Source organism: Salinicola lusitanus (genome assembly GCF_038648475.1).
In the GTDB taxonomy this organism is placed as follows: domain Bacteria; phylum Pseudomonadota; class Gammaproteobacteria; order Pseudomonadales; family Halomonadaceae; genus Salinicola; species Salinicola lusitanus.
In genome coordinates, this window is sequence record NZ_CP151919.1 from 684,104 (window position 1) to 798,583 (window position 114,480).

At 60.2% G+C, this 114,480-nt stretch carries 112 protein-coding genes, 2 pseudogenes and 1 riboswitch (2 of these 115 only partly in view); of the genes and pseudogenes, 29 read left to right on the forward strand and 85 right to left on the reverse strand.

Translation table 11 applies throughout. The annotated features are described in order from the left end of the window. Positions 1–3,728: the end of a GH36-type glycosyl hydrolase domain-containing protein gene (locus AAGT95_RS03135; protein WP_342595516.1), read on the forward strand. It extends 5,071 nt beyond the left edge of the window; only the last 3,728 of its 8,799 coding nucleotides appear in the window; its start codon lies off the left edge, out of view; it ends in the stop codon at positions 3,726–3,728. A gap of 88 nt (positions 3,729–3,816) precedes the next feature. Then, positions 3,817–4,629, forward strand: a complete 813-nt coding sequence (locus AAGT95_RS03140; RefSeq protein WP_110598116.1) for a transglutaminase-like domain-containing protein — start codon at positions 3,817–3,819, stop codon at positions 4,627–4,629. A gap of 101 nt (positions 4,630–4,730) precedes the next feature. Here the strand turns inward: AAGT95_RS03140 and AAGT95_RS03145 are convergent, their stop codons facing one another. Further along, positions 4,731–6,428: a methyl-accepting chemotaxis protein gene (locus tag AAGT95_RS03145; protein WP_342595517.1), complete on the reverse strand. Its 1,698-nt coding sequence runs from the start codon at positions 6,426–6,428 to the stop codon at positions 4,731–4,733. Between the two features lie 471 nt (positions 6,429–6,899). Between AAGT95_RS03145 and AAGT95_RS03150 the strand changes: the two genes are divergently transcribed. Next, positions 6,900–7,151, forward strand: a complete 252-nt coding sequence (locus AAGT95_RS03150; protein WP_110598117.1) for a hypothetical protein — start codon at positions 6,900–6,902, stop codon at positions 7,149–7,151. Further along, the gene (locus AAGT95_RS03155) at positions 7,148–7,342 is read left to right on the forward strand and encodes a hypothetical protein (RefSeq protein ID WP_110598118.1); all 195 of its coding nucleotides are present in this window, start codon (positions 7,148–7,150) and stop codon (positions 7,340–7,342) included. The genes AAGT95_RS03150 and AAGT95_RS03155 overlap by 4 nt, the downstream gene beginning before the upstream one ends. Before the next feature lie 179 nt (positions 7,343–7,521). Here AAGT95_RS03155 and AAGT95_RS03160 read toward each other — a convergent pair whose 3' ends face one another. The 16 genes from AAGT95_RS03160 to AAGT95_RS03235 all read right to left on the reverse strand — a co-directional run bounded on the left by AAGT95_RS03160 (position 7,522) and on the right by AAGT95_RS03235 (position 24,736). After that, positions 7,522–8,688: a Ku protein gene (locus AAGT95_RS03160; protein ID WP_342595518.1), complete on the reverse strand. Its 1,167-nt coding sequence runs from the start codon at positions 8,686–8,688 to the stop codon at positions 7,522–7,524. Next, complete coding sequence (locus tag AAGT95_RS03165; RefSeq protein ID WP_342595519.1) at positions 8,681–9,454, reverse strand: Ku protein; 774 nt, start codon at positions 9,452–9,454, stop codon at positions 8,681–8,683. The genes AAGT95_RS03160 and AAGT95_RS03165 overlap by 8 nt, the downstream gene beginning before the upstream one ends. Before the next feature lie 67 nt (positions 9,455–9,521). Beyond that, positions 9,522–12,179 (reverse strand): DNA ligase D, encoded by a 2,658-nt coding sequence (gene ligD / locus AAGT95_RS03170; protein ID WP_342595520.1) that lies wholly within the window; start codon positions 12,177–12,179, stop codon positions 9,522–9,524. A gap of 239 nt (positions 12,180–12,418) precedes the next feature. Further along, on the reverse strand, positions 12,419–13,189 hold the full coding sequence (locus AAGT95_RS03175) for a cytochrome c oxidase assembly protein (protein ID WP_342595521.1): 771 nt from the start codon (positions 13,187–13,189) through the stop codon (positions 12,419–12,421). After that, positions 13,186–13,650, reverse strand: a complete 465-nt coding sequence (locus AAGT95_RS03180) for a DUF2243 domain-containing protein (RefSeq protein WP_342595522.1) — start codon at positions 13,648–13,650, stop codon at positions 13,186–13,188. Before AAGT95_RS03180 ends, AAGT95_RS03175 begins: the two co-directional genes overlap by 4 nt. Positions 13,651–13,968: 318 nt before the next feature. Continuing rightward, positions 13,969–15,159, reverse strand: coding sequence for a chromate efflux transporter (chrA, locus tag AAGT95_RS03185; protein WP_342595523.1), 1,191 nt, complete (start codon positions 15,157–15,159; stop codon positions 13,969–13,971). A 45-nt stretch (positions 15,160–15,204) separates the two neighbouring features. Beyond that, positions 15,205–16,515, reverse strand: coding sequence for an arsenic transporter (locus tag AAGT95_RS03190; protein WP_342595524.1), 1,311 nt, complete (start codon positions 16,513–16,515; stop codon positions 15,205–15,207). A gap of 69 nt (positions 16,516–16,584) precedes the next feature. Then, a complete protein-coding gene (gene arsH / locus AAGT95_RS03195; RefSeq protein ID WP_342596574.1) occupies positions 16,585–17,337 on the reverse strand; it encodes an arsenical resistance protein ArsH in 753 nt (250 codons plus the stop codon). Positions 17,338–17,359: 22 nt separating this feature from the next. Then, positions 17,360–17,776, reverse strand: coding sequence for an arsenate reductase (glutaredoxin) (gene arsC, locus AAGT95_RS03200; protein ID WP_342595525.1), 417 nt, complete (start codon positions 17,774–17,776; stop codon positions 17,360–17,362). Positions 17,777–17,783: 7 nt separating this feature from the next. Continuing rightward, a complete protein-coding gene (locus tag AAGT95_RS03205; RefSeq protein ID WP_110598126.1) occupies positions 17,784–18,134 on the reverse strand; it encodes an ArsR/SmtB family transcription factor in 351 nt (116 codons plus the stop codon). Positions 18,135–18,229: 95 nt separating this feature from the next. Beyond that, positions 18,230–18,565 carry a DUF190 domain-containing protein gene (locus AAGT95_RS03210; RefSeq protein WP_110598127.1) on the reverse strand — a complete coding sequence of 112 codons (336 nt, stop codon included), beginning with the start codon at positions 18,563–18,565 and terminating at the stop codon, positions 18,230–18,232. Further along, positions 18,562–18,963: a fluoride efflux transporter CrcB gene (gene crcB, locus AAGT95_RS03215; RefSeq protein WP_342595526.1), complete on the reverse strand. Its 402-nt coding sequence runs from the start codon at positions 18,961–18,963 to the stop codon at positions 18,562–18,564. Before crcB ends, AAGT95_RS03210 begins: the two co-directional genes overlap by 4 nt. A 102-nt stretch (positions 18,964–19,065) precedes the next feature. After that, positions 19,066–19,150, reverse strand: a riboswitch (Fluoride riboswitch). Between the two features lie 81 nt (positions 19,151–19,231). Further along, positions 19,232–20,146: an MBL fold metallo-hydrolase gene (locus AAGT95_RS03220; RefSeq protein WP_342595527.1), complete on the reverse strand. Its 915-nt coding sequence runs from the start codon at positions 20,144–20,146 to the stop codon at positions 19,232–19,234. Positions 20,147–20,350: 204 nt separating this feature from the next. Then, positions 20,351–22,306, reverse strand: coding sequence for a tripartite tricarboxylate transporter permease (locus tag AAGT95_RS03225; protein ID WP_342595528.1), 1,956 nt, complete (start codon positions 22,304–22,306; stop codon positions 20,351–20,353). Positions 22,307–22,345: 39 nt separating this feature from the next. Then, positions 22,346–23,455: a tricarboxylate transporter gene (locus AAGT95_RS03230; RefSeq protein WP_342595529.1), complete on the reverse strand. Its 1,110-nt coding sequence runs from the start codon at positions 23,453–23,455 to the stop codon at positions 22,346–22,348. A 201-nt stretch (positions 23,456–23,656) separates the two neighbouring features. After that, a complete protein-coding gene (locus AAGT95_RS03235) occupies positions 23,657–24,736 on the reverse strand; it encodes a 4-oxalomesaconate tautomerase (RefSeq protein ID WP_342595530.1) in 1,080 nt (359 codons plus the stop codon). Between the two features lie 210 nt (positions 24,737–24,946). Between AAGT95_RS03235 and AAGT95_RS03240 the strand changes: the two genes are divergently transcribed. Continuing rightward, positions 24,947–25,873, forward strand: coding sequence for a LysR family transcriptional regulator (locus AAGT95_RS03240; RefSeq protein ID WP_342595531.1), 927 nt, complete (start codon positions 24,947–24,949; stop codon positions 25,871–25,873). 147 nt (positions 25,874–26,020) lie between these two features. On the opposite strand, the gene AAGT95_RS03245 is transcribed toward AAGT95_RS03240, so the two are convergent. Beyond that, positions 26,021–26,920, reverse strand: coding sequence for a LysR family transcriptional regulator (locus AAGT95_RS03245; protein WP_342595532.1), 900 nt, complete (start codon positions 26,918–26,920; stop codon positions 26,021–26,023). Positions 26,921–27,070: 150 nt separating this feature from the next. Here AAGT95_RS03245 and AAGT95_RS03250 point away from each other — a divergent pair, with 150 nt between their 5' ends. The 3 genes from AAGT95_RS03250 to AAGT95_RS03260 all read left to right on the forward strand — a co-directional run bounded on the left by AAGT95_RS03250 (position 27,071) and on the right by AAGT95_RS03260 (position 29,426). Then, positions 27,071–27,724: a hydrolase gene (locus AAGT95_RS03250; RefSeq protein ID WP_342595533.1), complete on the forward strand. Its 654-nt coding sequence runs from the start codon at positions 27,071–27,073 to the stop codon at positions 27,722–27,724. Positions 27,725–27,825: 101 nt separating this feature from the next. After that, positions 27,826–28,656 carry an alpha/beta fold hydrolase gene (locus AAGT95_RS03255; protein ID WP_110598135.1) on the forward strand — a complete coding sequence of 277 codons (831 nt, stop codon included), beginning with the start codon at positions 27,826–27,828 and terminating at the stop codon, positions 28,654–28,656. A 203-nt stretch (positions 28,657–28,859) separates the two neighbouring features. Then, positions 28,860–29,426 carry an NADPH-dependent FMN reductase gene (locus tag AAGT95_RS03260; protein WP_110598136.1) on the forward strand — a complete coding sequence of 189 codons (567 nt, stop codon included), beginning with the start codon at positions 28,860–28,862 and terminating at the stop codon, positions 29,424–29,426. Between the two features lie 271 nt (positions 29,427–29,697). On the opposite strand, the gene AAGT95_RS03265 is transcribed toward AAGT95_RS03260, so the two are convergent. The 11 genes and pseudogenes from AAGT95_RS03265 to AAGT95_RS03315 all read right to left on the reverse strand — a co-directional run bounded on the left by AAGT95_RS03265 (position 29,698) and on the right by AAGT95_RS03315 (position 39,864). Continuing rightward, positions 29,698–30,633: a pirin family protein gene (locus tag AAGT95_RS03265; protein ID WP_342595534.1), complete on the reverse strand. Its 936-nt coding sequence runs from the start codon at positions 30,631–30,633 to the stop codon at positions 29,698–29,700. Between the two features lie 423 nt (positions 30,634–31,056). After that, positions 31,057–31,656 carry a LysE family translocator gene (locus AAGT95_RS03270; RefSeq protein ID WP_342595535.1) on the reverse strand — a complete coding sequence of 200 codons (600 nt, stop codon included), beginning with the start codon at positions 31,654–31,656 and terminating at the stop codon, positions 31,057–31,059. A 448-nt stretch (positions 31,657–32,104) separates the two neighbouring features. Further along, on the reverse strand, positions 32,105–33,058 hold the full coding sequence (locus AAGT95_RS03275; protein WP_342595536.1) for a site-specific integrase: 954 nt from the start codon (positions 33,056–33,058) through the stop codon (positions 32,105–32,107). Continuing rightward, entirely contained in the window at positions 33,051–34,844 is a 1,794-nt protein-coding gene (gene mobH, locus AAGT95_RS03280) for a MobH family relaxase (RefSeq protein WP_342595537.1), read from the reverse strand. Before mobH ends, AAGT95_RS03275 begins: the two co-directional genes overlap by 8 nt. A 252-nt stretch (positions 34,845–35,096) precedes the next feature. After that, a pseudogene (locus tag AAGT95_RS03285) lies at positions 35,097–35,365 on the reverse strand (transposase family protein); the annotation flags it as partial. Between the two features lie 86 nt (positions 35,366–35,451). Next, positions 35,452–36,372, reverse strand: a complete 921-nt coding sequence (locus tag AAGT95_RS03290; protein WP_342595538.1) for a bile acid:sodium symporter family protein — start codon at positions 36,370–36,372, stop codon at positions 35,452–35,454. Beyond that, entirely contained in the window at positions 36,369–36,743 is a 375-nt protein-coding gene (locus AAGT95_RS03295) for a metalloregulator ArsR/SmtB family transcription factor (protein ID WP_342595539.1), read from the reverse strand. The genes AAGT95_RS03290 and AAGT95_RS03295 overlap by 4 nt, the downstream gene beginning before the upstream one ends. 682 nt (positions 36,744–37,425) lie before the next feature. Further along, complete coding sequence (locus AAGT95_RS03300; RefSeq protein WP_342595540.1) at positions 37,426–38,169, reverse strand: cytochrome c biogenesis CcdA family protein; 744 nt, start codon at positions 38,167–38,169, stop codon at positions 37,426–37,428. Positions 38,170–38,500: 331 nt separating this feature from the next. Continuing rightward, positions 38,501–39,064, reverse strand: coding sequence for a TlpA disulfide reductase family protein (locus AAGT95_RS03305; protein ID WP_342595541.1), 564 nt, complete (start codon positions 39,062–39,064; stop codon positions 38,501–38,503). 18 nt (positions 39,065–39,082) lie between these two features. After that, positions 39,083–39,523, reverse strand: a complete 441-nt coding sequence (locus AAGT95_RS03310; protein WP_342595542.1) for a DUF411 domain-containing protein — start codon at positions 39,521–39,523, stop codon at positions 39,083–39,085. A 95-nt stretch (positions 39,524–39,618) separates the two neighbouring features. Beyond that, positions 39,619–39,864, reverse strand: a complete 246-nt coding sequence (locus AAGT95_RS03315; RefSeq protein WP_342595543.1) for a hypothetical protein — start codon at positions 39,862–39,864, stop codon at positions 39,619–39,621. Positions 39,865–40,304: 440 nt separating this feature from the next. Here AAGT95_RS03315 and AAGT95_RS03320 point away from each other — a divergent pair, with 440 nt between their 5' ends. Then, complete coding sequence (locus AAGT95_RS03320) at positions 40,305–40,970, forward strand: class I SAM-dependent methyltransferase (protein WP_342595544.1); 666 nt, start codon at positions 40,305–40,307, stop codon at positions 40,968–40,970. Here AAGT95_RS03320 and AAGT95_RS21620 read toward each other — a convergent pair. The 6 genes from AAGT95_RS21620 to AAGT95_RS03345 form a co-directional block, all read right to left on the reverse strand. Beyond that, a complete protein-coding gene (locus AAGT95_RS21620; RefSeq protein WP_425356044.1) occupies positions 40,862–41,416 on the reverse strand; it encodes a protein-disulfide reductase DsbD domain-containing protein in 555 nt (184 codons plus the stop codon). The genes AAGT95_RS03320 and AAGT95_RS21620 overlap by 109 nt on opposite strands. Next, positions 41,413–42,225: a prolipoprotein diacylglyceryl transferase gene (lgt, locus tag AAGT95_RS03325; protein ID WP_342595545.1), complete on the reverse strand. Its 813-nt coding sequence runs from the start codon at positions 42,223–42,225 to the stop codon at positions 41,413–41,415. Before lgt ends, AAGT95_RS21620 begins: the two co-directional genes overlap by 4 nt. 182 nt (positions 42,226–42,407) lie before the next feature. Then, positions 42,408–44,852 carry a heavy metal translocating P-type ATPase gene (locus tag AAGT95_RS03330; protein ID WP_342595546.1) on the reverse strand — a complete coding sequence of 815 codons (2,445 nt, stop codon included), beginning with the start codon at positions 44,850–44,852 and terminating at the stop codon, positions 42,408–42,410. An 89-nt stretch (positions 44,853–44,941) separates the two neighbouring features. After that, complete coding sequence (locus AAGT95_RS03335; protein WP_071231946.1) at positions 44,942–45,346, reverse strand: heavy metal-responsive transcriptional regulator; 405 nt, start codon at positions 45,344–45,346, stop codon at positions 44,942–44,944. A gap of 64 nt (positions 45,347–45,410) precedes the next feature. After that, complete coding sequence (locus tag AAGT95_RS03340; protein ID WP_071231947.1) at positions 45,411–46,043, reverse strand: peroxiredoxin; 633 nt, start codon at positions 46,041–46,043, stop codon at positions 45,411–45,413. Positions 46,044–46,168: 125 nt separating this feature from the next. After that, a protein-coding gene (locus AAGT95_RS03345) for an IS3 family transposase (protein WP_342595547.1) occupies positions 46,169–47,331 on the reverse strand; the annotation gives its coding sequence in 2 pieces (ribosomal slippage) (positions 46,169–47,076 and positions 47,076–47,331; 1,164 coding nt in all). Positions 47,332–47,645: 314 nt separating this feature from the next. Between AAGT95_RS03345 and AAGT95_RS03350 the strand changes: the two genes are divergently transcribed. Continuing rightward, complete coding sequence (locus tag AAGT95_RS03350; protein WP_071231948.1) at positions 47,646–49,082, forward strand: multicopper oxidase family protein; 1,437 nt, start codon at positions 47,646–47,648, stop codon at positions 49,080–49,082. A gap of 194 nt (positions 49,083–49,276) precedes the next feature. On the opposite strand, the gene AAGT95_RS03355 is transcribed toward AAGT95_RS03350, so the two are convergent. From AAGT95_RS03355 to AAGT95_RS03410, 12 genes are all read right to left on the reverse strand, one after another. Next, positions 49,277–50,035 carry a ZIP family metal transporter gene (locus AAGT95_RS03355; RefSeq protein WP_071231949.1) on the reverse strand — a complete coding sequence of 253 codons (759 nt, stop codon included), beginning with the start codon at positions 50,033–50,035 and terminating at the stop codon, positions 49,277–49,279. 50 nt (positions 50,036–50,085) lie between these two features. Beyond that, positions 50,086–52,683, reverse strand: a complete 2,598-nt coding sequence (locus AAGT95_RS03360; protein ID WP_342595548.1) for a heavy metal translocating P-type ATPase — start codon at positions 52,681–52,683, stop codon at positions 50,086–50,088. Between the two features lie 631 nt (positions 52,684–53,314). Next, on the reverse strand, positions 53,315–54,277 hold the full coding sequence (egtD, locus tag AAGT95_RS03365; protein ID WP_342595549.1) for an L-histidine N(alpha)-methyltransferase: 963 nt from the start codon (positions 54,275–54,277) through the stop codon (positions 53,315–53,317). Positions 54,278–54,330: 53 nt separating this feature from the next. Then, positions 54,331–55,653, reverse strand: a complete 1,323-nt coding sequence (gene egtB, locus AAGT95_RS03370) for an ergothioneine biosynthesis protein EgtB (protein WP_342595550.1) — start codon at positions 55,651–55,653, stop codon at positions 54,331–54,333. Between the two features lie 63 nt (positions 55,654–55,716). After that, entirely contained in the window at positions 55,717–57,126 is a 1,410-nt protein-coding gene (locus AAGT95_RS03375; RefSeq protein WP_071232068.1) for an NADH-quinone oxidoreductase subunit N, read from the reverse strand. Further along, positions 57,126–58,583, reverse strand: coding sequence for an NADH-quinone oxidoreductase subunit M (locus AAGT95_RS03380; RefSeq protein WP_342595551.1), 1,458 nt, complete (start codon positions 58,581–58,583; stop codon positions 57,126–57,128). The genes AAGT95_RS03375 and AAGT95_RS03380 overlap by 1 nt, the downstream gene beginning before the upstream one ends. 26 nt (positions 58,584–58,609) lie before the next feature. After that, a complete protein-coding gene (locus tag AAGT95_RS03385; protein ID WP_342595552.1) occupies positions 58,610–60,496 on the reverse strand; it encodes an NADH-quinone oxidoreductase subunit L in 1,887 nt (628 codons plus the stop codon). Further along, positions 60,496–60,801 carry an NADH-quinone oxidoreductase subunit NuoK gene (gene nuoK / locus AAGT95_RS03390; protein ID WP_087719884.1) on the reverse strand — a complete coding sequence of 102 codons (306 nt, stop codon included), beginning with the start codon at positions 60,799–60,801 and terminating at the stop codon, positions 60,496–60,498. Before nuoK ends, AAGT95_RS03385 begins: the two co-directional genes overlap by 1 nt. Before the next feature lie 27 nt (positions 60,802–60,828). Further along, positions 60,829–61,464: an NADH-quinone oxidoreductase subunit J gene (locus tag AAGT95_RS03395; RefSeq protein ID WP_342595553.1), complete on the reverse strand. Its 636-nt coding sequence runs from the start codon at positions 61,462–61,464 to the stop codon at positions 60,829–60,831. After that, positions 61,464–62,387, reverse strand: a complete 924-nt coding sequence (locus AAGT95_RS03400; RefSeq protein ID WP_303854795.1) for an NADH-quinone oxidoreductase subunit H — start codon at positions 62,385–62,387, stop codon at positions 61,464–61,466. The genes AAGT95_RS03395 and AAGT95_RS03400 overlap by 1 nt, the downstream gene beginning before the upstream one ends. Continuing rightward, positions 62,380–63,690, reverse strand: a complete 1,311-nt coding sequence (locus AAGT95_RS03405) for a hypothetical protein (protein WP_342595554.1) — start codon at positions 63,688–63,690, stop codon at positions 62,380–62,382. The genes AAGT95_RS03400 and AAGT95_RS03405 overlap by 8 nt, the downstream gene beginning before the upstream one ends. Further along, positions 63,681–64,028: an NADH-quinone oxidoreductase subunit A gene (locus AAGT95_RS03410; protein WP_342595555.1), complete on the reverse strand. Its 348-nt coding sequence runs from the start codon at positions 64,026–64,028 to the stop codon at positions 63,681–63,683. The genes AAGT95_RS03405 and AAGT95_RS03410 overlap by 10 nt, the downstream gene beginning before the upstream one ends. Before the next feature lie 297 nt (positions 64,029–64,325). Between AAGT95_RS03410 and AAGT95_RS03415 the strand changes: the two genes are divergently transcribed. After that, a protein-coding gene (locus AAGT95_RS03415) for an IS3 family transposase (protein WP_342595547.1) occupies positions 64,326–65,488 on the forward strand; the annotation gives its coding sequence in 2 pieces (ribosomal slippage) (positions 64,326–64,581 and positions 64,581–65,488; 1,164 coding nt in all). Positions 65,489–65,495: 7 nt separating this feature from the next. Here AAGT95_RS03415 and AAGT95_RS03420 read toward each other — a convergent pair. After that, positions 65,496–65,621 (reverse strand): annotated as a pseudogene (locus AAGT95_RS03420) (chromate transporter); the annotation flags it as partial. 23 nt (positions 65,622–65,644) lie between these two features. Next, entirely contained in the window at positions 65,645–66,016 is a 372-nt protein-coding gene (locus AAGT95_RS03425; RefSeq protein ID WP_256961300.1) for a PadR family transcriptional regulator, read from the reverse strand. Between the two features lie 49 nt (positions 66,017–66,065). Between AAGT95_RS03425 and AAGT95_RS03430 the strand changes: the two genes are divergently transcribed. The 9 genes from AAGT95_RS03430 (at position 66,066) to AAGT95_RS03470 (ending at position 74,502) form a co-directional block, all read left to right on the forward strand. Next, the gene (locus tag AAGT95_RS03430) at positions 66,066–66,620 is read left to right on the forward strand and encodes a phosphatidylglycerophosphatase A family protein (protein WP_087719878.1); all 555 of its coding nucleotides are present in this window, start codon (positions 66,066–66,068) and stop codon (positions 66,618–66,620) included. A 110-nt stretch (positions 66,621–66,730) separates the two neighbouring features. Beyond that, complete coding sequence (locus AAGT95_RS03435) at positions 66,731–67,396, forward strand: response regulator (protein WP_035476217.1); 666 nt, start codon at positions 66,731–66,733, stop codon at positions 67,394–67,396. Next, complete coding sequence (locus AAGT95_RS03440; protein WP_143543288.1) at positions 67,383–68,690, forward strand: sensor histidine kinase; 1,308 nt, start codon at positions 67,383–67,385, stop codon at positions 68,688–68,690. Before AAGT95_RS03435 ends, AAGT95_RS03440 begins: the two co-directional genes overlap by 14 nt. Positions 68,691–68,786: 96 nt before the next feature. Next, a complete protein-coding gene (locus AAGT95_RS03445) occupies positions 68,787–69,242 on the forward strand; it encodes a DUF411 domain-containing protein (protein WP_081919659.1) in 456 nt (151 codons plus the stop codon). A 100-nt stretch (positions 69,243–69,342) separates the two neighbouring features. Further along, entirely contained in the window at positions 69,343–69,846 is a 504-nt protein-coding gene (locus tag AAGT95_RS03450) for a cupredoxin domain-containing protein (protein WP_035476223.1), read from the forward strand. Positions 69,847–69,909: 63 nt separating this feature from the next. Continuing rightward, entirely contained in the window at positions 69,910–71,886 is a 1,977-nt protein-coding gene (locus AAGT95_RS03455; RefSeq protein WP_342595556.1) for a copper resistance system multicopper oxidase, read from the forward strand. Beyond that, positions 71,879–72,661, forward strand: coding sequence for a copper resistance protein B (locus tag AAGT95_RS03460; protein WP_342595557.1), 783 nt, complete (start codon positions 71,879–71,881; stop codon positions 72,659–72,661). The genes AAGT95_RS03455 and AAGT95_RS03460 overlap by 8 nt, the downstream gene beginning before the upstream one ends. Positions 72,662–72,692: 31 nt before the next feature. Continuing rightward, entirely contained in the window at positions 72,693–73,247 is a 555-nt protein-coding gene (locus AAGT95_RS03465) for a cytochrome b (protein ID WP_342595558.1), read from the forward strand. 841 nt (positions 73,248–74,088) lie between these two features. Next, entirely contained in the window at positions 74,089–74,502 is a 414-nt protein-coding gene (locus AAGT95_RS03470) for a hypothetical protein (protein WP_164673685.1), read from the forward strand. Here AAGT95_RS03470 and AAGT95_RS03475 read toward each other — a convergent pair. Continuing rightward, entirely contained in the window at positions 74,475–75,488 is a 1,014-nt protein-coding gene (locus AAGT95_RS03475) for an IS481 family transposase (protein WP_342595559.1), read from the reverse strand. The two genes, AAGT95_RS03470 and AAGT95_RS03475, sit on opposite strands and share 28 nt — an antisense overlap. Before the next feature lie 188 nt (positions 75,489–75,676). Between AAGT95_RS03475 and AAGT95_RS03480 the strand changes: the two genes are divergently transcribed. Beyond that, positions 75,677–76,090 carry a hypothetical protein gene (locus AAGT95_RS03480; RefSeq protein WP_139284317.1) on the forward strand — a complete coding sequence of 138 codons (414 nt, stop codon included), beginning with the start codon at positions 75,677–75,679 and terminating at the stop codon, positions 76,088–76,090. Between the two features lie 257 nt (positions 76,091–76,347). Continuing rightward, positions 76,348–76,686, forward strand: a complete 339-nt coding sequence (locus tag AAGT95_RS03485; RefSeq protein WP_246837778.1) for a YqaA family protein — start codon at positions 76,348–76,350, stop codon at positions 76,684–76,686. Between the two features lie 39 nt (positions 76,687–76,725). On the opposite strand, the gene AAGT95_RS03490 is transcribed toward AAGT95_RS03485, so the two are convergent. The 6 genes from AAGT95_RS03490 to AAGT95_RS03515 all read right to left on the reverse strand — a co-directional run bounded on the left by AAGT95_RS03490 (position 76,726) and on the right by AAGT95_RS03515 (position 83,199). Beyond that, a complete protein-coding gene (locus AAGT95_RS03490) occupies positions 76,726–78,951 on the reverse strand; it encodes a DEAD/DEAH box helicase (protein WP_342595560.1) in 2,226 nt (741 codons plus the stop codon). Positions 78,952–79,042: 91 nt separating this feature from the next. Then, positions 79,043–80,221 (reverse strand): DUF6094 domain-containing protein, encoded by a 1,179-nt coding sequence (locus tag AAGT95_RS03495; protein WP_075563550.1) that lies wholly within the window; start codon positions 80,219–80,221, stop codon positions 79,043–79,045. A gap of 15 nt (positions 80,222–80,236) precedes the next feature. After that, positions 80,237–80,833 (reverse strand): hypothetical protein, encoded by a 597-nt coding sequence (locus tag AAGT95_RS03500; RefSeq protein WP_342595561.1) that lies wholly within the window; start codon positions 80,831–80,833, stop codon positions 80,237–80,239. A gap of 75 nt (positions 80,834–80,908) precedes the next feature. Continuing rightward, the gene (locus tag AAGT95_RS03505; RefSeq protein ID WP_342595562.1) at positions 80,909–82,060 is read right to left on the reverse strand and encodes a DUF3275 family protein; all 1,152 of its coding nucleotides are present in this window, start codon (positions 82,058–82,060) and stop codon (positions 80,909–80,911) included. A 115-nt stretch (positions 82,061–82,175) separates the two neighbouring features. After that, on the reverse strand, positions 82,176–82,574 hold the full coding sequence (locus AAGT95_RS03510; RefSeq protein WP_342595563.1) for a hypothetical protein: 399 nt from the start codon (positions 82,572–82,574) through the stop codon (positions 82,176–82,178). An 85-nt stretch (positions 82,575–82,659) separates the two neighbouring features. Then, positions 82,660–83,199: a hypothetical protein gene (locus tag AAGT95_RS03515; RefSeq protein ID WP_342595564.1), complete on the reverse strand. Its 540-nt coding sequence runs from the start codon at positions 83,197–83,199 to the stop codon at positions 82,660–82,662. Positions 83,200–83,484: 285 nt separating this feature from the next. Between AAGT95_RS03515 and AAGT95_RS03520 the strand changes: the two genes are divergently transcribed. From AAGT95_RS03520 to AAGT95_RS03530, 5 genes are all read left to right on the forward strand, one after another. Then, positions 83,485–84,270: a hypothetical protein gene (locus tag AAGT95_RS03520; protein WP_342595565.1), complete on the forward strand. Its 786-nt coding sequence runs from the start codon at positions 83,485–83,487 to the stop codon at positions 84,268–84,270. A 229-nt stretch (positions 84,271–84,499) separates the two neighbouring features. After that, positions 84,500–84,793, forward strand: coding sequence for a hypothetical protein (locus tag AAGT95_RS03525; protein WP_342595566.1), 294 nt, complete (start codon positions 84,500–84,502; stop codon positions 84,791–84,793). Positions 84,794–84,795: 2 nt separating this feature from the next. Then, positions 84,796–85,083: a type II toxin-antitoxin system RelE family toxin gene (locus AAGT95_RS21625; protein WP_425356045.1), complete on the forward strand. Its 288-nt coding sequence runs from the start codon at positions 84,796–84,798 to the stop codon at positions 85,081–85,083. Positions 85,084–85,253: 170 nt separating this feature from the next. Further along, a complete protein-coding gene (locus AAGT95_RS21630; protein WP_425356065.1) occupies positions 85,254–85,334 on the forward strand; it encodes a BrnA antitoxin family protein in 81 nt (26 codons plus the stop codon). Between the two features lie 109 nt (positions 85,335–85,443). Continuing rightward, positions 85,444–85,782 carry a hypothetical protein gene (locus AAGT95_RS03530; RefSeq protein ID WP_342595567.1) on the forward strand — a complete coding sequence of 113 codons (339 nt, stop codon included), beginning with the start codon at positions 85,444–85,446 and terminating at the stop codon, positions 85,780–85,782. A 30-nt stretch (positions 85,783–85,812) separates the two neighbouring features. On the opposite strand, the gene AAGT95_RS03535 is transcribed toward AAGT95_RS03530, so the two are convergent. The 7 genes from AAGT95_RS03535 to AAGT95_RS03565 form a co-directional block, all read right to left on the reverse strand. After that, the gene (locus AAGT95_RS03535) at positions 85,813–86,157 is read right to left on the reverse strand and encodes a conjugal transfer protein TraG N-terminal domain-containing protein (RefSeq protein WP_342595568.1); all 345 of its coding nucleotides are present in this window, start codon (positions 86,155–86,157) and stop codon (positions 85,813–85,815) included. Beyond that, a protein-coding gene (locus AAGT95_RS03540) for an IS3 family transposase (RefSeq protein ID WP_342595547.1) occupies positions 86,154–87,316 on the reverse strand; the annotation gives its coding sequence in 2 pieces (ribosomal slippage) (positions 86,154–87,061 and positions 87,061–87,316; 1,164 coding nt in all). The genes AAGT95_RS03535 and AAGT95_RS03540 overlap by 4 nt, the downstream gene beginning before the upstream one ends. After that, positions 87,252–88,556 carry a conjugal transfer protein TraG N-terminal domain-containing protein gene (locus AAGT95_RS03545; RefSeq protein WP_342595569.1) on the reverse strand — a complete coding sequence of 435 codons (1,305 nt, stop codon included), beginning with the start codon at positions 88,554–88,556 and terminating at the stop codon, positions 87,252–87,254. Before AAGT95_RS03545 ends, AAGT95_RS03540 begins: the two co-directional genes overlap by 65 nt. 1 nt (position 88,557) lies before the next feature. After that, positions 88,558–88,911, reverse strand: coding sequence for a hypothetical protein (locus AAGT95_RS03550; protein WP_342595570.1), 354 nt, complete (start codon positions 88,909–88,911; stop codon positions 88,558–88,560). A gap of 12 nt (positions 88,912–88,923) precedes the next feature. Beyond that, complete coding sequence (locus AAGT95_RS03555) at positions 88,924–90,348, reverse strand: hypothetical protein (protein WP_342595571.1); 1,425 nt, start codon at positions 90,346–90,348, stop codon at positions 88,924–88,926. A 3-nt stretch (positions 90,349–90,351) separates the two neighbouring features. After that, on the reverse strand, positions 90,352–91,305 hold the full coding sequence (locus tag AAGT95_RS03560; protein ID WP_342595572.1) for a TIGR03756 family integrating conjugative element protein: 954 nt from the start codon (positions 91,303–91,305) through the stop codon (positions 90,352–90,354). Next, a complete protein-coding gene (locus tag AAGT95_RS03565; protein WP_342595573.1) occupies positions 91,302–91,730 on the reverse strand; it encodes a TIGR03757 family integrating conjugative element protein in 429 nt (142 codons plus the stop codon). Before AAGT95_RS03565 ends, AAGT95_RS03560 begins: the two co-directional genes overlap by 4 nt. A gap of 379 nt (positions 91,731–92,109) precedes the next feature. Here AAGT95_RS03565 and AAGT95_RS03570 point away from each other — a divergent pair, with 379 nt between their 5' ends. After that, positions 92,110–93,180 carry a retron St85 family effector protein gene (locus tag AAGT95_RS03570; RefSeq protein ID WP_342595574.1) on the forward strand — a complete coding sequence of 357 codons (1,071 nt, stop codon included), beginning with the start codon at positions 92,110–92,112 and terminating at the stop codon, positions 93,178–93,180. Continuing rightward, positions 93,177–94,106, forward strand: coding sequence for a retron St85 family RNA-directed DNA polymerase (locus tag AAGT95_RS03575; protein WP_342595575.1), 930 nt, complete (start codon positions 93,177–93,179; stop codon positions 94,104–94,106). The genes AAGT95_RS03570 and AAGT95_RS03575 overlap by 4 nt, the downstream gene beginning before the upstream one ends. A gap of 97 nt (positions 94,107–94,203) precedes the next feature. On the opposite strand, the gene AAGT95_RS03580 is transcribed toward AAGT95_RS03575, so the two are convergent. From AAGT95_RS03580 to AAGT95_RS03685, 22 genes are all read right to left on the reverse strand, one after another. Then, positions 94,204–94,989 (reverse strand): DsbC family protein, encoded by a 786-nt coding sequence (locus AAGT95_RS03580; protein ID WP_342595576.1) that lies wholly within the window; start codon positions 94,987–94,989, stop codon positions 94,204–94,206. Then, positions 94,986–95,639, reverse strand: a complete 654-nt coding sequence (locus AAGT95_RS03585) for a hypothetical protein (protein ID WP_342595577.1) — start codon at positions 95,637–95,639, stop codon at positions 94,986–94,988. The genes AAGT95_RS03580 and AAGT95_RS03585 overlap by 4 nt, the downstream gene beginning before the upstream one ends. Then, a complete protein-coding gene (locus AAGT95_RS03590) occupies positions 95,609–96,190 on the reverse strand; it encodes a DUF2726 domain-containing protein (protein WP_342595578.1) in 582 nt (193 codons plus the stop codon). Before AAGT95_RS03590 ends, AAGT95_RS03585 begins: the two co-directional genes overlap by 31 nt. Further along, on the reverse strand, positions 96,187–99,141 hold the full coding sequence (locus AAGT95_RS03595) for a conjugative transfer ATPase (protein WP_342595579.1): 2,955 nt from the start codon (positions 99,139–99,141) through the stop codon (positions 96,187–96,189). Before AAGT95_RS03595 ends, AAGT95_RS03590 begins: the two co-directional genes overlap by 4 nt. Next, positions 99,141–99,566, reverse strand: a complete 426-nt coding sequence (locus AAGT95_RS03600) for a TIGR03751 family conjugal transfer lipoprotein (RefSeq protein WP_342595580.1) — start codon at positions 99,564–99,566, stop codon at positions 99,141–99,143. The genes AAGT95_RS03595 and AAGT95_RS03600 overlap by 1 nt, the downstream gene beginning before the upstream one ends. 31 nt (positions 99,567–99,597) lie before the next feature. After that, positions 99,598–101,091 (reverse strand): TIGR03752 family integrating conjugative element protein, encoded by a 1,494-nt coding sequence (locus AAGT95_RS03605; protein WP_425356046.1) that lies wholly within the window; start codon positions 101,089–101,091, stop codon positions 99,598–99,600. Further along, positions 101,088–101,990, reverse strand: a complete 903-nt coding sequence (locus AAGT95_RS03610) for a TIGR03749 family integrating conjugative element protein (RefSeq protein WP_342595581.1) — start codon at positions 101,988–101,990, stop codon at positions 101,088–101,090. Before AAGT95_RS03610 ends, AAGT95_RS03605 begins: the two co-directional genes overlap by 4 nt. Next, on the reverse strand, positions 101,987–102,682 hold the full coding sequence (locus AAGT95_RS03615; protein ID WP_342595582.1) for a PFL_4703 family integrating conjugative element protein: 696 nt from the start codon (positions 102,680–102,682) through the stop codon (positions 101,987–101,989). The genes AAGT95_RS03610 and AAGT95_RS03615 overlap by 4 nt, the downstream gene beginning before the upstream one ends. Next, complete coding sequence (locus tag AAGT95_RS03620) at positions 102,672–103,094, reverse strand: TIGR03750 family conjugal transfer protein (protein WP_342595583.1); 423 nt, start codon at positions 103,092–103,094, stop codon at positions 102,672–102,674. Before AAGT95_RS03620 ends, AAGT95_RS03615 begins: the two co-directional genes overlap by 11 nt. Positions 103,095–103,109: 15 nt before the next feature. Then, on the reverse strand, positions 103,110–103,475 hold the full coding sequence (locus AAGT95_RS03625; protein WP_342595584.1) for a DUF2976 domain-containing protein: 366 nt from the start codon (positions 103,473–103,475) through the stop codon (positions 103,110–103,112). A 101-nt stretch (positions 103,476–103,576) separates the two neighbouring features. After that, on the reverse strand, positions 103,577–103,810 hold the full coding sequence (locus AAGT95_RS03630) for a TIGR03758 family integrating conjugative element protein (RefSeq protein ID WP_342595585.1): 234 nt from the start codon (positions 103,808–103,810) through the stop codon (positions 103,577–103,579). Next, positions 103,810–104,157 carry an RAQPRD family integrative conjugative element protein gene (locus AAGT95_RS03635; protein WP_342595586.1) on the reverse strand — a complete coding sequence of 116 codons (348 nt, stop codon included), beginning with the start codon at positions 104,155–104,157 and terminating at the stop codon, positions 103,810–103,812. Before AAGT95_RS03635 ends, AAGT95_RS03630 begins: the two co-directional genes overlap by 1 nt. A gap of 237 nt (positions 104,158–104,394) precedes the next feature. After that, a complete protein-coding gene (locus AAGT95_RS03640) occupies positions 104,395–106,905 on the reverse strand; it encodes a S8 family peptidase (protein ID WP_342595587.1) in 2,511 nt (836 codons plus the stop codon). Then, the gene (locus AAGT95_RS03645) at positions 106,883–107,911 is read right to left on the reverse strand and encodes an ATP-binding protein (protein ID WP_342595588.1); all 1,029 of its coding nucleotides are present in this window, start codon (positions 107,909–107,911) and stop codon (positions 106,883–106,885) included. The genes AAGT95_RS03640 and AAGT95_RS03645 overlap by 23 nt, the downstream gene beginning before the upstream one ends. Continuing rightward, the gene (locus tag AAGT95_RS03650) at positions 107,904–108,218 is read right to left on the reverse strand and encodes a helix-turn-helix transcriptional regulator (RefSeq protein WP_342595589.1); all 315 of its coding nucleotides are present in this window, start codon (positions 108,216–108,218) and stop codon (positions 107,904–107,906) included. Before AAGT95_RS03650 ends, AAGT95_RS03645 begins: the two co-directional genes overlap by 8 nt. A 231-nt stretch (positions 108,219–108,449) precedes the next feature. Next, positions 108,450–109,154: a TIGR03747 family integrating conjugative element membrane protein gene (locus AAGT95_RS03655; RefSeq protein ID WP_342595590.1), complete on the reverse strand. Its 705-nt coding sequence runs from the start codon at positions 109,152–109,154 to the stop codon at positions 108,450–108,452. Then, a complete protein-coding gene (traD, locus tag AAGT95_RS03660; RefSeq protein ID WP_342595591.1) occupies positions 109,141–111,324 on the reverse strand; it encodes a type IV conjugative transfer system coupling protein TraD in 2,184 nt (727 codons plus the stop codon). The genes AAGT95_RS03655 and traD overlap by 14 nt, the downstream gene beginning before the upstream one ends. Next, the gene (locus AAGT95_RS03665; protein ID WP_342595592.1) at positions 111,321–111,827 is read right to left on the reverse strand and encodes an integrating conjugative element protein; all 507 of its coding nucleotides are present in this window, start codon (positions 111,825–111,827) and stop codon (positions 111,321–111,323) included. Before AAGT95_RS03665 ends, traD begins: the two co-directional genes overlap by 4 nt. A 75-nt stretch (positions 111,828–111,902) precedes the next feature. Further along, positions 111,903–112,661 (reverse strand): hypothetical protein, encoded by a 759-nt coding sequence (locus AAGT95_RS03670; protein ID WP_342595593.1) that lies wholly within the window; start codon positions 112,659–112,661, stop codon positions 111,903–111,905. Between the two features lie 18 nt (positions 112,662–112,679). Further along, entirely contained in the window at positions 112,680–113,396 is a 717-nt protein-coding gene (locus tag AAGT95_RS03675) for a TIGR03759 family integrating conjugative element protein (RefSeq protein ID WP_342595594.1), read from the reverse strand. A gap of 10 nt (positions 113,397–113,406) precedes the next feature. Continuing rightward, complete coding sequence (locus tag AAGT95_RS03680; protein WP_342595595.1) at positions 113,407–114,312, reverse strand: hypothetical protein; 906 nt, start codon at positions 114,310–114,312, stop codon at positions 113,407–113,409. After that, on the reverse strand, positions 114,302–114,480 hold the 3' portion of the coding sequence (locus tag AAGT95_RS03685; RefSeq protein ID WP_342595596.1) for a hypothetical protein. 445 nt of this gene lie beyond the right edge of the window; the window shows 179 of its 624 coding nt (coding positions 446–624); its start codon lies off the right edge, out of view — the gene reads right to left on this strand; the stop codon is at positions 114,302–114,304. The genes AAGT95_RS03680 and AAGT95_RS03685 overlap by 11 nt, the downstream gene beginning before the upstream one ends.

Below are 114,480 nucleotides of genomic sequence, written 5' to 3' on the forward strand. Positions count from 1 at the left end.
ACGGCGGGCGCCAGGCGCTGACCATCGAACTGACCTCCTACGCCGAGGTGGTGCTGACGCAGCCGCCCGCCGACGACGCCCATCCGGCCTTCGCCAAACTCTTTGTCGAGACCGGTTTCATCGCCGACTACGCCGCACTGACCGCGACCCGACGCCGCCGGGATGCCAGCGAAACTCCGATCTGGGCGGCGCACTTCGCGGTGGTCAAGGGGGAGTGCGAAGCGCCGCAGTACGAGACGGATCGCGCCCGCTTCCTGGGCCGGGGGCGTCAAATCGGCAATGCCCTGGCGCTGACCGGCCAGCCACTGTCGAATACCACCGGCGTGGTGCTGGACCCGATCTTCTCGCTGCGCTACGTGCTGCACATCACGCCGGGACACGTTGCCCACATCGATTTCTGGACGGTGGTCGCCGAGAGTCGTGAAGCGGTGCTGGCACTGATCGACAAGCATCATGACACCAGCGCCTTCGACCGCGCCCGCACCCTGGCCTGGACACAGGCCCACGTGCAACTGCGTCACCTCGACATCGATCTGGAAGAGGCCGCCGACTTCCAACGCCTGGCCGCGCCGATCCTGTACAACGATGCCCGCTTCCGCCCCTCCTCCGATATGCTCGAGCGCGGAATGGCGATGCAGTCCAACCTCTGGCCGATGGGGATTTCCGGCGACCTGCCGATCGTGCTGCTCCGGCTCGGCGATATCGAGGATGTGGCCTGGCTCAAGACCCTGCTCCGTGCCCACGAGTACTGGCGCGCCAAAGGGCTCGGCGTCGACCTGGTGGTGCTCAATGATCGTGCCCACTCCTATCTGGAGGAGTTGCAGGAGGCGATCGAATCGGCCGTTAGCGTCAACCGACCGCCCCCCCATGTCGAAGGCGATCTGGCGCTGGGCTCGATCTACACGCTGAGAGCCAACCAGCTGAATCTGGCCAGCCAAGAGTTGCTGCTGGCCGTGGCTCGTGTGGTGCTGACGGCGCGCAAGGGCGCACTCACCGCTCAGCTCGACGCCCTGTTGGCGCCGCCTTCATCCAGGCCCGCTCTCGACGCGCTGGCTCGAGCCGGCAAACTCGGGTCCGGCGCGGTCAGGGCCGACACCCCGTCTCCCGACGCCGCTCGTGCATCCCTGGCGTACGAGACAGTCGTGATCGGTGGCAACCCCGACACGCCGGCCAGGTCACCGCGACCGGCGGTGGCACCGTCCTCGCGCCCGCCGCTGGGGGACCTGGCCTTTTTCAACGGCACCGGCGGCTTCGACCGTGGCGGGCGCGAGTACGTCTGCGTGCTCGACAATGGCGATACCACACCCCAGCCCTGGATCAACGTCATCGCCAATGGCGGTTTCGGCTTTCAGGTCTCGGCGGAGGGCGGCGGCTACACCTGGGCGGACAACAGCCGCGAGAATCAATTGACGCCATGGTCCAACGATCCAGTCAGCGATCTGCCCGGCGAGGTGATCTACGTCCAGGACGCCGACAGCGGCGCGCTGACGACCGTCACCGCGCGCCCTTGTCGCACGCGCCCCGGGCATCAGGCCCGCCACATCACGCGTCACGGCTTCGGCTACACCCGTTTCGAGCACGACACGCCCCAGCTATCCATGATGCTGCTGCAGTACGTGCCGTTGAACGACCCGATCAAGATATCGCGACTGACGCTGGAGAATCGCACCGCGACCCCCCGTCGGCTGATAGTGACCGCCTATACCGCGTGGGTGATGGGCACGGCGCGGGCCAGGACCGCACCGTTCCTGGTCTCCCGACACGATAACGTCACTGGTGCGCTATTGATGCACAACCCATGGAACCAGGCCTTCCCGGGACGGGTCGGGTTCGTCGATCTGGACGGACGCCAGAGTCGCTGGACCGCCGACCGCCGCGAGTTCCTCGGCGGGGGCTCGCTGGCCGCGCCGGAAGCGTTGACCGCGATGCGGTCGTTGTCGGCAAGCAGCGGGGCGGGACACGACCCCTGCACGGTGCAGCAGTGCGAGCTGACACTGGCCCCTGGAGAGACGGTCGAAATCGTGGCGTTCATGGGCCAGGCCAGCGACGACGAGGCCGCTCGAGAGCTGATAACGCGCTACCGAAGTACCGATCTCGACGCCAAGCTGGACGAGGTCGAAGCCTACTGGCAGACGCTGCATGGCGCCTTGCAAGTCAGCACGCCGGATCCGGCCATGGACCTCATGCTCAATGGCTGGCTGACCTACCAGACACTGGCCTGTCGCATCGTGGCGCGCTCGGCGTTCTACCAGGCCAGCGGTGCCTATGGTTTCCGCGACCAGTTGCAAGACGGCATGGCACTCACCTTCGCGATGCCGGCGCTGGCGCGACATCACCTGCTGCGCGCCGCCGGTCGCCAGTTCGTCGAGGGCGACGTACAGCATTGGTGGCTGCCGCACTCCGGCCAGGGCGTGCGCACCCGTATCTCCGACGACCGGGTGTGGCTGGCTTTCGCCACCGCCACCTATATCCAGGCGGCAGACGACACCGCCGTGCTGGATGAGCGGGTCACGTTCCTGGATGGGCCGCCGCTGGCACCGGAGGCGCATGACGACTTCGCCCAACCGCGGATAGCCGACGAGACGGCGTCGCTGTTCGAGCACTGCGCCCGCGCGCTGAATCAGGCGCTCGAACGATTCGGCGAACACGGACTGCCGCTGATCGGCACCGGCGACTGGAACGATGGATTCAATCGTATCGGTGATGCGGGCCGCGGCGAGAGCGTGTGGCTGGGCTGGCTACTGCTGCGCACGCTGAGGCTGTTTGCGCCGCTGGCCGAGGCCCGCGATGCGCCGCAAGATCAGGCCCTCGCCCAACGCTGGCGGGAACGCGCCGAGGCGTTGCGCCTGGCGCTGGAAAGCGAGGCCTGGGACGGCGAATGGTACCGCCGCGCCACCTTCGACGACGGTCGATGGCTCGGCACCCACGATAACGATGCCTGCCGGATCGACGCCATCGCGCAGTCCTGGGCGGTACTGTCGGAAGGCGCCGATCCCGAACGCGCCAGCCAGGCCATGGCGTCGGTGTCGCGCCACTTGATCCACCCCGAGCAACGATTGGCGCTGCTGTTCACGCCGGCGTTCGACCAGGCCGCCATGGAGCCGGGTTACATCAAGGGATACCCGGCAGGGCTGCGGGAGAACGGCGGGCAATATACTCACGCCGCGATGTGGTCGATCCTGGCGTTCGTCAAGCTGGGCCAGGCCGAACAGGCCTACCGGCTGTTCTCGCTGCTCAATCCGATCAACCACGCCCTGAACCCGGAAGACGTGGCGCGTTACCGCGTCGAGCCTTATGTGATCGCCGCCGACGTCTACTCCGAGCCGCCCCACGTCGGACGCGGTGGCTGGACCTGGTACACCGGTTCCGCCGGCTGGATGCATCAGGCCGGCGTGGCCGGCATCCTCGGGATCCGCCGCGAAGGTCGCCGCGTGATCGTCTCGCCCTGCATTCCCGACACCTGGCCGGGCTTTTCGGCCACCGTCGACCTCGAGGGGAGCGCCTGCGTGATACGCGTCGAGCGGCCCTCCGAAGACCGGCCCGCCGGCGCCACCCTGGATGGCGAGCCGCTGCCCGACAGCACCCTCGAAGCCTGGCTGACGCTGGATGGCAAACCTCATCTGCTGATCCTGCGTCTCGCGGAACGCGGGCCCGATCCGGCATGGCCCGGCGCCGGCCCGCGAACCTCGCCGCCACCCGTTGCAAGCGCCGACGGCGGCGGAGCATGAAAGAACGCCGGCGCGAGCCCCCACGCCAGGGCAAAGCTGCCCCACACGCGCCAACACTCGCCGATACGGCACCTCGGAGAAACCGCTCATGAGAATTCAGCTCGGTTGTGAAATGATCTACCAGTTCGCGGTCCCCACACCGATGATCGCCATGCTCAACGTGCACCACTCGCGCTTTTCGAGCCTGGAGGGGCCCGATCATCTGGTCACCTCGCCGATGGTCGATCTATCGAGTTATCGCGACAGCTTCGGCAACTGGTGCAACCGGATGGTGGCACCGGCCGGCACCTTCACCCTCGGCACCAATGCGATCCTGCATGACGACGGCGGCTACGATCCCGTCGAGCCATCGGCCCGCCAGCATCCGGTGGAGGAGCTGCCGGCCGATGTCCTCCAGTATCTGCTGGGCAGTCGCTACTGCGAGACCGACCTGCTCAGCGAAGTCGCCTGGCAGCGCTTTCAGGGCACGCCACCGGGATGGGCTCGTGTCCAGGCAATCTGCGACTTCGTCAATCAGCACATCACCTTCGGCTACGAGCACTCGCGACCCACGCGCACGGCCGCTGAAGCCTACCGGGAAAAGGTCGGCGTCTGTCGCGACTACACCCATCTCGCCATCACCCTCTGTCGTTGCATGAACCTGCCGGCCCGCTACTGTACCGGCTACATCAGCGACATCGGCAAGCCGCCACCCTACGCCGACATGGATTTCGCCGCCTGGATGGAGGTCTATCTGGGAGGCCGCTGGTGGACCTTCGATCCGCGCAACAACGCGCCCTGCATCGGCCGCGTGCTGATCGCTCAGGGTCGCGACGCCACCGACGTGCCGCTGACCCATACCTTCGGCCCCAATACCCTGGGCGGCTTCAGTGTGTGGATCTACGAGCTGGCGGCGAAGTAAGAATCGAATGGAGTGACGCTGGTCCGGGAGGCGGAAGACCTACTCGGGGGCGGGCGCGAGGCGAAGCGCCCCCTCGGGAGGCGCTTCAGGCGTGACGAGTGTCAGAAAGCGGTCCACTCTTCGGTTTCGGCTTGGCGTGGGGCGGCCTTCGCCGGTGCCCGTCCCTGGCCCTGGGACTTCGGCGCGCTCCTGGCCGGCGCAATCGATGCCACACCGGTCGAGACGGCAGGTAGCGCCTGAGCGGTGCCGCTCGCGGCCCCCCTGAAGAAAGAGACCTCTTTCAACAGCGCCGCGGCCTGACTCTGCAATGATCGCCCGGCGGCGCTGGACTCTTCCACCAGGCTCGCATTCTGCTGGGTCACGCCATCCATCTGGGATACGGCGGTGTTGACCTGATCGATGCCCTGCGCCTGCTCACGGCTGGCCACAGCGATCTCCCCGACCAGCGTGGTCACGCGGGCAACCCCCCCGACGATCTCTTCCAGCGCATGACCCGCCCGATTGACCAGCTCGGTGCCGGCGTCGACCTGGCCCATGCTCTCATGAACCAGTTGCTTGATCTCCTTGGCGGCATCGGCGCTGCGTCCGGCAAGATTGCGCACCTCGCTGGCCACCACGGCGAAGCCGCGTCCCTGCTCGCCGGCCCTTGCTGCTTCCACCGAAGCATTCAGTGCCAGCAGATTGGTCTGGAAGGCGATCTCGTCGATCAACCCGACGATACCGGCGATCTTGCGGCTCGAGGCATTGATCCCCTCCATCGCCTTGACCGCCTCGCCGGCGACCTCGCCGCCGGCGTTGGCTCGCTGGCTGACATCATGCACGAGCCTGTCGGCTTCGGCGGCGTTCTCCGCGTTCTGGCGCACGGTCGAGGTGATCTCGTCCATCGATGCCGCGGTCTGCTCGAGGCTCGCGGCCTGCTCCTGGGTGCGGCGACTGAGATCGTCGGTACCCTGGGCGATCTCGTCCGCCGCGGTGCTGACCGACTGGGCATTGCCGCGTACGCTCATGACGACATGGGAAAACTGGCTCTCCATCGCCTTCAGCGAGCGCAGCATCACACCGAACTCGTCCTTGCAGGTGATATCGATCGCGTTGTCGAGATTGCCATCGGCCATGGCGTTGGCGAGATCCTGAGCTTTACCCAGCGGCGTCATGATTCCCCGGATCAGCCACAGTGCCAGCAGTACACTCACGATCAATGCACCGATCATGGTGCCGATGACGAGCGTGCGCTCCCATTCATACAGCGCGACCGCGCCCTCGAAGGACTCGGCGGCCTGCGCGCTGTTGCGATCCACCAGTTGCTGGATGTCGCCGAGCGCTGCCGAATATCGCTCGGCCAGCGTCGTCGTCGCGATCTCCCGGGCCCGATCGAAATCATTGCCGCTTACGGCGGCGTTGAGTTCGGCGATGGAGGACCGCAGCTCGGCCAGCGAGGTGATGAAGGCATCGGCCATCCCCCGCTCTATGGGGCCGCTGATGCGATTCGGATAGTAGTCTTCCCAGGCCGCATCGATGATGGCGTCGTTCTCCGCGATCTCCTGCTGCGTCGCCCGCGCCGATTCGGGGTCGCGGTCACGCTGCTCCGCAGTGAGCTTGACCCGGTTGCCGAGCAGTGCCCGGTCGATGCGACTGAACGCTTTCAACGTCAGTACGTTGCCTTCGTAGGTGCGTTCGAGCGCATCGTTGGTCGAGCTCAGACCGAACAGTCCGACGCTTCCGACGATGAACAACATCACGACACAGGCGCCCAGGCTCGCGGCCAGACGCAATTTCACACTTCGATTCAGTAGCAGCATGGCAAGCCCCCGATAGATGCCCTCGGCGCTGGCCGTCGGGCGATATGGAACTGGATTCGGCAAGCGTGAGAAGGCCTGTATCGTTCGCACCATGCCGTGAGACGTCCTATCGGCTGCTGTACAAATAAACTTAATTGTATTTAGTGCGCCGTACTGCTGCGACATCACCCGGGGGAAACCGTCGGCACCCTAAGCGTTGATCGAGAAGGATAAAATCTTTTATCGAAAACCAATTATGGCATCGACGCCCCGATGGAAGGCAGGAAGGCTTCCGGCAGCACCAAGCCGCTCATCGATGACGACTCTTGTACGCAAAATCTACCTTGTACAATTTTTATGGCTATGCCAAAGTGTTCTTAACGGCAGCAGGGACCGCTGGCCCGAATCGACAAGGATCGTCGAACCGTCGGAGGCAGGGACTGCCTCAACTCGCTGGCCAGGACGGCCAGCAATCACCAAGGAGGGAGCATCATGAAGCATCACATTTCATGCACCCGCTGTGGAAACCACCACGCAGTATCTGCGGATAGCCCACGGGACTGGGATGAAATCACCTGCACGGAGTGCGGAGAATTCATCGACACCTACGGCCACCAGGCCGATCTCGCCTCGCCGAGCTACGCGCTTCACGCACTCAATCTATCGCGCGGTCTGATCCTGCAGATGGCGAGAGAGAGCAGCCATCGTCTCGAGCAGCAGCAGACGATGCGGCAATCGGCATGATGACCGTCACCCTGAATCTTGACTGCAGCGTCTGCGGCCATCATCGATTTCGACTGCCCATCAAGCAGGAAGAGGGTTCCCGCGTCATCTGCGCGAACTGCTCGGCGTACAAGTGTCAGGTTCAGGATCTCGAGAAGGCCCTGATCGCCGTTGGCCGAAGCCGGCACCGCACGGCAGTCTCCGCCGCCTGATTCATCACTCGATCGTACTTGTCTGGCCGCCTCGTTACTCTGGCGGCTTTTTTTGGCCAATCCGTTGGGCCGACCAGGCAACATCGCCACCCATGACGGCGGCGACGAGTCGATGGGGTATGGGTATTCCCGCTACTCCGCGCCAGTCGCGCCCGACTCGCCACCTCGTGCTAGTCACCTTATTGGAGCGCCTCGATCAGTTGGGCCTTGGTCATGCCGCTGCGCCCGGCAATGTCGCGTTGTTGGGCCAGTCGGTAGAGTGTCTCACGAGAGAGCCTGGCCAGCTCGCCCTCGGCGGGTGCCTTGCGGGATTTTCCCGCTGCCGAGCCGCGGTCGGACGGTTGCGCGCCCTGGTTGGAAGACCGAGCAGACGACGAGGATTTCCGCGTTGACGCGCCTTCTCCCTTCTCCTTTCCTTTCCCCTTGCCTCCTTTTGGGGTCGGTTCGACCCGCCCACGTTTGAGACTGCGCTTGAGTACCTGCATCAGATCGATGACCTCGGCGCCCTCTTCGCTCTCGTCACCCTGGCCTGCCTCTCGCGATCGGGTCGCTTCGATCGGGGCGACATCCTGGTGACGTCGACGCTTCTGACGTACCCGCTTCTTGAGCGCTTCGATGTGGGGATCGATCAATTGGTCGGGATCGAAGTGCCTGGCATCGAGCTTGTCCATCGCTTGCCGGATCCGCCGCTCACGCTTCGCATCCGGTTCGCCCGGCGGCGCCAGGCCGATGCCTTGCGGCGTGCGCAGCTCATCGTGAAAGCGCAGCGCCTCGGCGCGCAGGATGCCGTTCTCGGCCACGATCGCCACCAGCACTTCGCGCCCACGCATTACCAGCGTGGCGATTCCCGCACGATTGGCGCTTTCCATCGCCGCGGCCAGCAGCCGATAGGGCTTGAGCGCGCCATCGCCGCTGGCCGCGCGAGAGTCCGGCACCAGAAAGTAAGCACGCCGAAAATAGAGCGGATCGAGTTCGTCCAGCGGGACGAATCGGCTCAACGTGATCTCGCGCCGGTGTTCGAGCGCGGCGTCCTCGATCTCCTGGTCCTCGACGACCACGTAGCGGTCCTCGCCGACCTCGACGCCTCGCGCCAGCTCGCTCGACTTGAGCGGTTTGCGCCCGGTCTCGCTGAAGAAGCGGCGGGACAGCGGCCTGCCTTTGTCATCGACCTCTTTCAGCGTGACATCACGTGAGTGCTGGGCGGGGTAGAGGCCGACCGGGAGATTGACCAGCCCAAAGGCGATGGTGCCGGACCAGAACGGCCGCGGGCCACGGAAGCCCTCCCCGTGGTGATGCGGCTTATCCGAGTTCGACGCTTTCGATGTCTTGGCTCCCGACTTAGGCACGCTTGCGCTCCCGGGCCAGGCTGGCCTCGAGTGACGAGACGATATCGCCGGTCGGCTCCTGGCGACGACGGCGTTTGACCTTGAGTCGCTTGCCGCTGCGCTTCGCCTCCACCAGCGCTTCCAGTCGCTGACGGTACTCGTCCTGATAGGTTGCCGGCTCGAAGTCGGCAGCGTACGCCTCGACCAGATCGGTCGCCATCTCCACCTCCTTGGCGTTCAACTTCGCACCGCCGGGCGGTTCCAGGGCATCGGCATCGACGACTTCGTCGAGATGGCGCAAGGTAATCAGGACCGGGTGGCCATCGTGGTCGCGCAACGCACCGACATAGGCCTTATGTCGCATCACCCAGTGAACCAGGCCTTCCCGTCCGCTATTGGCGAGCGCGGCGGCAAAAGCGTCGAACGTCTCTTCGTCTCCATCCGGCCCGAGATAGTAGGGGCGCTGGTACCACTGGTTGTCGATCGCGCCTTGCGGAAGAAAATGCATCACCTCGATGTCCCGCGAGGGCGCCGGTGCCAGTTCGTCGAGCTCGTCGGTGTCGAAGAGGATTCGATCCTGCTTACCGACAACGGCCTTGTGGCGGTCGTCGCGCGACACGGTCTTGCCGCTCCGAGGCTCGATCATCGCCTGATGCACGGGACGATGCCGACGCCGGTCGAGCAGCCGAAAATGGACGTTGCGGTCGCTGACCGCCGTATAGAGTTTGACCGGTACCCGTTCATCGCCAAAGCCGATGACGCCTTTCCAGACTGCGCGAGCACTCATCGCTCTCCTCCCACGGGTAGCTCGGTCGTCGTTTCCTCACGCGTGCCTGTCTTCATTCCGCCAGCCATCAAACCTCCATCCCGGCATCGCGGCAGCGCTTCTTGGTCAGTCGCTCGCGGGCGTCGTCGAAGCCCTGCCACGGGTCGTGCTTGAGCGAAGCCAGCCGGCGCGGCAGATTGGCCAGCGTGTAATGATCGGCCCTCATTTTCGGTCCGAGCTCCTCCCAGCGGATCGGCGTCGCCACTGGCGCGCCGGGCCTGGCGCGTACCGAATAGGAAGCCACCGCCGTGGCGCCACGACCGTTGCGCAGGTAATCGAGGAACACCTTGCCGCGGCGAGCCCGCTTGGACATGTTGAGCGTCAACTGGTCGGGATGACGCTCGGCGCAGCGTTCACACACGGCTCCGGCAAACCCCTTGGCGGTCTCCCAGTCGGCGTGCGGTTTGAGCGGGACGACCAGATGCAGGCCCTTGCCGCCGGTCGTGCGCAGGAACGCGGCGAGTCCGAGCTCGGCCAGCGCCTGGCGCAGCTCGCGGGCAACATCGATGACCGCCCGCCATTCGCAGTCCGGAGCCGGGTCGAGATCGAACACCAGTTGGTCGGGACGCTCGAGATCGTCGACGCGACTGCCCCAGAGGTGAAATTCGACGGTCCCCATCTGGACCAGCGCCACCAGGTCGGCGGCACGGCGCGTGTAGAGGTAGTCGTGCTTGCCGGATTTTTCGGCGATCGTCACGCTCGGCAGGCTACCCGGCAGGGTCTCGCTGGGGTGCTTCTGGACGAAACACGCCTCGCCGATACCGCCAGGGCAACGCAGCAGCGTCAACGGCCGCTCGGCAAGCCCGGGCAGGACCCACTCGGCATGTTCGGCATAGTATTCGGCCAGCGCCCGCTTGGTGATGCCCTCTTCCTCGAACAGCACCCGATCGGGATGCGTCAGCCGAATGCCCTCGATCTCGACATCGCCGCCACCGGATTGCGTCCGGCTCGAACGCCTCTGGGGGGCGGGTTCACTCGCTTTCTCGCTCATGGACGGCTCCTTCGCTCGCTGCTGGCTCAGCCGGATGTCCACGGGATCGCGATCCTCGCGCAGGCCGCGAAAGCGGGGATGGCGCAGCCGGCCGTCATGGGTCCATTCGCTGAAATTGACGTCGATCACGCGTTTGGGCGTGACCCAGTGGCTGCCGGCCAGATCAGGGATGTCACGCTCGACGAAAGGCGAGGTCTTGCGTTGCGAGCGCGCCAGATTCCGCCGCCACTCGACGAGCTGGTCGTTGGAGAACCCGGCACCGACCCGACCGCAGTAGCGCAGCTTGCCGTCGTCGTCGTAGGCGCCGATCAACAGCGAACCGAAGCCGCTACGCGATCCTTTCGGATCGGTGTAACCAGCGACCACGAATTCGGCCTGACGCTCGGTCTTGGTCTTCAGCCAATCCCGGTTGCGGCGGCCGCGGTAGAAGGCGTCGGCACGCTTGGACACGATGCCCTCCAGGCCCTGGCGGCTCGCCTGCTCGTAGAACGCCTCGCCCTGCCCTTCGACATGATCGGTATAGCGCAGCCTGCCGACATTGCCGATTTTCACGGCGTCGCAGGTCTGCGCCAGCAGCGCCTTGCGGTCGCGCAGAGCGACATCGTCGAGCGCAACACCCTCGAAGCCGAGACCGTCGAGATAGCGCAGATCGAAGATCTGGTAGACCAGTCCGGCGGTCTTCTCGTCGCTCAGCGCTGCCTGCAGGCGTCGGAAGTCGCTGACACCGTCGCGTCTCAGCGCGACGACCTCGCCGTCGAACAGCGCCTTCTCCAGCGGCAGCGCTTCGATCGCCTCGGCGATTTCCGGAAACCGGTCCCGCCAGTCGTGACCGTTGCGCGTCAGCAAGCTCACCCTGCCGCGGTCGAGCCGCGCCAGAACGCGGTAGCCGTCGAACTTGATCTCGTGGAACCAGTCTTCATCGGCCGGCGCCTCCTCGACCAGCGTCGCCAACTGCGCGGCAGGCCGGGCCGGGAGGCTCGCCTGGCGCGCGCCCTCGAGCTGATCGGGAGCGATCTTGATGGCCCGGGCCTTGCGGCCACTGCCCGAGCGCTTGCTTGCGGTTTTCGATGAAGGTCTTGACGACGAGGACCGGGAGGATGGGGGCGTTGACGACGACTGCTTTGAAGAGGATGGTGACTTCCCTTCGGCGATCTCCGTCATGCGCCGGTTCGAGGCCACACTGACGTCGTCCAGGCTGTCGGGCAGGTGGAAATCGGCAGCGTCATGGCGTTTGATCATCAGCCACTGTTTGCCGTCCTGGCGCTTTCCGCCGCCTCCTCGGCCACTCATTCGCTTGAGCGTCCAGGCCCCCTTGAGCTTGGCGCCGTCGAGCTCGAAATCGATCTGGCCATCGTCGTGCTTGCCGCTCACCCGCCATTCGCCCCGGTCCCAGATCATTACCGTCCCGGCACCGTAGCCGTCAGGGATCACCCCCTCGAAATCGCCGTAGTCGAGGGGGTGATCCTCTACCTGAACCGCCAGGTGCTTCTCGCCGGGCTCGAGACTGGGCCCCTTCGGCAGCGCCCAGCTGCGCAACACGCCATCCTCTTCCAACCGCAGGTCATAGTGCAGTTGGCTGGCGTCATGCTTGTGAATCACGAAACTCGACCGCGAACGCCGCTTGCCGCGTTTGCCGCGAGGTTCCGGCGAGCGCGAGAAGTCACGCTTGTTGCGGTAGGTCTCGAGATCAGCCATCCGTCGCTCCCACGATGATCCTGCCAATCGATAGCCTTCAGCGTAGTCAACGCCGCTTTCCGCGCCAGAGCCTTGACCCAGTTCAGTCAGCGATACGCTTCCGCTTCCCCCTGGCGAACCGGAATCCAATCGTCCTCCTGACCGGGATCCGTCACATCGCCCTTCGAATCCGATGACTTGAGGGAGCCCGCCAGCGCATGGCGTGGCCCCGCTACTCAACTCCACGGTTTCGAAATGCGTTACGGGCAAGAGGAGGAGCCACGTGGCCCCGGCACCGCGGCCGCTTCTCGATAGCGCGATCGGACCCACTGCCGCGCCAGCAGGTAGGCCAGCAGCGCTTCCGGCAGCTCTCCGGCGTAGAACATCAATTCCGCGCCCTGCCGGACCTGATCGAGCGGCACCGATGCGGGGAAATGAAATCGATACATCCATTTGGACAGCATCGCGTGTGCCGCCATCGACACCACCAGCACGCCGAAACGCCACTCGAGGGAAGGGCGTCTCGGCGCCGGGTCCGGCCCGACAATGGCCCAGCTGAACAGGCACCCGGCAATGATGAAATGCCAGTGCAACCACAGGGCGAAGCCGGGAGAGTGGCGCATCGCGGCATAGAGGTCGGTCAGGTACAACACCATCATGCCGCCGGTATTGAGCAACGCCGCCGTAACGGGATGGCTCAACACGCGAATGGGAGGCAGGGATACGAACCCGACCCAACGTCTGCCCCACTGCGCGGGAACGCTCTTCAGCGCCAGGCTCACCGGCGCCGCCATCACCAGCCCCAGCGGCGCGATCATCCCCGCCACGAGATGCACCGCCATATGGCCGCGGAAATCGTCGTGGGCCCAATGCATCGAGGGTGGCGACATCACCACGACGATCGCCAGCGCGCTGCCCACGAAGAGGAGCAGCCGCCACAGCGGCCAGCCCCGGCCAAGCCGCTTCGATCGCCACCAGCCCCAGGCATAGAGTGCGGCCAGCGTGGCAAAGACCAGCGTGAACCCGTTCACTGCTGGCTCAGCGCCTCACCCCGTCGGGCCCGGCGCAACAGCCAGTAGCCGATGGCGAGCAGCAGCAGGCCGGCCAGGTTCCAGCCGAGGTCATAGACCACCAAGTTATCGACGTAGCGGACCTGGTGGAGCCCCAGGATCTTGTGATCGACGATGCCGTCGAAGAGCTGGAACCCACCCATCCCCAGCAGAAACCCGGCGCCTCGATAACCGGGAGCGTGCTGTCCGGTCTCGTGGAGTCGCAGCATCAGCGCGGTGCCGGCGACCAGCATTACCAGCTCCAGCGTGTGCAGCAGACCATCCGAGGCCAGCGCCAGCGCCGAGTTGTCGGTCTCGACGAAGTGGTGCCAGGCCAGTACCTGATGAAATACGATCTCGTCGAGCGCCGCCATGATGCCGACGCCCAACAGGACGGCGGCCACCATCGTCGCGCCGGTTCGTCGTTGAACTCGCTCGCTCATATCGATCGCCTCGTGCCGATGCATCTTCGTTTCTCGACGCCCAGGAGGATGCAAAAAACCCCGGCCGCTGGGGCCGGGGTTAGATCGTGGCAGTTCCTTGCCAACTCGCCATGGCGTCCTGCCATGCGTCCTTGTGAACATCGCTTCCCGCGACTCCCTCCTTGGCACTGCGTCTCCCTGACGCTGCAAGATCACCGTACGCCTCAAAGCCATCAATGAAGTTCATACAGGTTAAAGAAGCGCGGAAGATATGTTTCGTTGTGTAACACCACCCTGATCGTTAGACCCATATCACCCAGTCACTCATCGCTGGAATCGTCAGCCCGATACGAGACTGCCCACGGGAAGCGCGATCACAACCAGCCACGCCGGCCAGCGCCATACCGTCAGCAGCAGGAAGCCGGCCAGCGCCAGCGCGAAATCGGTCGGTTCGACAACGGCGCCCTGCCAGATCGGGGCGTACAGCGCGGCCCCCAGTATGCCGACCACCGCCGCGTTCGTGCCCTGGATCAGCCGCTGCGCGGTCGACGAGGCGCGCAACCGGTCCCAATGCGGGAGGACGCCCACCAGCAACAGCATGCCCGGTAGAAAAATCATGATCGTCGCCACTGCCGCCAGCAACCAGCCTTGAGCGCCGGGCGCCATCGCCGCACCCAGATAGGAAGCGAAGGTAAATAACGGACCCGGCACGGCCTGCGCGACCCCGTAACCGGTCAGGAAGGTGCTCTCAGAAATCCAACCGGGATCGACCACTTCGGCCTGCAGCAGCGGCAGCACCACATGCCCGCCACCGAAGACGAGCGCTCCGGCCCGGTAGAACGCGTCCATAACCGCGACGACCTCGCTTCCCCCCATCGATGCCGCCAGCGGCAGCAGCAGAAGGAGCAGGAAGAACAGGACAAGCGCGAATCGGCTCCAGCGCCCGGAGAGCTCGAGGCGGTCGGATGGGGTCGTCGTTTCCGGCCGGCAGCGCCAGACGCCAATAGCGGCTCCCACCGCGATGGCCCCCAACTGGCCTGTCGTCCCGCCGATGAAGACGGCCATGAATACGGCAATCAGGGCGATCCCGGCCCGCCGCCGGTCGGGACACAGCTTCCCGGCCATCCCCCAGACGGCGTTGGCGACCACGGCGACGGCCACCAGCTTGAGACCATGAATCAGGGACTGGCCGACATCGCCCCCCAGCGCCGACGCGCCGGAGGCGAACAGCACCAGCACAATGGCCGAGGGCAACGTGAACGCAAACCAGGCAGCGAGCGCGCCGGGTAGGCCGCCCCGCCGCAGGCCGATCGCAAAGCCGACCTGGCTGCTGGCGGGACCGGGCAGGAACTGGCACAGCGCGACGAGATCGGCGAAATCCGGCTCGGAAAGCCACCCCCGACGCACCACGAAAGCCTCGCGGAAATACCCCAGGTGCGCGATGGGGCCGCCAAAGGAGGTCAGCCCGAGCAGCAGAAACGCCCGAAATATCTCTCCATAGCGGGAGGGGGACTGCCGAATCCCGGTCATGTCGACACTCCTTGTTCGCGGCGACCTTGGGCATCACCGCACACCTTACGGTGTGGAAATGACAGGCAGCCACAGCGCCAGCGCGACGAGCGTCGCCAGCAGTACCGGCGGGGTGATCAATAGGCCGATCTTCATGTACTGCCCCCAGCCGATCTTGTAACCCTTGCCGGCCAGCACATGCAGCCACAGCAGCGTCGCCAGGCTGCCGATGGGCGTGAACTTCGGCCCCAGGTCGTTACCGATCACATTGGCGTAGACCATCAGCTCCTGGGTCACCGCCGGCACCTGGGCCCGGTCGATGGCCAGCGCCCCCACCAGCGTCGACGGCAGGTTGTTCATCACCGAGGCGACGATGGCGGAGAGGAAGCCGGTGCCGACGGTGGCGATGAAGTTGCCCTGCCCGGCCAGCCACTGCAGCGCCCGGGCGCCGTAGTCGGTCAGACCGGCATTGCCCAGCCCGTAGACCACCAGATACATGCCGATGGAGAACAGCACGATCTGCCAAGGCGCCCCCTTGAGCGCTGCGGTGACCGATACGGCGGCACCCTTGCCACCCTGCCACCAGCGACCGGCGATCGCCATCAGCACGATCGCCGCGGCCCCGGTCACGAAGGCGATGGGAATGCCCAGCGGCGCGGTGACGAAGTAGGCCACGAGCAGCATCGCCAGCAGCGGAAACGCGGCCCGGAAGATCAGCGGATCCAGGATCGCCGAACGCGGGGCATCGAGTGCTTCGAGCGAGTAGCGCCGGGGAATCCGTCGGCCGAAGGCGATCCAGAGCACGCCCAGCGTCGCCACCAGCGAGACCAGGTTGACCGGCACCATCACCGCCGCGTAGCGGTCGAAGCCGATGTCGAAGTAGTTGGCACTGACGATGTTGACCAGGTTGGAGATGATCAGCGGCAGGCTGGTGGTGTCGGCGACGAAGCCGGTGGCGATGATGAACGCCAGCGCCGCCGGCGGCGAGAAGTCCAGCCGCAGCAGGATCGCGATCACGATCGGCGTCAGCAGCAGCGCCGCGCCGTCGTTGGCGAAGAACGCCGCGATCACCGCGCCCAGCACCACCACCAGCGGGAACAGCAGATGCCCGCGACCGTTGCCCCAGCGGGCGACATGCAGCGCCGCCCAGGCGAAGAATCCGGCTTCGTCCAGGATCAGCGAGATGACGATCAGGGCGACGAAGGTGAAGGTCGCATCCCAGACGATATCCCACACCACGCCGACATCGGAGAGCCGCACCACGCCCGCCAGCAGTGCCACCAGCGCCCCGCCGAGGGCGCTCCAGCCGATTCCCAGACCCTTGGGCTGCCAGATCACCAGGATCAGGGTGACGACGAAAATAGCCAGTGCCAGCATCGAATGCCCCTGCGTTCAGTGAGTGCTTTTTAGCAATTACGTTTAGTGAGTACGCTTAGCCTGTACGTTCTAGTGAGTGCCTTGATTGACGCGACGCGAGAGCGCTTCCGCGCTCTCGACCCGCTCGGAATAGCGATCGGTGAGATAGGCCGAGCGTTCCCGCGTCAGCCAGGTGAACTTCACCAGTTCCTCGCAGACATCGACGACTCTCATGTAGAGCGGCGAGGGTTTCATCCGTCCGGCGTCGTCGAACTCGGTGAATGCCTTGGGTACGGATGACTGGTTGGGGATGGTGATCATCCGCATCCAGCGCCCCAGGATCCGCATCTGGTTGACCGCATTGAAGCTCTGGCTGCCGCCGGAAACCTCCATCACCGCCAGCGTCTTGCCCTGGGTCGGGCGAACGCCGCCCAGCGACAGCGGAATCCAGTCGATCTGGGCCTTCATGACCCCGGTCATGGCGCCATGACGCTCCGGACTGACCCACAGCATGCCGTCGGACCACTCGGCGAGATCACGCAGCTCCCGTACCTTGGGGTGCTCCGCCTCGGCATCGTCCGGCAGCGGCAGACCGGAAGGATTGAAGGTTTTCACCTCGCAGCCGTACCAGCGCAGCAGCCGGCCCGCCTCCTCGGATGCCAGCCGCGAGAAGGCGCGCTCGCGCAGCGAGCCGTAGAGCACCAGAATTCGCGGCGGATGGCGCGGCGCGTCGGCCCCCACCAGCGCCTCGATATCGATCGGCTGCAACTTATCCGGATCGATATTGGGCAGGTCGTCGAGATCGACCGAATCACTCACTTCGCGCGCGCCGCTGTCATTCATGACCTCGTCGTTCATCTCCCCATCACTCATGCACTGCCCCATCGGCACGCACCACTTCGCCGTCTTCCTTGGTGAACGTCGCCACCGGGTTGGCCAGCAGCGCCAGCACAAGCTCCGAAGGTCGGCACAGCCGGGCCCCCTTGTCGGTCACCACGATCGGCCGGTTGATCAGGATCGGATGCGCCATCATCGCGTCGATCAGCCGGTCATCGCTCAGGGCCGGATCGTCGAGGCCGAGTTCCTCGAACGGCGTGCCCTTGCGGCGCAGCAGCTCTCGCGGCGTGATGCCCATCATCGCGATCAGCTCGACCAGGCGCTCGCGAGTGGGCGGCGTGTTCAAGTACTCGATCACGTCCGGCGTCTCGCCGGAGGCCTCGATCATGGCCAGCGTGTTGCGCGACGTACCACAGGCGGGGTTGTGATAGATCAACGGTTTCATGGCGCCCTCACGGTTTGTCTTCGGTGTTCCAGTCACCGGGGGAACAGGTCAGAAAAGGTTCACAGGCCTCCGGGTGCCCGGCGCAGCAATCGCGAACCAGGAACCGGATCGTCTCGCTCATGTGAGAGAGGTTGGCGCGGTAGATGATCGACCGGCTCTGCCGCCGGGAGACGACCCACCCCGCCCGCGCCAGCACCGAGAGATGGGCGGACAGGGTGTTGTGCGGCACGTCGAGCTGACGCGCGATCTCGCCGGCGGGAAGCCCCTCGGGTTCATGGCTCACCAGCAGCCGGTAGGCCTCGAGCCTCGTCTCCTGGGACAGGGCGGCGAAACTGTCGATAGCGCTCTTTATTTCCATATGTCCAGAATATAAGACATATCAAGCCCTGGCAATGGCATTGGAGAGAGATCCAACGGAATTGGCTCCCTCAGGAGCCATCGGTTGCGCCGATCTCAGTCGCTCTTGTCGTTCAACTGACCGAAGTGGACGGGACGGCAGATGCAGAAGACCGGTGCCCCCGTTGCCTCGACGGCCGTCACGAAGCGCTCCGCCGTCTCCTCGTCCATCGCGTACATCAGCTCGATGGGCTGGTCGGCCAGGTCGAAGAAATGGGCGGAGTGCAGCTTGCCATCCGCCCCGGTCCCCTCGACGTCGCCGCGCTGGGTCATCCGGCCGATGCCCAGGCTCTTCGCGGTCTCGACGATCCAGTCGTAGACACGCTTGCCCTCATGCCGACGCGACTCCGGCACGATGAATATCACTTCATAACCGCTCTTGAGCCGATTCATGATTGCGATCCTCCCAGCAGGTTCTGGATGACGCCGTAGGTCAGAAAACCCAGGCCGGTCATGGCGAGCGAGCCCAGCACGTGAATGCCGATGCCCAGCAGCGCCATGCCGTAGCGCCCCGCCTGGATGTTGCCGAACATCTCGGCGGAGAAGGTGGAAAAGGTGGTCAGCGCGCCCAGGAAACCGGTGATCACGAACAGCCGGAGCTCCGGCGACAACGAGGGCAGTTGCGCGAAAAACGCGATGCCGATACCGATCAGCCACGCCCCCAGCAGGTTCGCCACCAGGGTGCCGGGCGGAATCGCCGGAAACAGGGCGTTGAGCCAGACGCCCAACAGCCATCGCAGATTCGCACCGATCGCGGCACCGGCCCCGATCGACAATACGGACAACCACATACCTGACGTCCTCGATAGATCCTTTTGATGAAATGATCCGCTCGAGGAGGCGAGCCAGCAGGGAAGGAAATACGGACACCTGCTGACACGCCTCGACCGAAGCGCCTCGCAGGCATCATTAACCGATAGACGGTGGTTCGAGCGGGCGGGAAAGCCGCTCGGGAGGCATGCCATCTCCCACGAAGACCTTAGCACCGAAGGCGACGGACGCGCCACTGGCAGTCCCGGTAAGCCGCTCTGCCCTGTTGATACGCAGAATGGCGCCTTCTCACTCCCACGCGGCACCTTTCAGGGCGTCGAGCGGAATCTTCAGATAGCGCTTGCCGTTGCTCTCCGGCTCGGGAAGCCGCCCGCCGAGTATATTGACCTGCAGCGCATGCAGGATCAGCTTCGGCATCGGCAATTCGCTGTCGCGGCGATGACGCAGCTCGACGTACTCGGTCTCGCTGCTCTCATTCAGGCGATGCCTGTTGGTCTCGCGCTGCTCGCGCACCGTGCTTTCCCACTGCGGTTCGCGGTCGTCGGGCATGTAGTCGTGACCGGTGAACAGGCGCGTCTGGTCGGGCAGTGCCAGGATCGCCTGGATCGAGTGCCACAGCTGGTGCGCACTACCGCCGGGGAAGTCGGCACGGGCGGTACCGAAGTCGGGCTGGAACAGGGTGTCGTGAACGAAGGCCGCATCGCCGATCACATAGGTGATCGAGGCCGGCGTATGGCCCGGCGAGTGCATCACGCGACAGTCGATCTCGCCCAGCTTGAAGGTGTCCCCGTCATCGAACAGATGGTCCCACTGGCTGCCGTCGTCCTGCAGGTCCGGCCAGTGGTAGATGGTTTTCCAGAGCGCCTGGACCTCGACCACCTGGGCGCCGATTGCCGTCGGCGCGCCGGTCTTGTCATGCAGATAGCGTGCGGCGGAGAAGTGATCCGCGTGGGGATGGGTATCCAAGATCCACGCCACCGCGAGTCCTTCCCGCTCGATGTAGGCCAAGAGCTCATCGGCCTGGAACGTGGCCGTGGCGCCGGATTTCTCATCGTAGTCGAGTACCGGATCGATGATCGCGCAACGGCACGTGGCGGGGTCGCTGACGACGTACTGGATGCTGAAGGTGCGGGGATCGAAGAAGCCAGCGACATCAGGTCGGGCTCCGTTTGCATCTCCCCGAGAGAGAGCGAAGGTCTTCATGGCGACTCCTTGGGAAAGCCTACCCCTAGCGTAACGCCTGTACAGTTATAACGTTATATCGATTTCTGACATGAAGACTCGTTTGGCGCCTGCGGTTATGCCTCCTGGGCATAATCGCTCTCTAGGCAAAAAAACGGCACCGGTGTCACCGGTGCCGTGCTGGTCTTGGTGATGTTGTCCTTCAGTCTCCCTACGAGCGACAGCTTAGAACAGCATCGCGTCCAGCCATCCCGTGGGATAGTGCAGGTTCAGCAGTGCCTGCATGCCGAGCAGGAAGATTCCAATGCCGATGGCGATCAGCAGCGCCGCCGGCCAGCGTGCCTTGGCAACGAACCGGATGAAGCACAGCGTCATGAGGACCGCAGTGCTGATGAAGCCGAGTAGCGAGGCCACGACGATCAGGGCCAGTAGCCCACCGAGCCAGACCAGTGGCTGGGCGATGGGCTGGCTGACCCAGGTCGCCTGCCCCTTCCACGCCTGGGCGCCGGCCAGCAGCGCGCCGACGGCCATGATCGCGATGGCCAGCATCGGGAAGATGCCACCGATCATCGACATGCCGCTGACGTCGTACCAGGCACCGGCCGCCAGTGCGAGCATGCCCGCGACCAGCACCAGATCGATCTTGCCGAAGGTCGGCGCCGGCGAGTCGGCCGTCTGGCGGTTGACGTCGGCGCCCACCGCCAGCGGCTGCCGTCGTCGCTGGAGCAACCGCCTGATCAGCGGGAAGGCAAACGCCAGCGCGATCAATGCCAGAATGATGATGACCCCGGGGCGAAGAAACGCCGCCATGCCATGAAACTGCACGCTCTGATAGAAGTAGGTCTCGGCACCCGGTGCGAGCACGAAGCCGATCAGGAAAGCGGGACGGGACCAGCCGGCCTGCTTGAACAGTAGCCCGATGGCGCCGACGGCGACCAGGGTGTACCAGTCTCCCAACGAACGAGTGGCCTGAAAGGCGGCAAACAGGATCAGCGTGGTGATCACCGGCGCCAGCAGCACGAAGGGGATGCGCGTGAGCTGGGCGACCGGCCGCGCCAGCATCAGGCACAGTGCGGCACCGAGGATATTGGCCAGCGCCAGCGACCAGATGATGGTGTAGGTGAGGTCCAGGTGAGTGGTGATCATGCTCACCCCGGGCTCGAGGCCCAGCAGCAGCAGTCCGCCCAGAAAGATCGCCGCCGTGCCCGACCCCGGCACGCCGAACAGCAGCGTCGGCACCATGGCCCCGCAGGCACAGGCGTTGTTGGCCGACTCCGGCGCGATGACGCCGCGAATGTCGCCGTGGCCGAAATGCTTCTCGCCCTTGGCCGTCTTCGATGCGAACGCGTAGGTGAGCCAGTCGACGACCGAGCCGGCGAGCCCGGGGATGGTGCCGATGAGGCTCCCCATGCCGGCGCACTTGGCGACCAGGCCGCGATTGTCGACGACGTCGCGAATGCCCTGGCGCCACCCGTGGCCCAGTGAAGTCTGCTCCCGGGCGATGCTGCCGCGCCGGATGAGCAGATCGACGATCTCCGGTAACGCGAAGACCGCCAGCCCCACGACGATCAGCGGGATGCCGTCGAACAGATACTCGACGCCCAGGTTGAGGCGAAACTCGCCGGTCGCCGGCGCCGTCCCGATCGCTCCGGCCAGCAACCCCAGGCCGCAGGCAGCCATGCCCTTGAACAGGCTGTCGCCGGAGAGCACCGCGATCATGGCCAGCCCCAGCAGCGTCAGCACGAACAGCTCCGCCGACGAGAACGCCAGCACCAGCGGCCGCGCGACCAGGATGAACCCGGTCAGCACGATGGCGCCGATGACGCCGCCGCACAGCGACGACAGGAAGGCGCTGGCCAGCGCCCGCGCCGCCTGGCCCTTCTTGGCCAACGGGAAGCCGTCCATCACGGTGGCCTGTGAGGCGCTCGAACCGGGGATCCCCATCAGCACCGAGGTGAACGTGTCTCCCGTAGGAATGACCGCGATCATGCCCATCAGCATGCCCAGCGCCAACCCCGGCTCCATGCCGTAGAGAAACGGCAGCAGCAGCGCCATGCCAGCAATCCCGCCCAGCCCGGGAATGATGCCGACCAGCAGACCGATCATCACCCCCAGACCCATGTAGACCAGATGCGAGGCACTGAATACCTCGCCTAAACTCGCAACCAAGGCATCTATCATTGTGTTGTCTCCTCTACCGTCTCGGCGACGACGAATCAGTTAACGCGTCACGACCCGCACGCCGTAACGATCCTTGAGCCAGTCGACGACCCATTGACGGCGGGCATCGCTGAGTTCCATCGCTGATGCCAGCTGCCTGGCGGCGACCTCTCCCACGACCGGCTCGTACGGCCCGACCTGCTGACGCGCGGCGGCCAGAAAGTCCTCGTTCGTCATCAGCGCCTTGGCACCGTCGCGGTAGCGCGCCAGCAGCCTGGCGTCGACCTGCTTGGGCACCAGCAGCAGCTTCTGCAGGGCGTAGCCGGAGGCGAAGAACTTGTGGAAGACCTCGTAGGCGACGTCGTCCCGACTGGCGCCGGGCTGGGCCAGATAGAGTTCCGAGAACGTGGGCAGATCGGGGAAGGCGGGGTCACGCACGATGACGCCCTCGTCATTCATCACGCCCAGCGAAAAGAGCGGCACGGCCTGGCCGGATTCGACCAGCGGCGTGACGCTGCTGAAGTAGGCCGAGGTGGTCTGGAAATCGACCCCGGCCTCTCCGCGCTCGAACGCCAGACGCCCCTCGCCACGACTGCGCATGCCGAAGACCGGCTCGACCGCCAGGCCCAGCATGTCGAATGCCAGCATCACCGGCATCTCGAGCCCGGTCGGCGTCTGCATCGCGAACTTCGTCGGCTCCTCGCGCAGATTGTCGAGGATCTCGCCGGTCTCCTTGCCGAAGCGCGGCTGGACGTAGACCACGCCGCCGGTGGGCGCGGCAATGATCGGCGTCCACTTGGCGTAATCGAAGCGGACCCGCGGATCCTCGAGCATGGCCGGGAACTGGGTGGAGGCCGAAGTGACCAGCATCTCCTCGCCATTGGGCTGGGCGCGGGTATAGAAAAGATTGGTACCGGTGATCGAACCGCCCCCGGGCACGTTGTCGATGACGATGGCGGGATGCGAGGGCAGCGACTGCGCCATCCAGTGCGACATGAAGCGCGCCCAGACATCGGTGCCCCCGCCGACCCCGAACGGCACGGTCCAGGTCAGCGTGTCGGGCGTGGGCTGGTCGTCGTCGGCTTCGGCGAACAGCGGTAACAGCGCCAGCGCGAAGACGATCCACCAGCGCCGGCAAGGCAGTCGCGAGAGTGTTGGCTTGGCGTGCATATCCTCTCCTTCTCTTGGTGTTGTGTTGGGAAAACACTGCATAAATGCCTGCGCAGGCGAATCGCTGCGTTGCGCGGTGCTCGAAGACTCGCCTAACCCCACGTTATGTCTCGCCTTCTGCGCTCCGTGCGCCTTGCGCTGCACCCTGCTCGTCGATTTATTCAGTATTTCCTTGGATGGGGTGTCCGATGTCCGACGCCTTCAGCCGGCGGCATCCAGCTCCAGCGTTTCCGGGACGAATACCGAACCGCTGAACAGCCGGCGAGCGGTACGCACCAGCGAGCAGCGCGGCCACTGCTGCCCCGCAGGCCAATGGCTGACCACGTTCAACCGGCCGCTCGGATGCTCGAACTCCATCAGTCCGCTGTCGTCCGGCACCCCGGCGAGGCCGTCGGTGATACCGCGGCTGTCGGCACACGCCACGGCAAGCCCTACCGCACCGGTGATGGCAAGCGCACGATGGCACCGGTGCGGCATGAAATAGCGCACCTGCAAAATACCGCCCGCTTGCGGCGCACTGATCAGGACGGGCTTGGGAATCACCTTGTCGGCGACATCGCCCAGTCCCATGGCGGCCCCGGCCTGTTGCCGGATCGACTCCAGCCTGGCCATCAGCTCGCGATCCCCATCGAGTTCGGCCGGCGACTCATCACCCCACTTGCCGAGATCCGTCGCCCGGATGAGCACCATGGGCATGGCGGCGTCGAGACAGGTCACCTCGAGGCCGTCGATCACGTCTCGTGGCTGGCCGGTGGGATAGAGCTCACCGGTCTTCGCTCCCACGGCATTGCGAAACTCCAGCAACACCGGCGCGGCGGTGCCGGGGACGCCGTCGATGTGCGTCTCGCCGACGTAAGTGACCCGTCCACCCGGCGTCTGGATATCGGCGTCGATGACACTCTGGGTGTTGACGTTGCGAATGGTGACCCGCGTGACATCGCCCTGGGCCGCCACCAGCCCTTGTTCGATGGCGAAGGGGCCGACCGCGCTCAGCATGTTGCCGCAGTTGGGGGAGGTATCCACGCGCCGCTGTTCGACCATGACCTGGACGAACAGGTAATCCACATCGATGCCGGGCTCCGGCGAGGGCGACACGATGGCGACCTTGCTGGTCTGCGGGTAACCGCCGCCGATGCCGTCCACTTCCAGTTCGTTGCCCGACCCCATCAGCGCCAGCAGCATCTCGTCGCGCCGGGCAGGATCCCGGGGCAGATCGCTACCCAGGAATACCGGGCCCTTCGACGTACCACCGCGCATCAGCACGCAGGGAATGGCTTGCATAGATCGCTCCTTCCACGTTTCGGCCAACCCGCGGCCACTGGTGGAGGGCAAGCTCGCACGCTTGTATCGAGTGATCCAATGCAATTATCGTGACGATTAATGCAACAGGCGCATCAATAGACTGAAAACAAGCAAGCACTTGATATTTATTATGAAAATGATTCAGCCGCTACATTTCCCAGCAAGGTTTGCCGGGCCGGTATTCGACCAATGAACTATGAGCTGCAACAGATTCAGGCGTTCCTCAAGGTCGCGGAACTGGAGAGCTTCCAGGCGGCGGCGCAGTCGCTCAACCTCTCCCAGCCCGCCCTGAGCCGACGCATCAAGAAGCTGGAATCCATCCTGGGCACGCCGCTATTGGCGCGCACGACGCGCAGCGTTTCGCTCACCACCGTGGGGCGGGACTTCTTCCCCCAGGCCAAACGACTGGTGGATGAGTTCGACCATGCGCTGTTCAACATTCGCGCCCTGGCCGAGAACCGAATCGGCCAGATCACGCTGGCCTGCATACCCACCGCCGCGTTCTATTTCCTGCCGGCCGTCATCCGTGAGTACAACGCCCGCTATCCCAATATCCGAATTCGCCTTCTCGACCTGAGCGCGAACGACGGACTCGGTGCCGTATTGAGCGGCGAGGCGGAATTCGGCATCAACATGCTCAGCGGGCATCACCCCGATATCGTCTTTACTCCCCTGGTCGTCGAGCCGTTCGTGCTGGTGTGCCGGCACGACCATCCGCTGGCGGCGCATGGCAGCGTCACCTGGAGCGAGCTCAGCGAGCACAAGCTGATCGGGGTGGGAAAGATGAGCGGCAACCGGATGCTGCTGGACCACGAACTCTCGTCGCTGACCCAGCGGCCGAGCTGGTTCTACGAGGTCCAGCACCTGTCGACCTCGCTCGGCATGGTCGAGGCCGGACTGGGCGTGGCGGCGGTCCCCCGCTTGTCGATGCCCGATCAGGAACACCCGCTGCTGGTTCAGCGCCCCCTGGTCGAGCCGCTGGTGAAACGGACCCTGGGCATGGTGAGGCGACGGGATAGCGCGCTCTCACCGGCGGCGGAACGCTTCGTCGAGACGCTGCTGAAACACTGGGACAAGGGCGGCATTGAAGGCGGCACCGGACCGATCAACTTGTAACGATGCAATTCCCGTCGACCGATCGCCCGCGGAGCCCTTGCGACGTGACCAGGGCAAGGTCGAGGTGATCGACCCTATTCACGACAGGTCAAGCCGCGTCCACGGCCATGCCGGCCCAGGCCTGGCCGGGACGAGGTATCGAACCGCTCATGCGTCGATATCCAAACCCCATTGCTGCGGAGTCTGTTCGAAGCTCTCGATCAGCAGTTCGGTGAGGACGCGGATCTTGCGGGCAGGATACTGGCCTGGCGGCCGGACGACGTAGGCTCCTGCCGGCGGGGGCGGATGATCCGTCATTACCGGTACCAGCGCCCCGCTGGCCACGTGCTCATGGGTGAGGCAATCGGGCAGGTAGCCGATCCCGAGCCCGGCGACGGCCGCGGCGACCAGGGCGAGACCGTTGTCGGCCTTGAAGCTGCCCTGCGGACGAACCGTGATGGTCCTGTCGCCATCCAGGAGTTGCCAGGCCTCGGTACCTTGCATGAGGGCCTGATGCTCGACGAGTTCGTCCGGCGTTGCGGGCGCGCCATGCGCCGCGATATAGCTCGGGCTGGCGACGAGCTTCCCGGAGATCGGCCCGACGCGTCTCGCGACCAGGTCCGAGTCCTGCAGGTAGCCGACCCGTATCGCGCAATCAAAGCCCTCCGAGACCAGGTCCACGAAGCGGTCGCTGTAGCTGGTGTGGATATGAAGCCGCGGGTGACGCCGCGCCATTTCCGCCAGCACGGGGGCGAAGTGCGTCGGGCCGAAGGATAGCGGAGCGGCGACACGCAAGCGGCCGCGAAGATCGCCGGCGGGAAGGATCGTTTCCCTGGCCACGTCGATCTCGGCGCAGACTCTCGCTGCATAGTCACGAAACGTGGCGCCGGCTTCGGTAAGCGCGGCGCCGCGGGTCGTTCGTGCCAGAAGCTGGACCCCCAACTCCGATTCGAGCCGCGACAACCGCCGACTGACGATCGACTTGGAGACGCCAAGCCGCCGAGCGGCGGGCGAAACACCTCCCGCGTCGGCGATTTCCACGAACGTCTGCAGCTCTTCGATATCCATTTCGCGTTCCCCATTTCGCGACACAGCAAGACACGGATGACCACTACCGAATCCGCTCCACGAACGGCAATGTCCCTCCAGGCAGCGTCGCGGATGGCGCCGCCTCCTCGTACAACAATCCAACCATCATGACAGATATGGAGAATCGCCATGACCTTTCGCAACGGCCTTGAATCGCTCCTTCGCCCTGAAGATTCGGTACTCGTCCTGATCGACCATCAGCCTTACCAGCTCGCGAACCTGAACAGCCACGACCCACAAGCCGTGGTCAACTCCACGACGGCGCTGGCGAAGTTGGCAAAGGCCTTCGATGTGCCGACCATTCTCACCAGCGTCATCGCGGGGCGCGGTGGTCTGCTGTTTCCACAGATCACCGATGTCTTTCCGGACCAGGAAGTCATCGATCGCACCTGGGTGAACACTTGGCAGGACGAGAATGTGGTGGAGGCGGTCAAGGCGACCGGCCGCAAGCAGTTGATCATCGCCGGGCTGTGGACCGAAGTCTGCGTCGCCATGCCTGTCATCCAGGCTGCCGGCGAAGGCTGGGACGTGACCGTGATCACCGATGCGTCGGGCGGAATTTCGAAGGAGTCTCACGAGGTGGCGGTCCAGCGCATGATCGCCGCCGGTGCCAACCCGATGACCGTGATGGCGCTCGCCGGCGAATGGCAGCGCGACTGGGCTCGCACCGAGCATGTCGAGGAACTGACCGAGATTCTCGTCCAGCACTTCAGCGGCAGCGGCATCGCCTATCTCTGGGAACAGCAACTGCTCAATACGCCGGTGCCCGGCAACGCGGACTGATCCCTTGGGGCGTGGCGGGCCTCGGACGCGAGCCGTCGAGGTCCGTCGCCCGCCACTACGCAGTAACGACACCGAACCACGCTGAACAAGAGACTATCCCGATGGCGACAATCACGACGCAGGACGGCATCAAGCTCTTCTACAAGGACTGGGGGTCGAAAACGGCCCAGCCCATCGTCTTTCACCATGGCTGGCCATTATCGTCGGACGACTGGGACAGCCAGATGCTGTTCTTTCTGTCCCGAGGCTATCGCGTCATCGCATTCGATCGACGCGGACATGGTCGTTCCGAGCAGCCCGACACGGGGAACGACATGGATACCTATGCGGCAGATGTCGCGACCCTGGCACGCGAACTCGATCTGAAGAAAGCGATTCATGTCGGCCACTCGACGGGGGGCGGGGAGGTCATCCGCTATGTCGCCCGCAGCGAGTCGGGCCGTGTCGCCAAAGCCGTGCTGATAGGTGCCGTGACGCCGATCATGCTGGCGACACCACGACATCCGGAAGGCTTGCCGATGGAGGTGTTCGATGGATTCCGGCAGGCGCTTTCGCACAATCGCGCGCAGTTTTTTCTCGACGTGCCCAGTGGCCCCTTCTACGGCTTCAACCGCGAGGGTGCCGAAATCAGCGAGGGATTGATCAGGAACTGGTGGCGTCAGGGAATGATGGGCAGCGCGAAAGCTCACTTCGACTGCATCGCCGCCTTCTCGGAAACCGACTTCACCGACGATCTGAAGGCGGTGTCCCTGCCGGTGCTGCTGATGCACGGAGAGGATGACCAGGTGGTGCCGGTCGATGCCACGGCTCGCCAGGCGATCGAGCTGTTGCCCAACGGCATACTGAAGACCTACCCCGGCCTGTCGCACGGGATGTTCGCCACGCACCCAGAGCTCATCAACGCCGACCTGATGGGATTCTTCCAGAGCTGAAACCGGGGATGACCAGCCGCCGCTGGCATCTCAGTAAAAATCCGCGCCGGTTTCGAGCCACGAATGCAATGGCCAGCATGGAGCATTGCCGTGAAGACGCGGACTGCTTCGGGGGTGGCATCGTCGTCCCCCCCTTATTGTGGCCAGCCCCGTCCAGGGGCCGCCATATCTTGACCACTTTTCTCTTTCTTGGGTGAACAGCGATGACTCAAATTGTGGGTATAGCGGGAAGCCTGCGGCATGCCTCTTTCAATCTCGGTCTGCTACGAGCGGCAGCGGAAATGATGCCTGATGGCACGAGGCTTGAAGTGAAAAGCATCGCAGGCATCCCGCTTCTCAACACGGATGAGGAAGCCCAATCGGGCACTCCTCCGGCAGTCGACGATCTCAAGCGCGCGATAGCGGCGGCCGACGGCGTGATTCTGGCCACGCCGGAATACAACAACGGCATTCCTGGTGTATTCAAGAATGCCATCGACTGGGCCTCACGACCCGCGACCGACATTCCGCGAGTTTTTGGTGGCAAGCCATTCGCGGTGATTGGAGCCTCACCGGGTGCTTTCGGGACCTTGTTGGCACAGGATGCCTGGCTTCCCGTGCTGCGGATGCTTGGCGTCGACCTCTGGTCCGGCGAGCGATTGGTCGTGTCACGTGCGGGTCAGAATTTTGATGATGATGGCAATCTCGTCGATACCGAGGTAAGAGACCGCCTGCAGGCTTATCTGGCGAAGTTCGTCGTTCACGTTCGGTCCCATACCAGGGAGCGTTGAGTTCCCAGCTAGAGCCGGAAGACTCGGCCGGTGCGGGAATCGACAAGCGAGGATCAGCTCGATGAACGGGATTCTCGACTGGCCCGGGGGCGATGATCGCCGAGTCAAGACACCGCCTGCGACCGATGCAGCCGCCGCGAAGAAACTGTCAGCATGGGCCTGACGATTGAGAGACCGAGCCCCTCCGTCCGGCATCTCTCCGAGGCACGCCGTCGGTAGATGTCGCTCACGGAGTGTCGGGCGCGCCGGCGGTATTCCGGTTCGCCGCCGGTCAACTCGGCAGCGGTATATGCTCCTCGCGGTCGTCCACCGGAAGATCGAAGCGCCCACGACCCCAGTCTTCGGCGCGCCATTCGGCCTTGGCCTCCTCGATGCGCTCGCGAGAAGAGGCGACGAAGTTCCACCAGATGTAGCGAGGACCGCCGAGCGTGGCGCCGCCCAGGATCATCAGCCGTGCACCGCCACCGCCGGCGGCGACGGTAATGCGGTCGCCGGGCCGGAAAACCATCATCTGAGGCGCGGCGTAATCCTGGCCGGCGATCGAGATCGAGCCCTCGACGATATAGATGCCCCGATCCTCGTGGTCGTCCGGTAGCGGCAGCAGGCTTCCCGCTTCGAGCGTCACCTCGGCGTAGAAGGTCTCGGAGAACATCGTGACAGGGGCGGTCTTGCCGTAGGCGCTACCGAGGATCAGCCGAACACGCGTACCGCCATCCTCGATGACCGGCAGCGTCGCCTTGCCGTGGTGCTCGAACGTGGGCGCCATGTCCTCGTGGCTTTCGGGGAGTGCCAGCCAGGTCTGGATTCCGAACAGGCTGTTGGCGGCATTTCGGGCAGCGCTCGTCGTGCGTTCGGAGTGGGTAACGCCGCGTCCGGCGACCATCCAGTTCACTGCGCCAGGCTGAATGATCTGGTCGGCCCCGGTGCTGTCGCGGTGATGGAAATCCCCGCGAAAAAGATAGGTCACCGTGCCGAGACCGATATGCGGGTGTGGGCGGACATCGATGCCCTGGCCGGTCAACAGCTCGGCCGGCCCGGCCTGGTCGAAGAAAATGAACGGCCCGACCATCTGCCGCTTGGGTGCCGGTAGCGCGCGTCGAACTTCGAATCCCCCCAGGTCGCGGGCGCGGGGAATGATCAATGTCTCGATCGCGTCGATGCCAACGTCATTGGGGCAGCCGGGCTCGAATGCGGGATTCCAGCTCATGGGGCTTTTTTCTCCTCGGCAGGTGCGGCGGGAGTGAAGTCGGCCCCGCTGCCATCAAGCGTCAATTTAGCGCTCGGAGCGTTTTGATGACTAGTCCTGGAGACCGTCCGACCGTGTTGCTGAACGGGGAACGCCAAAGACGCTGCGACGCGATGGCGCCTGACGATCGATTTGAAGGCAGAATCTAGCATCGCTTGTTGCGCCGTTCGCGCCAGGCCGACACGCTGGCACTCATCGACGACGCGCGGGCCCTGCGCGATGAACCGGGTACCCGGCTCTTCACCACGGCACGCTCCAACCTCGTCCGGAAACGGCGCGGGTATCGACGACCGGGAGATCACCCCACTGCAGAGGAATCGTAGCCGGATGGCGACGAGCAAACCGCTTCGCCCACTGCCGTCCAAAGATGCGGCTTGTCAGAAGTCAGCGCTGACTATAGGCCAGGCGCGCGGCGAACAGCAGCAGCACCATACCGGTAGTTCTATCCAGCCACTGGATAACATGCGCTTTGCGCAGGAAGCGACCGAGCGGTCGAGTCGCGGCGATGAGCGTCAGGGACCACGCCGAACCAATCAGCACGTGAATGGCCACGAGTCCAAACGTCCAGACGACTAACGGGCTACCTTGGGGAATGAATTGAGGAAGGAATGACGCATAGAAGACACCGACCTTTGGATTCAGCGCGTTTCCCAGAACGCCTTTCAGGAACCAGTTTTCACGCTTGACCGGGTGGACATCGACCAGTCCGATACTGCAGCGAGGCGAAAGCACCATGTTCAGACCCAGCCAGCACAGGTAGGCAGCGCCACAATACTTCAGCACGTTGTAAGCGAGTTCTGAAACGGCAACGATAGCGCCCAGACCAAAGGCGACCGCCGCTCCCCAGAGAAAACAGCCGACATTGATTCCGAGCGCGGCCCTCACTGCCTGCCCGGGACCCTCAATCGAAGCCGTTCTGAACACCAGCGCCGTATCGAGACCGGGAGTCAAGGTGAGCAATGTGGCCGCGAAGATGAAAGCCATTAAGTTTTCCATGGCGGCTCGCGATGTAGCACTCGATAGGTGATCAAAAACCCCAGTTGCAAGCATCTCATGGCAATTAGCCGCTTTTATCTACGTAGCCAATCTACACGCACAAAAAAACCGCCTTGAAGGGCGGTCTCTTGAAAGGCTTAAAAAGCCTTTTGAATCAATCTCTAAGCTCTGGTGCCGACACCAGGAGTCGAACCCGGGACCTACTGATTACAAGTCAGTTGCGGCCTCTAAGTCGGCTGGAATAGCACAGTTGCCACGCGCTACGAAGAATGTCTGTGCCCAAGCGTGCAAGGAGACACGAATCTGCCTTCACTCTATTGCACTACATTGGCGCTTAGAATCATGGCTGTAGGCCCAGCGGATGTCAACTTTCTCATGTACATCCGCTTCCCTCACGCCTGGCAGGGAGCTACAGCCCCCTGCCAAGAGGATCTCATCAGACGGGGGGCCTCGCATTCAGCGCGCGACGCATTGCCTCGACGTCAGGATGGACGTACTCCATCGTGGTTCGAATATCGGTGTGATTGAGGATGTTCTGGGTGAGATGAATGTTCCTTTCGGGGCTATCCATGAGGCTGGTCCCGAGGAAGTGCCGGAAGCGGTGAGGAGACATTTTGTATCCGGCCAGCTCGGACAATGACTGGAAGAAACGCTCTACCTGCCATGTATCCATGGTAGTCCGCTTATGCCTTTGGCTGAAGCGGTTGACGTTGAACAGTTGGTCTCTACGTTTAAACCCAGCACTGTGTGCGGCAACTATCAGCTCGTAGAGGTGAGGATAAAGGCCATCAGGTATTGGCAGGATTGTTTCGGTATGAGTTTTAGAGCCCACAGCAGAAGCTCTAAACACCCGCTTTTTCAAATTTATGTCACCCGCCTCTATGTGGAGGAGCTGATTCAGGCGAATTCCCGTATAAAAAAAGGTTTCCATCAGCCCCTGCCAGAACCAAGCTGGATGGATCTTGGAACACTCGTCGTAGCAAGATTCAAAGCGCCTGCATACGCTCAGCACTTCCCGCGCATACCGTATTTGAATTGGCTGAAGTGATTTTTTTGGCTGCTTCGGCTGTTTTACTGATACTTCCTTAAAGGGGTTGCTGACACTGGCTATCAGCTCGTGCTTGATTCCAAAGCTGTAGAGTGCTTTGAGGTGTCTGGCGTAATTATTCCAGCTGGACTCGGCAATGCCCTCAGGTTTAGCCTGGGTCCGTATAATCGATACCCGCCATGCAATGACCATCTCCCTGGATACCATGCTGGGATAAGCTTGGTATCCAAGGTATCGCCGAAAGAGGCGCACTACCCCAGAATAGGTGCTCACACTCTTGGGGCGCAGATGCTTGTCTGCAGAGTACCGACTTACCAGCTCCATGAATGACACGTCATTCATCCGTTTCGTCCTTCTTCTTTTGGGATTTTAAAAGAGTCAATACCCAATTATCGGGAGGTATCCGTTGACTCAACTCTCGCGGATCCTTGATCAAGTACCCCTTCAGCTGTCGGGTCTTGTTCGGCCCCTCGACGGAAACGTTATGAATATTTTGCCCCTGAGTTCTGATGTGCAACCCCAGCTTCTGAAAGCGTTTTTGAACCGCTTTCCATTGATCTTCCTCGCCCAGCACCTTGATGCTAAAACGTTTGAATATACCGGGGCTGACCAAGAAATAGGTTCCTTCCACTGTATGGATAGGCGCCTTAGTGTCATTGATGACGATAGAGTGATCCGCAACTCCCATCTTCAACCACTGCCAGAACCGCTTACCGAGATCCGAATTATTGTTAACGTCTTGAGTGGTCGACTTTGGTCGAGAATCGTCATTTTTAGCAGATACAGATGCATCTAGCTCGGATGAGTTGGCTGGTTCAGGCGTACCAGCAATCTGAACCTTCTCTGACTCTTGCATATCTTCGGCACTTATCTCTGGGAAAAGCGCCATGACGTCGTCGTCCAGCGTGTCACTGCTTGGGCTGACCTTAGAGAGCGGTTTAGCCGGTGCTTCAGGCTCATTAGAGGTGGTCGACAGCTCTTCAGGCTGCATCTTCGGCTCAGGTGCTCCCTCCCCTTTGATCGTCACCTTGCCCCTGAATGACTCCGGCTTACCCTCTACCCCCCAGATCAAGGTCGAGGGCACCTTGATCATGTTGAAAGACTGCTTCCACTCGCCATCTACGATGTCGCACTTCCAGACCGATTTTCCCTCGCTGACCTCCTCGATCAACCCATGCGCCTGAAGCTCGCCGTAAAGCCTGTTCAGATCTCCCGGAATGCTTTTGATGCCCTGTGCGTATAAATGCGTCTTCAGTTCATTGACCGCTTTCGGCGACACCAGCCACAGAGCCTCTTCTGTCAGCCAGCCAGTTCCTCCTTTCTGATTGAGCTTGAACTGCTCCCTGACCAAATACCGCAGCCCCTCGGCCAACTTTCTCTGAATGGACTCCACGGGCGCTGACAGGGCCTGTATCGGGTCACCGCCCAACGCCTTGGCGACGCTCGCACGATCCGCCTGATGGATCAGCTCTGCGATGATCCCTCCTTGCTCGGTATGCCCGGTGATGGTGTACATGAACAGTGAAAAGAGCTTGGGTTGGGTCATCATCCAGTCAAGAACTTTTGCTCCGAGGACTTGCTCGCCTAGCAATGGGTTAACTGCAGTATGCAGGTGATATTCTCGTCCAGATCGATAGCGAACTCGGTAAGGAGCCGGGATCGCGCCATGCCATAGCCGCCACTCGTTCCCATCCTCAAGATGAATCTCGATGTCAACCAGCGTCTTGGCGACATCGTGCATGAGCGCCCCGTAGATAACGGCGGCACTCCACAACTCACCAGCGGAGCTTTGGTCTTCCGGCTTTGCGCCAGATGGGAGGAGGTGACGCTGCCTCAGTCTCAATCCGTAGCAAGCCATCTCGAGGGCATGATCGAGCATGCCGCCCGGGTAAGCATGGTGATGGGACTCTGACGCTGGAAGGAGCTGCACTAACTCAGCATAACGACGGATCGGTGCGAGCAGATACTCGTCGAATACAAACTGGGTCAACGACGTCATGTCCCAGAGCATCTTTACCATCCGCTGACGACGCGGGGTCTCGAGCAGCGCCCTACCAGAAAGCGGTACCGTGAAACCGTCTGGCAGCTTGGCTTTCTGGCCGGATCGCGAGAATAAGGGTCGTAGCATTGATGATTCCTGTCGTGCTGCGCGAACAATAGATGTGACAGGGAGCAGGTGATGGGGGAAAGCGGAAACGTTAAATGGATTTGAGAATCTTCCACTTCGACGGTCGAGCGATCGTGCCAAATGAATTTGACCTATTTCCAGTATTTGCGCTTAGGTCCTAGGCACTCACTGTCGCCTCCCCTCCTCAGGGTCGACCCAGGCTGACGATGGCGCTACTGGCCTACGCTTTTGCCGCTGGTTGGTTAGTCTCCACCGCTCTGGCAGCCTGTACAGCCGGCGAGTGATGCGATGGTCATCCGCCATGTCTGGGAGCGCGGGCCGAAACGTCTTGCCGCAGGCCCGCACGTATAACGGCGACGTACTACCCAGAGGGTGACCCGTTTGCCATGAATAGGGAGGTCTCGATAGGCGACATCACGCTTTCCAAACCTGACGAACTCACCTTCTACGCCGCATTCCTCGCAAGCAATAAGAGTTTTAGCTTCTACCTAGAAATGATAATCATGCTCACTCTCCTTAATATTCTAAATGTCATACTCGTTAAGTTGCAACACATTGACAGGTAGACTAGTCATAAAACATTCTTAAGTCGTTTCTCCAGAGGCTTTCAGCCTCGTGCAAGAATCTTGGCCGCAATAGGTGAGGTAATCATCTGAATCACTGCAAAAAACGCGGCTGGAATTGCTATTTCTGACGGCAGGCCGGATGCGGCTACGAAAGCGGCAGCAATGCTGAATTCCTTTTTACTCACGGTAAATAGATATGTGATTACCTCTTTGCGATCAGTGGTTAGCAATCGTGCAGCCATTCCTACCAAGTAGCCAATCAGGTTTAGACATAAGGCTGCTCCAGCAATTACAAAAGCGTACCAACCATAACCAATGATTGTTTCTGCGTTCGGACCTACCACAGCGAGAAGTATCAGGAGATATACAATTGATCCAAGCCCCGCATAAGTTGAATCATGCCTTGCAAAAAATTTCGGAAATCCTGTACGAAAGCTCACACCCAAGACGGTAGGAATGAGCACAATCAACACCAATTCGAGGACAATCGAGCCGAGAGGAACCTCCAGTTGTATACCTGTCAGCGATAAAAACAAGAAAGGAACTATGAACGGAGATAACGCCGTGTTGGCTGCATTAAAAACGGCGGCCAATGCAACATTGCCCCGCGCCATCAGCACTAGGAGGGGAGAGGAAACATCCGTTGGCAGAGTACCAAGTAAGGTTTGACCTGCGGCCAGTGGACCGCTCCCAAAGAAAAGACGGCCCGTCAGCAAACCAGCAATCGACATAGGCCCGTAGACCAAGCCCAGTGCCAAAAATTGTCTTGACGGTTTACGAAGCACTAATCGCACATCATGCGCGTCGAAGGTTAGGCTGATAATAAGCATCAGCAACGCAAGTAATGGTCCGATGGAGGGTTCAAAAAACTTCCCAGTTTCTGGAATTATTAATCCTAGCCCAGCTACAAGAATGACAAACCATACAAGGTTGGATTCGACGAAAGAGATTAATCGGCTCATGTTTCCAAATTCGAAATATCGGTTGACGTGGGGCGCCCTTCACACTTAGCAAATAATTCAATGGCTTTGTCGCAGTAGGCACAGTGCCCTTGACAGCAGTCGTGCATCAGAAACGCAACGAGGTCAGACAGCGCCGGGAAAATAGCGCTGTAAATGATCAAGCGCCCCTTTCGCCGCTTATTGACGAGACCAGCATGCTCAAGCTGGCTGAGGTGGAAAGAGAGCCGAGACGATGACACACCACCCAGCGAGGCTCCTATCTCACCAGCGGGTAATCCACTGGCCCCTGCGACTACCAACAGCCTGATGATGCGGAGTCTCGTCTCTTGGGAAAGTGCTGCAAAAGCATTAACTGCGTGAGCTTCTTTCATTTCAATATCTCAATACATATTGAGATTATGGAATGTACCTGCTGGAAGAATGCTGGGTCAAGTGGGCTCCCATCTGTTAGCTCTATGCTATTTCTCTACTCAAGTGGGAAATTGCTAGGCAAGTGAGGTTGATCCTCCATATCGCCGTGTCATCAATCAAGTAATCCGCTGTGGCAAGCGTTTGGCTTCGATCTTATGGGTCGAGCCAATCAACCAAAAAATCCGATTACCCTAAACTACGTATACAGACTCGATGTCCGTCGTTGGTGCACGTTACCGTCGAGACGCAGCGCTATGTCACTGATTCAGAGAAATCAATGCTGGGGCAAGGTTAGCCAGCTAAGCGCGACAGAGACGTGGTAATCGGTCTTGGTACGGGCGAGAATTAATTTTGCATGCAACTCGGTCTCGCCCCGTCTTCCCTCAATTATGGAGGCATTATTTTCAGTGCCTCAAGCCGCCACAGTCTTTCATAGGGACACTCAGTAGTCTGGGCAAAATATAAACAATGAAATCGAATAAGATGGGGATTCGGACCTTCTGTAATATCTACGGACCAAGCATTCCGAACACCTAAAATTACGGAGCGATAGTTCCTGTCAAATACAAGTCTGTCTGACCTACCAAAACGTGGCTACAAAAACAGTGGCCTCATTAAAAATAATATCTATTTAATATAGAGTCATCCTAGATAGCCTAGTACAGGAAACGCTGCCAGGAGCCAGTAGGACAATGCGGTCAGCTGACCGGTAACCATTAGCACGCCCATACCTACCATTATGAGACCAGCTACGATATGCATGGGTCGCCCCCAGCGGCGCAAGAGTTTCTGATGCTGAAGGAATCGGTCGAGCGAGATGGCCGTGAGAAGAAATGGAATGCCAAGGCCCAGCGAATAGACCGCAAGTAATGCCAGGCCACTAGAGACATTGGCTGTCGAGGCACTAACAGTCAGAATGGCGCCCAGGATCGGGCCGATACAGGGCGTCCAACCAAAAGCGAACGCGACGCCTAACAAATAAGCCGCGCTGGGCCCGTCACCTTCATCCTTTAACTTTCCTATGAAACGCCACTCCCGTTGCAGCCACGGCATCGTGAATATGCCTGTCATGAAAATCCCAAACAGAATAACGATGACGCCACCTATCAGGTTCGCTTCCTGACGGTAGATCAGCAGGAAACGGCCGATGGCTGTGGCGCTGGCTCCAAGAATCAGAAATATCGTGGAGAACCCGAGCACGAACCAGAGTGATTGGGTGATCACCCTGAGTCGTTCGCGACGGCTCGCCTGCTGAATCTGACCCAGCGAGCGACCAGCTACAAAGGAGAGATAGCCGGGCACCAGCGGTAGAACACAGGGAGAGACGAAAGAGATGAGGCCCGCTAGAAACGCCGTTAGCAGGCCGATGTTGGCGATTTCGAGCATGTTTCAGGTGCGCGCTAAAACGTTCTCTCGGTGGTAGAGGGGGGTATGTCAGCGTGGGCCTGCTGTGTCATCGTCTCACTTTGGCTGGCAGACTCGTCTTTCTTGCCCTTCTTGCAGTGCATCAAACACATCGCTCCACACATGAGCAGACATGGCAAGAGTGCCACCAGTATCGGTGCAATGCCGAGTATGACCAGTTGATCCCAGCCCATGGCGAGGCTACCTGTAACGATTACGGCACCCAAGATCCATAAGCGGCGCGGGCCTGACATCAGGCTTTTGAATCCGGACGGTTCTTGACCTCGATTAGATTTGTTGTCACCACAGCAGCTCATAGAGATACCTCTGTCGAATGTCCAATAGTTTCTTCAAGAAACGCGGTCATTTCCGGGGTGTCCCATTCTGTCGCACCCACGAGGCGCCCGATCTCGTCTCCACGGGAATCGATCAGTAACGTCGTTGGAACTCCCAGAGCACCAAGCTTGGTTCCGGCCATGCCAGTGGTATCAATATACTGGCGGAGGTGTTCTATACCCACATCCGTATAAAAATCCTGCACGGCCTCGACTCCCCTGCGATCGATCGATAGCGCGACGACCTCGAACGCTTTCCCGCCCAGCGAGGCCTGTAGCGCATCCAGGGCGGGCATTTCCTCACGGCAGGGACCGCACCATGTCGCCCAGATATTCAGCAGTACCGTCTGGCCCTGGAAATCGGCAAGAGTCAGTGGCTCTCCCTTGCCATCCTCGAAAGCTAGCTCCGGCAGATCGCGGGGACTTTCCCAGAGCATGACCCCCTGCGGACCGATGCCTTCCGGCGGACTGGCAGGAGCGACTGATGCCGAGACCATCAGACATGCAAACGCCACGACCCGTTTGAGAGTGACCAGTGTCATAACTGTCCAATACTGGCATTAGTAAGTAGCGTAAACTTCAGGCGAATCGGTTGGCTGAAGGGTTAAGGTATAGACTTCGATAGGCTCTTGCTTTTCTCCGCCCATACCTGGCGATCCTAGTGGCATACCGGGTACGCTCAAACCTTTTATAGAGGGCTTGTCTTCCAACACCTGCTTGATGCTTTCGGCATCAACATGGCCTTCGAAGATATAGTCACCGATCAGCGTAGAGTGACACCCATAAAGCTTTTTGGGAACGTCATGTTCTGCCTTGATTTCCGCTAAGTCATTAGTATCAATGACCTCTACATCAAACCCATTGGCTTCCAAATATTTAGCATGTTCTGAGCAACACCCGCAATTAGGGTTCTTATAAAGCGTTGCTGTAGTTTCGGCAGCAAAACCTGAAAGCGGGAAAGCAAGCAATGCAGTGAAAATTAGTTTCTTGAAGTATTTCATCGTTCCCTCTCTGGTGTCATATAGCTACTCAGCTAGACTTCGGTATCAATTAGCCAAGCTCGCAAAATAAGCGTGTGATTTTCAGCGGCTGTTTATCAAGCGCCTTCAACCTGCTTTTTTTGCATCATTTCCATCATGGCATTGCATTTTTCCATCATGGAACTCATCTGAGCGCCCATATTTTCATGCATGCCGCCGCCTTCATCCATCATGTTTCCTGGCATGTCCTTGGTCTGCAACTTTTCGTTTCGCGCATTTTCCTGCGCGAAGAGAGAACCGGCACCAAAGGTACCCACAGTGATAATGGTAGCGGTGAGCATTATATTGCTGAACTTTCGCATGGTATTTTCCTCATGTCGGATCAGAAACTGAATTTATCTATTTGCTATCGCTTGGCACTGCAGCGTACCTAGAGCTGTTAGAGCCTAGCTCAGCGCGATACTCGTTTACATCGCCAATTAAAGCATCTTAGGATCTGGACCTTACCCATAGGTCAAGAAACGAATAATCCGTCCAGCACCCATGCTCAGCAGCATATGCATGACCATATCCTTCAAGGTAACTTTAAGGTCAAGCGTTTTCTTTTCTACCCTGTGCAATTTCTTCTTGGCTTTGGGCCCGCCTACGAGATCCACGGACTGCCTGTCTGCTCCAACCTGTTATCATTTAGCTCTATCTACATGCTGAGGCAGCCAGTAACCGGCACTAGCCAGTATCGATCGATAGAGCCCTGTTCCGAGGCAACGGCCCGAATGCTGAACTCTGCAAACAATGGAATGACATGGGACTTTATAACCGCTATGTATTGCCGCATCTCATGCATCTAGCAATGCGTACGCATTTGCTCGAAGCATACCGCCAGCGCTTGGCATCACAGGCTCAGGGAGTCGTGCTAGAACTTGGCTTTGGGTCAGGGCTCAACTTGCCTTTCTACGACGTTGAAAAGGTCCGGCAGTTCTATGCACTAGAGCCCGAGGAAGGCATGCTCGAATTGGCTCGGGCACCTATTACCAAAGCGGCGTTTCCGGTAGAAGTGCTGCAGGCCGGGGCCGAGCGGATTCCGCTTCCGGATCAGAGCATCGATACCGTACTCTGTACTTGGACACTCTGCACTATTCCTAATATTGAGCAGGCGCTCCTCGAAGCGCGCCGGGTCCTCAAGCCTGGAGGACAGTTTCTGTTCACGGAACACGGCCTTTCACCGGAATCTCGGGTGGCTCGCTGGCAGCACCGCATGACACCGCTCTGGACGCGCTGTGCTGGAGGCTGTCACCTGAACCGCGAAGCAGACATCTTGTTGCAGATAGCGGGGTTCGAGGTCGTCAGCGTAGTCAAAGGTTACCTCGGTCCACTAAAGCTCATGACATTTATGTCCGAGGGGCGAGCCAAGTTACCTGAGTCAACAGTGGCAGGAGCCGAGTCGAAGAATGCCTCCAGCTCTATTTGAGCTGGAGGGTAACAGAGCCCTTCGTCAGAACAACCCTGAAACGTCACTGAAATGGCCACCGAGCCAATATCCTCGCTTTCCGAAACGATGGGAGCGCTGAGCACGATCTGGTCATAAAAGACGTATAGCTTGCCCAACTGGGGATGAATGACAAGCTCGCCCGGGGGTATCTCCAGCTCTCCGAAGCTGGCTGACGGGTCAAGGCTTTCCAGTGCAAACTGGTGTCGATGCAGATAATAGCCGGGGGCATTCTTGAACCTAACGAATATCCTACTATCGCTTCGCCATGCGCTAGCCTGAAAGGCTTGATTGACCGGCAAGAACTTGCCTAGGACGGGATCATTGAAGAGCCCGTGTTTACCGTTATCCGCGAACAATTCCTCGCTGGCCGCTGATTGTCCCACGATGAGGAACAGAAGCATGAGAAGAAGAGAGGCGGCTCTCATGAGGCGGCCATAGTTTTTGCAATATCCACCGACTGGCGTCTCGCCCAGACGATCAACGCAAGGCCCCCCAAGACCATCGGCAAGCTCAACAATTGGCCCATGGTTAGCCAATCGAAGGCAATGAAACCCAACTGAGGGTCGGGCCGGCGCATGAACTCCACGGCAAAGCGAAAAACACCGTAAAGCAGCAGGAATAGGCCGGATGTCATGCCTCGCTGACGGGGACGGCTCGAGAACCACCACAGCACAACGAACATCACGATGCCTTCCAAGGCGAACTCATACAACGAAGAAGGGTGACGTGGCTCCGGCCCCAGCCCCATCATGGGCGGCCACACCATTGCCCAAGGGACCTCGCTTATGCGCCCCGGCAATTCATGATTGATGAAATTACCAAGCCGCCCGGCACCCAGACCAATCGGCACCAGTGGTGCGATGAAATCGGTCAACTGGAAAAAGGCCAGGCGATGCTTGCGGGCAAACAACCAAGCCGCAACCAGCACGCCGGTCAAACCGCCATGGAAGCTCATACCTCCTTCCCAAACCTTGAAGAGCCATAAGGGATTGGCCAGTAATTTATCGAACCCGTAGAACAGCACATAACCAATGCGACCACCCAATATGATGCCCAAGGCCCCATAGAAGATCAGATCGCCGATGTCGTCACGGCTCATGCCCAGTTGATGGGCGCGGCGACGCCCAAGCCACCAGGCAGCGGCGAGACCGACCACGTACATAAGGCCATACCAATGGATCTGCAAAGGGCCTATGGCGATGGCAATGGGATCGATTTTAGGGTACTGAAGCATGGTTTTTCCTTATATTCCGGCGGTCAATTCGGTTGCCGGATTTAACGCTCAACAAGCCTTGTTTACTCAACAAGATGTGTTAACGCCTAGCCGGAATCGTCGACGTCATCCAGCAAGTGGCGTCGGTAAAAGGGGCGACTTACTCTGGGAGCATGAGCGACTCGGGGCTCGTCGGCGGGTGTCTAAGATGGCTCGCCGCTGACGGGCTGAAAACGACGCAGTCTTAAAGAATTCGTCAGAACGAAGATACTGGATAGGCTCATGGCCGCAGCCGCCAATATTGGGTTGAGCAGGAAGCCGGTGAATGGATACAGCGCCCCTGCCGCTACCGGAATCAACGCCACGTTATAGCCATAAGCCCAGGCGAAGTTGGACAGAATCGTCTTGCGGGTGCGTTTGGAGAGTGCCGTGGCATTGACGATGCCTCTCAGATCGCCACGCATGAGCACGACGTCACCGGCCTCGATCGCGATGTCGGTACCCGTGCCAATAGCAATGCCCACATCGGCTTGCGCCAATGCCGGTGCATCATTGATGCCGTCGCCGACGAATGCAGTATTGCGGCCTTCAGTTTGTAGTCGCTTGACCTCGTTTGCCTTTTGATCCGGCAACACTTCGGCGAGCACCTGCTGAATCCCCACCTGTCTAGCGATGGCCTCGGCCGTGGCGCGGTTATCACCGGTCAGCATGGCCACATCCAGGCCCTGCGCCCTGAGTGACGCAATAGCCTCAACCGAGCCCTCCTTGAGCGGATCGGCAACAGCGATTACCGCCGCAAGCCTGCCATCGACTGCCGCATACAGCGGGCTCTTGGCCTCTCTGGCAAGCGCAGTGGCACGCTCTTCCGCCTTGCCTAGGTCGATGCCGAGCCGACTCATATAGCGGTCAGCCCCCACATTGAGCTTATGGCCGTCGACCTCGGCTTCTATGCCAAAACCAGGCTCGGCCTGGAAGCGGCTGATGGATGGCAGATCTAGGCCTAAGTCTTTTGCACCACGTACAATCGCTTCGGCAATCGGGTGTTCACTTTGCGCTTCGACCGCGGCGACCCAGCGAAGCACTTCGTTCTCCTGCCCTTCGAGCACTACGAAGTCCGTCAGCTCGGGGCGTCCCATCGTCAGCGTGCCAGTCTTGTCCAGCACGATCGTGTCCACCCTAGCCAGGGTCTCGAGTGCTGCCCCTTTACGAAACAGCACACCCATCTCGGCCCCTTTACCGGTCCCCACCATGATTGCAGTGGGCGTCGCCAGGCCCATCGCACAGGGGCAGGCAATCAACAGCACACTGACGGTGGTGACAAAGGCGAAAGCCAGCGCCGGGGCTGGCCCGAAACCGAGCCACACAGTAAACGTGATTGCCGCAATCAGGAGCACGATCGGTACGAAGATTCCGGCAATCTTGTCGGCCAGCTTCTGGATCGGCGGTTTTTCCGCCTGGGCAGATTCCACCATCTTAACGATCTGCGACAGTACCGTGTCGGCACCTACTCGGGTGGCGCGGAACGTCAGAGCACCGTTCTTGTTGATCGTTCCGCCAACGACCTCATTATCCATCTGCTTGGCAACCGGCACCGGCTCCCCGCTGATCATCGACTCGTCGACGTAGGAGTGACCTTCCTCGACAATGCCATCGACGGGGATGCGCTCTCCCGGACGAGCCAGGATACGATCACCCGGCACGACGGCCTCGATCGGCACTTCAACCGTGTCGCCGTTGCGGATGACGCGGGCCGTTTTTGCCTGTAGCTGCAAAAGCTTCTTGATCGCCTCGGAGGTGCGGCCCTTGGCGACATGCTCGAAGTGACGGCCCAGCAGGATGAGCGTCACGATGACCGCCGCGGCCTCAAAGTAGCTTCCGGCGGTCCCCGCAGGGAAGAAGCCGGGAATCAAGAGCGCAGCCATAGAGTAGAAATAGGCGGCGCTTGAGCCAATCATGACCAAGCTATTCATCCCCGGGTTCGCATGTCGCAGTTCAGCGAAGCCCGCTCGGTAGAAACGTGCCCCGGCATAGAACTGGACTGGGGTAGTCAGCAACCACTCGATGCCCATCCAACCTCGGTGCGGCATGATGCTGGTGAATATCGCTTCCAGCGCAGGGATCATCTTGCCCATGGCAATAAACACGACCGGAATCGTGAATGCTGCCGCAATCAGCACCTTGTTGCGAAGCTGGACGCCCTCCTGGTCCTCGCGCTCGGTCTGTGTACTCTCCCCTTGGTCCTGCGGCTCATATCCCGCATCACGAATGGCATGGTGGATGCGTGGCAACGTTACCGCCGCGGGCAGGAACCGCACAAAAGCCTTTTGCGTGGTGAGATTCACGCTGGCCTGGACAATGCCTGGCAGCTTCTCAATGGTACGTTCAACCCGTGAGACACAAGAACCGCAGGTCATGCCGATAATAGGAATCTCAGCGGTTTCAACGACAGGCTGGTAGCCAGCCTCTTCAACGGCATGGACTGCCTGGCTGGGATTGGCATGCGCTTCGAAAGTAACCGTGGCCTTTTCAGTCGCCAGGTTCACTTGCACATCCGTGACACCGGACTGCTTCTTGAGGGCGCGCTCCACGCGCCCGACGCAGGAAGCACAGGACATGCCCCGAATACTGATATCGACACGCTCGGTCATTTAGAACTCCTGGCGGCATCACTCGCGTTAACAAGGTTCGAATGGCTGGCGATTGTTTCGCCAGGCCAGAAGGCGGGAATAAAGGGGATTTACTTGCCGTCGGTGATCGCTTCGACAATGGGGCACCCTTCCTTCATGGGGCCCTCTCCGGAACACTCCGAGAGGGTTTTCGAAAGCACCGACTCGATTTTCGAAAGATGCCTGATCTGCTCTCGAACTTTGATCAGCTTCTCTTCGGCAATCCGCTTGGCTTGTGCCCGGTCGCCGTTGGCATCCTGCAGGATCAGCAGTTCACGAATTTCATCGAGTGTGAACCCCCATTGCTTGGCCTGAAGAATGAACTGCAGCCTGGCCACATGCTCCTCGGGATAGCGGCGGTAGTTGGATTCCGTTCGCTGGGGCTTCGGCATGAGCCTCTCTTGCTCGTAGTATCGGATCGCCTGGGTGGCAATGCCGCAGCGCTCGGCCAGTTGTCCGATACTGTAGGTTTTCATCAAGAGTTCCTCAGCGACACTTCAGGTAGCCCGGTGCAACCGGACCACCTGATCGTTCTGTTGGTTACTTGGGCTGGCGGACCACACGCAGGTACGGTGTCTGCTCATCCCAGCCTTCAGGAAAGCGCTCCTTGGCTTCCTCGTCCGACACGGAGGGGACGATGATGACGTCTTCGCCGTTCTGCCAGTCCACCGGGGTTGCCACCTTGTGCTTGCCGGTCAGTTGCAGCGAATCGATGACCCGCAGGATTTCATCGACATTGCGACCCGTGCTGGGTGGGTAGGTCAGGGTCAGACGAATCTTCTTGTCAGGGTCTATGATAAAAACGGTGCGTACCGTCAGCTTGGGATCGGCCTTGGGATGAATCATCCCGTAAAGCTCTGCCACCAACCGATTCTCGTCAGCCAGTAGCGGATAGTTGAGAGACGCGCCTTGGGTGGTCTCGATATCCTTCGCCCAGCCGGCATGAGAAGCCAGCGGATCGACGGAAACACCGATCAGCTTGGCGCCGCGCTTGTCGAACTCATCTTTGCGCTTGGCAAATGCGCCAAGCTCTGTCGTGCAGACAGGGGTATAATCGGCCGGGTGAGAAAACAGCACGGCCCAACTGTCACCAAGCCACTCATGGAAGCTGACAGTGCCTTCCGTTGATTCCACCGTAAAATCGGGTGCTATTTCTCCAAGCTGCAAAGTCATGGGGCTATCCTTACGTTGGGGTTGGGTGATGCATGGTTTACGATAGCCCTAAAGTGAACTTTAAGGTCAACCCCAATGATGAAAAGCTTGTTATTACAGTAGTCGCCCAACGCACTTTGTAGTGGTCAACTAATTCCGGACAGTGAATTGAGTGTTGCTTCCGCTCGTGCGGGCGACATGCCGCCGTTGTACTGATGGGGTCGCTGTCGGTTGTAGCGCTCCATCAGATAGAAGCTGATATCTCGTAAAGCCTCTTGTGCTGACAGATAGCCGATCGCGGGCATCCACTCGCTCTTGTAGCTGCGGAACAGCCGCTCCATCGGTGCGTTATCCCAGCAGTTTCCACGACGGCTCATGCTCTGTTGTATCCGGTAGCGCCACAGTCGCTGACGGAAGACTCGGCTCGCATATTGACCGCCCTGATCTGAATGGAACAGCAGCCCCGGCGGCCTGCCTCGCTGCTCGAAGGCCCTGTCCAGCGCATTGATGACCAGGGCCGCGTCGGGGCGATTAGATAATGCCCATCCGACGACGCGTCGTGCATACAGATCCAGCACGACGGCCAGATAGTGCCAACGGTTCTGTACCCACACGTAGGTGATATCGCCACACCACACCTGATTGGGCGCGGTGACAGTAAACTGACGGTTCAGGCGGTTGGGAATATCGGGTCGCTCGACCGTCGCCCGTCGGTAGGCCGGTGGTCGCGGCTGTTGGCATATCAGATCCATCTCCTGCATCAGACGTCGGACCTTGAATCGTCCCACGTCGGCCCCGGATTCCCGCATCTGCATCATGATCGTTCGGCTACCCGCGGAACGCCGGCTCTGGTTGAACAGCTCTCTAACGGTTGCGCGCAACGTCAACCGCTCGATATCGACGCGAGATCGGCGAAGGCGATGTTCGTAATAGCTCGAACGTGCAATGCCAAAGGCGCTACAGACCATATTCACAGGCGCCTGCTCACTCAACTGGTCTATCAGCGCGTACGATCGAGATCGTCCGACATCAAGAGAGCGGTAGCCTTTTTTAGTATCGCTTTCTCCCGCTCCAGCCGGTTGATGCGGCTCTCGAGTTCCTGGATTCGCTGCTGCTCGGGCCTCAGCGCTTTTGACTTTGGCGTGACACCACCGCGCTCTGCCCGGAGCTGATCTATCCAGCGTCTCAGAGGCGTTTCGCCGACATCGACGGCGCGAGCGGCTTGAGCCACGGAGTAGCCCTGGTCAAGTACGAGCCCAGCGGCTTCCCGCTTGAACTCGGTGGAGAATGAACGACGTTTTCTGGCCATGGATCACCTCTACTTTGGTGGCGACGATACCACCTAAATGGGTGTCCGGTTTTAGTGAACCACTACACTTGACCTCCAGGCAAGGCAAAGGTTTTAAGCTAGCACTTTACCGATCTATCAGCGGCCTTAATCGACCGATGCCATTCCTCCCTTCACTATCTCAGGTGCCCCAGCTTAATCGGCCTGTTTCCCCTCCCTGGGATAAGCGGCCTTTCATCGCTGTCTCGGTCTGGTTGACCTCAACGGCTCTCAGCGAATCCTGCCTACATAGTAGTTCTCGTTAAAACCGCATACATTAATCAGTGGATAAACGGATGCTTACAAGAAGAGCCCTCGTCAAGAACTTGATTCTTGGCGGAAGCACGGCAACGCTGGTCACAGGCATGGCCGGTTACAGTGGTTTACAGCAGTTACTGTTGGGAAGACCCGCTTTTGCCGCCTCTCTCAAACCGCTTGCTGTTCCGCCACTGCTTGGCGGAGAAAGCCGGGACGGGATAAGGGTGTACGACCTCAACCTACAGAAGGGCACTACCCAATTCTACGATGGGATGAATACGCCCACGCTGGGTATCAACGGAAGCTATCTCGGCCCGACGCTAAAGATGCGGGCCGGGGATACCGTGCGACTCAACGTCACCAATCAACTCGGCCAGAACAGCACGCTGCATTGGCATGGCTTTCATCTACCGGCCTATGCCGATGGGGGGCCTCATCAGATCATCAAGGATGGTGCTACGTGGTCGCCACAATTTGAGGTGAAACAGCGTGCCTCGATGTTCTGGTACCACTCCCATTTGCCGCCCGTCACCGGCCCGCAGGTGTACCAGGGTCTTGCCGGGCTGATTTATGTGGACGACGAGGAGACCGGGCGCTTGGACCTGCCGAGCGAATACGGCGTGGACGACATTCCACTGATGCTACAGGATCGCACGTTCGACGATGATGGTTCGCTATTCTATTCCGGCATGATGATGGGTGTGATGGGTGACGTCATGCTCGTTAATGGCAGCTTGAATCCGTATTTTGAATCAAAATCCCAAAAGCTACGCTTGCGAATTCTCAATGGGTCCAATGCCCGTTTCTACTCGCTGGGTTTCAGTGACGAGCGCGTATTCAGTCAGATAGGCACTGATGGTGGGCTTTTGGAGCGCCCGATTGATGTCTCGCGCATTAGTCTCGCACCTGGCGAGCGCGCTCAGGTCATTGTTGATCTAAGTGATGGTCGCCCCGTCGTGCTACGCGCCGTCTCTTCCGGAAGCGGTCCGGTGGGCAGTGAACAGGTGTTCGATGTCTTACGTATCCAGCCCGACCTCGAACGTGCTCGTGTCGCGCCGCTGCCCAGTCGTCTCGTCACGCTGGATCAGCCCGATCCTGCTCAGGCGATCGGGACTCGCCCGTTCGTATTGGGAATGGGCATGACGATCAATGGAAAACGGATGGATCGCAACCGTATCGATGAAACTGTCCGTTTAGGAAGCACAGAGATCTGGGAGATAAGTAACACTAGCATGGTACCCCACCCGTTCCATGTACATGATGTCCAGTTCCGAATACTCGATCGCAATGGCTCGCCTCCTGCGCTGAACGAGATGGGACTAAAGGATACGGTGGTCGTTAATCCTGCTGAGCGGGTACGCGTGCTTCTGAGCTTTACGGATTACAGTGATCCATATCTGCCTTATATGTACCACTGCCATAATCTTGAACATGAGGACACAGGCATGATGGGCCAGTTCGTTGTGACAGCCTAATCAAATCATAAGGGCAGCTTCACCCCTCAAAACAGTGTATTTTGCTGATAAAGCTACGCGTCATAAACGGAACCGGCCTCGGTCCATACGTTAATGAGGGAGGCCCGTCTGCGTTGATCGAAACAAATCGTAAATTACTGCCCGGGACGAGTTGACCACAACAACTGGCATACAACAGGAGCTAGCACGGCACGTTAGCTTTGCACCAATACCCCCTCTAAGCCCGCCGATACCAGCGTGAACAGGACGAAGCCACCCACAAAAGCCAGCGGCGAGACGTGCGTATCTTCGCCGCTTTCATGAGCCTCGGATATCATGTCCTCAATGGCGGCGACCGTAAGAAGGCCTGCCGTAAACGTCAATGCTGCGAGTTTGAACGACTCCGGTTGGCTTCTGAGCACGAAATAAGCAAAAACGGCTGCCGAGAGGACGGGGATGGCAAAGGAGGCAGAAAGCAGCAGGCGCTTGCTGCGCGGAATCCCCTTGTCCTTCATGTTGGCAATTGCCGCGAAGCCCTCGGGAATATCCGCGAGAACCTGGCCCACCGCCAGGATCAAAGCGACTGACAGCGAGACCGCCGATCCCGCTCCGATCAGGAGACCGTCGCTGAACAAGTCGATGGACACGGCAATATAGATCATCCAGACGCTCGTCTGGCCGCTTTCTCTCTGCTGGCCTTGCCGCCTTTGAATGCCCTCTACGAGTTTCTCGATACCTACGTAAGCAATGCCGCCCAAGGCGAAGGAGAGTGCGATCAGCCAGGCTGAGAGACTTTCCAGCACGCGCGGCATGATCTCCACCGCCACCACCGCAATGACCAGACCGGCGGCGCCATGCAGGGCGTAATTGAGACGGCGCCCGGTCGTCCGCGAGACCTCCGCAACCAGCCCGCCACCGAAGTTTCCCAACGCGGGAAGCAATGCCAGGCCGAGCACCATCCAAATGCTATCCATGATCACCTTCCCTGGTCGATGTCTAGCTATCCGCCTTCTAGCACTCGCCTTCAAGCACTCGCCGGCGAAGCGGCCTGGCCCGAGCTTTCCGGCGGCACATTGACGGAGGCTCCACCGCCGCGTGTCGGGCCCTGTCGATTCTCGAACCGTAACAGACGCAGCGCATTCAGCGTCACTAGTACGGTGGCGCCGGTATCAGCCATGATAGCTACCCACAACCCGGTCAGACCAAACATGGTCGTCAACAGGAATACCGCCTTCAGGCCCAGCGCGATGGTGATGTTCTGGCGAATATTGTTCATGGTGGCGCGAGCCAGACGAATCATGGTCGCTATGTCGGTCACGCGATTACGCAGCAAGGCGCCATCGGCCGTTTCCAGGGCGACATCGGTGCCCGAGCCCATGGCCACGCCGACGTCGGCGGTGGCGAGTGCAGGCGCGTCGTTGATCCCGTCGCCCACCATGATCACCCGGTCCTTGGCGACCATTCCCTTGATTGCCGTGACCTTGTCGTCAGGCAGCAAGCCTGCCTGGAACTCGATGCCCAGCGGATCGGCAATCGCTTTCGCGGTACGGGGGTTGTCACCGGTCAGCATCACCGAGCGGATGCCCAGTGCCTGGAGATCCTTGATGCCGTCGATGGCGTCCGTGCGCGGCTCGTCACGCATGGCAATCAGTCCGACGATCGCGCCGTCCCTAAACACCACGACGGCCGTCTTGCCCTGCTCCTCCAGCGCAGCGATCCGCGTCTTCAGAGCCTCTGTCAGTACGCCCTGGTCTTCAGCGTAGCGTGGCGAACCGACATAGCTACGATGACCGTCCACGCTTGCCTCGACACCATGGCCGGCGATGACGCGTGCGTCCGCCCCTTGAGAAAACGCGATATGACGCGATTCGGCATGACTTAACACCGCCTCGGCGAGCGGGTGGCTGGAGCCGGCCTCGACACTGGCGGCCAAGGCAACGACATCAGCCTCATCGTGGTCATCGGCAGCCGCTTGCACGTCGGTAACGACTGGTTTCCCGGCGGTCAGGGTGCCGGTCTTGTCGAAGGTCACGAGGCTAGCCTTGGCGGTGGACTCGATCACCGCGCCCCCCTTCAACAATAGCCCGCGGCGTGCCCCGGTAGACAGCGACGAGGCGATCGAAGCCGGTACCGAAATTACCAGCGCACACGGGCAGCCAATCAACAGCAGCGCCAGGGCTCGATAAGTCCATTCACCCCAAGCGCCGCCGAAAAGTAGCGGAGGAATGATCGCAACGAGTAGCGCGGTACCGACCACAGCGGGCATATAGACACGGCTGAAGCGATCAATGAAACGCTCGGTGGGCGCACGGGCTTCCTGTGCTTCTTCCACCAAGCGGATGATCCGCGCGATGGTATTGTCTTCGGGCGCCTTGGTGACGCGAATACGCAGCACGGCATCATTATTGATGGACCCGGCGAAGACCGACTCGTCGAGGGTCTTGCTCTTGGGCACCGATTCACCGGTCACCGGCGATTCATCGATAGAAGACGTTCCTTCAATGATCTGCCCATCGGCAGGAATCCGGTCGCCGGGTCGCGCGACGACGATCTGACCAATCTTCAGATTCGCGGCATTGACCTTGCGAGTCGCCCTCTGTGCGTCTTCGACCAGCGCGCTCTTGGGCACTAGATCACCCAGCGCGCGAATACTCGAGCGGGCACGATCCGCGGCCACCCCTTCAAGCACTTCGCCGACGGCGAACAGGAAGACCACCAGCGCCGCCTCCTCGGCGGCACCGATGATCAGCGCGCCACCGGCAGCGATGGTCATCAGCATTTCTATCGTGAATGGCATGCCCGCTCGTGCAGCGGAAAAAGCACGTTTCGCTACGGGAACCAGCCCGACCAGACACGCCAGGATGAAGCCCCAATAAGCCAGAGACTCCGAGGCCACCAGGCGCACCGCCACGGCGGCCAGCAGGACAGCCCCGGTCATGACCACCAGCCGGCCCTTGCCATGCAGAAACCAGCGTTTCGGTGAGGCCGACACTGCCTCGGCGACGCCTTCGTCAGCTGTGGAGCTGGCGCCATTGGAGCCATTACCGGTTATGGCGGTGCGCGGCGTTACACTGTAACCGAGCCGCTTGATCGATTTCTCGACGCTGTCCGGCGAGGTTTGCTGTTCGTCGAGCTTCAGCGTGAGCGTCTCGTTCATGACCGACACTTTGACGTCGGAGACTCCCGGCAGGTTCTCCACACCGCCACGAATTTTCGCCGCGCAACTGGCGCAGTCCATGCCGCCGACCTTCCAGCTGAGCGTGCTCTCGGCGTCGGCCCGATCAGGTACCGTCACCGTTTCCGCGTCGTTGTCTTGAGCGTTACCGTCACAGCAAGGTGAATGACATTCGGATGAGTTTTCTGGACTGGCAGTATCAGAATCAGGCATGAATTGGACGGAATAGCCAAGTCGCTCGACGGTCTTCGCGACACGCTCCATCGAGGTTTGTTGCGTGTCCAGCCCAAGCCTCAGCGTCTCCTTCATCACCGAAACCTGAACGTCGGAAACGCCTTTCAAGCGTTCCACCGCACCACGGATCTTACCGGCACAGCTTGGACAGTCCATGCCTTGAACGGTCCACTGGTATGTGTTACCGGATGCTTCGGTATGTGTAGCTGGCATGAAAAGTTACCTAGTTCAATTTCTCTGCTCAAACTCTAAACCTTCTAGTGGCTATAGAGTCAAACCGCATCGTCTTACTGGTAAGGAGGCATGCGAGGCGGGCTGCTGGTTAGCTGCCATGTTCGTTGTCCTGTTTAGCGATGGCCTGCGGATCGTGTAATCGCTCGCTCTTTAAGCTAAAAATGCCCCTATTGTTGTGATCCGATGAAATCGACATCCGTATAAAAGTGGCATTCGCCATCCTGCACGAGTTGATCCATGGCAAGATAGCGGCATATTTCCCCCTGAGTTTGGCGGGCTCGTACTCGACTAGGGGTATTTGATCGCGGAAGCCGCTCAAGCCGTCAATATCCGTGCCAGCCCTTGAGACGCTGGGTCGAACGGTTTCGAACGGAGCGTAGCGGTGCGTGAAAGTCAGAGGGCAGTTTGCCCAAAGCCCCCGCTCCGCCGAAAGTTGAACCTTAATGATGCATATCTGGGTACGGAATCGATGGTATTACTCGCCAGTCGTACTGGATTAATCTCGCTGCGCATCGAAATTATTGTAATTATCTTAACGAATTCCCGCTCAACTTTATCCAATTAAAAATGACATAAAGCCTCAAATACTTTAGTGAATCCCACTTCTTTTTTAGGCACGACCCAGATAGTGCACGCTAAACAAGCCTTGAGTATCAGTCCAGCAGGAAATCGCTTCAAATCCTGCACGATCTGCCAGTGCCTGAAAGCCCTCGACCGTATATTTGTAGGAGTTTTCGGTATGGATCGTCTCGCCCTCCAGGAAATGGAAGCGTTCGCCTTCGATCGCAACGACCTGGGGTAACTGGCTGACCAAGTGCATCTCGATGCGGGATTGAGCCTCGTTGAAGAAGGCCCGATGGGCAAAATGCCCGGGGTCGATTTCGGTGTTCAGCTCCTCGCGCAGGCGATCCAGCAAGTTCAGGTTGAAAGCTGCCGTCACGCCTGCCGCATCGTTGTAGGCGGCTTCGAGTGTCGTCTTGTCCTTGATCAGGTCGACACCTATCAGCAACCCGCTGCCAACGGGCAGCAGGGAGTGCAAGCCGCGCAGGAAATCCTCGGCGGCCTGCGGGTCGAAGTTGCCGATGCTCGATCCCGGGAAGAAGCCGACCGGCCGTTCGCAGCACAGCCCCTCCGGCAAGGCCATGTTGCAAGAGAAGTCGGCACAGGCGGCGTGCACCTCGAGCCATGGATAGTCGGCAGCCAGACGGCGCGTGCTTTCGAGCAGGAAGTCCCGGGAGATATCGATGCCGAGATAGCTTGACGGTCGCATGGCTTCCAGCAGCAGCCGTACCTTGCGACTTGCCCCGCTGCCGAGTTCGATCAACGTCGCCTCATCCCCGGCGATGTCCGCGATGTCGTCGGCAGCGTTGGCCAGGATCCGTTCTTCGGTTCGTGTCGGGTAATACTCCGGCTGTTCGCAGATCCGGTCGAACAGCTCGGACCCCCGTTGATCGTAGAAGAACTTTGGCGAGGCGAACTTCTGGTCGGCGCTGAATCCCGTCAAGATCTCGTCGCGAAGCGACGTCTTGGCAGGGGTCGTATGCATGTCATGGAATCGTACGGCCAGGGTCATGATCAGCTCTCCTTGGAAACCCATGATTGACTATTCCGCTGGGCAATACGGCGTTAATAAGAGGCTTCCTTGGCAAGACGGAAACCGGAAAACGCCCAACGGGCATGTGGCGGGAAGAAGTTGCGATAGGTGGCACGAATGTGATCGGCCGGCGTCGCGCAGCAGCCACCCCGCAACACCATCTGGCCGGACATGAACTTGCCGTTGTATTCCCCCAGGCTGCCCGGCAACTTGCGAAACCCCGGATAGGGGCGATAGGCGCTGCCGGTCCACTCCCAGACATCGCCGAACATCTGGCTCGGCGCGCCGGTGGTCGCGGCGGCAGCTACCGGCTGCAGATGGTCCTGCTCGACGAAGTTTCCCTGCCCGACGTTGCCCCGAATGGCGGCATCATGGGCCACCGTCTCCCACTCGGCCTCGGTGGGCAGGCGGGCGCCGGCCCACTGTGCATAGGCATCGGCCTCAAAGAAGCTGACATGGCAGACCGGCGCATTCATGTCGACCGGTACCAGGCCGCCCAGGGTGTAGTGATGCCAGACGCCGTCGCGCTCGACCCAGTAGAGCGGCGCCTGCCAGCCTTCTGCCTTGACCGTCGCCCAGCCATCCGATAGCCAATAGTCAGGTGTGTCGTACCCTCCCGCCTGCATGAACGCGAGAAACTCGCCATTGGTCACCGGACGCTCGGCGATCTGAAAAGCCTCGACGAACTGGCGGTGGCGCCCCATCTCGTTGTCATAGGCAAAACCCTCCTCGGTGTCGTCATGGCCGATGTACCGGACGCCGGCCGGGTAGGCATGCCAGCCGAGCGCAGCGACGTCATGCGCAGGCGTCGGCGCCAGGTCGTCCCGGTAGACCGGGCACAAGGGGTTCTGGGCCAGGATGTGCTTGATATCCATCAGCAGCAGCTCCTGATGCTGCTGTTCGTGTGGCAGGCCCAGCTCGAGACGCCGGAGAATCTCCTGGAGATGTTCCTGCGGTGGATCGCTGAGCAGCGCTTCCATGGCCCGGTCGACGTGAGCGCGATAGCGATAGACATCGTCCACGGTCGGCCGCGAGATCATGCCGCGTTCGGGCCGGGGGAACGGCGTGCCATGGGTCACGTAATAGGAGTTGAAGAGGTGATCGTACGCGGGGTCGAGGGTCTGGTAGGCGGGATGAAACGGTTTCAGGATGAAGGCTTCAAAGAACCAGCTGACATGGGCGATGTGCCATTTCGGCGGGCTGACATCCGGCATGCTCTGCACCATGTAGTCTTCCTTGTGCAGAGGCGCACAGATGGCCTCGGTGGCGGCACGGATCCGCTGGTACGCGCGCAGCCATTCCTTGGCGTGCAGGTTGTCTGGCGTTTCGATTGCCAAACCTTGAGCAGGTGACATGGACGACTCCTTTCTCAGTATCACTCCATTGATGTGGATCCGGCAGGCTAGGCCCGCCGGGGCCTATAGTGCAAAGCGTATCGAGCCTGTAAATAATGAGAGTACTTCTGCGCCAAGCCCTCCGACGATCAGCAGCACGCCAGACACGATCATTGTGAATCGAGCCCACTGGCCCGACAGCACATGCACGGCGGAATGGTTACTGCCGAACATCATCGGCGCGACGATGCGCAGGTAATAGAACAGCGAGATGACCGTATTGATCACCGCCACGAGCGCCAGCCAGGCGTAACCGCCCTCGATCGTGACGCGAAACAGCATCAGTTTGCCGAAGAAGCCGACCAGCGGCGGGATACCCACCAGGGATAACAGCGACACGATCAGTATCGTTGCCGCGATCGGTGCGTGTCGGGCCAGCCCCCGGTAATCGTCCAGTGCGGTACGTCCCCGCAGGTGCGTGACCACGGCGAAGGCAGCCAGGTTGGCCGTGGCATAGGTTGCCAGGAAGAACACCAGTGCCGGCAGGGCCTGATCGCTGATGCCCATCATCACGATGGCCATCAGGGCATACCCGGACTGGGAAACCGATGACCAGCCCAGCAGACGGCGCACATCCGTCTGTCGCAATGCCGCCACGTTGCCCAGCGTCATGGTGGCGACGGAGATCGATGCCACGATCGCCCGCCAGACTACATCCGGTGGCAGCAAGGAAACAAAGCGGGCCAGCGCTACCGCGGCGCCGATCTTGGGGATGACGGTCAGAAAGGCCGCCGCCGGTACCGGGGAACCCTGCGCCACGTCCGGCATCCAGGCATGGGCCGGAAACGCCGCCAGCTTGAAGGTCAGACCCAGCACGACGCAGGCCGTGGCGATGGTCAGCGCCAGGCGGTCGCTGTTCGTGGCCAGCGCCTGGGTAATGTCCGGATACCCGGTATTGCCGGTCAGGCCGAACAGCACCACCACTCCGATCGTCAGCAACGTATTGGTCAAGGCGCCGATCAGGAAATACTTCATCCCGGCTTCCAGCGCGGGCGCCCAGCCACGGTGGTAGGCGGCCAGCGGGTAACTCGCCACCGAGGACAACAGCACGCCCAACACCAACTCCATGGTATCGCTGGCCGATGCCATCATGATCACGCCCAGCAGGGCGAACAGCACCAGCGCGTAGTACTCGCCATGGCGTCGATCGGTCCGCATCCATTCAGGCGACATCGCGACGACCAGCGCACCGGCCACCAGCACGACCAGTTTGCTGGCGAGCGCCACGCCATCCAGGGCCCAGACACCGGAAAACGTCAGCCGCGGCGTCCCGCCCCATTGCGCGAAGGTCAGCCCTGCACCGAGACCGATAGCGAGCAGGGCCAGCACAGCTGCCCAGTGCTGCTGCCGCTGACGGACGAAGCTGGCGAACAGGACGATCGCCACCGCTCCCAGCGTCAGGCTGATTTCCGGCAATACGTCACCGATAGGCATCAGTGGCCTCCCATCAACAGCGTCGCCGATGCCTCGACCAGTGTCAGCAGAAACGCCGGCGCCACGCCGATGATCACGAAGCCTGCCGACAACACCGCGAGCACGCCCCACTCGAGGGGACGCAGATCCTCGAACTGCGCCCAGCGCTCCGGCATCGCCCCGAAGAACACCTTCTGCAGCATCTGCAGGAACAATGCTGCCGTCACCAGGATGCCCAGCACGCCGATGACGGCGAGCCACGGATAGACACCAAAGGTGCCGACAAAGATATGGAATTCCGCCACGAAGCCGGCCAGGCCAGGCAGGCCCAGACTGGCAAACGATGCGAGCACGGCGAAAGCTGTCAACCACGGAGCCTGACGAAGCAATCCACCGTAGCTGTCCAGGTCGTACTCCTCGGTGCGCTGCCAGAATGAGCCACAGATCAGGAATAGCGTGCCAGTGATCAGACCATGCGCGACCATTTGTACCGTTGCCCCGGTCAGCGCTATTTGCCGGGCGACAGTGTCATCGCTTAGCACCGCGGCGGCTACGGCGATCCCCAGTACCGTGTAGCCCATGTGGTTGATCGAGGTGTAGGCGATGCGCCGCTTGAGATTACGCTGTGCGAGCGCGACCAGGGCGCCGTAGAGTATCGAAACGACGGCGAGCACGGCGATGAACAGGGCATAGCGAGCGAACGTCTCCGCCATCATGGCGAACGGAATGCGGATGATCCCGTAGGTGCCCATCTTGAGCAGCACCCCGGCGAGAATCGCCGAGACCGGCCCCGGTGCATCGACGTGTGCCTGCGGCAGCCAGGTATGCACGGGCACCATCGGCGTCTTGATCGCAAAGCCCAGCATCAGTGCCAGAAATACCAGCCCGGCGTAGAGCCCGGTACCGGCCAGTGGCTGCTGTTCGATAAGCACACGCATGTCGAAGGTATGCGGTTCGACCGACAGGTAAAGCCCGATGATCGCCAGCAGCAGCAATAGCGAGCCAAAGAAGGTGTATAGAAAGAACTTGAACGCGGCGAGCTGCGCCTGGCCATGCCCCCAGCGGCCGATCAGGAAGAACATCCCCACCAGGCTCAGATCGAAGAAGACATAGAAGAGCAGCAGATCCAGCGCCAGGAAGACACCCAGTGACACGGACTGCAGGAAGAGCATCCAGGCGTAGTACTGGCGAGGCTGATGCTTCGTGTCCACGGGGTAGGCGATACTCGCCGAGAAAACCAGGGAGCTCATCGTCGCGACAGCCAACGCAATGCCATCCACGCCCAACCTGTAGCCCATGCCCAGGCTGGGTACCCAGGGTACCTCCTCGACGAACTGGAATAGCGCACCTTGCGGATCGAACTGTCGCCACGCCCAAGCCAGCAACAGCACCGGCAACACCGAGACCGCAATGGCAAATCGACGAGCCGTGACCTCGGTCCAACGGTTTGAAACGGCGAGTACGAGGGCCCCCAGCATGGGAAGCCCCAAGGCTGCAGTCAAAATCAAAGGAGCGCTCCTATGCTCAGAATGATCAGGATCGCGGCGAGTCCTGCCGCGATACCGGTGTAGTAGTGATGCATCTGCCCGGTGTGCGCCCGACGTGCCACTTGCCCCGCCCAGTCGACACCCTTCGCGAGCTGGCTTGTGGCGCCATCGAACGCGCCTTCGCCACGCCGCTCTCCCAGCCTGGCCAGCCACACACCGAAGCGGGCACTGCCACGGATCCCGGCATCCACGGCGCGATCGTCGAAGCGTGCCAGGCCATGGCTGAACATCATCACGGCATCCGCACCTCGCGCCGTCAACGTGGGCAGGCCCAGCCAGTCCGCCATATCGGAACGCTTTTCGCTCTGCTGGCTCGACACCTCACGACGCACCGCCCAGGCGCCGAGGCCCACACCCAGCGCCACCAGCAGTAGCGATACGATCAGTTCCCATAGCTTGGTCTTGGGGAAGTGCACAGACAGCAAATCAGCAAGGCTATTTCCGACACCGGGCCACCAGAGTAGCGATAGCGCCAGCGTGCCTGCCGCCAGCAGGTAGAGCGAGATGGCCTCCGCCCGGGAGTGCCCGGACCGGGAGGAAGCGGTACTCGTACGGTCCTGCCGCCCCCGCCCGAACGCCAGCAGTTGAAAGCGTGTGGCGTATAGCGCACTGAGGCCTCCCGCCACGGCGGCAATCACGGCCAGCCAGGACGCCTGATGGCCGGCGGCCGTGACGATCTTCTCCTTGCTCCACGCCGCACTCAGCGGAACGACCCCCGCCAGTGCCAGGCTGGCCACCATGGCGGCTGCCGCGACGCCCGGAAGCAGGCGGCCCAGGCGCATCGCATTAAGCGAATAGCTGCCGACATGGCGTTCGGCGATGCCGGCCGCCAGAAACAGGGCCGCTTTCGTGAACGCATGTGTGACGAAGTGCACCAGGGCGACACCGGGAAAGCCCGCTCCTGCCGCCAGCCACATTAGGCCATACTGGGCCGATGTAGAGGCGGCCAGCAGCTTCTTGGCATGGTCCTGAAGACAGGCCACGACCCCCCCTGCCAGGGCGGTGGCCATTCCGAGCGTGATGGCGACCGGCGCAAACCAGGCGACGGCGGATAGTTCCGCATGCAGCCGAATCACCAGGTAGATCCCCGCCGCGACCATGGTCGCCGCATGGAGCAATGCCGACACCGGTGTCGGCCCGGACATGGCGGCAAACAGCCAGGGAGAGAACGGCACCTGGGCGGATTTCGCGGCGGCGGCCAGCACGACGCCGGCAACGAACACGTCCAGCCGCCACCCATCGAGTTGGGCCAGGTCTGCAAAGGCAAACGACCCCGTGCCGGCGAACGCTGCCGCCGCGGCGATGTACAGCCCCAGATCCCCGAAGCGAGTCACCAGGAACGCCCAGGCGGCATCCCTCAGGTTGCCAGTCTTCTGCCACTCATGGGCGATCAACGCCCACGAACATGCCCCGACCAGTTCCCACGCGATCAGCAGGGTGACGAAATCCTCGGCCAGGACGAGCAGCTCCATCGCCCCGACGAACGCCGTCAGCAGCGCCACCAATCCGACGGGCGAGCGCGCCGTCCCCCCGTCACTGACAGACGATGCTTCATGGTAGGCGCTGTAGACGATGATCGGCGCGGCGATCAGTGGCACGACGATGGCGAACACGGCGCTCGCGGGCGTCATCCCGATCGACAGGACGATCAGGGAACTCCAGCGATAGGTGCCGCCCCAGTCCGCCGTGACCGCAACGCTCGCGAGCAGCAAGGTAGCGACCGTAATCGCCACCCCCGCCAGCGCCAGCGCGGCACGGCCCCTGTCGTCGCCCAGCCAACGCTTGCCGAGCCCATAGATGACAGGGGCAGCCAGCAAGGGCAAGAGAGGAACGAACCACAGCATCAGTGCTTCAGCCCGGTCAGCGATTCGGTCACGTCGGCCTGCTTACCGCGGAAGACCGCGACCACCAGGGCAAATCCCATCGCCATCTCGATGGCCATCACCGCCATGACGATGATCGTCAGCAATTGCCCTTCCGGCGCCCCGGCCCCGCTGAAGGCCCAGAACGCCACCGCCGCCAGCATGACCCCGTTGAGGATCAGCTCCAGTCCCATCATCAGCATCACGAACGACTGCTGGGAAAGCGCACCATAGATCCCGATACCGATCAGTGCCGCTGCCAATAGCAAAAGTGTGGTGAGTGTCATGCAAGCCTCCCTGCCTGTCTGTCCCGCTCAGTGGTGATGGTGATGATGGTGATGCCCACCCTCGCCCTCTTCGTCCTCCTCGGGCTTGCCTGCCGGGTCGCCGCCCGGTTCCAGCCCCGGCGGCATCGAGCCCTCCGCCGCCGCGCCATAGCGCCCGCGATGGCTCGACAGCACCACCACGCCGATCATGGTGGTCAGCAGCACGAGACCCGCCGATTCGAAAATCAGCATCGAGTCACCGAGCATTTCGTTGCCCAGTGACCTGACGGGATCGAGGCTTGCCGGCACCGGCTGGTCGGGAAAGGTCGCCAACAGAGCCATGGCGCCCAGTACCAGGAAACCGGCGATGCCTGCCCCGATGGCGATACGTTCCTGGTGAACCATGTTCATGGGATTCAGGCCGGCCGGGTTCATCATGAACATGACCATGAACAGCGCCATGACCGTCATTTCCACGGCCATCATGAAGAACATGGCGACGCCCAGGTATTCCGCCGCCAACAGGATCATGATCACGCCCACGGCGATGAACGACACCAGCAGGAAAAAGGAGGCCCGTACCATCGAGTCGGTGCGAAACACGCGCCACCCGGTAACCACCGCCAGCGTGGCCAGCAACACAAACGCGATATCGACACCGATGCCGTGATTCATGCTCTCCATCACAACAGCGCTCCTATCCCGGCCCACACCAGGTCGATGAACGACAGCGGCAGCAACACGACCCACATCAAGGTGACGCAGCGCTCCGGCGCCAGTCGCGGCAGTAACCGCCCGAGCAACAGCAGCACGATCAGTACCGCCAACATCTTGAGGGACATCCATAACGGGCCGGGCAGCCAGGGCCCCAGCCAGCCCCCCAGGAAGGCAGTCGCTGCCACGCCGCTGAACGCGACCAGCATGGCCGCCCGGGCCATGTCCCAGACCAGCCTTGGCGGCCCCGAGATCTCCGAGGCCGTGCCGCCGGCCAGGTCCGTCGAATCGGCCAGGTTCAGCGGCCCCCAGAAGGTCATGCCCAGGCCGACGATGAGAAACAGCGGTAGCCCCAGTGGCTGGCGAATGACATTCCACAGCCCTTCCTGCGAAGCCACCACCTGGGTGAACTGCAGCGATTCGGCCGGCAATGCCACACCGATCAGCACGAACATGCTGATCAGGATGTAGGAGAGCCCCAGCGCCACATAGCGGTACCCGCCGATCAACGCCAGTAACGAATTCGCCGACCAGCCATGCAAGAAGATGACGACGGTCGCCAGGGCTTCCACGCTGCCCCACAGCACCACGCTGGTGACCAGGTCCGTGGCGACCAGCGAGGCCGACCATGGCACCACCGCCAGCCCGCTCGCCGCCAACGCCAGATACAGGGCCGGTGCCAGCCGCCAGGCCCGCCAATCCGGCGCTTCGGTGGCATTGGCGTGCTGGGTCAGCAACCAGGCGCCGCGTGACATCGGCGCCAGCCAGACACGCCCGGCCTGAGGAGTGCCAAGCGCACTGGCAACCAGGCGATCGAGCACGGCGACGGCATAACCGCCGATAACCAGCATGAAGATCACCATGAGAACCGGCAGAAATAGCTCACTAAACATCGCTTCCGGTGCCTCCCTCTGCCGCCCGGGACTCTCCGGATGGCCGTGTGCCTACAGGTTGATCGGTCAACCCCGCGACATCCAGACTGGCGACCGCCGCCAGGGCATCGCCCCACTCCAGTCCCGGTAACAGCTCGTCGAAGAGCGCACTCGCATCCGCCGGCCGCCGCGCCGACCAGGGGCCCCGCGGTGTCTCGATGCTGCCTGTCCGCTCCGTGTGTACCCTGTCGCGTTCGGCCAGACGGGCCAGATGTAGGGATTGGTCGATTTCGTCCAGAAGCTGCCGCCAGCGAGCATGGGTATCGCCTTCGGCCTGGCAGACGGGAGAGAACCCCAGCCGTCGATAGCCGGCATCCTCCGAGCGCAGATCATCAGCCATTCCGGCAGCTCGAGCGGCGGGCCCACCGATCATGCGCGCCTGCTCGGGGCCGAGCACGCCGCCGCCCGCCGTCAGACGAAAGAAGCCGCTACGTGATAGGGCGCGCCGCAACCCATCGAGGGTACTCGACGTCGACAATCCATGCGCCAGACGCAAGGTCCGCAGGCTCGCGCCCTCCAGACCCGCCAGGTGTAACGCATGAAATAGCCGGTGCAGATGATGGCGGCCCCGGGCAAGCTCGACCTCCGCAATGGGGACGGGGCGCTCGCGAGCGTCGAAAAACGCCTCGTCGAGAGGTTGTGGGTACGGCGTCAACTGCGTTTGCCATGTCTGCACGAGATCCCCCTGCAGGGTAATCTCCGCCGCCATGCCGGGCGGAAGCGCGAAAAAGAACGGCCCCAGCCGGAACGTCAGTGAATCCAGCGTCAACCCATCGCGAATGTCATCTTCCATGTTCATGGCCATGGGTCGCCCGTAGGGCACCCCGCCCATCATGCCTTCACCGCCTTGGCCAAAATCGCCTTCGCCTTCCCAGGGATTGGGCGGCTTATCCGGCAGGAGACGATGGGCACTGTCGCGGCGACCTTCCATCAATTCGCGATGCGCCGTGACCAGTGCGCCGGGAAGGTCGTCGAGATCGTCGATACGGGCCACGCGTTCCAGATGAGGCCAGGGTTCGCTGCGAAACCACAGCGTCGTGAAAGGGTATGGCAATTGGTCATGCACCCGACGCAGGGGCTCGAAACGGTCGGCCGGAATCTCCCCCGCCACCAGCAACACACTGGCGTGGCGCGGCGAGTCGACCAGTTCGATTTGCGGAGAAAGCGCGAGATGCCGCAGCGCGCCATCACCCTGCTTGCCCAACACGGGAAACACGGGAACGCTGCCACGTGAGGCGAGTTTGTGCAGCCAGTTCACTGCCACTTGAACACCCCCTCACGCCAGGCATAGACGATGCCCACCGACAGGATGGCGAGAAACATGCCCATCTCCATCATGGCCTTCATGCCCGTCTCGACGAACACGACCGCCCACGGGTACATGAACATCATCTCCATCTCGAAGGCGATCAACAGCAGCGTCATGGAGTAGTAGCGAATGTGGTAGCGGCTCCAGGCGTGACTGTCGGGCGTCCCCCCGCCCAGAAACGGCACGCGCTGGGACCAGCTGGGCCGAGGCTGGTGACGCATGGGCAGCCACTGCACCAGCAGCCCGGCGCCCAGTACCACGACCAGAATGATGAGAAGAGCGAACAGCTCCATGCGAATCCCTCGCGTCGCTGATTCAAACGAACCCGGGCCAGAGACAATGACCGCAGGTTTCAGTCCCTTCGCTGATAACCAGCCCTTTATCGAAGGGTAGGCGGCTGACCTGAACGCAAACTGAATAAGCGTCCTCATTTAGCTCCCTGGATAAAGTAGGTTAACAATAGCCAAGGTGCGAGGCAGAGTCGGCCGTCACGCAGCCAGCGGCATCGGGTCATGCGGAAGTTTGTAGTGGTTCACTAAAACCGGACACCCATTTAGGTGGTATCGTCGCCACCAAAGTAGAGGTGATCCATGGCCAGAAAACGTCGTTCATTCTCCACCGAGTTCAAGCGGGAAGCCGCTGGGCTCGTACTTGACCAGGGCTACTCCGTGGCTCAAGCCGCTCGCGCCGTCGATGTCGGCGAAACGCCTCTGAGACGCTGGATAGATCAGCTCCGGGCAGAGCGCGGTGGTGTCACGCCAAAGTCAAAAGCGCTGAGGCCCGAGCAGCAGCGAATCCAGGAACTCGAGAGCCGCATCAACCGGCTGGAGCGGGAGAAAGCGATACTAAAAAAGGCTACCGCTCTCTTGATGTCGGACGATCTCGATCGTACGCGCTGATAGACCAGTTGAGTGAGCAGGCGCCTGTGAATATGGTCTGTAGCGCCTTTGGCATTGCACGTTCGAGCTATTACGAACATCGCCTTCGCCGATCTCGCGTCGATATCGAGCGGTTGACGTTGCGCGCAACCGTTAGAGAGCTGTTCAACCAGAGCCGGCGTTCCGCGGGTAGCCGAACGATCATGATGCAGATGCGGGAATCCGGGGCCGACGTGGGACGATTCAAGGTCCGACGTCTGATGCAGGAGATGGATCTGATATGCCAACAGCCGCGACCACCGGCCTACCGACGGGCGACGGTCGAGCGACCCGATATTCCCAACCGCCTGAACCGTCAGTTTACTGTCACCGCGCCCAATCAGGTGTGGTGTGGCGATATCACCTACGTGTGGGTACAGAACCGTTGGCACTATCTGGCCGTCGTGCTGGATCTGTATGCACGACGCGTCGTCGGATGGGCATTATCTAATCGCCCCGACGCGGCCCTGGTCATCAATGCGCTGGACAGGGCCTTCGAGCAGCGAGGCAGGCCGCCGGGGCTGCTGTTCCATTCAGATCAGGGCGGTCAATATGCGAGCCGAGTCTTCCGTCAGCGACTGTGGCGCTACCGGATACAACAGAGCATGAGCCGTCGTGGAAACTGCTGGGATAACGCACCGATGGAGCGGCTGTTCCGCAGCTACAAGAGCGAGTGGATGCCCGCGATCGGCTATCTGTCAGCACAAGAGGCTTTACGAGATATCAGCTTCTATCTGATGGAGCGCTACAACCGACAGCGACCCCATCAGTACAACGGCGGCATGTCGCCCGCACGAGCGGAAGCAACACTCAATTCACTGTCCGGAATTAGTTGACCACTACAACGAACTCGCTGCGAAAGTAACCCAGGTGAGCGATGGGACCACCAAAGGAAGTCAAGCCCAGCAACAGAAAGGCCGCGAAGACCTCTCTAATAAGTCCGGCAGGGCGTGGTGTCTGATTCTCCATCCGGGCTCCTTGCCATGGCTCTCTTACAAGGGACTGTCGTCTTTTAAGGCCTCGCCGGTCAGCTCTCTCAGCTGGCGTTTGGCCGTTTCAAGCCCTTCTCGACCTAGATCGGTCGCGCGATAGAACTTACGGCGAACGCTACCCTGATGCGCTTCGCGGGAGATCAGGTATCCCCTGTTCTCCATCGAGTGCAGCATGGGATAAAGAGTGCCGGGGCTCAGTCGATAGCCGTGACGCGCCAGCTCATCGATCATCCATTGTCCGTTGATTTCATGCTCGGCGGCATGGTGAAGGACGTGTAGTCTGACCAGGCCCACGAGCAAGTGATGATGCTTCATTGTATTGACTTCCGGTCTACCGAAAACGAAGATCGATATCGACTTTCGTTTTAGCAAGTCTTGCTCCTGATCGCAAGCCAACCCCCTCCTCTCATGGATTAGACAGATGTTGATAGAGAATGCGGTCTTGCTGGTAGCGACCGGCTTTGGCCTGGGATGGATATCCTGGGCACCGGGGACAATCGGGTCGCTGATCGGTGTGCCGTTGGCCTGGTGGCTGACACATCACTCGCCGCAACGCCGGGTTGTCATTCTGTCGGTACTGCTGGTCACGGCAGTGCCAATTTGTCATTGGGCTTCAATCTGGCTCGGCGGCGGAGATCTCTCCCAGATCGTCGCCGATGAGTACCTGGCGTTTCCGATCGCCATGCTCGGAATCACGGTGGCGCGCCGTGCCTGGACGATGGAAGTGGCGTTCGTGTTATATCGGCTGTTCGATGTCACTAAGCTATTGCCCATTGGCTATAGCGAAGCCATCGGTGGCGGCTTGGGTATCGTGCTGGATGACGTTATGGCGGCATTCTTTGCATGTATTGTGCTCTTTGTGGGGCTTACCCTGTGGCACCGTGGCATTCCAGGTGAAGCGATGATCCTGCCACCGTCACGCAAAAAACGGTCGATCGAAATGCCTGAGATGTGGCTTCGGGGAGGCGTCAGTTGAATGAACACCGAATTGGGATAAATCACGATATCCGGCGCCTTCCGGATTTTCAGGAACCATTCAGGAACCGGCTGTATCTTCGGCAAACAGATTCAGTCTCTCGATGAGCCATGAGAATATTACTGGTAGAAGATGATGAGCTGTTGGCGGAAAGTTTGGCAGAGCTTCTGGATGATGCTGGCTACCGCACCGACATTTCACCTAGTAGCCGATCGGCGTCTGCGCTCTCGGCTAGCGAGGAGTACACGCTGGTCATTCTGGACCTTGGTTTGCCGGACGGCTCCGGGCTGAGTCTCCTCTCCGACTGGCGGGACGCTAAGTGGTCTGTGCCGATACTGATTCTGACCGCAAGAGATAGCTGGATGGATAAGGTCGAAGGGCTTCGCGCCGGCGCCGACGACTACCTCACCAAGCCTTATCATGAGGAAGAGTTGCTGGCGCGCCTGGAGGCCTTGTTGCGTCGTCGAGGTAGTCATTTTTCCTCCCTTCTGGAGATCAACAATCTTCGGCTCGATGAGGCACGCCAGCAGTTCAGTCTGGATCACCAGGAGTGGCAAACACTCACCTCCACCGAATTTCGGCTTCTGCGCTACCTGATGCGCCACCCTGATCGCGTTCACTCCAAGCGACACTTGCTCGAACAACTCTACGCGCTCGAGCAGGATGCTGCGGCTCCCAATCTCGTCGAGGTCTATATCGGCAGACTACGTCATCGGCTCGGACGTGAGCGCATCGTGACGCGCCGTGGTGAGGGGTACATGCTTGTCTCGGTTTAGCCGGCGAAGCCTACGCCTCCGGTTGCTGGGTAGCCTGGGCATTGCGGCGCTGATCGTCGTCGGGAGTACCTGGGTACTGCACGGACTGCTGCTGGACCAGTTGGCACGGAATTTTCTCGCCGATCGCTTACAGCAGGAATCCGAACTGGTCGTGCGCCGATTGCGCCTCGAGGGCCCGAGTGCCCTGTCGCTGCCACCTGATTCCAGCCCCGCCGAAACCTTTCACCACTTCTATCAGTTGCGGACCAACGGCCGTGTCTACGCGACTCACGATGCGCTCGAGACATTGCCGACCGGGGATACAGAAGGCGCGCAACTCTTGCAGTGGCGCGATCATCGACTGCTGCTGTGGCGAACCGGATTGATGCTTGCCGGCGAACCCGCCACATTGACGGTCGGCGAAGACTTCGCCGGCATCGAGCGAGGACTGACACGCCTTCACTGGTGGATCGGTGCAGCGGCCATGGTGCTGCTGTTGCTGTTGATACTGCTCAACCTGTTCGCGGTCAATCATGCTTTACGCCCGTTCGGTCGGCTATCGCGCCAGCTCATCGAGCTGCAACGCGGCGAGCGCCGCCGCCTGGACATCAAAACCGTCTCCGAGCTGAAAGCCCCCATCGCTCAACTCAATACCCTTCTCGACGAACATGAACGTCGTCAGCAGCGCTCGCGGGAGTCACTGGCCAACCTTTCTCACGCGATCAGGACGCCACTAACGGCGGTCATGCAAGCCCTTCGCTCAAAACGAGCCCTGGATGATCAACGTCGTAAGCAGATTCTGGCTCGTCTCGACGACATCGATGAAAAACTGGAGAGCGAACTACGCCATTCGCGTATCGCCGGCCAGTCTACAGGACAGCAACATACCGGCATGGCAGAAGTCATTTCCATGCTGGAAATGTTTCGTACCCTCTACCCCGATCGCATCTTCGTTCTCGATGACACCGCCGTCGTCGATTTCCGGATACCGCTGGAGCGTCAGGACGGCATGGAGATGCTCGGTATCGTGCTCGACAATGCCGGTAAATGGGCGCGCCAACGCGTCGAGCTTACGCTACTTCCCAAGCCCTGTTGCCTAAGGCTCGAGGATGATGGCCCGGGGGTTCCGGATATCATGCTCGAGCGCCTGGGCCAGCGAGGCGTCAGGCTTGATGAACAACATCGTGGCCACGGCCTGGGGCTCTCCATTCTGTCACAGCTCACCGAACGCTACGGCGGTCGTGTGACCTATGGCCGTTCACGACTGGGCGGGCTGCGGGTCGAAATCACGTTACACCCTGGCTCGGCACCGTGAAGATACTTTTCTCGTTTTGGCGGATCCATTCAGCCTCTTTTCAGCTTACCCACGTTTACTGTTGGCGAAGGCTCATGAACGCTCCGGAGATTCGTCATGCCAAGCAGAAACATCGCATTGTTGTTATCCGCAACATTCATGCTGGGTGCCCAAGTGGCCCACGCTTCACTGCCCGACCAGGCGACACTTTATAAAAGCCCTTCCTGCGGTTGCTGTGCCGCTTACGGCGATTATCTGAAGGAACGTGGTGTCGATGTCAAAGTCGTGGAAACCACCAACCTCGGCGAAATCAAAGAACGCCTTGACCTTCCTCATGGACTCGGGAGCTGCCACACCCTCGAGATGGGGGGCTACGTTGTCGAGGGCCATGTCCCCGGCGCAGCGCTCGATCGGCTTTTTGCCGAACGTCCAAGCGTTCGCGGTATAGCCCTGCCCGGCATGCCGGCTGGCACACCGGGGATGCCCGGCGATCAGGCTCGGGCCTTGAACGTGCATCAGTTCGACGATAACGAAACTCAAGTGTTCATGACCCTGCCGATATCGGCAGGTTGATTCTGGCACCCGGCAATCTGGTTTTGGTATCCGCCGGCCTCGATCAGCGGGCGAAAACATCATTTTTAAATATCCTTTCTCATAACAGCGGAGCTTTTTGATGAAATTCCTGTTTTTGCTTTTCACCTTGACTGCCGTCAGCGCCTCAGCCTTGGCAGATACCGGCCACGGTCAGTCACACCAAAGTGAGCCCGCGCCCAGCCGAACTATCGATATTCAGGCCGGAAGCATGTGGTTCGACGCCGACAAACTGCAGATTGAACCCGGTAAGACGGTACGTTTTCGGATCGAAAACGTATCCATGATTCCCCACGAATTTTCTATCGGCAGCGGCCGCATGCAGCAGATGCATCGAGAAATGATGCAACAGGGCGGAGACCATCACGGCGCTGAAGGCAGCGATAAGATGATGGGCGATCATCACAACGGCATGATGGATCACGGTGAGACCCAAAGCGCAGCCGTCACCATAGCGCCGGGCGAGACCGAGACACTGATCTGGACCGCACCCGAGCAGGGCGACGTCATCGAGTACGCGTGCTTCCTTCCCGGTCATTACGAAGCCGGGATGAAAGGAACCGTCACCTTGAATTCGAACGCTTGAACCTTGGTCATGCGCACCGCACGCGCTCTTAGGTGATCTCACGCACGTTGGGGAATGAAATCCATGAAACATCGCTCGATCGATAATGATCGTCGTCGACTTCTGATCGCACTGGCCGGAACCGGCGCCCTTGCAGGACTGGAGTCACTGCTACCCAGCTATGCCCGAGGCGAGGCGCTCTCTTCGCAGAGAGGGGTCGCGGCGCAGGTTGTCGGCGGCTCGCCCCGCCCTGTCTCGCTGGATCTCAACGTGCGTCGAGAACGGGTTGCCATCGCCGGTGGCCATGGCAGCGGTATCACCATCAATCGTTCGATTCCCGCGCCGCTAATCGAACTATGGGAGGGGCAGACCGCACGCCTGCGCATTCACAACCATCTCGATGAAGATACCTCTATTCATTGGCATGGTTTGCTCTTGCCGTTCGAGATGGATGGCGTGCCAGGTGTGTCGTTCCCCGGCATCGCACCTGGCGAAAGTTTTGAGGCGGCATTCCCCGTGCGCCAGAGCGGCACCTATTGGTATCACAGCCACTCCGGCATGCAGGAGCAGATCGGTCTGACCGGCCCGCTCGTCGTGCACCCTGCAGCCCCCCATCGGATACAGGTCGATCGCGAATACGTGATCATGCTCAACGACTGGACCTTTGAAGATCCGCATAGAGTGATGGCACGGCTGAAAAGTCAAAGCGACTACTACAACTACAACGAACGCACGGCGAGCGATTTTTTCGAGGCCGTGGAGAAGCATGGTTGGAAAGCCACGCTACAAGACCGTCTGGCGTGGAACAATATGCGCATGAGTCCCAGAGACATTGCCGATGTGACAGGGTCGACGTACACCTACTTGATGAACGGCCGTCATCCGGCGGCTGGCTGGGAAGGACTCTTTCAACCGGGAGAGAGGATACGGCTGCGGGTCATCAATGCCTCGGCAATGACCTACTTTAACTTCCGCATTCCCGGCCTGGCCATGACGGTGGTAGGCGCCGACGGCGAGGAAGTGGAGCCGGTAGAAACCGACGAGTTTCAGATCGGTGTCGCAGAAACCTATGACGTTATCGTTGAGCCGCGAGCCGACACTGCCTACACGCTGATGGCGGAATCGATGGACCGCAGTGGTTTCGCCTTGGGCACTTTGGCGCCTCGCGCTGGCATGCGCGCGGCGGTACCCCCGTTGAGAGAGCCACCGCAGCGCACGATGGTGGATATGGGTATGGACATGTCGCACGGCGCCATGGGCGGCATGGCCGCCGGTGAGATGAGTGGCATGAGCGATGGCAGCATGTCGATGAACCACGGCTCCATGAATGGCATGAACGATGGCAGCAAGTCAGGTATGAACCACGGCTCCATGAATGACATGGGCGATGGCAGCATGTCGGGTATGAACCACGGCTCCATGAATGACATGGGCGATGGCAGCATGTCGGGTATGAGTCACGCCGGCGGCAACCACAACGCCATGGCCGGAATGGGCGCAGAGGATGCCGGCCCAGTTGTGGCGCGCCATGAGCAAGGCGGCCACGGACCCGGCAACATCAATGTTGCCGAGGTGCAGCGCAACCGGCTCGGTGAACGTGGGACCGGTCTCGAGACTGTCGATCATCGCGTGCTCACCTATAGTCAGCTACGCAATATCAAGCCCATGCGCGACCAACGCCCGCCGTCACGTACAATCGAGCTGCACCTGACCGGCAATATGGATCGCTACATGTGGTCATTCGACGGCGTGAAGTATTCCGACGCCGAGCCAATCGACATCGTGCTGGGAGACCGTATTCGTCTGGTACTGGTCAACGACACCATGATGGAGCATCCAATCCATCTACATGGCATGTTCATGGAGCTGGAGAACGGACAGGGGGAACACCTACCGTTCAAACACACGCTCAGCGTCCTGCCGGCCTCGCGTGCATCATTACTTCTCACTGCCGATGAACCGGGTCGCTGGGCTTTCCACTGCCATTTGTTGTACCACATGGATGCCGGGATGTTCCGAGTAGTCAGAGTCGCTCCGGCGGAGGCGTTCGACAATGTTTAACAGCAAATTCACCTGTCGCGGAACACTCCTCCTCGCGGCTCTATGCTTGCCAGTCGCCGCTATCGCCGACAACCATGGCCGTGCCAATGTGGATGAAGTCGTCCCCGGCGGGCCTCTGAACACCCACAGCGGCTCTCCCGCCGAGTGGAACGAACCGGTACATGATGACACGCTGTTCAGCCAGATACTCCTGGATCGGTTCGAGTATCGCGACACAAACGGTGCCCCCAACGCCTGGCTGTGGGATGCCCAAGGCTGGATTGGGAACGACATCGACCGTTTCTGGTGGAAAAGCGAAGGAGAAGGACCAACCAATGGAGGAGGTCCCGAAAGCAGCGATCTCCAGTTGCTCTATAGTCGCGCGATAAGCCCGTTCTGGAACTTGCAGACGGGCGTGCGTCAAAGCTTCAATCCGGACCCTGATCGACGCTTCGCGGTCGTTGGCTTTCAGGGGCTGGCACCTTTGATGATGGAAACCGACACTGCGTTATTCGTCAGTGACGAGGGTGATGTCAGCGCAAGCACCGAATTCGAATATGAAATGCTCATCACTCAACGACTGATTCTTCAGCCTCGGCTGGAGCTGTCGGCATCGCTTCAAGATGTGCCGAAATATGACCTGAAGCAAGGCCTCAACAGCAGCGAGGTCGGGCTGAGGCTAAGTTATAGCCTGATACGGGAGATCAGCCCTTACGTGGGGATCAGTCATGAACGCAATTACGACGAGGATGAATCGACTACTGCATGGGTAGTGGGGCTGCGAGCCTGGTACTGAGTCTCTGCTGTGGGGAGGAGGAAGCATCACGATGGCATTTTTACCCGTGAAGGACACACCTGATCGCTACGGCAGAATCAGCCGATGGTTACACTGGGGAATCGGCGCGCTGCTGCTTTGGCAACTTGGCGGGATGGCAGCAAAAATATTATGGGGACACCCACAGTGGGTACAAGCCTGGCTTTCGACCCATCAACCCCTGGGCACGCTGTTGATGGGCTTGATTGTACTTCGCGCACTTTGGGCACTATTCAACTTACGCCACCGCCCAGCTCACGTCGGCAAGTTAGCCAAAATCGCGACTTTGTCGCACTTATTGCTCTATCTGCTAATGCTGGGAATACCGGCTCTCGGGCTCTACATGACCTGGCTCGGTGGTCAGCCCTTCGCACCTTTCGGCATACCTTTATTCGACGGCGGAAGCACCCAAGGTCCTCGGATGATGCAGGCTCGCCAGTGGCATGTCTGGCTTGGCTGGACCCTGCTGGCGCTGATTGTCGGTCATGCCGGTATGGCACTGCTTTGGCACGGCCTGATACGCCGGGATGGTACTCTTAGCCGCATAGCCGGGCCCCGGCGCCGCTGATCTAGCGTCAGTTCGAAGCAAGATTTCGAAGATATTCGGATGAAATAATTGGTAAAGCTCCCTGTTTCCAATCTTTTGATCCTCTTGAAGAGTCGATGGATCGGACCGAAAATACTTGTCGGACTCAGGGAGACTCATGCAGGAAACCACGAATGCCGTCTCATCGTCATAGGTGTGACGTATCCATCATGGTTTGAGGGATTCTAGTCGGTGTCCTTTATAATTCGATAGTTTGCATATGGATCCCGTGCGATCGTGTTAGACAATGCGGCCTTTCCCGATCCTTATGTTCGTCAAAATGCAGGACAAATGCAGCTATCATTCGGAAATTGGAAGACTCACTCGCCAAATAAGCTAACCAGTGCCGCTCTGCTGGTCGGTTCTTCAAGATTTATTTGCTGGCAACACGGCATCCCCTTCCCTCTACCGACTACCGGCTACCGGCTACCGGCTACCGGCTATAGAAATATCATTTCCTATGCACCAAACCTTTTCAGTCATTTTAAACACCGTTAGTGGTCTGAATCTTCGAGCAGATTCGAGAAACGTTCGAAATACAGAGAGGCTATAAAGAAACAGAGTTTAACATAAGTGGTGCTATCATAGGTCGGACGAGGTGTCGTGGCATGAACATCTGAAGATCTATCTAATTTGGTGAAAGGATTGCAATGTGATAGAACAAGCAGAACCGCAAAGAAAACATTCACTTAGTGCAATTGACTTACGCCATCCCATTACCGGATTCGCTTTTCAAGTTTATCCATCAATATTCGTATCGTTTTCAGCTCCAGTTCAGATTCGTCGCACATACTTAGGCTGTACCAACTTTTAGGAGATTGTCATGAACCGTGGAATTCAAGCATTGACCTTAGCGCTTGCCGTGGCTATCACTGCCCCCGCCTTTGCCGCTCCGGGACATCAAGATACAGCGAACAAGATATTACAAGAAGGTATCTCTTCTACCCAGCAGTTAGCGAGCACCTCCGTTCGCTACCAAGTCCCGGTTGATCGGGCTGGGAAGCTTTACTTAAGCAGCGAACACCTTGCCAGCGATTCAGGCCAATCAATGGTAATCGAAGCTGCATTATACAACTCTGCTGATCAGCTACTAGCTAGCGACACCGACAACAGTGGACACTTCATGATCACCGAGGACGTAACACCGGGGCAGTACTACCTTGAGATAAAAGGTTCTGCACTGGGCAGTGTCAACGAGTCAAACAGTCGTTACAACATACACATGGGATTTGAATAGCTGTCGGGTCCCGTGTGATTAACCACCCGCCTGGTAAATAAGTCAGGCCGTTTAGTCTGCCATTCTTTCATCATCGCAATAGGTGATTGATGGTGCAGTGCCTTCTGCGGGATGTGGTGATTGTACAGCCAGGTATAGCGTTTCAGCGTCTGTTCCAGGTCCTCGCCTGAGGCATAGCGCCGAGTCGCCAGCACGTCGCTGATGCGGCCGTTGAAGCGCTCCACCATGCCGTTCGTTTGCGGCTTTCCCGGCTTGATCAGGCGGTGTTCAATGTCATGTGCCTGGCACTCCTGGTCAAATGGATGCCGGCCGCTGGGCTTGCGCTCACCTGCACGTGTGAAGCGATCGGTAAAGGATTTGCCGTTGTCAGTCAGCACCGTCTGGATCTTGAAGGGCGCCTTCTCTTCCACCTGCTTCATGAACGCGCGAGCATCCTTCGCGGACTGACTGCTTCGGATCTCCAGATACACCCAACGCGTGGCGCGATCGATGGCGACGTACAGGTAGCGTTTTTGCTCCTCATCGGGCATCTGAGGCAGGTGCTTGATGTCGATGTGCACATACCCCGGTTCGTAGTCTTTGAAGGGCTTGTGCCTCGGCTTCTCGTCATCTCCGACGTCCTGCCGAGCCAGTTCCGCTAGTGTCGGCACGTCGCGCCGCTGGAGCATGCGATGCAGGCCGGAGCGAGACAACCGGGAGTTCAGGAACTCACGCGCCACGACGAGGAGATCATCCAGACCGAGGCGAAGGAATTCGCGCGCTGCGATCAGCACCTCCTCCTGCTCGGGCGTGAGCGTGGCCAGCAGGTTGTGACGCGTGTGCGATCGATCATGGACATCGTCACGGTACCGCCAGCGCCGTATGGTCGTGGTGGCGACACCATACTGGCGGGCCAGCTTGCTATCCGTGATGCTGGAGGGCGCTGCCTGGATCTCGGCACGGATCTTCGGTGTCGTGGTCGCTTGTTTATGCAGCTTGATGTCCATGAACTTGCTCCCGGATGAATTGCTGAAGAAGCTCCCTCGCTGCTAGCAGAGGATAACTTCTATAGGCGATCTGATCATCCGGGACCCTACAATCAAGCAATAATGGAGTGAAGAATCAGATAATGATTCAGCTTTTTTTCAGGCTCATCACACACACTTGTACTGCACCAATCATTTAGGAGTATATCATGAAAAGCAGAATCAAAGTGTTGATCCTAGCAATTGCGGTAGCCGCTACCGCTCCGGTTTTTGCTGCACCGGGACACGAAGAAGCCGAAGGCAAAATACTCAAAGAGGGCGTCTCATCTTCTCAGCAACTAGGAGGTAGCCCAGTCCGCTATCAGATCCCCGTCGCCAGAACAGGAAAACTGTATTTGAGCAGTGAACACCTTGCGAGCGAATCAAATCGAACGATGGCCATAGAAGCCTCTTTGTACTCGCCTTCTGGCCAACTTCTTGCTAAAGATTCTGACAGCAAAGGGCACTTCACACTCAATGAAAGTGTGGACCCCGGAACCTATTACTTAGATATAAAAGGATCGTCTCTTGGTAGCGTTAACGATTCTGATAATCGTTACAACATCCACATGGGCGTCAAATAGAGACTAAAAAGTCAAAGGCACTTTTCGCCAAGCCCAAAAGGGCTTGGCATTAAAAATGCCCGACCTCCATTATTATAAAAAAACAGCCTGCTCTTAGCGAAAACAACACAAATTCTTTATGATACAGCACCGGCTTTTCCAAACAGACATGTGGGGCAACCATTATATTTGAAATAACCAGCTATCTCGGCCTTTTTTTTACGGCTTTGGGGGCAGCGACACTACTGCCAATGCAATCAGAGGTAGTGCTTATGGCCATGTTGTTTTCAAATAAATACCTCATCCCACTTTTGCTACTGGTCGCAACATTAGGAAACGTGCTTGGCTCCGCTATCAATTGGTACATAGGTCGCCACATAGACCAGTACAGCCATAGACGATGGTTCCCATGTAAAAAGGAAAAACTTGATAAGACTCGGGCTATCTATCTACGCCATGGACGATGGGTTCTTGTGCTAAGTTGGATGCCAATCGTTGGTGATCCTTTAACTATAATAGCGGGCTTCATGCGTGAACCTCTTTGGAGTTTCCTTTTGATCGTCACATTTGCCAAAGGTCTGCGCTACCTCGTAATCGCAGCTATTGCAACAACGTGACCCCTCCGAAGAGGGGCTGGGTTGAGGTCAATGTGAGCGTCAAGCGACCAACTGACGGGCCAGCTCCATTTCGACCGACTCGCCATCGTTGTTGAGCGCATCGAGCCCGGACTCGGGGATGTCCCCGGACGTGCTCTGCGCCACGGCGATCTTGCTGGCCATCAGTCGCAGACAGGCGATCTGTGAGGTCTCGGCGTAGCCGAAGAACAGCACACGCACCGCCCGGTGCTGACCGATACGCCACGAGCGCCGAGCCGCTTGCTGCAGCGTGTATACGTTCCAGCCGGTCTGCATGAACGCGATCGTCGGGAAGTCGAGAAGATCCAGGCCGGTTTTCACCAGCTCCGGGTTGGTGATCAGTACATCGATCCCTTTCTCGACCTGATCCGCGATCCAATCTTCCCGCCGACTGGTGTCGACGCTCGAGCGCAGCACGGCCACCTTCAGCCCCGCCTGCTCGAGCACCCGCTTCAGGCGACTCGTCGTGTCGCGCTTGCCGGTGTAGGTGGAATAGACCAGCACCTTGCGGCCCTGGGCTTTCTCCGACCGACATAGCTCGACCAGCTCGTCCTCCTTCGGCATCGTCGACGTCTCGTCGAAGATCGACTTAGTGAAGTTGATCAGCTCCCGCGAGCGCGGGTGCTTGACCGTCTCCGGCCGAAAACAGCAGTCAGGCCACGCCAGCAACACGTTGAGCACCACGCCCAGCAGTGTGGTGTCCTTGCGTGCCAGCGCCTCTTTCAACGCCTGTGTCAGCTCTCCAGAGAGCCTCTCATAGGCGCTGGCCTGGCCGGACGACATCGGGACTTCCACGAACTCCTCGTCATACGGTGGCAGTACATCGCCACCGATGTCCTTGAGCTTGAGAAAGACCGTGAAGGGCAACACGTAGCGCAGTATGCCCTTGGGACCGAAACCTGGTGCCTTCACCGTGCGCACCGAGGTTTTCCGCCCCTTCGCCGTCTTGTGTCCAGCGCCCTCGCGCTCCGAGTAGATGTCTTTGAGAACACCGTGCTCGCGCATGAAGGCCATGGACGCCGCTCCCAAAGAATTGCTCTGGGGACGGTAGCCGTCTTCGATCATCACCGGCGTCAGGATCCGGAAGAGCAGGTAGAACAGATCGTCCGCGTAGCCGCCCATCAGCGTGCCGGTCAGCAAAAGCGTCTTGCGTGCCTTTGCTGCCAGTACGCCCATAGCCTGGCCTTGGGCCGATCCTGCGTTCTTGTACTCATGCCCCTCGTCGACGATCAGCAGGTCGAAGAACTGATCGGGCAGGTAGCGCTTCACGAATTCGCTCGGCTGGAAACCGCCCTCACCGAAACCGAACTCGATATTCGCCATCGCCCGCTCCATTCTCGTCGCCTGTCGATCGTTGAACACCAGGTCGCCGTTCTCGTCCATCAGGTTGATGAACTCGTGCACGTTGTCGGCCAGCATCGACGAGAGAAACCCCTCGCCGAACTGGTCGATCAGTTTCTCCGATGTCACCTTGCCGATCGTCGGAATGCGCTGCAGCGCCTTGAGCACCGAACGACGGCGGGCATCCCCTCCGGGCTGCCGCTGTCGTATGAGTGTCCAGAGCTGGCCACCGCATCCGGTGCATGCTTGCTGACGCTCGGTCTGCTGAAACAATTCGAACCGAATCGGCTCATTGTCGTTGTCGAGGATCATGCGGCCGCAGTCCGGACACGCGGCGAGGCGACCGGCAATGGTACGCTTCGGGGTGGCCACCGGGATCCAGTGAAACCCCATTCGCATCCGCACGCGCCCCAGCACGAAGAACTCCGGCCGGCTACCGTCTGGCTGTCCCAGTTGCTCCCTCAGCTTGAGCAACTTCGCCAGCGTGTCCGGCCCATTAAGTACCCAGACCCGAGCCTCGGGCACCGTCTCGAGGATCTCGCGCCGCCACTTGTAGACCAGGTGCGGCGGAGACACGATCAACGATCGACGATAGCCTTCGGTCGCCATCACGGCGGCGACGGCGATCGCCATCATCGTCTTGCCGGTCCCCATCTCGGCGTTAATCACGCCGGCACGCTCGTTCTGATCCAGCAGCAGCGCGCAGATCGCGTGAACGACATCCGCCTGTGCCGGAAACGGCTGGCGTGCCAGCGCGTTCATCACCGCCTGTCGCGCCAGGTTCCCTCGGCCGTCGTAGACCGGAGGGTGGGTGTGGTTGAGCGTATCCAGAAGTCCGTCGCCGAACTCATCGATGAAATCGTTGAGCGCGATGACGTTATCCGGTGCTGTGCATTGCATGTTCATGTCCGTCTCCAATGAAAACGGGCAGAACACGACCCCACGGGCGATGTTCTGCCCGTAGGGGTTGGCTCGCTCTATGAGCGTGCGTGGTGGTTTATGCCGTCTCGGCGTCCGAGTCGGTGGGTTCAGATTGTGCAGGAGCATCCTGCGCCGGCGTCGAGGTGATCGTGAACAATCGCCCCTTGTCGGGAGAGTCCGGCGTCACGTCCCAGGCCATGATGGCCGGCACGAAACGATCGGTCAGAATCCGACGCTCGCTGATGTTGCCATCGGCGTCTTCGTCGAACTCGACCTTCGAGGACTTCTCTTTGAAGGTGTCGCCCTTCACGACCAGTTGACGCCCCGAACGCGAGGTCACGATGCCCGATATGCCTCCCGCTGCCAGCGACAGCGCGAGGTGCCAGCTCGAAAGCCGGCGCAGCGGACGTCGTTGTGTAACCCCATCGGTCCAGAACGCGAGGTTGAAATCGGGCCATAGCCCGCCCAGCTGATCGATCTCCTGCTTCAGCTGCTCGGGTTCCAGCGACACGCGGTAGCAGTGTGGCGCGCTGCCGATCGCCGGCGGCACATCATAGAGACCATCACACCAGATCGAAGGCAGCGGCTCGGGCTTGAACTCTCCCAGCCCGATTTGCTGCAACATCTGCCTGATCGTTTTGGCCCTATCGTTTGCCAGTAGTGCATTGCGCTTCGTGCGAACGCCAAAGACGACGACCTGCTTGAAGGTATCGACCGCGGCCTCGAACGCAGTGACGCGATCGAAGTGCTGGCTGACCCAGCTCGACAGCTCATCGTCGAAGACGTAGTGCGGCACGATCATTACCAAGATCCCGCCGTACTGCAGAAGGTGCACACAGCGCTGGTAGAACAGCTTCTCCAGGCGCTGCCTGCCCTTGCCGGCATACCCCTTGCTGCCGCCGGTTTCACTGACGAGATCGCCGTAAGGTGGGTTGAAGAACATCATCCCGAACGAGCGTGGCGAGATGACGGTATCCATCAGGTCCGACTGAATGCCGACATCGACCAGGCTCTGCATGTGACGCGCTCGCTCGAGATCGAACTCGATGCCGTAGGTGTCGGTTCGTTCCCGGCCCAGCCGGTGAGCGCTTTCCAGAATCGCATGGCCTTCGCCAGCGCACGGATCCAGAATGCGCACCCGCTGGTCGTGCGAGGTGCCCAGTGCCTGGAGGACACGATCAATCGTGTCCTCGTCGGTCGGGTAGTAGCCGTTCTTGGCGAAGTTGCGCGCCAGGCGTGGAAACATCAGAGCCATGATGGCCTCCTGGGTTCATTGCGTGGCGAGATCGCCGGAGTGAATGAGATGACCGATAGCGTCCTGAACGCTGGCCAGCGAGAGATCGATCCAGACACCGGATAGGCGCTCGGACGTCTGATCGAGCATGCGTATCGCGCCCTGCTCGAGGAGCAGTTGAACGACCGTGGGGCGCCAGTGATCCAGCAACGGAAACGCGGCGAGATCCCGCAGACGCGACCAGAGCATCACGCTCTTGTCCTGTCGCGAGTCGCGTTCGTTGAAGATCGCGTAGCACTGTCGATGCGCTCGATCCGGATCCTGACAGCGCTGGTCGAACAGCCAGAGGTTCAGCAGGCTGCCGAACCGCGTCTGCCGATAGGTCCGCGTCGTACGTTTGGCCATGCGCTCACGGTCCAGCTGTAGAGCGACCGACTGGCCATCTCGCTGGAGCGTGATCCCCGTCCAGCCACCTTCGGCGATCGGCAGGGTCAGCTTGGCCATCAGTTCGTGAATGGCAGTATCCCGCCCCCACAGGGACAGGAAGACCGCGCGGTCGCCATCGGCGACATAGCTATCCAGAAAAAGCTCCGGCGCCTCCTCGAGACGCCAGAGCGGGGTTGCAGGTGACATGCTGCCTCCATCGACAAGGATGGGGACGAGCTGCCCCCAGGGGCAGTCATCGCCCCCGGGGGTTGAGTGTCAGATTCAAGCCGCTGCGGCAGCCGAATAGGTCCAGATTTGTGACGTGGCATCGAAGCGATAGCCCATCTGCTTCAGGCGAGTGACCTGGGCACGGAACGTGCCCCGATCGACCGTGGAATCCAGCTTGACGCTGTCACCCAATGGCCATTGGTGCCCGAACAGATCGATGTCCTGATCATCCACCTGCGGTCGGCGCTTCGGCTTGGCCTCGGCGCTTTCCTCTTGCAGTTGATCCGTCGATGCCGGCGTGCGGAATTCCTCGTGCGTCTGCTTGAGGAATTCCGCTGCCAGACGTGCCGCGCCAGTGGCGCGAAAGATGGCTTTCTTGTCCGCCTGCAGCACGCTGATCCAGCTGGCGATGTAGGCGGCGTCGAAGGCCTCGTTGCGAATACCGAAGTGCCCGCACAGAAAGGCCGAGCCCAGCTGCGCGACCAGCTCCTCGAGCGCGTAGCGTTCGGAACCGAACGGCTCGGGGTCGGTGATCCCGATGCGTGCCAGGCGCGTTTCGTGCCCGGTAGCATGGGTGAGTTCATGCAGTGCGACGCTGTAGTAGCTGTCCGCATCGTGAAACCGTTCTTTCGCGGGCAGCAGTACCCGATCCTGCCGTGGGTAATACGCCGCGTGTTCACGGTCCAGCGAGTGCGTGACCTTGATGCCACAGCCGTCGATGAAGTCGTCCAACGCATTCACGCTGTCGAAGCCCTCCACCGATGTCGGCGGCGGATTCATGACCTCCTCGGGAAGCCCGTCACACTGGTCCACATTGAAGAGATTGAATCCCCGCAGGATGGCGAAATGCTTCTCCCTAGGATTGCCCTCCTCGTCCAGCACGGGTTCGCCGGCGTCATCGACTATCTCGCGCTTCATGGGTTTGTAGAAGCACGCGAGAGTACTTTTCTCACCCTTGCGTACTGTGCCCCCGGCCTCTTTCGCTTGGCGAAAGGTGAGCCAGCGATCCTGGGAAAACCCGCGACCCTCGGCCTCGCCCCAGAGCAGAGGCACGTTGATGCCGCTGTACTGGCGACCGGAGACGGCGTTACAGGGTATGAGTGGCGTTCGGCGGGACGGATCCCAGGGCTGCCCGATACCGGGCAAATGCCCCTGCTCAAGACTTTCCAGAATCCGATCGGTGATTGCCTGGTAGATGTCGGCCATCGTCGAAACCTCATGATGACGACCGAGATGCCCCACCGGGAGCGAATCCCGGTCGGGGTGGAAGATGAAGAAAGCTCGGTGTGCCGGGCTCTGATTGATGTGGAATGTTGTGTGTTCAGGCAGCCAGGCGGTCATGGCCAGACAGCGAGAACACCATCGTCTGTTTGCCAAGTTGATGCTCCAACTCGACATGGACACCGACGAACAGCGGTAGCAACAACCCGCCGGTGCGATGCGGTGCCGCTATGTCAAAATCGAGCGATCGACTGCCTGCAGGCGCTTTCGTCAGCTCCTCTCGAGCCTGCTCCAGGAACGCATCGAGGCGTTCGACCCAGTGCAGGCCCTCGAGAGCCGAGTGCGATGTGCCAGCCGTCTCGAAGAGCGCGACCACCTCGTTGATGAGTGGCTGCTCCATCTGCACCATCACATCGCGACGATCGGGGCAGAGCCCGAGACGTTGTGCCTTGAGGGTGAGATCGATACGGACGTCGGGGTTGTGAGTGTTGCGAATCATGGATGCTTCTCCTTAAGAACGAAAAAAGGGGAAGCACCTCGCCCCATGGGGAAGGAAACTTCCCCATGGGTGGATACCGCTTGGTTTATGCCGGCAGAACGTGTGCCTTCCAGGTATGGCGGTGCGTGTTCACCTGACGGTGATCCACGACTTTGCCCTGGTCATTTCGGACTGGCTCCTTGACAACCACCGCCTCGCGCCCGAGAAACTCGAGCGCCACGGTATCGCCAACAGCCAGCGGGGTCTCACGCGCAACGCGCTTGAGATCGATCCCCCATACGGTCTTGTCGTCACCACGCTCGGACCGCAGCGTGATGTAGTAGCTGAGGCGGTTTGCCTCGTCGAACTGATAGGACGCGCTGCCATGGGCAACGATCTCTCCCTGATGTGTCGCGCCACGGCGATGAGAGGCCGATCCCTTCTTCACGGAATTGGACGTTTCATCGTCATTGCCAGAGGCGCCGCCGCCGCCGAAGCCGAAGCTGATGAAGCCAAGGCGCTTGAGGACCGCGAGCGCAACAAGCGTCAGCCAGATCCACCGAAGCGGCTCGGGCATCACATCAGGCAGCATGATCGGAATCAGTACGGAGAACAGCAGGGCTCGAGAGCCTTGGAAAGGATTCATGGTGCAGCTCCAGTGGATCGGGTCCAGGAGACACACCATCCCCCATCCGGGGGAAGTGTTCCCCCGGATGGGTGGTTCGGCGCAAAGCCGAAAATTCGGAAGTGGCATCCAGCTCAGGTGAGCGCCGTCTCTCGGGATGCGTTAACGGCTTCGGGAATTGCCCGAAGGCAAAGGGCGCTGCTGTTGCCGTCAGCAGCTAACGTGGTGCAGATTCAGTATGAAATGGTCGATAAAGCTGTGCAAGAGCTTCGGCGTCAGTCTGTGCTCCCGATTTTTAGGTGCTTTATGTTCAAGGTGTTACCCGTAACCAATCCATCGGTGGATTCCATCACACCGGAAGTTTTTACGCTGATCGTTCAGCCCGAATCTGAACGAGAGCGAGAAACTGTTCTTTTGGTCAACCGCGAAGAGCACCACGTCATTCGCGAAGGCGTTCTACTGTGTGCGCATGTCACATTTCACTACCAGGTGATCAGCCCGCGATCGATAGGAAGTAACAACCAAGGCGGCGAGTTTTCGGCCGCCTATGATTGCGGGTTCGTTCAAAACGATCCATGGGTCCGTCTAACTAGCGCTTCGGTCAATACGGGCGGGTACTGTGTCGTCGATCCTGGCTGGCTGGCCGGTCGTGGGATTGGCACGTACTTCATGAATCTGATCGTCCAGTGGGTCCAGCAATGGCCAGATGCTGGCGTGATGCCTATCCGACTGCTGGCTTCGGATGCGTCAGGGAAAAACCGGAAGCGGCGCAACCAGTTTTACGAGCAGTTCGGCATCTGCTTCAACTACGACTGCGAGGACAACAAATCCGGTAGCTCGCGACCCATGCAAGCCAGGGATCTATCACCGCTATTGGAAGAGAAACTGGAGACTCTATCCAGTAAGGTAATTCAAAAGCCCCTTGATGCTCAGATGAGCGAGATGGCGCAAGAGATCCAACTTCTCGAGATGGAAGTGTGGGGACTGAAAAATCAAGTGAAGCAGGGCTATGCCGAGATGGAGCGTGCATCGAGAGCGCCGTTTCTTTGGGCTGCGGCCACTCGTTGGACGAAATTCTGGAGAGGCTACTGAGGCAGAGCACCCTTTGGCCCTTTCCCTTGTCCATCCCTTTGGGGTTGGGGTAAACAATGGATAACCCCCTTCCCCTTACTCCCCCTTCCCTTACAGCCCTTTCGCCAGTGGCCTTTTTCCTTTCCCCTCGGCTAGTAGTCTATGCCGGTGACTATAGACAGACCGCCCATGATGCGCAAAAATATACGCATTATTAAGCATACCACAGCATGCTTTTCGGGAGGTGTTCATGGCTGGTCTGTTAGATAGGGTCGAGGAAGCCGTCTCCGTAACCGCTATGGCTCGCGGCTTCAGCGCCAAGCTGAGGGAAGTCTCCTCGCGCGAAACGGAGCGATTGCTGGTCTTCAAGGATAATCAGCCCGCTGCCGTTATCTTGAACGTCCAGGCATACCAGGAGATGCTGGATGAGCTCGAGGACTTGCGTGTAGAGGCCACGGCACGGGATCGAGTCGCTCGTTTCGATGAAGGTGATGCTCTCTCTCATGAGGCCATGCGCGCACGCTTCTCTCAGAAGGATGATTAAGCGTGTCCTGGACTGTCATCTATCATCCCGATGTTGAAGACGACTTGAATCGCCTAGGTGTATCTTCGGCGAACCGCATCCTTGACGTCATAGAAAACCGCATAAGAGACGGAGAACCCGACAAACTTGGTAAGCCGCTACGTGGACTACTGGCTGGCTGTCGCAGGATTCGCACTGGTAGCACGCGCATCGTTTATCGAGTTGACGGTGAGAATATCCAGGTCCTTATCGTGGCGGTCGGTGCCAGACGTGAGGAAGAAGTCTATGCCTCTGCAAAGAAGCGTGTTTGAAACGGGTGAGACGCCATGAAAAACCACTGACGGATGACATGGCGAGGTCCGTGAACTGAGCGACGGGGCTGTCCGTAGCATGCGTCCATGTCGGAAGTGCTGCCACAATCTCTCCAGAGGGCCATCGATCAACGTAGGATCCAACGCCCCCCACTAAGATGAAGACCTCAATGCAGCTGTCACCCGAGGTGGTACAGCACTTCAAGGATCAGGGGCCGGGATGGCAGACCCGTATCGATCAGGCTCTGTAACAGTACATACGTGAGCATGAGTAGTTGCGAAACCAGGGGCCCAAATTGCCCTGGAACAGGGAAAGCGCTACTGTAAAACCATATCTACCCCACCCGAATGGAGGCTCTCATGGGTCTCAAAAACTGGCTCTGGAACGATAACGCACGAAAGCTTTTCCACGCTCGAGACGCGGCTGGTGATGATGCAGCCAAGTCGTCACCTGGCCCGCGTGGTCAGGACCGGGCGAAAAAGCTAGCCAAGGGCTCTGCCGCGTTCTCCTCTGCCCTGCTGTTTGGGACCAACGAGTCTCAGGGACTGTTGCGGACTCTGGGAGAATCGTCCAAGCACTCTGATGGCAATCATGATCGACCTGCATTTGCTCCACCAGAAGCTAACTTGAACGACAGTCGCACAAACACATACTTCGGTGACTACTACGATTCGTTCGGGGTAGAGATCGAAGATTAAGAGGGCCGTCATTGACGGCCCTCTTTCCTATCACGTTGCCTTACTCTGAACCTTATCCGCTGCCTTGCTGCCAGCTTCGCGACCGGGCTTCGTGGCCTGATTCATCCCACTCGATATCGCATTCCCCGCGCCTGCGCCGGCCCATCCCATAACACCAACCCATAGTCCGGGTAGCACTACAAACATCATTCCGTTGACGAAACGCATCACCATCTTGTCGTTGGCATTCTCTACCCCAGCAAGCCAGCTCATCTTGGCGGCATCGCTACCGTACATCAGATCGATTAGGTGCGAGTCGAGCCATCGGGCCAGTTCCCACCAGAACGTCAGGAAGAACAACCCGAACAGGCCGAACATCGCAAGTGTAGTGGTCAACTAATTCCGGACAGTGAATTGAGTGTTGCTTCCGCTCGTGCGGGCGACATGCCGCCGTTGTACTGATGGGGTCGCTGTCGGTTGTAGCGCTCCATCAGATAGAAGCTGATATCTCGTAAAGCCTCTTGTGCTGACAGATAGCCGATCGCGGGCATCCACTCGCTCTTGTAGCTGCGGAACAGCCGCTCCATCGGTGCGTTATCCCAGCAGTTTCCACGACGGCTCATGCTCTGTTGTATCCGGTAGCGCCACAGTCGCTGACGGAAGACTCGGCTCGCATATTGACCGCCCTGATCTGAATGGAACAGCAGCCCCGGCGGCCTGCCTCGCTGCTCGAAGGCCCTGTCCAGCGCATTGATGACCAGGGCCGCGTCGGGGCGATTAGATAATGCCCATCCGACGACGCGTCGTGCATACAGATCCAGCACGACGGCCAGATAGTGCCAACGGTTCTGTACCCACACGTAGGTGATATCGCCACACCACACCTGATTGGGCGCGGTGACAGTAAACTGACGGTTCAGGCGGTTGGGAATATCGGGTCGCTCGACCGTCGCCCGTCGGTAGGCCGGTGGTCGCGGCTGTTGGCATATCAGATCCATCTCCTGCATCAGACGTCGGACCTTGAATCGTCCCACGTCGGCCCCGGATTCCCGCATCTGCATCATGATCGTTCGGCTACCCGCGGAACGCCGGCTCTGGTTGAACAGCTCTCTAACGGTTGCGCGCAACGTCAACCGCTCGATATCGACGCGAGATCGGCGAAGGCGATGTTCGTAATAGCTCGAACGTGCAATGCCAAAGGCGCTACAGACCATATTCACAGGCGCCTGCTCACTCAACTGGTCTATCAGCGCGTACGATCGAGATCGTCCGACATCAAGAGAGCGGTAGCCTTTTTTAGTATCGCTTTCTCCCGCTCCAGCCGGTTGATGCGGCTCTCGAGTTCCTGGATTCGCTGCTGCTCGGGCCTCAGCGCTTTTGACTTTGGCGTGACACCACCGCGCTCTGCCCGGAGCTGATCTATCCAGCGTCTCAGAGGCGTTTCGCCGACATCGACGGCGCGAGCGGCTTGAGCCACGGAGTAGCCCTGGTCAAGTACGAGCCCAGCGGCTTCCCGCTTGAACTCGGTGGAGAATGAACGACGTTTTCTGGCCATGGATCACCTCTACTTTGGTGGCGACGATACCACCTAAATGGGTGTCCGGTTTTAGTGAACCACTACAAAGTCCCGCAACCTTCACCGAATAGCCCGAGGCCACGGAGACAAACGGCAGGCAGATGATGATGGCCATCAGCATGATGCCCTGGATCATCGGCAGTGACTGTCTCAGGCTGTCCATACCCGCCTGGAACGGGATGGTCCCAAGGGCATTCCCGACCATGGCGGCAGTTGACGAAACATCATCGGTGATCCCGCCATCGAGACTACGATAGCCAATCGAGGCCTGCTCAGTGTTGCCGTTGGCCGCGCCCGAGCGTGGACTCACCATGCGACGGATCATGTACTCCTCGGCGGACGATCCCGTCGGGAAGAAACTTTGCATGCGCGACCAGAGCGTGGTGTCGACCTGGTCGACAAGCCGTGCGGCAATCCCCTCAGAGCTATCGCTCCACCATTCCCGGCAACTAGGATAGCCGGGCTGCCCAGGGCTGGTGCTCGGTCGCGCTTCGTCCCGACTTGCCTGGTAGGGAAAGCCTGGCATCGGTCGGGGTGCATAGAAGCTGTCGTAGTATCCGGCAGTGTTGAGAAAGTAGTCCGAGCCGAGCCAGTCGACGTCCTCGCTTGCAGCTTGATCCAGGCTCGTCCCGCTCTGGAACAGCTTGTTGCGTGCCGGGCCGAAGCATGCCAGTTGGAATTCGCCGACTTCACGCTTTAGCCCGGGGTCGGAGATCGAGGTCAGATCGAGGGCCGTGCGCACGGACTGATAATCCGTCGAGCAGGGGATCTTCGAGACAGCGACGTTGGTGATCCCCTTGGAAATTGAGTGCGTCAGCGCCCACCACATGGGCACCCTCGCCTGCTGGCCGTCGATCGACGTCATGGTCGACTCGCCCCATTGTCCGGACGACATCATGACCGTGCCGCACTGATCGGCGTGCTCCTGGTTCACGTTCACCGGATCCACGTTGAGCGTGAACACCGGAACGCAGGTGAAAGCCAGCACCAGCAGCATGACGTAGAGGCGAGACTCGATCCGGTTGAGCGAGAGCACGCCCTTGTTCCCCTCGTCGTCACCCTCCTGGCGTGCCCGGAACCATTCGCCGGCGACGAGCGCGATGAACGGCACCACCGCGATGCCGGTAGTGGTCAGGGCATCCCAGATACCATTGTTCACCCCCCACCCCAGGGCGAGCATGGTGCCTTCCATGTAGTCATTGACCGCAAACGTCGCCATGTCAGACTCCCCACCAGATGAACAGGTTGTATCCCTCGATCAGCACGACGACGATCAGGATCATGCGCTCGAGTTTGCGCAGGAGCAGCCGCCCCTGTTCGCCGCCGTCGCGATCCTCGGCGACGCGCTCGAGGAGGCGTCGGCGACCATAGCGGATCCAGAAAAAGGCGAGCGTGCCGTAGAAGGCCAGGCGCCAGATCAGCAGCCAGGCGCGATGCTCTCCCAGGGCCACCTGAAATTCCTGAATGCCACCGTAGAGCCGCATGCCCACGGAGACGACCACACCGCCGGCGATGAAGGCAGCCACCAATCCGACCAGACCCAGAAGGAGGGGATGGCGTTTGAGCATCGACATCACCGCTCCCCCTTACTCGGTGTCGACGGGCGCGCCGCGACCGTCCAGCTGGCTACGTGGCGTGCTGTACTCGTCTTGCACCGAGCCGCTTGCCCGATTGGAGGCTCGGCGGAGGGCCGACATCGCGGCGCTGCTGGCCAGCGATTTGCGGATCTCCATCTCGCTCTGCAGCAGTTCGATGTCGCGGTTGAAGGCGTCTACCTTGCGATCCAGCGCAGTAATGCCTTCGGGATTGTTTTCGATGCCAGGATCGCTGGACCCGGCGATCAACGCGCGCCGCGCCCACATCGCCTTGGTCAATGTTCGGGCCAGTGCCATCTCGCTGGACAAACGCTGAGCCAGCAGCGGTCCCTGCGGGTCGGTACGCAGGGACTCGATCACGCCACGCGACACGGCCAGGCCGTTGCCTGCAGAGACGTCGTTGAGCTTCGACTGGGTAATCTCACCACCATTGATCATCCCGACGAGGGTCTCGTGGATGTTGCTCTGCTCCTCCTCGAGTTCGCGGATCAGCCCAGTGCCCGCGATGGTCTCCGATTTCTCGCAGCCATCACAGGAACGCAGCTCGGTGTCGCCGACGATCTTCTTGGTCCACTCGGCGGCATCGCTCGGTGAACCCCAAACGGTACACATGCCGCCCTGACAGTCGTTGCCGCTGCTGTCTGAACCGCCGTTGCCGCCGGCGATACCACCGCCGCCGACCCAATCCCCGCTCGAGGTTGCGACCGATCCCCAACCATCGCCGCCACCGGATACCGACTCGTCGCTCGTCGGATCGGTGCGGCCGTAAAGCAGGTTGTAGCCCGCCTTGGCCGTGTCCTCGACCACGCGCATCGGCTGCTGGCCACTGCCGCCGCGTTTCTGGCCACCCACCCAAGTCCGGCCAGCGTTGCCGGCCTGCGCCTCGGCTTCCTCCTGGGCCGCGACCGCATCGGTGTTGCCGGCCGCGATGTCCCGCCAGTTTTCGGCCATCGCGCCCTGCTGCATCTGGCCGCCGACCGTGGCATCGGCCAGTTGCTCTGACATACGCTGGCAGGAGAGCTTTGACTTGTCGAAATCGAGCCGCCCCTGCATGACACCATTGGTCAACAGATCGTAGAGCGCAGGGTTGGATCGCTGGATGATCATCGCCGGCAGGCTGGCCACCGCGCCGGTAGCGTTGGAGACCACGCTACCCATCATGTTCTGGAATCCGTTGGTGACACCGTTGAGCTGGTTACTCACCGTCGACCCCACGTCGAAGTTGCCGCAGGTCGCGTTGACATCCCAGCTGACGCCCATCCCGGTCATGCGTGGACTGTGGCTGAGCCCCGCCGAGGCGCCGAAGGGCGTGGCACCACCGATGTCGTAGTAGAGGCTGTCCGCCGATTGCGCCTGAGCCAGCATCGGTGTCGCCAGGGTCACCGAGAGGGTCAGCGGAAGTAGGGTTCGTTTCATGGCTTACTCTCCGGTGAAGTACAGCAGTTCCTGGCCCCGTTTCTTGCAACAGCGATAGGGTCGCCACAGCGCCCACGCATAGTCGCCCGGATCCTGCAGCTGATCGTTCTCGCCACCATCGGGGAAGGTCGAGCAGGACATGCGCATGTTGGGGGCCAGCTCCTGCCATTCGTGGGTCTCGAGATTGCCTTCCTTGACGGGATCCGGCCCCCAGATGCCGCTGCTGGGAGAATTGCGTGCGACGAGCGGCTGGTAGACGTGGGGCTGACCGCTGCGGGTCACGACATCGGCGGCACGCTGCGCCGCCGATGCGGCGACCTTGTAATCGTGGGTCTGGGAGACGAAGCCGCTACGTGGGTAGATCGGGCTCCACAGATCGCCGATGTCACCCATCTCGCGCATGCCCGGCGTCAGCGCCTCGGGGTAGGCCATCTCCGGCACGCCCGAACGCCAGGCCAGCGCATCAAGCGTGGAGATGAAGTACGGCATGAGCGGCTGCGAGTTGCTTTCACAGAACCAGCCGAAACCGCTGGCGAACTGGTAAAACAGCTCCGAGGGATGCCCGATCGCATCCACGTTCTTGAAATGCGTATTCGAGTGCTGCTGCGCGACGGACTCGCGCGCGGATCCACCGCCCAGGGCGTCGCCCGTGGGTGGTGAGAGCATCGCGACCTCGGTCCAGGGGTTATCGCCGGTGTTTTCGTAAGCGCTCACGACCAGCTCGGGAATGTAATGCTTGACGCGAACCGAGGTACGCACCGTGCAGCCCCAAGCCGAGCAGTAGAGCCAGGCGCACATGCCGATAACCTGGTAGTCGAGGCACTGGGTGCTCATCGATGATTGCAGGATCTCCGGCGTGGTGATCGCCCTCGCTCGGGGGGTACTCGTCATGCTGGCCAGCCCAACTAGCAGCGCAAGGGCAAATGCCACCGGCAGCGTGGTGAGAGAACGCATCATCGTTGATCTCCCCTCGCCTGCTCGATCTCCTCGAGCGCGCGCTCGACGTCCGGCTCGCCGTAAACCACGTACTGGCTGTCGACGACAACCGCCGGCACTTTCTCGATGCCTAGCATCCAGGCGCGGGCCACCCCCTGATAGAGCCGTCCATAGTCCTGAAGCGTCCGCTGCCACTCGGGGTCGCTCATGCGTGATTGCAGCACCTGCTTCGCGCGGGACGGATCAGCGGGAAGATCCTGCGAGATCAGGGCATCAAGGCGTCCCGGCGCATCCAGCTCGACCACGGCGGCGAATGTCGGGACGTTGACGACCGGCTCGCCGGCGGTCGTGAACACCTCAACGCCGGCGGAGGCAGCATGGCTCCAGGCCAGAAGGCAAAGCGATGACACCACGGCAAGTGGCCACAGCTGAGGAAAGGAGGACATAAATGGGCTCCCACGGCGGTATAAGCACACAGGTGTACCGGGTGGGAGGCAGGTAGGCAGTAGAGAATGTTAAGTTCGATGGAGGGGTATTCTCGCAAGCAGCTCTCGAGCCAAGTGCCAAAGCATGAATCAATGACAAGCTCGGCGATTTCTGCTAGTATAGAAGGTGCTTTTACGCGAAAAAGCGGCAAGCCCGGTGTATAGCCAGGCTCCCTATTAGATTGGTGGGATTTAATCCGCATGTTTGTTGGCATGCGGCGCAAACCCCCGCACCGCATGCCAACAAACATGCGGCTGCTTCTTGGTAAAAGCAACTGAAGTTTTTTATGAGTTTTAGTTAAAGCACATCTGCGTGGTGTGCTTTATTTTTTAACAAGCAATGTATTCCCTGATTATGGCAGGCAAAAAAAAAGAGCTTGTTGATTTTTTTATCGATCTCTTAGAATCCACAGATTTTGAAAAAAGCAGATTTTCTCTCCCAAGAAAACCGATAGTGATTTTCTGCGGAGGTCAATCTGCCGCGAGTCGATCTGTAAAATTTGAAGAAGTCCCCAATATCTCATTTTCATCAATCCGAGAATGCCTTAAGGCGTTGCATTTGCAATATTACCCTAACTATCTTTTCTTTATGCCTGAAGATATAAAAGGATGGCAAAATGGCGCGGTATTCAACGATTTGCTAGAGTTCGAAATAGCATTTAGCCACCTATCATCCGTGATAACAATAATAACAGAAACGCCGGGGGCGCTTGCAGAGCTAGGGGTTTTTGCCTCAGACAAACTTAATAAGAACAAGCTATTGGTAATTTCAAATGACAGTTTTGCAGATGCTCCGTCGTTTATCAATAAAGGCATAAATGATTATATCAGAAAAAACAACAACGAAGCTGTAAAATTCTTCAACATTGACAGTTTCAGAATGAACGTAAACGGAGGAACAGCGCCTCTAAAATTAACACAGCAAACTGCCCAAGACATTTATGACGAGGTAGAGGAGTTTATTAAAGAAAAGGTAAAACAAAAAAGCTCAACTTTCTCGATTAAAAATAAGACGCATTTATTCGCATTATTAATTGACGCGTTTCAGATTTTCCGCGTAATCTCTAAAGACGAGCTCTTCGATTTAGCAGACTATGTAAATTTGCACTTCAAAGATGACGTGCTTAACCGTTCAGACATTAGACAATTCCTCATGCTGATGAGGGAGCTTGAATTTGTAAAATTTGTTAACGCAGGTAGTAAAAAACTTTTTTACATAGCCGACATGACCGCACTACCTAAATTAGCGTTCATATATAAGAAAAAGAAAACGTTTGATAGAAATAGAGAAATGCTAGACATAATGAAATTCTACGAGGCTGATGCCGAGTCTAATCGCATCAATAGGTCCAAATTAGATGCAATTAAAACTATATTTGGAACCCAATCAGATGAAGGATCATTCTGGTGAGAGATACACACCCAGACAGCAAGCTTAGGAGACTATTAAAGAGCCAATTTGCTCTATCGGACCTTCAGATTGCCCGAATAATTGCTCGAGCGCCATCGGCTTACAAAAGTTACAACATCAAGAAAAAGAATGGCGGTCATCGTAGGATCAGTCAGCCTGCCAGAGAAACTAAAGCCATTCAATACTGGCTTATAGAAAAGGTGTTCTCACATTTTGAAGAGCACCCCTGCGCCACGGCATACAAGCATCACAGTAGTATTAAAACGAACGCCATAGCACATTCAAAATCGAGTTATTTTTTAAAGCTAGACTTTGAAGACTTTTTCCCATCCATTACCAGCACAGATATTGTCAGATTTTTATCTGAGAGCAAAATAAAGCTAGGGAGCGATGATTTAAAAGATCTTGCAAGACTTGTGTGCATCAAAGGAAAAAATGGCCTAAATTTGAGCATTGGCGCACCCAGCTCACCAAAAATATCGAACATACTTCTTTACAACTTCGACTCAACAATTCACGAATGGTGTACGTCAAATGACGTGACCTATACTCGCTATGCGGACGACATAACCTTTTCTTCTTCAACTGTAGGAATGACTCCTATTATCGAGGAAAAATTACTAGAGGTTCTTAACGACCTCGAATACCCTAAGCTAAAGTTAAACCCGAAAAAAAGGCACTCTCTTTCAAAAAAAGACAGGGTCACCATCACTGGTATAAACATAACCAGTGAGAATAACTTGTCTACCGGAAGAGAGAGAAAAAGGCACATAAGAAGCAAAGTCTACCAACACTTGGAAAAAGGTTTAAAGGAATCGGAAAAGCTTAAGCTAAGAGGCCTGATATCTTTTGTCGAATTCATAGAGCCCGGCTTCAAGTTAAAGCTTAGGAAAAAGTACGGATCCAACTCCGACCTGGGGATTTAAAAAAGAAACCTCATGGCTTGGAGCACATGGTCATATATGTAGCATATCTCGTCCAACAACAACACCTACAACCACATCTTATTGATACAATCAATCTTTAATGTAAATAACCATTCCCTGGATTGACTACCATCTCGATAATTCGCAGTGCAGGCACGTAGCCCTCGCCCATCTCGCCATCGGGGAGGACGATGGAAGGCGTGCCTTGGACCCCAAATTGCTGCCCCAGCGCAAAGCCATCCTCCACGGCAGACCGGCAGCTCTCGACGGGCGTGACCTGTAGCGGATCGCCACGGAAGGCCCTCGTCATTGCCTCGGTCGGCGACTGGGAACACAGCACTTGGGCGAGATGGTTTGCCGCCAGTGAGTGAGTGCCGGCACGTGGGAACGGCACGTAGCGCACGGCAATACCGGCTTGTGTCAGCTGACCGATCTCCTGATGCAGCTTCTGGCAGTAGGGACAGGTCGTATCGGTGAAGACGGTGATGCGTCCGATCTCCTCGCCCTGGGCGGGATATTCCACCGTGCCTCCCTCTGGAATGGCATTCAGCTGGTCCAGCCGCTCCTGACGGTCGTGCTGCTCGGTGACGTTGATGAGTCCATCGGGGCCGTTGTCGTAAAGACTCCCTACGACCATATGACGCCCCTGGGCATCACTGTAGAAAGTGTCACCGTTTCGCAGCCGCACCTCGTAGATCGGTCCCTGCAGAGCGACCCGCCGGACGGATTCCGTCTTCACGGGCTGGCCGTTGATTGTCAGGTCTTGCAGCGCAGCGGGAGGTGTCGTGTCCGGCACATCAGGAACCGGAATACCGGTAGCTTGCGCCGATACGGGCATCATTAGCGTCAGACCGACAGCGCATAACAGGTTGAGAGTTTTCATCGCAGCGCCTCCAGGCAGTCATGGACGGCGTCTCCGCCGTAGGTATCGATGGTCCAGCAGTCACTCAGGGTGATCGCCGGCAGAGAGAGCGATTCGTGGATGTCGAGGTAACGACACCCGTCCCGCAGCGCCTCGCTGACGTGCGCACGCCGGCTCGGCGAAAACCCCTGACGCTTGAGGCGGGAGAACCGATTGCGCCCGATCTCGGGCGTGGCGTGTCCGTCCGTGGCGAACTCGCTCTGGCCCCACCAGTTGGCGACATCCATCGACCAGGTGCGGCCCTCCCCCTCGTCGAACGCAAGGTCGAGTCGATGTGTGATCTGGAAATGCCCGGGAGGAAGCGCCGAAACGTCCACGGTCCAGTGGAAGGTGACTTCACCGGCCTGCTGCCCATCCGGCAGCGTGGTGAAGTGTCCCAGGTGACAGTCATCGGATCCCCCCACGAAGTAGAGCCGGTTGGGATACGGCTGACGAAGGGTCCAGCCCGTCGCAGGAATGACGGGAGTGTCGAGCCAGCTCGCCGATACCGACAGGGTGATGTCCTCGAGCGCGACCCCATCGAAGGGATCGACCTGTAGGACCGGGAGTAGATGCAGCGTGCGCGCTCTCGCGTCAAGACTCATCGCGTTGTCGATCTGGAGTTGGGGCATGTAACCGATCCTTCTTCCGGGGTCGTGAGGTAAGGCGCCAGGCGTTCATGAATCTCGCGCGCATCGTAGCGGCCGCTGGCCGCGAAACGCAGAAGCGGCACCCCCGCCGAGGCAAAGGCCCGGTCCACGAAACGGTCGCGACGCTTGCGATCGCCACGGCGATGACTGCGATCGTCGAGTTCAATCGCGGCGAGGATGCGCCCACCGCGTGGCTCGCATAGCACGAGATCGACGTGCTTGGCGCTGATCAAACGGAAGTAACGCCACCAACGCTGATCGCGTCCGTGACGCTTGCGAAAGCGCACCTGGAGTACGTCGGCGATGCGGACCTTGCAGGCGATCAGCGACGTCGAACCCACGGCGCGCTGAACGGCCCCCAGGAATGCCTGCTCGGCGGGTGTGTTGAGGGAGGTTTGCACTACATAGGGGAGCGAGCGACCACGGCGGACGGACAGTTTCGTGAGAACCGCGCCGATGACGCCGAGTGCCAGTAGCCCCACTACGACCACGCCGACAAGACTCATCACTTCGTTGATGCAGCTTTGGCTCATACCGCGACGTCCTCGTCCCGCTGAGGCAGGCCACCGGACTCGAACGCGGCTTCGTCGATGAAGCCGCGTTTGGCATCCATCTCCTTGGCGATATGAATCGCGGCATCCAGCTCGGAGCAACGCTTCTCGATCATGATGCTGCGCCGCGCCTTCTTCTCGTCGCCTTCTGTCCCGGACAATGCGAGATACAAGCTCGGCTGCACGACCCGGAACAGCGACTCCACCGCCGAGGCGAGCACCACGCCCTCGGTGTACTTCTTGGAGATCTTCGAGGCCGACAGCAGCAGCTCCTCCTGCGCCGGCGACAGCGACTTGAAGCGCTTGATCTTCTGAACCTCATCGGGCGGCATCACCAGACAGATCCAGAACTCGATCATGTTGAGCAGTTTCTCGGCGGCGGCGGGAAAATCCTCCACGTTTTGAGTGGCGAACCACAGCCAGTACATGAGCTTGCGGCCCATCTTGCCGACCTTGACGAAGAACGGGCTCAGCAGCGGATTGACCGTCACGACGTGGCTCTCGTCGATGATCTGGACGATGTGGCGACCGTCGTACTGGGTGCGCTCGGCCAGATTGGTGATCATGTTGGTGATCGAGATGACCGACAGGGCCAGTTGCGCGCCGTAGCCCTCGCGGGCATAGGTTGCCAGGTCGACCAGCGTCACGTCGCACTCCGGCCAGGGCTCGCCGGTGGAGTTGAACACCTCGCCATCGAAACCATCGCAGAACAGCCCGATGTTCATGCCCATCTCGTTGGCACGGCGTTGGGTTTCCTCGTGGACGTCGGGATCGCGGGAGATCGCGAAGAACGCTTCTCGCACGTCTTCGGTCTTGCACGGCCGCCCCTCCTCGAAGGTCAGGCGCGCGGCGCGCATGATGGCATCGCGTACCATGCGCCGGTCGGCACGCCGAAAGCGGCGCTCTTCCTCCTCCTCGCCGCCGGTGACCATCAGCCGCGCGGTAATCTCCATCTCGCCGAGCAGATCGCGCTTGTCCTCGTCGAGGCTCTCCTCCTCGTCTTCGTCCTCGATCGGTGCCGGCAACGCGTCGTCGACGCTTTCTCCTCGGGCACGCGCCTCGGCGTCTTCGGCAGCGCGGCGGCGAGCGTGCTCGTCCTCGAGCAGTCGATGGGCTTCCAGGAACGGGGCCAGTGACACGCCGGATCCGGGCGACAGCTTGACCTTGTTGACGCTCAGGCCATTGCGCTCGAAGTAGTCGGCGAGCAGCCCGAAGCTGTTGCCGACCTCCAGAATGAACAGGCGCGGCCGGCGTACCGCCATGAGCTGGGCGCACATGGCGGTGAGTGACGCCGACTTACCCGCTCCGGTCGGCCCGCTAATGAACGCGTGGGCGTTTTTCTCGCGATCGGCCAGATGGAAGGGATCGAAGGAAAGGGTTTCACCGCCCCGGTTGAACATCGTCAGGCCCGGACGGCCGGTGCCCCGGGCACGCCCGAAAAACGGGCTCAGGTTAGCCAGATGCTGGACGTAGTTGTAGGCCGTATACCAGCGGTTGCGCGCGTCCTTGTCGGGATCGAACGCCATCGGCATCCAGCGCAGATAGGTATTGAGCGAAGCGATCTCGTCTTCCGGCTCCACGGGTTTCAGGCTCGACTGATACAGCTTGGTGCTCAGCGCTTGGCACTTCTGGCGCAGATCCGTTTCGTCTTCTCCACGCACGTAGAACACCAGCGACGACTGGTACAGGTAATGACGCTCGGCCATGAATTCCTTGGCCTTCTCGCAATCGCGGCGCACGCTGACCGCGAGCACGCTGTCGCCGTGGGCCTTGTCCTTGAGCCGGTTGATGTGGTCCTCGAGCGGTTCCTGGGGAGACGCGACGATGGTCAGCACCATGACCGTCCCCTCGGGAAGCACGTCCATCAACGCGTTGGAAACCTTGGATTTGCTCCCCTGGCGTTTGACCTCACCGGTGATATGCCCGATGTCGGGACGCCGGCGCAGCTCATCGACGACCAGGCAGCGGTGCGGCAGGCCATCGAAGTACCAGAGACCCTTGTCCGCGTCGGACTCAGGGGCCTTGAACAGCACGTCACCGCCCAGGTCGTAGTCATACGGCAGGTTATCGTCGCCGGGATACTCCACCAGGTCGTAGAACGCCTGCGGATCCTCGGGCGACATCGCCGGTCGCGGGTTGAGCCACACGACCATCCAACGATGGAAATCGCGTCCGTCGTAGCGGCGCAGCGTCAGGCCCACACCTTCCAGCGCCGAGGCCAGCCGGTCGTAGACCATGTTGGCCTCCTCCTCCGGCGTCAGCGGTTGCCCGCGCCCGGACTGGGCCTGCTTGTTGAGGCGACGATAGAGTACCAGCCGCGTGCGACGTGTCTGGCCCTTCCAATGGGTCTGTGTCACGACGTCGTCGTGGAAGACGCCGCCTTCTTGGGAGATCGACTTTAGATGGCGCTCGAACTGTCCCAGCCACTCCTGGGTGTAGGCCGTCTCCAACAGGCCGCTGGATGTCCGGGTCGACTCCGGGTCCGGACAGTCGATATAGGCTTTCAGGCGCTCCATGATGTCGCGGTAGTCGACCTCATCCTGGGCATATATCTGCGCCACCCAGGGCGAGTTGTCGTGCTGCGGGAGCGCGTCCTGGAACGCCCCCTCGATCAGGTCGCGCTTGGCGGTTAACCACTCCTCGGAGCGCCCTTCCGTCGCCAGCGGCACGATCTCTGCCACGATCCCCACCGAGCGGCAGTCATCCATCAGAAAGCTCTGCGACGCCGGCAGATACTCGATGAATGGCAAATAGTTGGCGAACGACGGCGCACGCTCGTAGAGCTTGTCGACATCGCGTTCTGTAATCGGCTTGCCGCGCGGCACCGATGTCGGGCGCCCGCCGCGTGGGGCATCTGAATCATTCCCTACCGCCTCGGAGTCGGACTGGCCGGCATTACCGAACCAGCGGTTCATGAGCGCATTGAATGACATCAGCGCGTCCTCCCTGCCGGTCGCGCGCCCTCCCCGGGCATGGCGTACTGCGGCTTGTTGTAGAGGGGGAACACCGTCGAGTAACCCGGGACCGGCACCGACTCGCCGCCGGCGAGATGGGGATAGACGAACATCACCAAATCGGGATTGGGCAAGCGCGAGAACTGGCTGTAGATCTCGTTAGCCGCGTCCCGCGTGTAACGCGTCTGTTCGGCTCGCATCTCGCCGTTTCCGATCGGGCGTCGAAGCACGCCACGTGCGTCATCTACCGCACGCTGACCCGGGCTACCGGTATGGTGGCTTTCGCCACCGACCGTGGAACCCTGCTCCCAGAGCTCCTGCATGGTCATGCCGTTGGTCGGCATCAGCTCGTCCTTGGAGGTCGCGCAGCCCGACAGCAGCGCGAGACTGATCAATCCCAGCATGGCGATTGCAACTCGCGCCGTCGCGCGGCGCTCAGTCGAGCCCGACTGTGGTTGCGGTTGACGTGTCATAGCGCACCTTCCTCCCTTCGGTCTCGTAATCGATCGGCAGCTGCTTGTCGATGTGGATGGCCACGTTCTGGCCCGGAGGCACGTAGACCGCCGCGAATGCTTCGCCGTAGAGCTTATTGACCCACTCGCTCATATCGTTGACGCCCTGGCTCAGGATCTGGCCCACGGCCTGGTTGCCGCTCATGGCTTGGGAGATCGAGCCATCACTGCCGAACGAAGTGATCGAGGTCGAGTCGTCGTCGGAGAGCATCGTTGCCGCGCCAGCGCCGGCGGCCGTCAGCAGCCCCTGTGTGCCGAGATACTGCTGAGCATTGCTGCGGCGCATGCCGCTGATGCAGGGAAGACCCGCCTGGTCGCTGATCCAGCCGATGGAGTCCCCGCCACCGATGGTCTGGTTCTGGTTGCGGTTATCGTTACCGCCACCGCCCTGGTTGACGTCTTCTGGCGATGGCACGGTACGGATCGTGCCGTCCTCGAACACGAAGGTGAGACTGGTGATGTTTCCGCGTACGCAGGAGAGCGTCCAGTCGCCGGTCGCCGTGCCACTGGCGACGGCGGCCCGCACTTCGGGCAGCTCGATGCCGTTGGCCGTCAGGTTGTCCTTACCGATCATCACCTTGAACGGATAGGGATCGTTGACCGTGCCATCGACCGGCACTCGTCCCAGTAGCGCCGTCATCGCCAGAGAACCCATCAGAGTCGAGTTCTCGGGGATGGTGTAGATCGGCTCGACCGTAGCCTCGTCCGGCTGTCCGGTAGCGCTCGCCTTGATCGCGCTATTGGCACGGGAGGCCGCGTCACCGACATCGCTCGCCGCCGCCTTGAAAGAGGTCGGGAACGCCGGCCCCTCGTCGCGGCGCGAGTTGGCACGCCCGGTATCCTGACGCTGATCCATCGGCTCGACCCACGCCAGATTGCCGCCCCCGCCATAGCTGCCGGTAGGGCCACCGCCGCCCTCGAGACCGAGCCCGATCGGCATGTCGTCATCACCGCTCTCCTCTCCGTCGCCGGTGAAGCCGTCCTTGAGGTTGCGGATCTGGCCCTGGAGGTTGTTGAGCAAGCTCTGATTCTGTCGCTGTTCTTGCGTGAACCCATGCTGCTGGTCGCGCAAGGCACTGCGGATGCGCCCATCCACGTTATCGTTACGCTCGGCCAGCTCCTGATTCTGTTCGCGCAGCTTGTCGTTGGCATCGAGGATCCGATTCATGTCCTCGCGCATCGCCCGCGTCTGACCCACCAGGGTGGCCACGGTGTCCTCCGGCGTGTCGCCCTCGATGCCCAGCGCCTTGAGTTCGTCCTGACTGAGCGTCAGCGAAGGATCCTTCTTGTCGAGCGAGCCCTGCTGTGCCTGCTGCTGATCCGAGTCCGAACTCGGCCACATCACGACGATGGCCAACGCCAGCGCCAGAAACAGCGGCACGAGTACCTTCAACAGGCCGTTGCCATGCAGCTTCATGAGTCACCTCCTACCCGGATGCCTTCCTCGAAGGACGCGGACACGCCGCCGTCTGCCAGATCGGAGAGCGGCAGGGCCTGCGCCAAAGGCTGCCCACGCGTCACGATGAACGCGGTCGTGGTATCCCTGACGCTGCCGCGCTGACCGAGCGTCGGGTGCATGAAGGTCGCGCTGTATAGATCGCCCTGCAGCCAGCGCGGATCGAGTTCGAAGGCGCGCGACGGGTCGCGATTCAAGAGTCGGACCGCCGTGACCACCCAGCCGTTGAACTTCCACGCGGCCATGGGCGTGGCCGTGACCGGCAGCGATGGCAGCAGCGACGGCATACGCTCGGGTAAGCGCATTGCCACGCGATTGATACCCTGGACGGGCTCGAGGGTTCGGGTCGGGGCGTACAGCGACTGTGCCGCGTAGCGGGTCAGCACGACCGGCACCGGCGTGTGAGCCTGCGTCGCCTCGCCGGCCTGCCGATCGGCCTTGCCGGACGACGAGGAGTCGGCAGAGGCGCTATCGCTGGCGTCGGCTGATCCGCCATCCGGGAAGACCACCTGGATCTCTTCGTCGCTGGCACCGCTCTCCTTGGCGGTCAGATCGAACAGGACAACCTCGTTGGTCTCGACGTCCTGAATGCGCACTCGCTGCGTATCGAACGGCTTGTTGGCTTTGAGATAGATCGCGCCAGCGGCACTCTGCACGCGCAGCGTATCGACACTGGCGATCTCACGCGGCAGCCCGACGCGGACATTACGATCGAGCACAATGACACGCTCGCTGCCCACGGGCAGATCGACGGGCAGTGGCTTGCGATCCCAGTGTAAGATCTCGACGGCCTGCGCCTGGGTCGCCACGAGAAGCGTCAACAGGACGATGCCGTGGCAAATGATCGATAGTGGGTTCATGGCTGGGCTACCTCGCTGGATGAATCGGCGTCGCTATCGTCGTCGGCATATCCCAGTCGCTGAGGCACGCCTGCGAAACAGCCTTCACTGGAACCAATCTGCAGCCCCCAGGGGTTGCTGTCGGGATCGTTGTCCACACGACTCACGTAGACGGGATAGCGGACATAGGCGTCCCTGACGGACGTGCCGGCATAGGACTCGCTGACGCCCATATCGAGGGTGGCGATCCAGTGATCGCGATCGATCACCCGCACCCCGCCGGATCCGTTGGGTGACGCATTCTGGAACCCGCGACCGGGGATCTCGTAGATGCCCCTGACGCGCCCCTTGAGTTCGCCCCGGGAACGGCGCTGCTCGTATTCGTTTTGGAGATAGTTCTTGCAGGCCGGTGTCAGGAAGGTGCTGTAGGCGCTGATGTTGCGCTTGTAGTCGGCCTCGCCGTTGGCCGGCCAGCGGTTGAGGGTCTGCCAAACGTAGACGGCGAAGGTGTAGATGTTCGGCTCGGGAACTTTCCACCACTCGCGCGTGCTGCCCGTGCGCAGATCGGGGGGCGTGTAGATCGTCAGCCGGTCCGGCGCGGTCTTCCAGCCCCAGAAAAGCCCGGCGCAGATCAAGACGAGAATGCCGATCGCGGCGCGCAGCGACGTAATGTGCGCGTCGCGCGCCGACAAGGCATGGCGCTTACGACTCATGATGGCCCCCCTGATGACGCTGGCGACGACGGGATTTCTTCACTACCGGACGTCGCACCGGATCGCGGCGAATTCGCCAGCGAATCGATTTCTGGATCAACTCACTACCCCCGGGTACCGGAATCCCGAACGTCTCGAGCTGCCATTGAATGCGGCGGTAGACCCAGGAGGTGGGACGGCCCCGTCGCAGGCGGCGCATGAAAGTGCCGCCGAACCACAGGAACAGGGCCGCGCCCAGGAACATGCAGGTCGGAACCATGGCCCCCATGCCCACGATCGCCCAGCCGACGATCCCGACGGGGATGAAGAACACCAGCCCCGACGCGGCACAGATCACCAGTTCCTTGCCGGTCATGCCGCGAAAAACCACGGGCGTGGCGTTCAGACGAGAGGGAATGAACTCGATGGTCATGGTCCGACGTCTCCCTCAGCCGCCCATGATCGGGTCGCCGTAGTTCGCCAGCCAGATGACGACCACGATCATGAGAACGCCGAAGCCGAGCACGGCCCCAAGCACACTCCACTCCCCGCGTTTCTTGGACTCGTTGAAGGCCCAGATGAGGCCGACGATGTAGACGAGGATGGCGAACGCCGCCAAGGCAATGAAGCCCAGGCTGAAGCCTTCCTGCCCCACCCCCTGGATGGTGCCGAAGAGATCGCCGTCGGCACCCTCGGTAATGCTCTCCTGCTGCGGTAGTGTAGCCATAGCCACCGAGGGCAAGGCTATGAGGACGGCAGCGGATGGCGCGAACGCGCCTCGGGCGTGGCGGAAGAGGTTCATGATGGATTTCATCGCTCGATTCTCCTTGGGTCACTTGCTGGGGTTGCTTGCCATCCGGCCACCATGGCGTGGGTGGCCGGCATTGCCCCGGATGGGGCGTTCTGCTGCGCCCGCTACCGCAGAAGCAGCCAGAAAAGAATCACCACGACCATCACGCCCCGGATGAAGCTCCAGGTCATGATCCACTCGCCGAAGCGGCCGCCCGTCCAGCCGCGCCAGGCGCTGATAGTCAGCCAGGTGAGCCATAGAATGGCGAGCGCGCAGCCGACGCTGGCGATCAGTAGGTAGACGGTATCGGGGCTTGCGCCCGCGCCGGCTTCGAAGGCGGTGTTGGTCGAAACAGCCATTACGGCCCCCGGTCCTCGAGGTAGTCGCCATCTAGCGCCTGGGGCTGGCGTGGCAGCAGACGGTCCGGCGCGAGATAGGCATCGATGCCGCTGGTGATGGCCTGCAAGTCATCGCGCAGACGCGGGATATCGAAGTAGATCCGCGTGGACTCGGGATCCGCGTTTTGCTGCCTCGCATTGATGCGATCGACCACGACCTTGATCTGCTCGATCTGGGTCTGGATGAGCGCCAGATCGCGGCGCTGAATCTCGTCGATGTCATCGGCCTGAACAGGGGTCGACAGGCCGCTGGCCAGCACGAGGCTCGTGAACAGAGAAGAGAGGGAAAAGCGTTGGCGCACCGTCATGGTTGAGTCCCGTCGTGAGTGATGACGACATGGCCTCATGGTCGAGGCAACTCACGCAGGGATCAGCCGGAAACGTTAAGCGAAACAGCGGGGTATTCTTGGCGGGTTTTTAAGAGCCCGGCCCCGCCTGAAAGGGACCGGGAGTCGAGCCACTGGAAAGCTGGCTCAGAGGTACTTTTTGAAGTTGATGTGGCGACCGCGATCATCAATCTAGGCGATGACGCATCCGATCGCTCTTTATGCCTCTATCGTAACGGCGTTTGCCAAGGGAATTTTTTGCGCAACGGCCGCATACAAATCCACCTCCGTCTGTGGCGTCTCAATCGATACAACTAGGCTGTAATGAGCTGGCAATCCATAACGCTTCAGCGCAGTTCGTGTTCTCCACCACCCGGCCGCAGGATAAACGGCGATGAACCCTCGACTAGCTAGTTCTGCAGCCGTGCCTTTCCAAACATCTTGATGCAATGAGCCACGGTGCCGCCGTCGTCCGCCCAGTAGCCAGTTCGGATCAGAAGAATTGACGTGATTATCATTGCCTTCATCTTCATGCTGCGCGGCGGCATTCAGTCGCGCAACGAATTGATCGGTCGACGCATCTAGCGGACGCTGGACATCAAAGCGTAGTCGATGCGAAGGGTAGTGATACTTTGAAGTAACACCTCGAGCCGAGGGATTGGGCTCAATGAAATACGAGAGGGTTACGCGCATTTCGACAGGTGTGTCCTGCAACGCCTCCAGCTCCGCCTTGGGCCACGGCAAGGAGTGTAAATTCATATCGCGTGTTACAACTTTACCTGGGACCTTCTTATACGGGTACACCACGTCTTCCACTACCAGGGTCAAGGAATCACTCGCGCTCCACAGCGCGCGATTCAGGTCCGGCGAGCCCCATCCACAATGGCGGATCAAATTAATGTAGTGATCCTTGTTCGGCGCCGCGGGCAAGAACATCTCTCGCATGCATTCGCTCCATCGCGCTGAATGCACTATCAACGCACGCACCGTTTCCGGTCGTAGATGCGGGTAGGCGGCCATGATTCGAGACGCCATACCCGCGCAAAGTGCCGACGCAGCGCTGGTGGCGTTGCTAGTCGTGAACAAACGATCAAGCGGTCGGTGATGGGTGGTCAAAAGACTCAGACTGGTCATCCATGACGCACCAAATTCATCCTTGGCCGCATTGCCTCCCTCCATCACCACATCGGGTTTTAACGGCCATGCGCGATCCCATGTCCCAGTCGTGGTGGTAAACGGACTGAGGCCGCCAGATTCCGCGATGGAATTCAACGAGGGATGCCCCTGTGTATCCGTCTTGTCGGTGCAAGCCCCCACGGTGATGGCGTTCCACGCCTGCCCAGGATCATGAACCAGATTAGTGGTAAGGCAGTCGGGATATTCAGCCCATGCACCAGGATCACGAGTATTGCCCGCGGAAAGTACGAAAAGGCGGGGATTCTCTCCCTCACCATCCGCATCGGCTGCAAGGCCATCGACAGCAGCCGACCACGAGGAAGGCCTCCCGCGGTCTCGGTAATCCGAAGCCGTGACGGCCGACGTAAATACTCGGGGAAGATTCGGGGCCGAAATTTCGGGGCGAGCAACCCCTTCCACGAAGAGATAAGCATGATGGCGTGCATCACCTTCATTGGCACCCTCCGCCGGTACCAACTTGACCGACTCCAGCCGGTGCGGAACCTTGATCGTCTCAACCGAAGATAATGCATCGGTGAGATCACTATAGGCCACCAGCCCAGCCAAGCTTGTACCATGACCAACCTCGTCCCCAACCCCCCACTCTGGCTCCACAGTGTGCAAATCGTCCGATTCTATCAAGGGTTCAAGCAATGGATGGACGCGTGTTACCCCTGTATCCAACAGACAGACACGAGGAGCATCGTCCGCTAATGTTATCTGAACGCGCGCCAGAAGATCTTTTGCCCATTGGCGCTGTTCTCGAACAACCATACCATCGAAAAATTCAGCGGTTTCCTTCGCGTAACGCAGCTCGGCCACGCAGTTCAGGGTCATGACCGAGCGCGCAAGTTGCTGCTGCGAGCCATACATCAACAACACCGTGCGCTCAGGAAAATCAACCTGCTTGTCGCTGACCACACACTCCGCCCGGCGAGCGAGTTTCTTGAAGTCCTTCACCACCGCGTCCCGCTGCCTAGCTCCCTGAACCGGGAGCCACACCTCCCACCAGAAGGCAGTAGAGAGATCAGCCGGTAGCAACTCGGGCGCATCGGTCCACAAACCTCTAATTTCTGCTCCCCTGATCGATTCAATGGCGTCGAGCAGTTTCCGATGGTCAAGAGCCTGTCCCCTGCTGCCCTTCTTCTCCGCCAAATAGTCTGCGACGTATTGTTCGAAGTGCGTAAGCGCTCCATCCGGGACGAACACGTTGGCATATGTCCGGTTGCTATCTTCGTGAACGCTTAGGAGTTCGATCTTCTTGGTCGCATTCGCCAAACTCTCGATCGCCAGAGCGACATGCGGCTGGCTGGTGAACTGGATCTGCAGGCCCAGCCCACTTTCGAGTTGCAACTCCTGCTGGACACGCACGGCATCCGCCGCCGCGGGCTTGAGCTCATCAAGCTGTTCCTGGAGGGACGCACCATGTTGCTTTCTGGGCTGGGCAGGAATGGGCTTCTGAGTGACGGGCGTAGACTTCGCCGTAAATCCAACCGCTCGAGATGTGTTTTGAAGAACTAAATGGGGGCGCTTAGCTTGAGGTTGATCCGGCATGGTTCGGCGCGGCCTTATTGTTCATTTTAATGCTGTATTTCCTGCGTTCATCTAAAGCTTGAGTTAACGCGGCTGATATCACACGGTCCTCGTCGTGCATCACTGCTTCCTTGATGGCCTCGTCCACAGCGCGCTTGATATCCGCGTAACTCAATCCTTCCGCTTTCGCCGTGAGCGACTTGAGCGGAAAAGGCTTCGGGGCAAACGTTCCAAGTCGCGCCTTCAGAAGCTTGGCGGCCTGAGGCTTTTCCGGTAACCGGTACTCGATTAAATCATCAAACCGTCGAAATAGTGCATAATCGAGGATCTCCACATGATTAGTAGCAGCAATGATGAGGCTGTGCGACTGGTCGTTCTCGATCATCTGAAGAAAGCTATTTAGCACTCGCCGGATCTCGCCCACGTCATTGGCAAGTCCTCGCTGCGAACCGATGGCATCGAATTCATCGAAGAAGTAGACGCCACGAACCTCTCTGACGGCATCAAATATTTGGCGCAGTTTGGCAGCCGTTTCCCCCATAAACTTGGTAATTAGTGCATCGAGCCGCACAGAGAATAAGGGAATCCCAAGCTCGCCTGCCAACACGGATGCCGTCATCGTTTTGCCAGTGCCGGGCGGCCCGACCAACAGCAATTTGCGTCGTGGCGAAAGACCATGCTCACGAATGCGCAGATGGTGCTTTTGCTCTTTCAGGATACGGCCAAGTTGCTCCGCCATTTCCTCATCAAGCACCATGTCCACCAGTCGATTCTTCGGATAGGCTACCGTTAGCAGATTCGCCAGCTCGCCCCGTGGTTGAGCCAGTGGCACTGCGTTGCCCAGAGTTTCAGTCTGGGAGATACGAGCCTTAGCTCCGTCGATCATATCTCGCAGTTCCTGTGCGAGCTTACCGTGGCCTACTTTGGCCTCGCGCGCGGCAACCTGCATGGCAACGGAGTAGAAGTGCCTATCATCCCGTTCGATATGGGATTTCACCAACGCCTTAAGTTGTTCGGCATTAGCCATTGAGGCCTCCCGCCTGCGCTGTTGTTTTAGCCGATGTTTCCAATGATGCCAACGCAAATTGCATCAGCTGGCTTGCGATATTCTCGTCGTCACCCAATTCTTTTTGATCAGCAGCTAGCAGGAACAGCAGGCCAACAGGTACATGCAACGCCTCAGCAATTTTGATGATTGTCGAGAGCGTTGGATCGCGCCTATTGTTCTCAAGCATAGACAAGTAGGACACAGAGCAATTCGCCCGGGACGCAATAACACTCTGTGATACACCCCGTTGTGTTCTGCACAATCGGATAGCTTGGCCTACGTTCATGGCAATTGATCAATTATTGACTTACGACAACCACTGGTTCATCACAATTTTACCACCAGTGAACGTTTCTACACCAGCTCATCCCGAATAAGGTCTCGGCATCGCGTGGTAGAGAGGGCCTTACACTAGAAGACCTATGCGAGCAAGGCGGCTACAGCGAGGTCCAGGAATTGCCTAATAGGAAAAAAGATCTTGCCGAGTTCGAAACAAGGCTGGTCCGTAAGCACTGCCTCAGAGATACTTCTTGAAGCTCGATGTCGCGATGGCGATCATCAACCCGAACAGCATCGCGCACGGCAGCAAAAACAAATTCGGGTGGATCGAGAACGGCAATGACAGGTAGATCAGCCAGCCGGCCAAGAAAATCGGTGTCACCATCCGCTTGGCGTGATGGTAGATGAACGCCGACTCGCGCCCCGCGCCAAAGCGGCGCAGATCCCGGCTCACCAGCCCGTCGATGAAGCCTACCAGGGCGGCCAGTATGAACAGCGGTGAGGTCAGGATCAGGAGGACGCAACGCGTCAGTGTCATCAGGGTGACGTACATACCCGCCTGCAGATAGGTCTTGATCACGTCGATCCAGCCTTCCGAATCGCTACCCGACTCGGCCCAGGCGGCAATCCCCGACTTCACGAACAACCACTGATAGCAGGTGTCCACGATCCGATTGGCAAACTCCATGGGTGCCGAGACCAATAGCGAGCGAGTGAACTGGCTGTCCAGATAGCCCATCTCGGAAAGCATGGTCTGATAGGCGTGGTCCGATCCCGTCTGACTGAACCAGCCGAAGTAGATTCCCACCCACTCGATCACGATCGAGCAGAAGATCGAGACCACGACGATGGCAATAAGCGTGAACGGAAACTTCAGCAGCGTGCCGATGAGGCCACTGCGTTTTTTCTCGGCGCGCTGCGCTGGCGCGTCATCCCTCGCCATCGTTCACCTCCCCGGCCTCGCCATGAGACATGCTGCCACCACCGTGGCGATCGGATGCATCCTGACGGCTCGCCGGCACGCTGAAATCCACGTGGATCGGCGGCGGCATGACCCCTTCCCACCACTGATCGCCCGTCGCGTACTTCGCTCGCATTCGCGCGGCAATGTCCGCCACGTCCTTCGGCACGTCCTCGGTCTTGTCCGGCAACGGCAGCGGCATGCGGATCTTCCACAGCTGCCCGCCTTCAAGCAGCGCGAACGCTTGGCCCTTGGGCAGGTTGATCACGTCGTTGGAGGTCAGCATTTCCACCGACTCGGTACCAATACGATCGCCGGCTGAGGAGCTGAAGTCCTGATCGGAATTGACGTCAGCGTTATCGCTGGCCATCGAGACCATCAGCCGGGTCGCCACGTTGACCTTGGCGAGCTGATCGGTGAGCAGCCGCGCGGTGCGCTCCTCGCGTACGCGCAGCATGATCAGGTTATTGAAGTTGCCCACCACCTGACCCGCCTTGGCCGGGGAGCCGATACGCGCCTCGATGTCCGACAGCGTCTGGGTGTAGGCCGTTACTTGGATGCCGGCACCGCCGCCCTTGTTGATCAGTGGGATGAACTCGTCGCCCATCAGTTCGTTGAACTCATCACAATGCAGGTTGATGGGCTGTTTATGGCTCCCGCCCTGCCCCGGCAACCCATCCTCGGAGCCAAACTTGTAGATGTGACCGGCCACCGACACGATGTCAGCGAACATGCTATTGCCAACGGCCTGCGCGACTTCGAAGTCGGAGAGCGCGTCGAGCCCGACGTAGACCACCCCCTTCTTGCGAATGATCTGCTGCCAGTCGATGATCGGGCGCTCGTCCTCAATGTCGTTGTAGTCCGGTGACAGCAGCTCCGCGATCTTGCCGCTTGTTAGCTTCTCGAGCAGCGGCAACAGCGAGGCCACAATCTTGTCAAAGTAGGTCTTGTCGTAACGTACCGCCGACAGCAGACCATCCAGGACAGGATCGGTCAGTGTCTCGATGACTTCGGGCTGTTGCAGGTATTGGACGATCGCCACAACCCGCTTGTGACGCCCCACCATATTGCGCGGCATATTGCGGTCATTGAGCTTGCCCTCGATCTCCGTGATCTGTTGGTTCGAGCCTGGCATCTGCTGTTCCAGCGTCTCCTGGACGTACTGCATCAGCAGCGCATCGATGTTCACCACGTCGGCCAGGATCTGACCGTAGCTTGGCCGCTCGCCCAGGGCGTGGCGCGCCCGAGCGACGATGTTGACGAAGCGCCAGGCGAACTGCCGAAACGCAGCAGAGTTGCCTTCGCCGGAGAGTTGGCCTGTCACGCGTGTCGATACCTCGGAGAGCCGCGAGAAACGCCCCACAGCGTTGTAGCGGCATGACACGTCCGGCCAACCCAAATGAAATATATAGAATTCGTCGCCGCGACCAGCCTTCTGCGCCTCGGCATACATGCGCATCATCAGGTCCGCGTCGCCCTTGGGGTCGAAGCAGATGGTGATGTCACCACGGCGAATGTCCTGGGTGATCAAGATCTCGGCCAGCCGCGTCTTGCCCACGCGTGTCGTCCCCTCGACCAGCGTATGGCCCACGCGCTCGCCCAGCGGCATCCAGACATCGTGCTCTTTCCACTCGACGGCGTGCAGCGCGGGCCGCCCGCCCACCGGCGGCAGCGGCCGCACCGGGTTCAGGAACGAGTCCCACCGCAGCAATGCCGCGATATGCTGACCGACAGCGCCACCTTCCATCGACTGTTCCAGCCGGCGCGCTCGCTGATACCAGGGGCTCGGCAAGACGTAGCTCTTGGCCCCGGGCTGCGCCGCTTCATGCAGGCGCTGGGTGTGCTGGGCGTCCCATTTGAAACCCTTACCCAGCCAGAGGCTACGGCGGCTCAACGGCACCTTGCGCGCCGGCAGCGCGAAGCGCGGCAGACGCCGCATGTTGCGGCGATAGCGCAGCACGGTCCATGCCTGACGAAAGCGCCAGGCCCCGAACGCCGCAAAACCGCCCGCCGTGGTAATGCCCACACTTGGCGCCAGTGCCAGCGACCAGGGCGCCCAGATACACAAGACCGCGCACCCGGCGCAGATCCAGACGGTGTAAAGCTCGACCGCGGGCCGCAGGAGAGATTCGAGGGGATGGTTACTGCTCATTGCTCGATACCTCGCTGACTGATCAGCGTAGGGTAGTGACGAAGTCCCAGCCGCTCGGCCAGCCCATCGCCGGACACTGCCCGCAGTTCGAGCCCCTGGGCGGCGTTGCGAAGCGCCTGCAAAGCCTGCTCGTCCCGGACCTGCACGACCAACCCCACCGCGTTCATCTTGCGCAGGATGTCGCCCCGCTGGGCGAGCCACTGCCGGGACAGATCGTCATCGCCAATCAAAAAGATCGGCGTAAATCCGCCGGGCAGATCCAGCTGACGCGGCGCCACGGTGCCGGGGGTCAGCTGCTCGCTCTCAAGCGGCAGCATGTCTTGCTCGCCATAGGGGCGGGACGGACGTGGTGTTCCGCCTAACTGGGTCGCATAGCCCTCTTCCTCGTCGACCCCCGCGCCCTTGATGGCCACGTAATAGGGTCGCGCGGATTCACCACCGTGGTCGGCAACCACCATCAGTTGAGGCAGCCCCGGCGGTCGCTCGACGGGGGCTTGTGCCATTGCTGCTATCGACATGATCGTCACTGCGCATCCCGTTAGCAGGCTGAGGCAGAGTGATTTTTTAATTGAGGTCTCCTATCGAATCGCGACTTCAGCCATCCAGGGCCGCTGCTCGGGCGTCACCCAGGTGACGTCGGATTCTGGTGTCCGTGGGCTCGGCGTAACCCACGTCAACGCCTCATCCGTCGCGGCTGCGGTGGTGCTCACGACCGACGATACGGCAGGTCGATGAGCACGCTTCAGGGCGGGTGTCTGGCGCGCAGCCATCAGTGCCGGCGACGCCGCTTCGAGAGACGGAAACGCGCCGAGTCGGGCTAGCTCCTCGCTGACCACGGCCCGATATCGCTCGGCAGGACGACCGCCTGCCGGACGGTGATAGCGCCCCGCCGAGATCAACCAGTCGCCGGCCTCGTCGAAATGGTGACGAATCAGCGACGCCGCTTCATCGAGATTGGCGTAAGGGTTAAGGCCGTCGCAGGGATCCGCGAAACGCTGTCCAGCGCCGAACAGCTGCGGCTGCCAGCGCACGTTCAGCTGCGCGATCCCGACGTCGACGATCTTCGTTGTCTCGAGCGCATCGGTGAGCGCTTGGCAAGCCGAGCCTCGATCGCCGAAACGCATCGACTTGCCAGCGACGTTCAACGTCCAGGGCCAGGGACGACGTCCGGCATCGAGGCTGACCACCGACTCGGCGCTGGCCACCGCGTACAGCACCGCCGGCGGCACGCCATGGTCCTCGGCGGCGACCACGTAAGCGGACGGAATGTCGGGTTGCCCGGCGTGCGCGATCCCGACGACCAGCACCGCGACCAGCCCAGTTGTCGCTGCTTTCAACCCCCGAGGGATCATGGGTCAACCCCTCGGCGCAACGCGCGGCAGATCGCTGCCGTCGACGTTCAGCGAGCCGCCATGGTTGAGCGTGATCGTGCCGGCGCGAACCTTCGCCGGCGGGATTCCCACCTCGGCCGCCCAGCTGCGGATGCGGTCATCGTTGCCGTTGGAATCCACGACCCAGATGTCCATGGCCGCGCCGGTGCTCAGTAGCCGCTTCATGGTGGCCTCGCACTGGCTGCAGCCCTCGGTAGCCACCACCACATTCAGGCGCTGGCTGGACGTTGACGGGTTACTGCCGAATACCGATTGCGGCGCGTCCTCGCCCCCTTTCGTGGTGAACGAGTTGACCGGCATGTCGTTGGGATAGAGCCGCTGCCAGGCGTCGTCGTAGGCGCGCTGGAACGCGAGTTCCGCTTCGACGCGGGCACGCTCGGTCTCGACCAGCTTCTCGGCATACTTCTGACGCTCGGCCTGACTGCGTGCCTCCAACCCCAACGCGGTCAGCGGATCCAGATCGGGAGACCAGGTGCCACGCGGTCCCTCCATGATCGACTCATAGCGTCGATACTCCTGCTGGTTCAGCCCCCAGGTCTCGGCAGCCCGCTGGCTGCTCTGTTCCAGGCGTGTCTGATCGATGCGGGTCGGTTCTCTCTCCTGCCCCTGCTGAGCCCACACGGGCAAAGCCGCGAACAACAGCAGCGCGATGCCCAAGCGTCGGTCACGAATCATCGTCATGGAACTCTCCTCAAGGAACCGGAACGACCACGGTCTGGCCGTCGATCGTGAACGCTGCCGAGGGGCCATCGATCGATGACAGATGCCAAGACCCGATGTTCTGCCCCTCGCCGACCAGACGCAGAGCACTCAAGCGATCCGCGTTGCCGGATGCCACTGCAAGATAGCTGCGCCCACCGCGCAACTCGACGCCCGACACCGAAAATGGCGGTGACGGCGGCTCGGGCTCTCGACGGCCCTGACGTTGACGCTTGAGCTGACTCTGCTGGGCACTGGTCTTCTGATTCGCCCGCAGTTTGCGCACTTCCTCGATCGACGCCTCGAGCGACTGCTCCTTCTCCTGCGCGGCACTGAATCGCACGTCCACGGAGCTGGACAGCTCATCGACCCGATCGGAAAGCGCTTGAAGACGCTCGGGCAGCGCCTGCAGCGGAGATGTCTGGCGACGTGCTTCGAGATCGTCCATGCGAGAGGAGATCTCGCCGAGGCGGTTGCTGGTACCCTCGGCCTGACTACGGCGTTCGTCCTGACCGCTCTGCAGTTCCTCGATGCGCACACGCAGCTGATCGATGACCTGCTGCTGTGACTGCAGGCGAGATTCCACAGTTGGACCCTCCGGCTCACTGTCGACAAAGACGACGAGATAGACAACGGCCAAGATGATGACAGCACCCAGCACCAGCAATGCCAGACGCCACGGGCTCCATCGTCTGCGCCGCTCCACATAGGGCGTGTAGCCTGGCTCCTCGTCAATGGCACCCTCTCGATGGGCGTCCCCGGGGGGCTGCTCACCGACATCATCGTGATGGGAGAATGAGGGCTCACGACGTCCGGCGTCCGAGTCGATCGGCGTTCCCAGGTGGGATTCCTGTTTCGGCTCGCCGGAATCGCCGTGAGTCTGGCGTTCATCCGTCATGGCCGGTCTCCTCGATTAGACGCTGGTCGCGCACCTGGTAGCAGATGTTCCGCGAGATGGGGTCGGTCTGGACCTCGAAAGCACTGCCGGCGAGCACCTGAAGCGCCTCGCGAAGCGGCATCGGACCCAGGCGGAAGTGCGCCGCTGGCAGTGGCCGGCTATAGAGCA

Coding starts and splice junctions, on each gene's coding strand:
- AAGT95_RS03295 (WP_342595539.1), bottom strand. CDS start 36,743: ATGAAAGAAGCTCACGCAGTTAATGCTTTTGCAGCACTTTCCCAAGAG.
- AAGT95_RS03155 (WP_110598118.1), top strand. CDS start 7,148: ATGATGACCGTCACCCTGAATCTTGACTGCAGCGTCTGCGGCCATCAT.
- AAGT95_RS03270 (WP_342595535.1), bottom strand. CDS start 31,656: ATGGCTTTCATCTTCGCGGCCACATTGCTCACCTTGACTCCCGGTCTC.
- AAGT95_RS03350 (WP_071231948.1), top strand. CDS start 47,646: ATGCTTACAAGAAGAGCCCTCGTCAAGAACTTGATTCTTGGCGGAAGC.
- AAGT95_RS03650 (WP_342595589.1), bottom strand. CDS start 108,218: ATGAACGTAGGCCAAGCTATCCGATTGTGCAGAACACAACGGGGTGTA.
- AAGT95_RS03560 (WP_342595572.1), bottom strand. CDS start 91,305: ATGATGCGTTCTCTCACCACGCTGCCGGTGGCATTTGCCCTTGCGCTG.
- AAGT95_RS03355 (WP_071231949.1), bottom strand. CDS start 50,035: ATGGATAGCATTTGGATGGTGCTCGGCCTGGCATTGCTTCCCGCGTTG.
- AAGT95_RS03310 (WP_342595542.1), bottom strand. CDS start 39,523: ATGAAATACTTCAAGAAACTAATTTTCACTGCATTGCTTGCTTTCCCG.
- AAGT95_RS03590 (WP_342595578.1), bottom strand. CDS start 96,190: ATGAGCCAAAGCTGCATCAACGAAGTGATGAGTCTTGTCGGCGTGGTC.
- AAGT95_RS03520 (WP_342595565.1), top strand. CDS start 83,485: ATGTTCAAGGTGTTACCCGTAACCAATCCATCGGTGGATTCCATCACA.
- egtB (WP_342595550.1), bottom strand. CDS start 55,653: ATGTCACCTGCTCAAGGTTTGGCAATCGAAACGCCAGACAACCTGCAC.
- AAGT95_RS03580 (WP_342595576.1), bottom strand. CDS start 94,989: ATGAAAACTCTCAACCTGTTATGCGCTGTCGGTCTGACGCTAATGATG.
- AAGT95_RS03220 (WP_342595527.1), bottom strand. CDS start 20,146: ATGAAGACCTTCGCTCTCTCTCGGGGAGATGCAAACGGAGCCCGACCT.
- AAGT95_RS03555 (WP_342595571.1), bottom strand. CDS start 90,348: ATGAAACGAACCCTACTTCCGCTGACCCTCTCGGTGACCCTGGCGACA.
- AAGT95_RS03205 (WP_110598126.1), bottom strand. CDS start 18,134: ATGGAAATAAAGAGCGCTATCGACAGTTTCGCCGCCCTGTCCCAGGAG.
- AAGT95_RS03180 (WP_342595522.1), bottom strand. CDS start 13,650: ATGAGCGAGCGAGTTCAACGACGAACCGGCGCGACGATGGTGGCCGCC.
- AAGT95_RS03275 (WP_342595536.1), bottom strand. CDS start 33,058: ATGAATGACGTGTCATTCATGGAGCTGGTAAGTCGGTACTCTGCAGAC.
- AAGT95_RS03570 (WP_342595574.1), top strand. CDS start 92,110: ATGTATTCCCTGATTATGGCAGGCAAAAAAAAAGAGCTTGTTGATTTT.
- chrA (WP_342595523.1), bottom strand. CDS start 15,159: ATGACCGGGATTCGGCAGTCCCCCTCCCGCTATGGAGAGATATTTCGG.
- AAGT95_RS03235 (WP_342595530.1), bottom strand. CDS start 24,736: ATGCAAGCCATTCCCTGCGTGCTGATGCGCGGTGGTACGTCGAAGGGC.
- AAGT95_RS03510 (WP_342595563.1), bottom strand. CDS start 82,574: ATGATTCGCAACACTCACAACCCCGACGTCCGTATCGATCTCACCCTC.
- AAGT95_RS03300 (WP_342595540.1), bottom strand. CDS start 38,169: ATGCTCGAAATCGCCAACATCGGCCTGCTAACGGCGTTTCTAGCGGGC.
- AAGT95_RS03400 (WP_303854795.1), bottom strand. CDS start 62,387: ATGTTTAGTGAGCTATTTCTGCCGGTTCTCATGGTGATCTTCATGCTG.
- AAGT95_RS03245 (WP_342595532.1), bottom strand. CDS start 26,920: ATGGATATCGAAGAGCTGCAGACGTTCGTGGAAATCGCCGACGCGGGA.
- AAGT95_RS03145 (WP_342595517.1), bottom strand. CDS start 6,428: ATGCTGCTACTGAATCGAAGTGTGAAATTGCGTCTGGCCGCGAGCCTG.
- AAGT95_RS03230 (WP_342595529.1), bottom strand. CDS start 23,455: ATGCACGCCAAGCCAACACTCTCGCGACTGCCTTGCCGGCGCTGGTGG.
- AAGT95_RS03150 (WP_110598117.1), top strand. CDS start 6,900: ATGAAGCATCACATTTCATGCACCCGCTGTGGAAACCACCACGCAGTA.
- AAGT95_RS21630 (WP_425356065.1), top strand. CDS start 85,254: ATGCAGCTGTCACCCGAGGTGGTACAGCACTTCAAGGATCAGGGGCCG.
- AAGT95_RS03375 (WP_071232068.1), bottom strand. CDS start 57,126: ATGCCTATCGGTGACGTATTGCCGGAAATCAGCCTGACGCTGGGAGCG.
- AAGT95_RS03625 (WP_342595584.1), bottom strand. CDS start 103,475: ATGAAATCCATCATGAACCTCTTCCGCCACGCCCGAGGCGCGTTCGCG.
- AAGT95_RS03665 (WP_342595592.1), bottom strand. CDS start 111,827: ATGGCACAAGCCCCCGTCGAGCGACCGCCGGGGCTGCCTCAACTGATG.
- AAGT95_RS03320 (WP_342595544.1), top strand. CDS start 40,305: ATGGGACTTTATAACCGCTATGTATTGCCGCATCTCATGCATCTAGCA.
- AAGT95_RS03340 (WP_071231947.1), bottom strand. CDS start 46,043: ATGACTTTGCAGCTTGGAGAAATAGCACCCGATTTTACGGTGGAATCA.
- AAGT95_RS03455 (WP_342595556.1), top strand. CDS start 69,910: ATGAAACATCGCTCGATCGATAATGATCGTCGTCGACTTCTGATCGCA.
- AAGT95_RS03635 (WP_342595586.1), bottom strand. CDS start 104,157: ATGACGGTGCGCCAACGCTTTTCCCTCTCTTCTCTGTTCACGAGCCTC.
- AAGT95_RS03465 (WP_342595558.1), top strand. CDS start 72,693: ATGGCATTTTTACCCGTGAAGGACACACCTGATCGCTACGGCAGAATC.
- AAGT95_RS03460 (WP_342595557.1), top strand. CDS start 71,879: ATGTTTAACAGCAAATTCACCTGTCGCGGAACACTCCTCCTCGCGGCT.
- AAGT95_RS03315 (WP_342595543.1), bottom strand. CDS start 39,864: ATGCGAAAGTTCAGCAATATAATGCTCACCGCTACCATTATCACTGTG.
- AAGT95_RS03645 (WP_342595588.1), bottom strand. CDS start 107,911: ATGGCTAATGCCGAACAACTTAAGGCGTTGGTGAAATCCCATATCGAA.
- AAGT95_RS03545 (WP_342595569.1), bottom strand. CDS start 88,556: ATGGCGACGTTTGCGGTCAATGACTACATGGAAGGCACCATGCTCGCC.
- AAGT95_RS03505 (WP_342595562.1), bottom strand. CDS start 82,060: ATGGCCGACATCTACCAGGCAATCACCGATCGGATTCTGGAAAGTCTT.
- AAGT95_RS03225 (WP_342595528.1), bottom strand. CDS start 22,306: ATGATAGATGCCTTGGTTGCGAGTTTAGGCGAGGTATTCAGTGCCTCG.
- arsC (WP_342595525.1), bottom strand. CDS start 17,776: ATGAAACCGTTGATCTATCACAACCCCGCCTGTGGTACGTCGCGCAAC.
- AAGT95_RS03490 (WP_342595560.1), bottom strand. CDS start 78,951: ATGAACATGCAATGCACAGCACCGGATAACGTCATCGCGCTCAACGAT.
- AAGT95_RS03600 (WP_342595580.1), bottom strand. CDS start 99,566: ATGCTGGGATTGATCAGTCTCGCGCTGCTGTCGGGCTGCGCGACCTCC.
- AAGT95_RS03525 (WP_342595566.1), top strand. CDS start 84,500: ATGGCTGGTCTGTTAGATAGGGTCGAGGAAGCCGTCTCCGTAACCGCT.
- AAGT95_RS03565 (WP_342595573.1), bottom strand. CDS start 91,730: ATGTCCTCCTTTCCTCAGCTGTGGCCACTTGCCGTGGTGTCATCGCTT.
- AAGT95_RS03495 (WP_075563550.1), bottom strand. CDS start 80,221: ATGGCTCTGATGTTTCCACGCCTGGCGCGCAACTTCGCCAAGAACGGC.
- AAGT95_RS03210 (WP_110598127.1), bottom strand. CDS start 18,565: ATGAATCGGCTCAAGAGCGGTTATGAAGTGATATTCATCGTGCCGGAG.
- AAGT95_RS03585 (WP_342595577.1), bottom strand. CDS start 95,639: ATGCCCCAACTCCAGATCGACAACGCGATGAGTCTTGACGCGAGAGCG.
- AAGT95_RS03530 (WP_342595567.1), top strand. CDS start 85,444: ATGGGTCTCAAAAACTGGCTCTGGAACGATAACGCACGAAAGCTTTTC.
- crcB (WP_342595526.1), bottom strand. CDS start 18,963: ATGTGGTTGTCCGTATTGTCGATCGGGGCCGGTGCCGCGATCGGTGCG.
- AAGT95_RS03260 (WP_110598136.1), top strand. CDS start 28,860: ATGACTCAAATTGTGGGTATAGCGGGAAGCCTGCGGCATGCCTCTTTC.
- AAGT95_RS03335 (WP_071231946.1), bottom strand. CDS start 45,346: ATGAAAACCTACAGTATCGGACAACTGGCCGAGCGCTGCGGCATTGCC.
- ligD (WP_342595520.1), bottom strand. CDS start 12,179: ATGGCTGATCTCGAGACCTACCGCAACAAGCGTGACTTCTCGCGCTCG.
- AAGT95_RS03680 (WP_342595595.1), bottom strand. CDS start 114,312: ATGACGGATGAACGCCAGACTCACGGCGATTCCGGCGAGCCGAAACAG.
- traD (WP_342595591.1), bottom strand. CDS start 111,324: ATGAGCAGTAACCATCCCCTCGAATCTCTCCTGCGGCCCGCGGTCGAG.
- AAGT95_RS03615 (WP_342595582.1), bottom strand. CDS start 102,682: ATGAGTCGTAAGCGCCATGCCTTGTCGGCGCGCGACGCGCACATTACG.
- AAGT95_RS03165 (WP_342595519.1), bottom strand. CDS start 9,454: ATGAGTGCTCGCGCAGTCTGGAAAGGCGTCATCGGCTTTGGCGATGAA.
- AAGT95_RS03500 (WP_342595561.1), bottom strand. CDS start 80,833: ATGTCACCTGCAACCCCGCTCTGGCGTCTCGAGGAGGCGCCGGAGCTT.
- AAGT95_RS03410 (WP_342595555.1), bottom strand. CDS start 64,028: ATGGAGCTGTTCGCTCTTCTCATCATTCTGGTCGTGGTACTGGGCGCC.
- AAGT95_RS03470 (WP_164673685.1), top strand. CDS start 74,089: ATGAACCGTGGAATTCAAGCATTGACCTTAGCGCTTGCCGTGGCTATC.
- AAGT95_RS03475 (WP_342595559.1), bottom strand. CDS start 75,488: ATGGACATCAAGCTGCATAAACAAGCGACCACGACACCGAAGATCCGT.
- AAGT95_RS03265 (WP_342595534.1), bottom strand. CDS start 30,633: ATGAGCTGGAATCCCGCATTCGAGCCCGGCTGCCCCAATGACGTTGGC.
- AAGT95_RS03380 (WP_342595551.1), bottom strand. CDS start 58,583: ATGCTGGGGGCCCTCGTACTCGCCGTTTCAAACCGTTGGACCGAGGTC.
- AAGT95_RS03290 (WP_342595538.1), bottom strand. CDS start 36,372: ATGAGCCGATTAATCTCTTTCGTCGAATCCAACCTTGTATGGTTTGTC.
- AAGT95_RS03480 (WP_139284317.1), top strand. CDS start 75,677: ATGAAAAGCAGAATCAAAGTGTTGATCCTAGCAATTGCGGTAGCCGCT.
- AAGT95_RS03140 (WP_110598116.1), top strand. CDS start 3,817: ATGAGAATTCAGCTCGGTTGTGAAATGATCTACCAGTTCGCGGTCCCC.
- AAGT95_RS03395 (WP_342595553.1), bottom strand. CDS start 61,464: ATGGAGAGCATGAATCACGGCATCGGTGTCGATATCGCGTTTGTGTTG.
- AAGT95_RS03445 (WP_081919659.1), top strand. CDS start 68,787: ATGCCAAGCAGAAACATCGCATTGTTGTTATCCGCAACATTCATGCTG.
- AAGT95_RS03640 (WP_342595587.1), bottom strand. CDS start 106,905: ATGCCGGATCAACCTCAAGCTAAGCGCCCCCATTTAGTTCTTCAAAAC.
- egtD (WP_342595549.1), bottom strand. CDS start 54,277: ATGACCCTGGCCGTACGATTCCATGACATGCATACGACCCCTGCCAAG.
- AAGT95_RS03515 (WP_342595564.1), bottom strand. CDS start 83,199: ATGAATCCTTTCCAAGGCTCTCGAGCCCTGCTGTTCTCCGTACTGATT.
- arsH (WP_342596574.1), bottom strand. CDS start 17,337: ATGAATGACAGCGGCGCGCGCGAAGTGAGTGATTCGGTCGATCTCGAC.
- AAGT95_RS03360 (WP_342595548.1), bottom strand. CDS start 52,683: ATGCCAGCTACACATACCGAAGCATCCGGTAACACATACCAGTGGACC.
- AAGT95_RS03630 (WP_342595585.1), bottom strand. CDS start 103,810: ATGGCTGTTTCGACCAACACCGCCTTCGAAGCCGGCGCGGGCGCAAGC.
- mobH (WP_342595537.1), bottom strand. CDS start 34,844: ATGCTACGACCCTTATTCTCGCGATCCGGCCAGAAAGCCAAGCTGCCA.
- AAGT95_RS03430 (WP_087719878.1), top strand. CDS start 66,066: ATGTTGATAGAGAATGCGGTCTTGCTGGTAGCGACCGGCTTTGGCCTG.
- AAGT95_RS03435 (WP_035476217.1), top strand. CDS start 66,731: ATGAGAATATTACTGGTAGAAGATGATGAGCTGTTGGCGGAAAGTTTG.
- AAGT95_RS03620 (WP_342595583.1), bottom strand. CDS start 103,094: ATGACCATCGAGTTCATTCCCTCTCGTCTGAACGCCACGCCCGTGGTT.
- AAGT95_RS03485 (WP_246837778.1), top strand. CDS start 76,348: ATGTTGTTTTCAAATAAATACCTCATCCCACTTTTGCTACTGGTCGCA.
- AAGT95_RS03550 (WP_342595570.1), bottom strand. CDS start 88,911: ATGTCGATGCTCAAACGCCATCCCCTCCTTCTGGGTCTGGTCGGATTG.
- AAGT95_RS03250 (WP_342595533.1), top strand. CDS start 27,071: ATGACCTTTCGCAACGGCCTTGAATCGCTCCTTCGCCCTGAAGATTCG.
- AAGT95_RS03255 (WP_110598135.1), top strand. CDS start 27,826: ATGGCGACAATCACGACGCAGGACGGCATCAAGCTCTTCTACAAGGAC.
- AAGT95_RS21620 (WP_425356044.1), bottom strand. CDS start 41,416: ATGAGAGCCGCCTCTCTTCTTCTCATGCTTCTGTTCCTCATCGTGGGA.
- AAGT95_RS03240 (WP_342595531.1), top strand. CDS start 24,947: ATGAACTATGAGCTGCAACAGATTCAGGCGTTCCTCAAGGTCGCGGAA.
- AAGT95_RS03385 (WP_342595552.1), bottom strand. CDS start 60,496: ATGCTGTGGTTCGTTCCTCTCTTGCCCTTGCTGGCTGCCCCTGTCATC.
- AAGT95_RS03605 (WP_425356046.1), bottom strand. CDS start 101,091: ATGAAGCTGCATGGCAACGGCCTGTTGAAGGTACTCGTGCCGCTGTTT.
- AAGT95_RS03190 (WP_342595524.1), bottom strand. CDS start 16,515: ATGCTGGCACTGGCTATTTTCGTCGTCACCCTGATCCTGGTGATCTGG.
- AAGT95_RS03675 (WP_342595594.1), bottom strand. CDS start 113,396: ATGACGATGATTCGTGACCGACGCTTGGGCATCGCGCTGCTGTTGTTC.
- nuoK (WP_087719884.1), bottom strand. CDS start 60,801: ATGACACTCACCACACTTTTGCTATTGGCAGCGGCACTGATCGGTATC.
- AAGT95_RS03450 (WP_035476223.1), top strand. CDS start 69,343: ATGAAATTCCTGTTTTTGCTTTTCACCTTGACTGCCGTCAGCGCCTCA.
- AAGT95_RS03595 (WP_342595579.1), bottom strand. CDS start 99,141: ATGTCATTCAATGCGCTCATGAACCGCTGGTTCGGTAATGCCGGCCAG.
- AAGT95_RS03330 (WP_342595546.1), bottom strand. CDS start 44,852: ATGACCGAGCGTGTCGATATCAGTATTCGGGGCATGTCCTGTGCTTCC.
- AAGT95_RS03610 (WP_342595581.1), bottom strand. CDS start 101,990: ATGAACCCACTATCGATCATTTGCCACGGCATCGTCCTGTTGACGCTT.
- lgt (WP_342595545.1), bottom strand. CDS start 42,225: ATGCTTCAGTACCCTAAAATCGATCCCATTGCCATCGCCATAGGCCCT.
- AAGT95_RS03655 (WP_342595590.1), bottom strand. CDS start 109,154: ATGGCGAGGGATGACGCGCCAGCGCAGCGCGCCGAGAAAAAACGCAGT.
- AAGT95_RS03305 (WP_342595541.1), bottom strand. CDS start 39,064: ATGACACTGGTCACTCTCAAACGGGTCGTGGCGTTTGCATGTCTGATG.